The organism is Zobellella aerophila (genome assembly GCF_039539325.1).
GTDB lineage: Bacteria > Pseudomonadota > Gammaproteobacteria > Enterobacterales > Aeromonadaceae > Oceanimonas > Oceanimonas aerophila.
The window spans coordinates 1,408,342-1,523,684 of sequence record NZ_BAABCX010000001.1; the positions used below are offsets into that span (position 1 = coordinate 1,408,342).

Consider the following 115,343-nt stretch of genomic DNA (forward strand, 5'->3'; position numbering starts at 1 on the left):
CCGCCCAGCTGCATGGCGGGGAACAGATGGACCTTGATATCGTTGTCGGTGGCCGCTTCCACCTCTTCTTTGAAGATTTCCATCGCCAGGCTGCTGGAATGATCGGTGGCGAAGTTACCGGCGATCCTCAGGGTCTCGGCATAAACCGGCGCCGAAGCCAGGCTGGCCCCCAACATGATCCCCAACAGACTTTTGTGAAAACGCTTTCCAAAAGGTTGTATATTGCTATCCATTGCTTTCTCCTTTGGTTTTTGGCACAAGACACAACTTAATATTATTATGAATATATAATTATATATACACCCCTTTAACAAAAATCTCCCATCATCCACTCCCCCGCTCTCCTCAACCGCTCTCATTTAAATCACAACAATATGATTTTAATATAAAAATTATTACACCCACCCTCCCCAGCTCAAGGTAAATAAATTGTAAAACATGATGCAGATCACCTTTACCCGAGATCATACCGCCAGGGTGTGGTCAGGATGGAAACGGTCGCGCAGGTGGCCTAACGGCGCAGCCAGGCAGGCAGGACCATCATCATGGAAAGGAGCGCCCACTGATAATAGGCGCGCAATGGACTGAGAAGACAGGGGGCACACCCGCTGTGGCCCCGCCATCGGCGCTATTTATTCACAAGCCGTTGAATGCATCATCGACCGGCTCCCTGCCAGACAACTGCAGGCACCATTAACAGGATTGAGAGCCTACCCGAGGATGACCGCCGACCACGCCGCCGTCAGCGCCATGCCGGATGCCTTACTTTGTTCAGCCGGGGCATGGGGTAGCAATCATCAGTGGCTCCTGGTGCTCGTCACCGACTCGATGGATCGACAAGCTGCTCACGGATACAGTCCACGAACCACTGATAGCGGGCGGAAAGTGGGCGATAGCGTTTATGCACCAGAAACAGATGCTCTTCCACCGGACTGGCAGGCTGGACGCAATAAACAGATTGCTTGTCGGCATAGAGACGAACGGCGATTTCCGGCAGAACGGTAAACCCCAGGCCCAACGACACAGGCAGCAGTATCTGATTGAGTTGATTCACATAGCCGTGCTGTGGAATTGCGTCCATCCCTCGAAACCGATCACCAAAGTTGCGGCCCAGTAACTGCTCTGCGTAGTGGTGTCCATCCGGGTGGTTGATAAACCCCAGCTGCCGCAAGCTTTCAAAGTTCAACGCGGTTTCTCTATCCGTGACATGTCCTGCGGGCAGCACCAGACACAGTGGTTGCGCGCCAAGCGGAATTTCAGCCAGCTCGCTCGCACCGCCGGCCTGGGTCACTATGCCAAGATCGATGGTATCTTGTTGAAGGCCTTCGATAATACGTTTGTTGGGCGCCGCCTCCAGCATGACCCTTAGCGTTGGGTATTGCCGCTGACGCTTCAGAAACAAGGGATAGAACAACATGGCCAGGCTGCCGGAGCAGGCTATTCGGCATGGGCCTGTGTATTCATCATCATGGCGGATGGCGGTCAACAGGGCGGCTTCCTGCCGTTGCATCTTTCGCCCATATTCAACCAACAGACTGCCCGCACGAGTCAGTTCAAAGCCTTTTCCGATCCGATTCAGCAGCGGTTCACCGATCTGCTGTTCCAGCTTATGAATGTGCTGACTGACACCGGGCTGGGTCATAAACAGTTTTTCTGCGGTGCGGGTAAAGTGACCGGTCTCGGCCAGAGCGAGGAAAGTGGTTAGCCACTGTTGATTGAGCACACTCACAAACCATAACAATTAATTATTATTATAAGAATAAACCATAATTTTTATCGTGAGTAGTCGACTTATAGACTGCGGGCTATTCCCAAAGGCCAGTAAACGAGGAGTCACCCATGGCTAATCCCTACCCACGTACCTTTTCACATATCGGCATTTCAGTGCCCGATCTCGAGGCGGCGGTCCGCTTTTATACCGAAGTGCTCGGCTGGTACCTGATCATGCCTCCGACCGAAATCATTGAGGATGACAGCGCCATAGGCGAAATGTGCACCGATGTATTCGGTGCTGGCTGGCAATCATTTCGCATCGCGCATCTTTCCACCGGAGACCGGATTGGTGTTGAACTTTTTCAGTTCAGCAATCAACAAAATCCGGACAATAACTTTGAATACTGGAAAACCGGCGTTTTTCACTTTTGCGTACAGGATCCGAACCTCGAGGAACTGGCCGAGAAAATTGAAGAGGCTGGCGGCAGACGGCGGATGAAAGCCCCCCGTTACTACTATCCGGGAGAGAAGCCCTATCGCATGATTTACATGGAAGATCCATTTGGAAATATACTGGAAATCTATAGCCATAGCTATGAGCTGCACTATGCCAGTGGTGCTTACAGCTGAGCCATTGCCTCGGCTGTCTATGGGCCCGAACCGGCTCGGGTGAACAACACCCTGAACAAGTTCGCTCCCACAGCACGCAGGGCTCCACTATCCCCCTGTGGGTCAGGATGAATCTGGCCCACAGCATGCTCAACAACCCACATATTGCCTCCAGGACCAGTTGATTCGGGTAAAACAGCGCGAACAGGTGAGCTGCTGCAGTTTTTTCAACCTTCCAGCTCATCGATGCGGGCCTTCAGCCGGGCCACTTCGGCGGTCAGCGCCTGCACCTGCTGCTCCAGCTCGGCTTCCCGCTCGCCGTGGCCGGTCATGCCGGCTTGTTCAAATTCGGTTTCCTCGCCAAACAAGTGGGCATAGCGGGACTCCCGTTTACCCGGCAGGCGGGGCAATTTCACCACATAGGCCTGCTCCAACAGGGATTGCAGGCATTCCTCCACCTGGCTGACCTCGTCGAACTGGCATAACCGCTGAGTTCGGCTCCTCAGCTCACCCGGGGTTTGCGGACCACGCAGCATCAGCTCACAGACAATGCCCAGTTCCCGGGCGCTGAAGCGCAGGCCGCCGAATTCGGTATTGCAGAATCTGTGCTGATATTTGGCCGCCCTGGCGTTAAAGCCCGCCACATTGTTAACCAGGCGTTTGTCGGCGAGATCGTCCAGCACCTGTTGTACCTGCTGTTCGCTCAGGGACAACACCGGCTCCCGGTTGCTTTTCTGGTTGCAGGCGTTGACCAGGGAGTTCAGGGTGAGGGGATAGACATCGGGCGTTGATACCTGCTTTTCAATTAAACAAGCGATCACTCTGAGTTCGAGGGCTGAAAGCGCGTCCATAAATACCTTCCTTGTTTTTTTCTTATGCTTTCAAGCCTACCGAACAAATCTGAAAAGACCAGAACAGATTGCCGGCCAGGTCCCTGATGAACGAACCCGACGGCAAACTCCGGTTACCCTGTGCGTAGCCCGCTAAGCGGCGACCGGGTGCTCACCCAGCGGCGGCAGTCCGTAGGCGGCCCTGGCCCGGTTACAGGCACCTTCCTCATCATTGGCCTCAAACTGTCGGCAGGGACTGGGCCTGTTGGGGTAGATAGAACAGGACACACAATCACCCACCGTTCCCTCCAGCGCCACGCAGCGGGGCCGGGGATGATTGGTCCCCTGCATCGCCAGCCGAGTATGGTTTACCGGCTCGGTCAGTGCTTCAGGTACCAGAAAATCACTGTGGATTTCTCCCCAGTAGAAGGAAACTCGAAAAAAAGCGCAACAGGCGCCACAGGTCAAACAGGGATTGCCACCACTCATCTGCGCCTTACCTCCTGGCAAAACTAAAACAGTGACGAAACGGATTCATAATGGGTAAATGCGCGGATTATCCCTGACGGGCAGGCTCCGGCGGCCGGGGAACGGGTGTGGTTATCTGATGGGATGGCACGACTCACCGCCGGAATGGCCGACAAGGGAATGTGCGCTGGCCGATAATATCTCCTCTTATGGCCTGGTACTTGCCTGCCCACGGCGGAAACCGAAAGCGGCGGGCCATATAGATAAATCGAAACCGGGACAAGTTCAAGAGGCCCGCGCAAATATACCCGGCGAGCGTGACCGGACGCCTGACTCGCCCGGCGCACGGTGACAAGGACGCTGAAAACAGGCGATACTGGACACCTCACCGACAAAGGAGGCAGTTATGTTGATGGAAATGGGCAAGGCGGGATTAATGGTGGTGGATGTCCAGGACAAGCTGGTCCCCGCCATCCGCAACGGCGAGCAAATGGGGGCGCGCATTCGGTGGCTGATTTCCGCCTGCACCCTGCTGGGCACCCCTATCCTCTTTACCGAACAATATCCCAAAGGCCTGGGCCATACCCAGCAGGCGCTGACGGCCTTGGTTGAGCAGCCGGAGGTGGTCGAGAAAATGCATTTCTCCGCCGTGGCGGCCCAATGCCTGCCCGATCACTGGCAGGATTACAGCCAGATCATCGTCTGCGGCATGGAAACCCATGTCTGCGTGCTGCAGACCGTACTCGAACTGCTGGAACAGGGTAAGCAGGTGTTTGTGGTCGCCGATGCGGTCGGCAGCCGCACCGAGGAAAACCACCAACTGGGCCTGGCCCGGATGCGTGACGCCGGGGCCCAGATTGTCAGTCGTGAAATGGTGGTGTTCGAGCTGATGCATCAGTCGGGTACCGACACCTTCAAGGCCATCAGCAAACAGTTTCTGGTGGGGGAACAGCCTTAAAGACGGGGAATGGGAGCATGGCGCCGCTCCCTAATCCCTCATCCCTAATCCCAGAACATGATTCTGTTATTTCTTATCCCAGATACCGTCTTCCAGCTGACGGTTCAACTCCGGATACTTGGTGGCGTCGAAGGTCGGTACCTTGCCCAGCTTCATCTGATCGTTGTAATCCTTGGCCAGCTTCACCGCCACCCCGGACAGCAGCAGGATAGCCACCAGATTGAGCAGCGCCATCAGTCCCATTGAAGCATCGGCCATCGCCCAAATGGTCGGCAACTCGCCGATGGAGCCGAACATCACCATCCCCAGCACGAACAGCCGGAACACCAGCAGGCCGGCCTTATGGTTGTGCTCCAGGAAAATCAGGTTGTTCTCAGCATAGGCATAGTTGGCCACGATGGAGGTGAAGGCGAAGAAGAAGATCGCCACGGCGATAAAGATATTGCCCCAGGCGCCTACCTCGTTGGACAGGGCCCGCTGGGTCAGCTCGATCCCCGTCACCCCAGAGCCCGGCTCAAATTGCCCGGACAACAGTATGATAGAGGCAGTACAGGTACAAATAACAATGGTGTCGACGAACACCCCCAGCATCTGCACATAACCCTGGGAAGCCGGATGGGGCGGATAAGGGGTCGCCGAGGCCGCCGCATTCGGGGCCGAGCCCATACCCGCTTCGTTGGAAAACAGACCACGCTTGATACCATTGAGCAACGCTTGGGAAATGGCATAGCCCATGGCACCGCCGCCGGCCTGCTCCAGGCCGAAGGCAGATTTGACGATCAACGCCAGTACCCCAGGCAATTCGGTGATATTCAGCAACACCACCACCAGGGCAATCAGCAGATAGGCCAGCGCCATGACCGGTACCACCAGCTCGGCAAAACGGGCAATGGTGCGCAGGCCGCCGAAGATGATCAAGCCGGCCAGGATCACCAGGATCACGCCGCTCAACCAGTGAGGGATACCGAAGGCCACGTCCATGGCGGCACTGATGGAGTTGGCCTGTACCGCATTGAAGACCAGGCCGAAGGCGATGATCAGGAAGATGGCGAACAATACCCCCATCCAGCGCATACCCAGCCCCTTCTCCATGTAGTAGGCCGGCCCGCCGCGATAGTTGCCGTCTTCATCCTTGACCTTGTACAGCTGAGCCAGGGTACTTTCGACAAAGGCGGTCGACATGCCGATCAGGGCGATCAGCCACATCCAGAAGATGGCACCGGGACCCCCCAGGTAAAGCGCGACCGCCACCCCGGCCAAGTTACCCGTACCCACCCGAGCCGCCAGGCTGGTGCACAGGGCCTGAAATGAGGAGATGCCCGCCGCATCGGATTTGCGGCTGTGTTTCAGCACACTGAACATATGACCGAAATGACGGAACTGCACAAAACTCAGACGCAGAGTAAAGAACACCCCCACCCCCATCAGCAGATAAATCAGTACCGAGCCCCATAAGAGGTCATTGATAAAAGAGATAATCGTATCCATTGGCTTGTCTTTGCCTTATCACCAGTTGAGCTTAACGCGTTGATCAATGACACATCGACCGCTAGATTTTGCAGGGCACGGAATCTAGCACAAGGTTCCGAAACCACCATGTGATCAAACTCACACCACATGGCATCCACCCCTAATAAAACAACAAAAAAACCAAATAAAAAACATGTTGTGACATATAAGGCCAACAAAAAACAATTTTATGAAACATATGGCTGGCTTGATGGATTTCCACGCCAGGCCGCTTCCCTATGCCTGCTGCAAGCATAGGCAATGATCCCTGCCGGATGATCACTTTATTTTCATAGGCTGAATGGGGGATACTGTAAGCCAATTCCCGCAAGGGCGGCAGTTAAGCACAAGAGACGACTCCAATGGCAGACAAGTTAACCCAATTAAGATCCCTGACAACAGTGGTAGCCGATACCGGTGATATCGACGCCATTCGCAAGTACCAACCCCAGGATGCAACCACCAACCCCTCGCTGATCCTGAAGGCCGCCCAGCTTCCAGACTATCGGCCTCTGGTACAAGAGGCGGTCAACTGGGCGAAAACCCAGAGCAAGGACAGCACCCAGCAGCTGATCGACGCCTCCGACAAGCTGGCGGTCAACATCGGCTGTGAAATCCTGAAAATCATCCCCGGCCGTATTTCCACCGAGGTGGATGCCCGCCTGTCCTTCGATACCCAGGCCAGCATCAACAAGGCCCGCCGCCTGATCGAACTGTACGGCCAGGCCGGGGTCGGCAGTGATCGTATCCTGATCAAGCTAGCGTCCACCTGGGAAGGCATTCGTGCCGCCGAAGTGCTGGAACAGGAAGGCATCAACTGTAACCTGACCTTGCTGTTCAGCTTTGCCCAGGCCCGGGCCTGCGCCGAAGCCGGCGCCTACCTGATCTCGCCTTTCGTGGGCCGTATCCTCGACTGGTACAAACAAAATACCGACCAGAAGGAATACACCGCCGAGCAGGATCCGGGAGTGCTGTCGGTCACCCAGATCTATGACTATTACAAGGCCCACGGCTATGCCACCGTGGTGATGGGTGCCAGCTTCCGTAACACCGGCGAAATCCTCGAGCTGGCCGGCTGCGACCGTCTCACCATAGGTCCCAACCTGCTGGAAGAGCTGAGCCAGGCCGAAGGCGAAGTGGTACGCAAGCTGGCCGACAAAGGCGCGACCCAGCCCCGCCCGCCCAAGCTGACCGAGGCTGAATTCCGCTGGGAGCAAAACCAGGACGCCATGGCCACCGAAAAGCTGGCCGAAGGCATCCGCAACTTCGCCATTGACCAGGGCAAGCTGGAACAGATGCTCAGCGCCATGTTGTGAGCTTTTATTACAACCAACTGAAAAAAGGCGGTTTTTCCGCCTTTTTTATTTTTTAATAAAAACGTAATAGTAAGGTTCTATTTTATAGCGGACTGTGATATATCCAAATGTGACTACAACTGATAGCCAACAGGAGGGAGCCCCATGGATAGGTTCAGCTTCGATCAGGAGTTTGTGGTTGAGCGGTCCCCACGCAGCACGTCGCGTGAACCTGCTAAAAAACGTAAATGGCGAGAAATAGAAGCACTCAAGGATAAACAACGTTTACGAGAAGAGCTTCAGCTACTGGACTGCACCTATGAATATGAAGGTGACATCGAGAACATGCTGTAAGACACAATAAAAACTCAGGGGCGCCCAACCGGGCGCCCCTTTTTATGTCTCATACTTTCAGCGGCGGCTGCCAGTCGATGGGAGCCTTGCCCTGCCCGGCCAGCAAGTCATTGGTCTGGGAAAAATGCCGGCAACCGAGGAAACCTCTGTGGGCCGACAAGGGGCTGGGATGCGGGGCGGCCAGGATATGATGGCGCCGGCGATCGATCATGGCTCCTTTTTTTTGTGCATGGTTGCCCCACAGCAAGAACACCACTCCCTGCAGGTGCTCATTCACCGCCTGGATCACCCGGTCGGTAAAGGTTTCCCAGCCCAGCTTGGCATGGGAATGCGCCTTGCCCGCCTCCACCGTCAATACCGTATTCAGCAACAGCACCCCCTGACGGGCCCAGGATTCCAGATAGCCATGGCTGGGCGTCCGAAAGCCGGGAATATCGGCACTCAGTTCCTTGTACATATTGGCCAGGGACGGCGGCGTGCGCACCCCGGGCAGCACCGAAAAACACAAGCCATGGGCCTGATGAGGGCCATGATAGGGATCCTGGCCAAGGATGACCACCTTGACCTCGGCCAGTTCGGTGTATTTAAAGGCGTTGAACATGTCCTGCTGGGGGGGATATATCTGCTTGCCGGCGGCCCGTTCGGCCTGGACGAAGGCCAGCGCCTGCTGGAAGTATGCTTGCTGCTTTTCTTCGCCTATCACCTGGCTCCAGGTCAACATCATCGGTATCCGTTGCAATAAAAGACCTAGCTTAAAAGCAGAGCCGGCCAGCTGCAAGCACCGCCGTGCCCGTCTGGCCGAAAGCGGCTGTTGATTATTTCACCGCACTGCGTTCACGAATAAGCCCCTCCTGAATGGTGCTGGCCACCAGCACCCCGTCCCGGCTGTAGAAGCGGCCCTGTACCAGCCCCCGGCCGGCGGCAGCACGCGGGCTTTCCACCGCGTACAGCAGCCAGTCGTCGAAGCGGAAATCCCGATGGAACCACATGGAATGATCCATGGTCGTGACATGCAGCTCAGACTCCCAGAAGGAGCGGCCATGGGGCTGCAGGGAGGTCGGTAAGAAGCAGAAGTCGGAGGCATAGGCCAGCAGGTATTTATGGATGCGGAGATCATCCGGCAACGTGCCATTGGCCTTCATCCAGGTATAACGCACCGGCTCGCACACCTCCGGATGCAGCGGATTCATATAATTCACAGGGCGGATTTCGATGGGTTTTTCGGCCAGCAGCAGGTCGCGAATGCGCTCGGGCAGGTGCGATTTCAACTCCCGGATCCGCTCCAGCTCGGGGATGAGTCCTTCTGGACCGGCCATCGACGGCATCGGGGCCTGATGATCGAAACCGGCCACCGGATCCTGAAACGAGGCCATCATATAAAAAATGGGCTTGCCGTGCTGCATCGCCTTGACCCGGCGGGTAGAAGTAGTCCTGCCGTCGCGGATGATTTCCACATCGTAAATGATGGGCCTGTCTTTATCACCGGGTCGTAAAAAATACGCATGGAATGAATGCACGGGCCGTTCCGGCAAGGTGTACTTGGCGGCCGCCAGGGCCTGTCCCATTACCTGTCCGCCGAACACGGAGCGGGAGCCCACATCCCGATTCCGGCCCCGATACAGGCCGTCATCCAGCGGTTCCAGGGCCAACAAGGTGAGTAAATCGTCCAATGCCTGGCTCATTCGGCTAGCTACCTTATTCTGTATAAACTGGTCTAATAAGTTATCATAGGCCGGTTATTCAGGGGTAGTGCCATCAAGGCCGTGGAAAAGCGGCACAGATAGAAAAGGGGGCAACCACTGGTTGCCCCCTTCAAACGTCGTATCGGTTAAATCCTTAAACCTGATTGCTCCCTGCATTCCCTGACCCGTCCCGAGTCTTCCCCTACCCGATCCGTCGAGGTGTCCTGCATCGTCCTGACAACATACATCCCGTATGCAACCGCTTCCTACCCTGGAGGTGTCCCTGCTTCATCCTGAAGCCATCCCTAACCCATCCGGGTTTGTCCTTTACCGTCCTGGTTGTCCGTCTTCCTGACCGACACCGCTTCCTTATCCTTGTCCCGGCTCCTGCCGGCCATCCCGTAGGCATCCTGCCAATTCATCTGCCTGATTCATCAGCGTCCTGCTGTGGTATTCACTATACGGATTTCCCCGACCGGCTCAATCGTCCGCCGGCTAGTACAAGCTGCTCAATAATCAAGCTGAAATTAAAATAATTTACAAATCAAATACTTGATTACATTCACGTTAAAATTACCCGGCCATAAAGCGTTTTTTCCGGGCGCTTATTGAGAGATCTCTTACAAGACATCCCGGTCATCGCTGACAGCGGATCTTTAACTGCCTGCCCGGGGCTGGAGCCAGAATAAAAAAGCCAGGCTCGAATGGCTTCGAGCCTGGCTTGTTATCGGCAAGAATTAGGGTTATTTCATCATCTTGGCTTTCAATACCGCGAAATCGGCGGGGATCACCTCGGAGAGGGATTCCATGGCACCATGCTTGGCCAGCGGGCCCGGCAGCGGAATATCCTGCTCGAGGATCTCATCCACGCTTTCCTTGAACTTGGCCGGGTGGGCGGTACACAGGAAGATGCCCACTTCATCCTTGCCGCGCTCCTTGTTGAGCAACTCCCAACCGATGGCGCCATGGGGCTCGCACAGATAGCCCTGGGCAAACAGCCGCCGCAAGGCGTCTTTGGTCTGTTCGTCGGTCAGCGCGCCAGAGGCGATAGCGGACAGCTCCCAGCCCTTGACCCGGCACAACTCCTCCACCCGCGGCCAGTTGTTGGGACGGCTGACGTCCATGGCGTTGGACAGGGTGGCGACCGTGTCCTTAGGCTCCCAGTTGCCGCTGTCCAGGTAACGGGGCACGGTATCGTTGGCATTGGTGGCGGCGACGAAACGCTTCACCGGCAGGCCGAGCGCCTTGGCGATCAGGCCGGCGGTCAGGTTGCCGAAGTTGCCTGAGGGCACGGCAATCACCGCCTTGTGACGCTGTTCGGCGGGCAGTTCGGCGATGGCCTCGAAGTAGTAGCACACCTGGGCCACCAGCCGGCTGATATTGATCGAGTTGGCCGAGTTCAGGCCCACCGCCTGCTTCAGCTCCTCATCATCGAAGGCCTGCTTGACCAGGGCCTGGCAGGCGTCGAAGTCCCCTTCCACCGCCAGGGTGCGGATGTTGCCGCCCAGGGTGGTGAACAGCTTTTCCTGCAGGGGGCTGATCTTGCCCTGGGGATAGAGGATCACCACTTCGATGTTGGGCAGGCCGTAGAAGGCATGGGCCACGGCGGCGCCGGTATCGCCCGAGGTGGCGGTGAGTATGGTGATCTTGCCGTCATTGCCGAGGGTCGCCAGGCACTGGGCCATGAAACGGCCGCCGAAGTCCTTGAACGCCAGGGTCGGGCCGTGGAACAGCTCCAGGGCATAGGTGTGCTCGTCCACCTTGACCAGGGGCGCGGGGAAGGCAAAGGCCTGCTCCACCATGGCCGTCAGGGTGTCCTCGGGGATTTCGTCGCCGATCAGGTGCTGCAGTATGGCCACGGAACGCGGTACCAGCGGCAGCTCCAGCAGCGCGTCCACATTGGCCAGCGGGGCCAGGTTTTCCGGGAAAAACAGCCCCTGGCCACGACCCAGGCCCTGTTTGACGGCACCGGCAAAATTGATGGTCTCGGAATTATCCTTAATGTTGTACAACTTCATAGTTCTGTTCCTGTTACCCGCGCACCCTGGGCATCGAGTTTGCAAATATGGCAAAAGCCATCCTGATTTTGAATAAAGTGTTCGGCCAGCCAGTCTTTCAGTTTTTCGGCCTGATGCAGGTCTTTCATCACGCAGAACACGGTGGGACCACTGCCGGAAATCCCGGTGGCCAAGGCCCCCATGGTGGCGGCATGGTCACGGACGGCGGCAAAGCCGGGGATCAGCTGCGAACGGTAGGGTTCGGCGATCACGTCCTTAAGCATGGCGGCGGCCACCGCTTCCTGGCCGGTATGGCTGGCGTGCACGAAACCCGCCAGGCGGCGGCCGTAGGTCAGGCAATCCTGGCGGCGGTACTGGGCCGGCAAGATGGCCCGGGCAGCGGAGGTGGAAACACTGATCCCCGGGTAGCAGACCACCCAGTACCAGTCTTCAAACACCGGCAGTGGTTGGCTGATCACGCCGCCGTCGTCCAGTACCAGCTGCAGCCCCCCCAGATAACAGGGTGCCACATTGTCATAGTGAACTGAACCGGAAATCTGCCCTTCCAGCTCGCCCATCAGCAGCAGCAGCTCCTGTTCGTCCAGGACATCATCGTGATAGGCATTCAGGCCCACCAGCGCCGCCACCACACTGGTGGCGCTGGAGCCCAGGCCCGAGCCCACCGGCAGGTTCTTTTCCAGCACCATGGTCAGCGGCTTCAGTGCCAGGCCGCGTTTGGCCAGCGCCCGACCATAGCCCAGATAGCAGTCGTAGACGATATTCTGCCGATAATCCTCCGGCAGCTTGTGGGCGAAGGGGCCGGCGGTGGTCAGGCTGAACTCGCCGTCGGTTTCGCCGACCCAGACCTTATCACCCAACAGGGAGCCGTCGATGGGCGCCAACGGGGCACCCAAAAGATCAAACCCCACGCTCATATTGGCGGTCGAAGCAGGGGCGTAGGCAACAATACTCATTTAAACCTCCTGCTTCCAGTTGTGGGTACGTAACAAGTCGGCGAACACGCCGGCGGCGGTCACATCGGCACCGGCACCATAGCCGCGCAGCACCAGCGGGATCGGCTGATAATAACGGGTATAGAAAGCCAGGGCGTTCTCCCCGTCCTTGACCTTGAACAGGGGATCGTTGCCGTCCACCGCCTGGATGGCCACCTTGCACTGGCCATCCTCGATGGCGCCCACGTAACGCAGCACCTTGCCTTCGGCGGCGGCTTGCGCCACCCGCTGCTCGAAGTAGGCATTGGCGTCCGGCAAGCGGGCCATAAAGCTGTCGATATCGCCATCGGCGTCAAACCCGGGGGGCAGCGCCTGCTCCACCTCGATATCGCTCAGGTGCAGCTCCATGCCGGCCTCGCGGGCCAGGATCAGCAGCTTACGCGCCACGTCCATGCCGTTCAGATCGTCACGGGGATCCGGCTCGGTAAAGCCGTTTTCCCGGGCGATGCGGGTGGCGTCGGCAAAGCTCATGCCTTCGTCCAGCTTGCCGAAGATATAGGACATGGAGCCGGACAGGATGCCGCCGAAGGCCTTGAGGGTGTCGCCGGCGCGGATCAGGTTCTGCAGGTTCTCGATCACCGGCAGGCCGGCACCGACGTTGGTCTCGTACAGAAACTTGCGACGGGTGGCCAGGGCGGTGCGTCGCAGCTCCCGGTAATAATCCAGGCTGGCGGTGTTGGCCTTCTTGTTGGGGGTGACCACATGGAAGCCCGCGGCCAGGAAATCCGCGTACTGATCGGCGATGCCCTCATCGGAAGTACAGTCCACCAGCACCGGGTTGATCAGGTGGCTGTCTGCCACCAGCTTGGTCACCCGCTCCAGGTTAAAGGGCTCGTGCGCCTGCTCCAGGGTGTCACGCCACTGGTTGAGGTTGATGCCGTTGCGGTCCAGCGCCATCTTGCGGGAGTTGGCGATGCCCACCACCCGGATGCCGATATCCTGGGTTTCCAGCACCGGCTGCTGACGGCGGATCTGCTCGAGCAGGGCCGCGCCCACCCCGCCACAACCGACCAGGAACACATCGATGAACTGGCGGCTGGAGAAGAAATTCTGATGGCAGGCCTTGATCGCCTCGGCCACCTTTTCCTTGCGGATCACGGTGGAAATGGAGCGCTCGCTGGAACCCTGGGCGATGGCCACGATATTAATGGAGGCTTCCGCCAGCGAGGTCAGGAAGCGGGCAGATACTCCCTTGGCGGTGCGCATGCGATCGCCGATCAGCGAGATAATCGCCAGTTCATCGGTGATCTCCAGCGGATCCAGCAGCTGGTTCTTGAACTCCAGGGAGAACTCGCTGGCGATGGCCTTGCAGGCCTTGTCCTTGTCGTAGCTGTGGATACAGAAGCTGACGCTGTATTCGGAAGAGCTCTGGGTGATCAGCACTATGCTGACGCCGGCGCGGGATACACTGGAGAACAGCCGGCCGGCCATGCCTATCATGCCCTTCATGCCCGGGCCCGAGATGTTGATCATGCTCATGCCGGACAGATCGGAAATGCCTTTCACCTGCAGATCCTCATCGCCCTGCTCCGGGCCGATCAGGGTGCCCGCCCCCTGGGGATTGGCGGTATTCTTGATCAGGCAGGGGATATGGAACTGGGCGATGGGGGCTATGGTCTTGGGATGCAGCACCTTGGCACCGAAATAGGACAGCTCCATGGCCTCCTTGTAGGACAGCTGCTTAAGCAGCTTGGCATCCGCGACCAGGCGCGGATCGCAGTTATACACCCCATCCACATCGGTCCAGATTTCACAGCATTCGGCGTCGACACAGGCAGCCAGCACGGCGGCAGAGTAGTCGGAACCGTTACGACCCAGGATCACCGTCTCGCCCTGTTCATTACCGGCGGTGAAGCCCGGCATCAGGTAGACGCAATCGCCCTTGATACCCTGTTCGCGGAAGCGCTCACGGGAGACTTCGATGTTGACATGGGCCTCGAGGTACCCGCCCTCGCCCAGCAGCATGGCCTGGGGGGAGATGATTTCCACCTGATGGCCACGGACCTTGAGCAGCTCGCCCATCACCGCGATGGACAGGGCCTCGCCCCGGCTCAGCACCCGGGCCTGAATGTTGTCCGGGCACTGCTGCAGCAGGCTGACACCCTGCAGCAGTCGGGTAAGCTGGGACAGCTCCCGTTCGACCTGAGCATTCAGGGCGTCCGCATCCAGGCTGGGATACTGCTGCTGCAGACCGGAAATAATGGCAGAGAAGATCTGTTCGATTTCTTTCAATACCGGGGCCGCTTCCAGACCGCGGATGGTCTGTTCAACCACCGCCACCAGATGGTTGGTTACCCTGGCCGGTGCAGACAGCACCAGGGCCACCTGGGATTGCTGCTGGTTGTTGACCACTATGTCGGCGACGGTTAGGAACCGCTCGGCATTTGCCAGTGAGGTGCCACCAAATTTCAAGACACGCATGTAGTACTCCCTGAATAAAACGAAAAAGCCCGTATCTGGTTGGGATACGGGCTTAAGGATTCAAATCTGTTTGTCGTCAGCGCATCAGCCCGCTCCAGTGCCACCCAGGGTGGTACCGGTAATAATGGTGGTGATAATGCGACGGGCATTAAGCTGCATGACGAACAACCTCTGAAATCGGATGGCATAGCAATACCTTGGTGGCCGCGGCTTGTCAACTTTCGTCCTTGCGCGGCAGCGCCCTGGCCAGGTCTTTGTACAGCAGATGCAACAGATTCAGATCCCGCTGCTCCAGCATAGGCAATCGGTCTCTCACCCACTCAGCCAGTTTTTCATGCTGGGAAACACCGATTAAGTCAAATAATTCCTCTGTTTTACTCTGAAGCAATCTTAACTGACTATTCTGCTCTGTTTGCTCAGCATTTTCTGCGGTAGCCGGCGCTAATCCCTGGCTGAACTCATAGGCGTAAAGCATGATCGCCTGCCCCAGGTTCAGCGAAGGATAGCTGACCTTGAGCGGCAGATAGCTGATAATATCCGCGTGGGCCAGCTCCTCGTTGCTCAGGCCGGACTCCTCACAGCCGAACAACAGCGCCACCTTGTTCACCTGCTTATTATTGACCTGCTCACAGGCCTGCTGCGGCGTCAGATAATAGCGATAGCGGCCCCGGCTGCGGGCGGTGGTGGCAATCACCAGGTCCATGTCGCTCAAGGCCGCCTCCAGCCCGGCAAAGTATTCCGCCTGCTCCAGGATATCCTGAGCCCCGTGGGCAACCCAGGACGCCTGCTCCTGCTGATGCACCCGGCTATCCACCAGCCTCATCTTGCCAAAGCCCATGGTTTTCATGGCCCGTGCCGCGGCGCCGACATTTTCTGCCCGCGCCGGCGATTTCAGTACAAAATACAGCTCCATCCCACTCCCCTTTGTGAAAGGCCGCACATTGTGCGCAATCAATGCTCGAATTACTACCCCGGCCGGTGTTTGATAAAGGGCCGACCAAAACCACAGGACACCATCATGGGCCCCAGTTCCGCCAGGGATATGGCACAGATCATTTTGACCCGCTTCGATCGGTTTTACCGCTTGTTTCTGGATATCACCCTCGGCGCCAAGGACAGGTTCGAAGCCCAGGACTGGCTGGGGGTACAGTTGGCCGGTCGCCAGCGCATCCGCCTCTATGACCATCATGTCAATGAAACCCTGCAGGCCATGCGCGAACGCAACGGTGGCGCCCCGCTCGATCAGGACTGCCTGAAGTCCATCAAACAGGCCTTTAACGATCTGCTCACCGATTATGACAACTTCGAGATTGCCGAGTCTTTTTATAACTCCGTCTACCGCCGCTCCTTCCGTCACCAGAATATCCGCGCCGAAAATCTCTATGTGCACAGCTTTATCAAACGGGCCCCGGACCCGGATCTGAGCGCCTACAGCTGGACATACCAGACCAGCCTGGCGCAACTGAACTCTTGCCTGCAGGATATTCTGGCCCGCCTTGCATTCGGCCTGCCGTTCAGCCAGCTGGAGCGGGACCTGAATTATGTCTGCCGCTACCTGAAAGAATACGGCCCGGACGGCCTGCAACAGGGCGATTTTACCCTGACCTTTGTCAATACCCTGTTTTTCCGCAATAAGGGCGCCTATCTGGTGGGCCGCCTGGAACAGGGCGGCATCCTGCTGCCCTTTATTTTGCCCATCCTGCACGACGACCAGGGCGGACTCTATATCGATACCCTGATCATCTCGACCGATGATGCATCCATCCTGTTCGGCTTCGCCCGCGCCTATTTCATGGTGTACTGCCCGGTGCCGGCCTTACTGGTGCATTTTTTACGGCCCCTGTTCCCCAATAAGGTGGATTACGAAATATACACCGCCATCGGCTGCCAAAAACACGGGAAAACCGAGTTTTACCGGGATTTTCTCCACAACCTGCACCAGAGCCGGGATAAGTTTGTGCTGGCCCCCGGCATCAAGGGCATGGTGATGAGCGTCTTTACCCTGCCCTCCTTCGAGGTGGTATTCAAAGTCATCAAGGACAAGTTTACCCCGCCCAAAGAAGTCAACCATGAGACGGTCAAGGCCAAATACCGGCTGGTAAAACAGCATGACCGAGTCGGTCGCATGGCCGACACCCTGGAGTTCAGCAACTTCGAACTGCCGCTCAGGCGTATCGGTGACGAACTGCTGGCCGAGTTGCAGACCGTCGCCCCTTCCCTGTTGCAGATCAAGGGCGACACCCTGGTGATCCGCCATCTGTATACCGAGCGACGGATGACGCCGCTGAATATCTACCTGGAGCAGGCCAGTGACGAGGCCCTGGCCCATGCGGTGGATGAATATGGCAATGCCATCAAGCAGCTCGCCGCCGCCAACATTTTTCCCGGCGATATGCTGTTCAAGAACTTTGGCGTCACCCGGCACGGCCGGGTGATCTTCTATGACTATGACGAAATCGTCTATATGACGGAATGCAATTTCCGCGATATTCCCCCGGCCCGCTATCCGGAAGACGAACTGAGCGCCGAACCCTGGTACTCGGTGAGCCCCAACGATATCTTTCCAGAGGAATTTGCCACCTTTTTACTGAGCAGCCCGCGGATCCGCAAGGCCTTTGCGCACCAGCACGGCGAGCTGTTCACCGCCGAATACTGGCGCGGCCTGCAGCGTAATATAGAAGCGGGCCAGTTCGGTGATGTGTTTCCCTACCGGCGCAAACGGCGCTTTCGGTATCTGTACGGGGAGCAGGGATAGTGACTGGGGAATGGGAGCGTATCACCGCTCCCTAATCCCCATTCCCTGCTCCCTATAAATCGGAGTGGCTCAGCGGCTCCCGGGACACGATGATGCCATTGAGATCGGCGTAAATATAATCACCGGGAGCGATGCGGGCTCCGGCCAAATTGAGGGTGACATCCACATCACCCAGGCCACGTTTTTCGGTTTTCAGAGGGCAGGACGCCAGGGCCTTCACCCCCAGACCCAGTTCGCCTATGGTCCCCACGTCACGGATGGCGCCATAAACGATAATGCCTTCCCAGCCATTCTCGACCGCCATTGCCGCCAGCTGATCGCCCAGCAGGGCCCGACGCAACAGGCCGCCACCATCCACCACCAGCACCTTGCCGGTACCGGGAGTCGCCAGTAGCTCCCTGACCTTGGAGTTGTCTTCAAGGCAACGGGCAGTAACCGCCTGGCCCCAGAACACGGCTTCGCCGCCGAAATTCTCGAACAGTGGCTCCAGCACAGTCACCTTATCGCCGTGCTCGTCACATAAATCGGGTAATAAATCCAACATCCTGCCTCCTTATGCCCTCTGCAACAAGGGCGATAGTAATACTGTCAGCCTATGCCCGTCCCACCAAAAACGCCATCTTGGTGCGGGGCCGAGGCGGTCCTCCAGATACAGGGATATTTGTATAACATTCCGGCCTTTTTGTTAAATCCCGGCTTGACCTTGATTTATGATGGCCCTAAAACTATTTAACATTCCAAAGAGGCTGTTGTTATGTCCCTGTTAACTGTTAAAATAAGACAACTTTTGTGATGGACCGCTGGCTATTTCTGGTGTCATACACCTTGAAACCGAGGCAGCAACTGCATGGGATGCAAGTTAAATTGGCTGAACTTTTACGACAACGTTGAAAGTTTAAGCGATGTTACTTGGGCTTTGTTGACGTGACTTACTTACACTTTCCTGGGTAGATGTCCTTAACCGCAGCGGCTGTTGACAACGAATCCTTCTATATCTAAAAACAGGTACGCTCATGCAGACACCACACATCCTTATCGTTGAAGACGAACTGGTCACCCGTAACACCCTCAAAAGCATCTTTGAGGCGGAAGGCTACACCGTGCTGGAAGCCACGGACGGTGAAGAAATGCACCAGGCACTGTCGGCCAACAAGATCAACCTGGTGATCATGGATATCAACCTGCCCGGCAAAAATGGCCTGTTGCTGGCCCGGGAGTTGCGCGAACAGCATAACCTGGCGCTGATGTTTCTCACCGGCCGGGACAACGAGGTCGATAAGATCCTTGGACTGGAAATCGGTGCCGATGACTATATCACCAAGCCGTTCAACCCACGGGAACTGACCATTAGGGCACGTAACCTGCTGAGCCGGACCATGCAGGTACCGGAGGCCGCCGGCGAAGAAAAACAGGTAGAGACCTACCGCTTTAACGGCTGGACGCTGGACATCAACAGCCGGGCACTGGTCAGTCCCAATGGCGAGGTGTTCAAGCTGCCGCGCAGCGAATTCCGAGCCATGATCCACTTTTGCGAAAACCCGGGACAGATCCAGAGCCGGGGGGATCTGTTGAAGAAAATGACGGGCCGGGAACTGAAGCCTCACGACAGGACGGTGGATGTAACCATACGTCGTATCCGTAAACATTTTGAATCGGTGGCGGACTCCCCGGAAATTATCGCCACCATTCACGGTGAAGGCTACCGCTTCTGTGGTGATTTAGAGGAATAAGCTCCCCTAAAGAACTGTTCCTAATTGTGCTGCAGAGGTCAGGGCCGCACGCAGACTCACCGTAACCTCATCCCTGGGTGCTCCGCCGCGCCATCCCTGGCGCGGAGGTCTACTTATCGGCCCTTGACCTCTGCCTCGAAATGTAGCGGTATTTGTATCAGTTATTTAGCCTAACCGGAGGTGGCACCACCTCCGGTTAGGGATTTTCCGTTCTGCAGCCTCCCGCTATTTGATAGCGGCCCTGGGCCTCTGCCACTCTCTGCCCCGGGTTTCGACCCTATACTCGTTTACCTTGTGCCTGTTTATATCGGCTACCGCCAAATCTCCCGGATCTGCGTCTCTGGCGTATAATGATGCGCTATCTGTGCCTGCAACAGCTCTGCCGTCGCCAAGGCATCGGTGAGGGCATGATGGGGCTGATAATAGGGCAGGTGATAACGGCTCCGGCTGTCCGCCAGGCGAATGGAAACCGGCTTACGGCCCAGCAGCCGGGCCCAGAAGCCGGGGGCCTTGCCACGGTGCAGGCGGGCTTCGAGATCCATGGTATCCACCACCGGAAAACGGATCCCCTCGCCCAGTCGCTCTCTGAGTGCGGCATCGAGGAAGGCCCGCTCAATGCCCCTGTGGTGTACCACCGGGACACGCCCGGCCAGGGCCGCCAGCAATGGCTCGAGGATCCTGAGTAAGTCCGGAGCCTGCCTGACATCGGAATGGGTAATGCCGTGGATCACCACGGATTCTTCGACCAGGGGTTTACGCGGTTTTACGATCCAGTGCCGGGCACGCCGGCAATGGATGCGCCGTATGTCAAACGGCACCAGGCCAATGCTGATAATGCCGTGTTTATTCGGATTCAAACCGGTGGTTTCAAAGTCCATCGCCACAAAGGGCACTTCGGACAGCGGCGTGTTGGCCGCTATCACCCCCGCCTGATAAAACCGCTGCAGGCGGGGATCCCTGACGGTCGCCGCCAGCGTCTGAAAACAGCTTGGCCAGTCCGGCGTCGGGGTTGCTTTGACTGGCTTTTCTTCCGGTTGCAGATAAAACACGCATGTCCTCAGTTTGAGCGGGTTGGCTGATAACGAAATTTCAGAAACTTCTGGGCATTGCTGAGGATCTGGAAGGCATCCTTCAGGTTTCTGCGTTCAAAATCCGACAAGGAGTCCGGCTCGATATTGTTGTCCGGCTCGCGTCCGGCTTCAATATCGAAGACCTGATGACGGATCCGCACCATGGCAATAAACTCCATGGCATCGCGTAAGTCGGGCCCCCGGCCTTTGGGTAAAATACCTGCTTCGATGACATCATGCAGCCGTTCGAAGGAATTCTGCGCCCGGGAGCCAATCGCCAGCGCATGCACCCGGATCAAATCAGCCAGCGGTGCCGTGCCCCTGCGCTTGAGGTTGATCGAGTTATTGTGCTTGCCGTCCTGTTCCATCACAAAATTCTTGAAAAACCCGAGCGGCGGTGTCCGGTTTAAGGCATTGCGCGCCATGCATGCCAGGAAACGCGGGCTGCGTTTGGCCCGCCGACGAATCAGGGAATTCAACTGCGCCGCCCACTCGGTTTTCCCCCAGACGCCATCCAGGTCAAAGAAGATAGAACTGTGCAGCAGGGACTCCGGGCTGGGATTGTCGATCCAGTCGCTGAAACATTGCTCCCACTCACGCCGGGTTTTCTGCCACTTGGGATTGGTCGCCATGATGCCCCCCTTGCAATAGCTGTAACCACAGGCGGCCAGCCCATCGCAGACAAACTCGGCCAGTGCCTGAAAATAATCGCCATGCTGGGTTGGATGGTAGCGATTATCGAGAATAAAAGCGTTATCCTGATCAGTCACTATCAGCTGTTCATCCCGTGCCATGGAGCCCAGCGCCAAAAAACAGTAGGGGACAGGTGGCGGCCCCAGTTGCTCCTCGGCCAGCTCCAGCAAACGTTGCTTGAAGCTGCGTCCAATCACCGCCATGGCACTGCCCACCATATGAGAGTTGGCATCCTCATTGACCAGGCGTACAAAACAGGCTTTCACCTCACCCGCCAGGGCCTGCAGCTCCGCCACCGTCTGCTGCCGGAAAATGCTGCTGACCATAAACAGGCTGCTCTGGGTTTCATAACGCACTATGTCCGACAGGGCTATCACCCCCACCGGCCGATGGCGGTGCAGCACCGGCAGATGGTGCAGGTTGTAACGGAGCATGGTCAACATGGCCTCAAATACCCGCTGACCGCTTTCCAGGGCAATCACATCCCCCGACATGATCTCCACCACAGGGGTATCCGGCGAGAGTCCGGTCGCCAGTACCCGGGTCCGCAAGTCACGATCGGTAATGATGCCCGCCAGGCACTGCTCATCTTCGGTCAGCTGTGCCGGCTGCTCTTGTTGCGGATATTCGACCAGGATGGACGATACCCCCTCCTCGGTCATTTTTTCGGCCGCTTCACGGATGGATGCCCTGGTGGTAATGGTCACCGGCTCCCGGGAAATCAGGGTGCGTACCGTTGACGACATCAAATTGTTGGCATCTTCGCGTATGGAGACCGCCTGCCTGAGCCGGTCTTTGTCTGCCACCTCGACAAAGTCGGCGAACTGTTCATAGCTCTCAAACAGCTCGGTAAAGATGGCCTCGGGAATACAGTACAACAAGGTATCTTCCAGGGCTCGGGCCGGCAGCCGTACCCGGTTATTCATCAGCAGGGCCATCTGCCCGAACAGGTTGCCTTCGCTCAGGCGATTATAGAGATCGCCATTGCGGCGATAGGTTTCCACCGCGCCGCTACGGATCAGATATAAATCATGGATCTTGTCGCCATACTCGCAGATAACCGTTCCCGCCCGGTAATAAGCCACTTCTATATGGCGGGCGACATGTTCCAGCACCTGCTCCGGCAAACTGTCGAAAGGAGCAAACTGGCGCACAAATCCCAGGATCTCAAGCTGCTCTACTTCCATCCGGCCCTCCCTTTAGGGTGTGTTCCGTTATTGCGCATAAATGACGCTGAGGCTGCTACCTTGAGCGTGCCCTGTTGGGGCGGCGGCGACATCATGAGCAGTATCGGGACACACCCTAGCATAATGAAAAAGGCAGGTGGTGCACAAACACCGACCTGCCTCATGATCCACAGATATAACGGAGGTTATTATCCCCGCGGCTCCGATGCCAGCCCTTTGAACAGCGCGCCGCAGGCCATCAGCAGCACTATGGTAAAGGGAAAGCCGGTAGATACCGCCATCGCCTGCAAGGCGACCAGTCCTCCTCCCAGGATCAGGGCAATGGCCACCAATCCTTCGAAGGTGCACCAGAATACCCGCTGTGGCTTGGGCGCATTCACCTTACCGCCGGCCGCTATGGTATCGATCACCAGAGAACCGGAATCTGAGGAGGTCACGAAGAACACCACTACCAGCACAATACCCAGGAACGAGGTGATCTGTGACAAGGGCAACTGATCGAGCATGGTGAACAGCTGCAACGGCAGCTCCGCATTGACGACCCCTTCGTAGCCATCGATCAGCTGATGGATGGCGGTACTGCCAAATGCCGTCATCCACAACACACAGGCGGCGGAGGGAATCAGCAGGACCGAAATCATAAACTCACGCACGGTACGGCCACGGGAAACCCGCGCGATGAACATGCCGACGAAAGGCGACCAGGAAATCCACCAGGCCCAGTAGAACGAGGTCCATCCCTGAGAGAAGTTGGCGTCTTCACGACCAACCGGGTTGGATAACGCCGGCAGATGTTCGATATAAGCCACCAGGTTGGCGAAGAAGCCGGTCAGGATGACCAGCGTCGGGCCGACGATAATCACGAACAGCAGCAACAGGGCCGCCAGTACCATGTTGATTTCGGACAGTCGCTTGACCCCGGCATCCAGGCCGGCCAGCACAGAGATCAGGGCGATGGCGGTGATCACTATCACCAGGATGATTTCGGTGGTGGTGCCGGTGGGCAGACCAAACAGGTAATTCAGGCCGGCACTGGCCTGCGAGGCACCCAGGCCAAGGGAAGTCGCCAGCCCGAACAGGGTCGCGACGACGGCCAGTATATCAACCACATGGCCAGGCCAGCCCCAGACCCGCTCGCCCAGCAAGGGGTAGAACACCGAACGCATGGTCAGGGGCAAGCCCTTGTTGTAGGAGAAGATCGCCAGCCCCAGCGCCAGTACCGCATAAATCGCCCAGGGGTGCAGTCCCCAGTGATAAATGGTGGCCGCCATCCCCAGGCGCTCCGCACCCAGCGCATCACCGGCGGCCCCGGCCAAGGGCGCCCAGTCGGTGCGGGCCCCGTTCTCAACCACGGTGCCCGCCAACGAACTGTTGAAATGGGACAAGGGTTCGGAGACACCATAAAACATCAGGCCGATGCCCATGCCCGCGGCAAACAGCATGGAAAACCAGCCCGCATAGCTATAGTCCGGCATCGCCTTGGTGCCGCCGATGCGCACTCGGCCCAGCGGCGAAATAATCAATGCCAGACAGGCCAGCACAAAAATATTACCGGCACTCAGAAAAAACCAGTCCAGATTAGAGGTCAGCCATGAGCGTATCCCGCCGAAAAGTGGACCGATCTGGGTTTGAAACATCAGGGTTAACAGTACGAAGGCGACGATGGCCAGGCCGGAGATCATAAACACCCGATCATGGATATCCAGACCGAAGGGACCGATCTTCAATGCAATATTATCTTGTCCGATTTGATAATCGGTATCGATGGGATTCACCTCGCCATCGGGCGACATAATACCCTGCTCGTCTTTTTCTTTGTCATTCATACACTTTTCCTAGGTTTATGGGTGTCCTGGAAAGGAAGAGCATAACATATGCAATCCATGCGCTTCAGGTCAGAGGTAACAAAATATCGGTGGTGTCCGGATAAGCAACCGATTGAAGATTAAGCCAATTTACGGATGCTCTGCCCGCTCCCGGGTAAAATGGGGTCTGCCATTGATAATAGCGGCAAAGGCCAGGACAGGCTCACCGCGCCCGGTAAAGAGTCTCACCGAAGAAAGAACGGGCTGACCGAACTCGTTGAACAGACATACTTTTTACAGCTCGGCGCCTTATCGCGTACAATCCCGCTGTATGTTCCTACACCAGTTGCTCGATAGGCAGCTGGCCGTTCCTCGAGAAGGCAACCCCCGGCGAAAGGCGGGGATGCAAAGCTACCGGTCTGAGGGCAGACAGCCGATGACAACGGAGCCGCCCAGGGAGAAGTTGATTTTGTATTTAGCTAAAGGACTCAGCTCACTGCTCGCCATACTGTTGATCTTCATCGCTCAGACAGTCCAGGCTCAGGGCCCGGCCGTGCTGACGATCATCCATCATGATAACAAGCAGATCCGCTTCGATATTGCCGCGCTTGAGGCAATGGACACCCTCATATTGAGAACCAGCACCCCCTGGAGCGACGGAGTACAGACCTTTACCGGTGTACGGCTGAGCCAATTGCTGGCGGACATCGGCGCGCAACACCATGATATAGAAGCCCAGGCCCTCAATAATTACAAAACGGGGCTTGACTGGAACACCTTGGCCAACTACCCGGTGATCATTGCCTTTAAACGCAATGGCCAGCCGATGCGCATTCGTGACAAGGGGCCTTTATGGATCATCTATCCACTGGATGACTACCCCGAGCTACGTACCCTGAACAACGAAAGCAAGATGGTCTGGCAGCTCCACCGCCTGGTAGTCAGGTAAGCCGCCATGATGCCAACCTCAACAACCGGAGGCCTGCGCCGCTCCTTCTCCGAACGGCGCACACTCCCCACCCTGAGCCTGGTGCTCGCCCTGCTGATCTTCCTGCTCAGCCTGGCGGCTTCCTATCGGGAGCTGAACCGGGTGAATGACCTGACCAACCTCAGTATCGGCCACCATACGCATACCCTGTTCAAGACCTATGAAGAGCTGGATCGCTTCTGGGATTCATTAAGAATATATGTTCACCCCGACGCCCTCACCGAGGTCAGCCGAGAGCAGCTGCTGCTAGACTTCGAGCTGCTGCTAAGCCGTATCTCCCTGTTCGAAGAAGGCGAGGCCAACAGAGATCTCCTCGAATCCCTGGAAGTGCGGCAGTTCCACCATGGACTAAAAGAGGCTCTCGCGAAAGTGGAGCCACAGCTGAACTGGCTCACTCCCGATCCCCTTGATCCCCGCTATCAGGCCATCCGCGAACTCCTGCAGCCATACCGACAGCCGCTGTTTGATCTGGCCAGGGAATACCTGATCAGTGCCGAGGTACGCGGCGATCAGATAGTCCGGGAGTTCGCCGAAAACAGCCACCTCAGGTACTGGGCAATGCCGGCCATCAGCGGCCTGCTGCTGCTGCTGCTCTATTTTTTCCAGCTCAGGCAGACCCAGCGGCTGGCGGCGGCCCTGAAACTGGAGTCCCGCCAATTGCGGGATTCCAACGAACGGCTGTTCCGGGCTACCAGCACCTTGACCTTCCAAGCCACCCATGACCCCCTGACGGCCCTGCCCAATCGAACGCTGCTGCAGGATCGGCTGGAACAAGCCATCGGCCAGGCTCAGCAGGCCGGTGGCCGGATCGCGGTGATCGCTCTGGATCTGGACCGGTTCAAGGCCGTCAACGACAGCCTGGGGCGAAACATGGGTGACGAAGTGCTGCGCCTTGTCGCCGGCCGTCTCCGGGCCTGCGTGGGGGACGCTGACACAGTGGCGCGCCTCGATGGCGATGAGTTCGTTCTGCTCCTGACAGATACGGGGCCAGATAGCACCGCCGAGGTGCTCAACAGGATAGTGGTGGCGCTGCGCCGGCCATTCGCCATGGCCGGGGAAGAGCTGTTTATCACCGTCGGTATGGGCGTCAGCCACTACCCCGGAGACAGCTCCACGGCGGAGCATTTGCTGATGAACGCCGACGCCGCCCTGTACCGAGCCAAGGAACAGGGCCGCGACCGAATCCAGCACTATCTCACCGGCATGAACGCGGGAGAAAAAATCCGCATGAAGCTAGAACGAGAGCTACGCCTGGCCCTGAAACAACAGCAGCTGGAACTGCACTACCAGCCCCAGGTCGATCTCGTCGACGGGCGCATCTTCGGTGTCGAGGCCCTGCTGCGCTGGCACCATCCGCAACGAGGCATGATTTCACCGGGCGAATTCATCCCGCTGGCCGAAGAAACCGGGCTGATCGTGCCCATCGGCGAATGGGTACTCGCTACCGCCTGCCGGCAGGCAATGGCCTGGCAGGCCCAGGGCCTGCCGCCATTGAAAATGGCCGTCAACCTGTCTCCCCGACAGTTCCAGCTGCCCGGTCTGGTAGCCCAGGTCGCCAAGGCACTGAAAATGGCGGATCTACCGCCAGAATATTTAGAGCTGGAACTGACCGAAAGCCTGCTGATGCGTGATGTGGAAGCGGCCATCGAAGCCATGAAAGGCCTGAGAAAGCTGGGCGTCAGCCTGTCCATCGATGATTTTGGCACCGGCTATTCGTCACTGAGTTATCTGCAACACTTCCCGCTGAACCAGCTCAAGATAGACAGGGCCTTCGTCAACGACGTCCATCTCAAACCGGGGGCCGGTGCCATCGCCCGGGCCATTATCGCCATGAGCAAGAGTCTGCAGCTCAGGGTAGTGGCGGAAGGCATAGAAACCGCCGAGCAATTGGTATTTCTGCGCACCCATCAATGTGACCAGGGACAGGGCTACTATTTCAGCCGGCCACTGCCGGCCAGGGAAATCACCGCCTTGCTGCAACACCGCCCCTGCTTCGAGATACCAACGCTGAATAAAACCGAGCCTGCCGGCGGCCGTTGAAGGCCATGCCCTGGACAATGGCAAGATGGGCATCGACGGACAGGATCCAACCGGTGCTCATCGCCTTCTAAACAGTTGCTCCGAATGACGATCCTGATTTGCGCAGTCTGGCAAGCTGCACCAGAATGATTTGGCAATGACATAAAACAATTGTCGAATGAGGCCATTTTATGCCGGCAGATCAGACCGTTTCCGCTTCTCATCCCAGCGCCCGCCGGTGGCGTTCCCTCGGCATATGGAGCCTGGTGCTGGCCCTGCTGATCTTTACCCTCAGCCTGGTCGCTGCCTACCGCGATCTGGTCAGGGTAAACCGGCTGACCAGCCTCAGCTTCGGCCAACAATCCTATACCCTGTTCAAGACATCGGAGGAACTGGAGCACTTCTGGAGTTCGGTGAGCCAATATGTGCAGCCGGAATCGTTCCAGGACAGCAGCCGTGCCGAGATGTTGCTCAGCTTTGAACTGCTGGTCAGTCGGATGGCATTGTTTGAAGAAGGGGAGGCAAACCGGGTACTGCTGGAAATACCGGCGGTACGGAACATCATACAAGGGCTGAACGGTGCGCTCGCTGACATCGAGCCCAGGCTGGCCAAACTCAGACCAGATCCTATTGACCCCAACTACAGTGCCATCTGGAATATACTGCGCCCTTACCGGCAAGCGCTGTTCGATATCAGCAAGGACTATTTGCTCCAGCGCGAGGTGCAGGGAGATCGGCTGCTACGGGAGTTTACCGCCACCAGCAGCAACTGGTACCTGGCGACACCGGCGCTCAGCGGGCTGGCGCTTTTGCTGCTCTATTTTTTTCAGTTTCGGCAGACCCTGCGGCTGGCGGCGTTTCTCCAACTGGAATCCCGTCAACTGCGGGACAGCAACCGCCAGCTGCTCCAGGCCACCGACACCCTTTCTTACCAAGCAACCCATGACGCCCTCACCGGACTTCCAAACCGCCTGCTGCTGCAGGACAGGCTGGCCCATGCCATCAGTGTTGCCCAGCGCAAGGGCAGCCGGGTGGCCGTGATCTTTCTGGATCTGGATCGCTTCAAGGATGTCAATGACAGCCTGGGGCACGGTGCCGGCGATGCCCTCCTGAAGATCGCCTCGACACGACTGACCGCCAGTGTCCGCGAGGTAGATACCGTGGCCCGCATCAGCGGCGATGAATTCGCTTTGGTACTGGAAGAGATCGCCGGCGAGGACGCCTCCGTGATGGAGGTCGCCCAGAGAATTGCCACGACGCTGCGTAGCCCCTGCACCATTGCCGGCCAGGAGCTGATGATTACCGGCAGCATGGGCATCAGCCTCTATCCCCGGGACGGCGGCAGTGTCGAGCAGTTGCTGATCTGCGCCGATATGGCCATGTATGTCGCCAAGGACAAGGGCCGCAATACGGTGCAGCCTTATCGCCCCGAAATGAACGCCGACCACAGCCAGCGGCTGAAACTTGGGCAGGAATTACGTCATGCCCTGCAACGAGAAGAACTGGAGCTGTTCTACCAGCCGCAGGTGGATCTTGAACAGGAGCGGATTATCGGCGTTGAAGCCCTGCTGCGCTGGCGCCACCCGCAACGGGGGCTGGTAGCCCCGGGTGATTTTATTCCGCTGGCCGAAGACACCGGGCTGATCGTGCCCATTGGCGAATGGGTGCTCACCACCGCCTGCCGGCAGGCGATGATCTGGCAGGAGCTGGGCCTGCCGCCACTGAAAATGGCGGTGAACCTGTCGGCCCGGCAATTCCAGCAGCCCGGGCTGATCGACCAGGTTGCCGGGGCGCTGACGCAAACCGGGCTGTCGGCCGAATACCTGGATCTGGAGCTGACCGAAAGCCTGCTGATGCGTGATGTGGCATCGGCCATAGAGGCCATGGAAGCACTGCGCACCCTGGGAGTCAGGCTGTCCATCGATGACTTCGGCACCGGCTATTCCTCACTGAGCTATCTACAGCGGTTTCCGGTGAGCCAACTCAAGATCGACGGCGCCTTTGTCCGCAACCTGCCCGCACAGTCAGGCGCCGCCGCCATCGTCCGGGCCATTATCGCCATGAGCAAAAGTCTGCAGCTCAGGGTAGTGGCGGAAGGCATAGAAACAGAAGAGCAATTGGCATTTCTGCGCACCCATCAATGCGAGCAGGGACAGGGCTACTATTTCAGCCGGCCACTGCCCGCCGACGACATCACGGCGCTGCTGCAACGGCAGGCTCGGACGGCGCGCGACGATGCCGAGACGGCGACACGAACGGACGGCATCGATAAGGGGCACTGGGATATGGGAGCTGCGAAAAACTGGAGCGGGTGAAGGGAATCGAACCCTCGTATGCAGCTTGGGAAGCTGCCGTTCTACCATTGAACTACACCCGCATCGGAAGCAGCTCCACTATAGGCCTTTTTAAGGACCAATCAATCCCCCACCCGTGCGTTTGCACAGTAAACAAACACCCTGCTGTTAATTTAAACAAGCCATCTCCCCCTAGCCTCTCGTCTCCCGTGACAATGGCGCAATCTGGATACTGCCAATTGCGCCGAATCGGCACTCATGCCACTCTAGGGATAACCATTGCTTCGTTGCCATCGGCGGCAATATTGACCCAATAAGGAACCACGATGCGAACACTCAGCCTGACTTTCATCGCCCTGACCCTGTCCGGTTGTGCCAACTGGGGGTTTGACAGCAATGTCTCGCCCGCCGGCGTAAAGGATTACTACAAGGCAGGCTCCGTCACCCTCTATAGCCGTGAACAGCTGGCCGACAAAAACTATGTGACCCTCGGCTCGGTCGAGGGCGAGGCCTGCCAGCTGGAAGCCAACGAGCCACCGCCCAAGGAAGCCGATGCCCGCAACCATATCCGCCGCCGGGCCGCCGATATGGGCGCCAATGGCCTGTTGCTGGACAACTGCATGCACTTTGACGATATGCCTGGCTGTATCGAGCATGTGCTGTGCAGCGGCCAGGCCCTGTCGGTCGCCGAATAATGACCGCCATTACCCTGGATCCCATCGGGATTATCCGCTCGCCCTATAAAGAAAAATTTGCCGTGCCCCGCCAGCCCGGCCTGGTCACCCGCGCCCGCGCCCACCTGGACATGCTGCCCCCCTACAATCAGCCCGACGCCTTTCGTGGTCTCGGCGAGTTCAGCCATCTCTGGCTGGTGTTCGTCTTCCACCAGACCCGCGAGCAAGGTTGGAAGCCGACGGTGCGCCCTCCCCGGCTGGGAGGCAACGAGCGGGTCGGGGTCTTTGCCACCCGCTCCACCTTCAGGCCCAACCCCCTCGGCCTGTCCGTGGTCAGCCTGGAAGGCATGTATCAGGAAGGCAGCAAGGTATGGCTGGAGCTGGGCGGCGTGGATCTGGTGGACGGCACCCCCGTGGTGGATATCAAGCCTTATATTCCCTGGGCCGACGCCGTGCCCCTGGCCCATGGCGGCTTCGCCCCCGCCGCCCCCGAGATCAATATGGAAGTCATCTTCAGCCCGGATGCCGAACAGGCCTGTGCCCTGTCGCCGGTTCCCGAGCTGAAGGAGTTTATCGCCGAGGTGCTGGTGCAGGATCCCAGGCCCGCCTATAAGCGGGGCTCGCTCGAGCGGCAACAGTACGGGGTGCGGCTTTATCACTACAACGTGAAGTATGAAGTGACAGGCCGGCTGACCCGGGTACTGGCGATAGAGCCCGATAACGAACCTTCCGGGACAGCCGGGACTTCTGCCTGACCCTGGCCCCTGCTACAATCGACCCTTTAATGGATTTCAGCTCAAACAAGGTTTAGCGCATGCGTACCAGCCAATATTTGCTTTCCACCCTCAAAGAAACCCCGAGCGATGCCGAGGTGATCAGCCACCAGTTAATGTTGCGGGCCGGGATGATCCGCAAGCTGGCTTCCGGACTCTACACCTGGCTGCCCTCCGGCCTGCGGGTATTGAACAAGGTCGCCGCCATCGTGCGGGAAGAAATGAACCGGGCCGGTGCCATTGAAGTCTTGATGCCGGTGGTACAACCCGCCGATCTGTGGCAGGAAACCGGTCGCTGGGACAAATTTGGCCCCGAACTGCTGCGCCTGCAGGACAGGCACGCCCGCCCCTTCGTGCTGGGTCCGACCCACGAGGAAGTGATCACCGCCATGGTGCGCAACGAGCTGGCCTCCTACAAGCAGCTGCCCCTGAACCTGTACCAGATCCAGACCAAGTTCCGCGATGAAGTCCGCCCCCGCTTCGGGGTCATGCGCGCCCGGGAATTCCTGATGAAGGATGCCTATTCCTTCCACACCAGCCAGGACAGCCTGCAACAGACCTATCAGGACATGTATCAGGCCTACAGCCGGGTATTTGAACGCATGGGTCTCGATTACCGTGCCGTGCTGGCCGATACCGGCGCCATCGGCGGCAGCGCCTCCCATGAATTCCATGTGCTGGCCGACAGCGGTGAAGACGACATCGCCTTCTCTACCGGCTCCGACTACGCCGCCAATATCGAAATGGCCGAAGCGGTGGCGCCCAAGGCCCTGGCCGATGCCCCGACCCAGGAAATGAGCCTGGTCGATACCCCCAACGCCAAGACCATCGCCCAGCTGGTCGAACAGTTCGGTCTGGATATCAAGAAAACCGTCAAGACCCTGCTGGTCAAGGCCTCCGAGCAGGTCGATGCCCCACTGGTGGCGCTGATGGTCCGCGGTGATCATGAGCTGAATGAAGTGAAGGCGGAGAAACTGCCCCTGGTAGCCTCCCCGCTGACCTTTGCCACCGAGGAAGAGATCAAGGCCATCGTCGGCGCCGGCCCCGGCTCCCTCGGCCCCGTCAACATGCCGGTACCGGTGATCGTCGATCGGGCCGTGGCGGTGATGAGCGACTTCGGCGCCGGCGCCAATATCGAGGACAAGCACTATTTCGGCATCAACTGGGGGCGGGATCTGCCGCAACCCGAGGTGGCCGATCTGCGCAATGTCAAGGAAGGCGACCCCAGCCCGGACGGCAAGGGCGTGCTGCAGATCAAGCGCGGCATCGAGGTCGGCCATATCTTCCAGCTGGGCAACAATTACTCCGCCAAGATGGGCGCGACCGTGCTCAACGAAGACGGTAAGTCGGTGGTGCTGGAAATGGGCTGCTACGGTATCGGCGTTTCGCGTATCGTCGCGGCCGCCATCGAGCAGAACTACGATGAGCGGGGCATCATCTGGCCCGACGCCATAGCGCCGTTCCAGGTGGCCATCATCCCCATGAACATGCACAAGTCCCACCGGGTCCAGGAAGTGGCCGATACCCTCTATCAGCAGCTGAAAGACGCCGGTATCGACGTGTTGTTCGACGATCGCAAGGAGCGTCCCGGGGTGATGTTCGCCGATATGGAGCTGCTCGGCGTGCCCCACAGCATAGTGATCGGCGAGCGCGGCCTGGACAACCAGGTGGTCGAATACAAACACAGGCGCGGTGGCGACAAGGTCGAAATCGCCATCGACCAGGTGCTGTCCCACATCACTCAGGCCATGGGCCGTTGAGTACAACCATAGCAAGAGCGCTAACCGGCGTAACGCCGGTCAGTTAACGGGATTAAGCTTTCAAGCCGACCTTCTGCACCATCCCTGGCGCAGAAGATCGGCTTAGCGATCCCGGCCGCTGTCTCGGGTGACCCACTATTCGGAACAGCGGTTTAGCCGGTGAACATCATTTAACCCCAGAGATAACATAACCTTTATCGGCCGACACGAACTCGAATTCGACCGTTTGGCCGACACTAAGCTGGTCGAGCACCGTTGTGTCCTTGACCTTGAACCCCATCGTCATGGAAGGCCAGTTCAGGCTTTCCACCGGCCCATGGGCCAAGGTGACGACACCTGCCTCCGCATCCACTTTTTTGACTGTACCTTTGGCTATATGCACGACTTGGTCACCAGCCGCAGGCATAGTGCTCATGTCCATGCCCTTCATATCATCCATCTTCTGCTGCGCTGCCAGAGGGGTCGACGAGAGTACCAGTGCGATAGCAAACGAACCGATCAGCGTTTTCTTCATTGAGTGTTTCTCCAAATGTTGAGGAAATATGACCAGGTCTTGTTCGCGCCGTTGTGCACGACCCGGCCAAAGTGCACTGAATTGGTGGGACAACTATGTCATCCCAGCCATCATCGGCATGACATCTATCTTCATACCGAATATTGTCTGCCCTGCTGGGCAACGGCAGACTACCCACAGCTGCTTCTGTAGCCTCTGCGACTGTCTGCGCCGAACCAAACCCGAGAACCTTGCCGTGCCTAGGTGATGTCATGGACATCCCCCCTGGGGCGCCGTCCATGGTCCGGGCCTCTGGGTCCATCGAGACTTAAGTCCCCCCATTGCGTCTTTATCCAGGACGAGGCATTCGGCGATTTAGCCCTCTTCGGTCGCCGCATCAGCAAATACGCGGCCGGGATCACGAACATCGACAGCAGGGGGGCGGTAATCATGCCTCCTACCATTGGCGCGGCGATGCGCTGCATCACCTCGCTGCCGGTCCCCGAGCCCCACATGATCGGCAGCAGACCGGCCAGAATGACGGCGACCGTCATGGCCTTGGGCCGCACCCTCAATACCGCACCTTCGCGGATCGCATCGAGCAGATCGGCCTCGCCTCTCCTGTTTACATCGATTCGCTCGAACCATGCCTGCTTCAGGTACAACAGCATGATCACGCCGAATTCGGCCGCCACGCCAGCCAAAGCGATAAATCCAACCGTACCGGCTACCGACAGGTTGTATCCCAGTAGATAAAGCAGCCAGATGCCGCCTACCAGGGCAAAGGGCAGCGTCGTCATAATCAGCAGTGCTTCATCAAAATTCTTAAAGGTCAGGTAGAGCAGCACAAAGATAATGAGCAGGGTGAAGGGCACCACCAAGGTGAGTTTCTCGGTGGCGCGCTCAAGGAATTCGAACTGCCCGGACCAGGACACCGAGTATCCGGCCGGCAACGCTATCTTGTCGGCCACGGTGCGCTGCATCTCGTGAACGGCCGAACCCAGATCGCGACCACGAAGGTCAACATACACATAGCCGGACAACCGTGCGTTTTCACTGCGCAACATCGGCGGGCCATCGTCGATACCGATGTCGGCCACATCGGACAGCACCAGCTGTTGGCCACGCGCGGTCACTATGGGCAAGGCTCGCAAGTTAGACAACGAATCCCGGACTTCGCGCGGATAACGAACATTGATCGGGAAACGCTGCAACCCTTCGACGGTCTCGCCGATGTTCATACCGCCGATTGCCGAAGCCACCACCGATTGCACATCGTCGATGTTAAGGCCATAACGAGCGGCCGCCTCGCGTCGGATGTTCACATCGACATAACGGCCACCGGTCAGCCGCTCGGCGAATGCGCTCGTCACGCCGGGCACCTCCTTGAGCACCGTCTCTATCTCCCCGGTCAGCCGGTCGATGGTGGCCAGATCCGGCCCTTTAACCTTGACCCCGACCGGACTCTTGATGCCGGTGGCCAGCATGTCGAGACGGTTACGGATCGGCGGCACCCAGATATTGGTCAGGCCCGGCACGCGCACGATCTTATCCAGCTCCTCTACCAACTTGTCCGGCGTCATGCCGGGCCGCCATTCGCTACGCGGCTTGAATTGGATCGTGGTTTCGAACATCACCAAGGGGGCGGGATCGGTTGCCGTTCCCGCTCGGCCGGCCTTGCCGTAGACGGTTTTCACCTCGGGTATGCTCTTGATCAGACGATCCGTCTGCTGTAACAACTCGGCGGCCTTACCGGCGGACAAGCCCGGTAGTGCCGTGGGCATGTAAAGTAAGTCCCCCTCGTCCAGCGGAGGCATGAACTCACTGCCGATGTGCTGCAATGGCCACCAGCTGGTGAACAGCAGCGCCACAGCCAAAGCGAGCGTCATCTTCGGGAAGCGCAGCACGGCGTTGAGCAAGGGACGGTAAACCGCGATCAGCCAGCGGCTGAGCGGATTGGCTTGTTCATCCGGGATCCGTCCACGGATAAGGTAGCCCATCAGCACCGGGATCAGGGTGACCGATAGCCCCGCCGCCGCCGCCATGGAGTAGGTCTTGGTGAAGGCCAGCGGCGAAAACATTCGTCCTTCCTGGGCTTCAAGGGTGAACACCGGGATAAAGCTCAGCGTGATGATCAGCAGCGAGAAGAACAGGGCTGGCCCTACCTCGGCGGCGGCATCCCCGATAACGCCCCAGCGGGCTTCTCCGCCGAGCTTCTCTCCGGGATGTTCATGGGACCAGGTTTCGAGATGCTTGTGGGCGTTCTCGATCATCACCACCGCCGCGTCCACCATGGCGCCTACCGCAATAGCGATACCGCCGAGCGACATGATGTTGGCGTTGACGCCCTGCTGCTGCATGACGATGAAGGCCATCAGGATACCCAGCGGCAGTGAGATAATGGCCACCAGGGCGGAGCGCAGGTGAAAGAGGAACACCGCGCACACCACCGCCACCACCAGGAACTCCTCGACCAACTTGTAGCTGAGATTCTCGACCGCACGTTTGATCAGACCGGACCGATCGTACACAGGGACAATCTTGACCCCCTCAGGCAAACTCGCCTGCAAGGTCGCAAGCTTGGCCTTCACGGCCTTGATCGTCGTGAGCGCGTTCTTGCCCGATCGCATGACGATAACGCCCCCGACCGCTTCGCCCATTCCGTCCAGCTCACCGATACTGCGCCGCATCTCTGGGCCCACCTGAATACGCGCCACATCACTCAGCAGCACCGAGACCCCGGCGTCGGTGGTCATCAGTGGAATGGCACGGAAATCATCAAGCGTCTGTAGATAACCGGAGGCCCGCACCATGTATTCTGCCTCACCCAGCTCCAGGACCGAACCACCCGCCTCTTGATTGGCTTTGCGGATCGCTTCCACCACTCTGCCGTGCGGTATGCGGTAGGCAGCCAGCTTATCCGGATCGAGCACCACCTGGTATTGGCGCACCATACCGCCTATCGTGGCCACTTCCGCCACATCGGGTACCGTCTTGAGTTCGAACTTGAGAAACCAGTCCTGTAAGGTGCGCAACTGCGAAATGTCTTGGGTGCCCGACTCGTCGACCAGCGCGTATTGGTAGACCCAGCCCACCCCGGTCGCATCCGGCCCTATCGAGGAGGTTGCCGTTGCCGGCAGGCGTGACTGCACCTGGTTGAGATACTCCAGCACACGCGTGCGCGCCCAGTACAAATCCGTGCCATCCTCGAACAGCACATAGACATAACTATCGCCGAAGAACGAGAAACCGCGCACGACCTTGGCGCCGGGGACCGCCAGCATGGTCGTCGTCAGCGGATAGGTCACTTGATTTTCAACAAGTTGCGGTGCCTGACCGGGATAAGTAGTACGGATAATGACCTGCACATCCGACAAGTCGGGCAAAGCATCCAGCGGTGTGCGCAGCATGGAGATCAGACCCCAGGCGCTGATCATCAAGGTCGCCAGCAGCACGAGGAAGCGGTTGGAGATGGACCAGCGGATGAGTTTGGCTATCATTGTGCGCCTCCTGCCGCCGGGCCCGGTGCGACCCGCTGAATCGACGTAATCTGCGGCGCATCGCCTTCTTGCATGCGGAATTCGATCTCGACATCCTGGCCGACTCCCAGATCGGGTGGCGGTTGCATGTTCGGCGCCAGCCTAAAGTCCATGGTCATCGCCGGCCACTTCAAGCTCTGAATCGCCGGATGAGTCAACGTCAACAGGTCACCATCGATCGCCTCGATCCGCGCTTCGGTACTGTGAATGTCACCGGACTCCACGTCCTCTCCCAAACGCGCCTCGAGGCCCTTGAGGCTGGCTTCCGAGTCGATCAGGAACTGGCCGGACAGTACCACGCGCTGACCCGCTCGCAGGCCGCGCTTGATCTCGGTTTGACCATCCGCTTCGATGCCGATTTCGACTTCGGCCGGTCGGAACCTGCCGCCGTCCTCGGCCAACATCACGATAGTGCGCTTGCCGGTCTGGATGATTGCCTCGGTTGGTATGAGCAAGCTTGTACTTTCTGGTTTGTCCGCGAAACTCATTTGGACAAACATGCCTGGCACCAGCCGGGCATCCGGATTGGCCAGCTCCATGCGCGCCTTGATCGTGCGGGTCTCGGCGCTCACCTCTGGCAGCAGCGCCTGTATGCGGCCCTCAAAGCTTGCCCCGGGCATTGCCGGGCTATTCGCAACGACCCTAGTCCCCGGCCGCAGCAACGCAGCCTGACTCTCGGGCACCTCGGCATGAGCCCACACCGTACTCAGGCCGTTGATGCGCACCAGCGTCATACCGGGCAGCACCGTCATGCCTTCTCGTACCGTCAACTCGGTGACGGCGCCGTCGATCGGCGCATGAATAGTCAGCCGTGCCTGTACCCGCCCGGTTGATTCAACGAGCCGGATATGTTCGTCCCCCATCCCCGCCTGACGCATACGTGCGCGGGCAGCAGCCACCAGGGAGCCGAGATCTGAGCCCTGCATACGGCGCACCGACATATATTCCTCCTGGGCGGCGACCCAGTCGGGTACGTAAATATCGACCAAAGGTTGTCCCTTGGTAACCCGGTCCAGGGTTGCGCGCACATGCAGCTTTTCGATATACCCCATGGCACGGGCCTGTATTAGCACCTGATCACGCTCATTCCAGGCGATCGCCCCCACCGCCGATACCACGGACGCCAGCTCGCCCTCTGTTACCTGTGCTGTGCGCAGGCCGATATTCTGCTGGATCCGCGGGCTAACGGTGATGTTGCTCGCGTCCGCCCCCTCACCACCTGCATAAGCCGGTACCAGCATCATATCCATAAAAGGCGACTTGCCTGGCGCCTCAAACTTCTTACCCGGTACCATTGGATCGTGATAGTAGAGGATCTTCCGGCCGGTAACCGGATCAACGGCGCCAGCCTTGAGACCGTCCTTAATATGGCGGCGGCTGGCTTCCTCCCCCTCGGCTATCCCCCAAGTCGACGGGTCTATTGTCGTCATCAGCGGTACCTTACCAGCCGGGGCAGGCGCGGAAGCCGGCGCCTTTGTTGCGGATGCACTCATCCCCTGCCGCACCCCCGTCTTGTAAAGGCCGAAGCCCACACCGCCCAGCACCCCGGCGGCAAACAGACCGATCACAATACTTTTTAGCTTCATCCTTGCTTCTCCAGGAGGTTCGTCATATTGGCGGCCCCCCTCTCTACGCTTTCTTCCGGGATCAGGTATTCAAGCTCGGCCCAAAGTCCGGCCGTTTCCATTTCGATACGCAGCCGCTCTATACGGGTATCGATCTCCATGCGGCGCGCTTCAAGCACAGCCGACAACGGGCCCTTGCCGCCTCGGTAAGCCGTGAGCGCCGCACGGGTACGCCGGGCAGCGAGCGGAATAAGGGTCCGGTCGTAGTCGGAAAGGCGCCCAAGATTGCTACGCCAGGTGGAGAGCCAACGCTGCGTTTGGGCGACACGCTCTCGCATCATCTCCTCGCGCTCTGCACGCGTTTGTTCGGCTTTAGCGAGTTTTGCGAACAGCTCCCGGTCTTGTCGATTCTTCTGGTTCCACTGCAGGGGGACGGATACGCTGAGAGAGACCATGTCGGAGTACGCCGGTCCACGTTGGCTGTACATCAGCTCTACGCTCCAGTCGACGCTCTTCTCCTGACGGGCTACTTCAGCCTCGGCCCGGGCCACCGCCTCCTTCGAGGTCAACAAGGCGATGTCGGGGTGTTGATCGATCCGGTGTTCAAGGGGGTGCACTTCCAGCCGTGTTGTCGATATCCGTGGTGCACCACCCAGAGGGGAAAACGCCGATTCGCCGACCCAGCGCGCGAGTACGGTGGTGGCATTTTCCATTCGCGCCAGCGTTTCCCTGATCCGATCCTCAATCCGGGCCACCGCCGAGCTCGCCACGAACACATCCGCTTGCGTTCCCCGATCGGCGCGATAGGCCGCCTCGGCAGCCTCAATCTGTAACGAGGCTTCGTCACGCTGGCGGGTCAGTAACTCGACCATTTGTTGCTGGTAGTAGCGGTCGAACCAGGCGATCGCCGTGTTGCGTTTGAGCTCGGCAAGTTGCATCGCCCGCCCGGCTTGCGCCAGGTCCGCCTCTCGCCCGAAACGTGCGGCACGTGCGCTGCGCTTGTCCTCACGGGTGAAGGTCTGTATCAGGCCGATCGAACGCATAGTCATGAAATCATCGGTAAGGCTGTATTGCATCGGCCCATTGATGGGCAGGCTTTCAACTGACAGCCGCAAAGTCGGGTCTGGCAACTGTCCCGCGGCCACCGCCATTTCACGGGCCGATGTCGCTGCGGCATCTTGCGCGACCAAGGCATAGGATTGTTCTTCTGCCATTTTCAGCGCCGCTTCTAATGAGAGTGGTTGAGAGCTGATGGTTGTTTGTGCCACTGTCCAGCCGGAAAGACCGGAGGTTAATACCGCGGCGGTGAGCACACAAATGGCACCAGGCCACCGCACAGGCACGCGTCGTCGGGGCGACGGTATGGAAGCCCCAGGAAAAATAAGCTGCATAATCTGAATCCGAATGAGTCTTAAAACGCGACCACAGCACGGCTGCGATGCGCACGGACCACCGAGTCAGACCTGTACCCCTTTATGGAGTGGATCGACTTGGCTACGGGTAATCGGAATCAGAAAAAAGTAGGCGGACGCCAAACCCCGGAAGGGTCAAACGAGGAAGGAAAGAGTGCAAACGTCGACACCGGCTCGGTTGGTTCAGGCTCCCGTGTCGAGGTCGCGAACGAAATAAGCGCGCAGGCGTGCGATGATGGAGGGCATTCTTGCCCGGTCTTGCACGGCTTGCCGGTCTTGGCTGCCATATCCGCGTCGTTACAACAATCGTCTACTGGCTCAGCCATGTCCATCATCACGACCTGCATGCCTGGTTCCATTGGGCAGGGAGAAGTGAATGCGTGCGCCAGCAAGCTGCCGGGAAAGGCAACCGAGAAACAAAGCAAGAAGGCGATGAAAGTACGCATCTTTCCAGTCTATCAGAAGAGAACCATACAGGTCAGCAGCTTGGCGTACGTTTTTCCAGGGTCTTCGCCCCCGAACGGCAACATTTATGATTGGCCTGACGCCTTGACATGAAATGTGAAATATTAAAAAGCTGGCATCCTCTAGCCGCGCGATGGAGTGCTGCGAAACGGCTGGATCAGCATGCGATCCAGCCTGAGGTCGCGGGCACTTCGAAAATCCTCGATGCCGATCGTCATGTGGAGATGCCCGGCGGCGGGCTGGGCGCGATAGGTGCCGAACAGGTGATCCCACCATGGCAAATTGAAGCCGAAGTTGCTGTCGGTTTCTCGAGGCTCGATGGAATGATGCACCCGGTGCATCTCGGGTGTCACTACGAAGCACCGCAGGCGCCGGTCCAGCCACGCGGGCAGCCGCACATTGCCATGGTTGAACAGGGAGGACGCATTGAGCACGACTTCGAAGATCAGCACCGCGAGCGCTGGTGCGCCCAGAGCCACCACTGCGGCGAACTTGATGCCCATGGACAGCAGGATTTCCAGCGGATGAAAACGGAGCCCGGTGGTGACATCAAACTCAAGGTCGGCGTGATGCACGCGGTGCAAACGCCAGAGCCAGGGGAGCGCATGAAAGAGCCGATGCTGGAAGTAAATGGTCAAGTCGAGTACGAGTAGCGAGATGATGACCCCCAGCCACATCGGTGGTGAAATCACATTGAACAGGCCCCAGCCCTGCTCGGCTGCCATCAAGGCAACACCCACTGCCGCCAGTGGAAACAAGAGCCGCACGGCGAGCGTATCCAGCACGACGAGCAGTAAATTATGCGGCCAGCGCTGTCCTCGGCGGTAATACTGCGGGCGGCGCGGGGCGGCGAGTTCCCAAAGCGCCATGGCGAGCAACACTCCGATAAAGATGCCCAGTCGTATCATCGGCTCATAGGCAAATAGCGTCTCGGCCATGGCCTTACCCCCGGTTCGGGTTGCAACGGTGCAACCACCCTGAATATAACATTCAATCAGTGTCAGACCGGTGATTAATGTGACAGCATGCACTGACTGCCGCCACGCCAAAAACAGCATTCGGGCAGCGCTTTCTTGACTTGGTGTCAACTCCAATAGCTAGCCATACAATAAGCTGCCGGCCCCAGAAACGAGCGGCCCCGGTCAACAAGAGGGAGGAGAGGAGTTTATTAAAACCTCATCCATTGCCTTCGTCCCGGCGGTGCTGTGGCATACCGCCGGGGCCGCGCCCCTGGAATACCGGCTCGGGGTCGATGGCCCGGCCTGCCCCTTCTGTGCCTACGGTATCGAAAAATCCTTGAGCAAGCAGGAGGGCGTTAAACGGGTGGAAACCGATATCCAAGCAGGCCAGCGGGTACAACGCCGCCAGAAAGGGCTGGGTGACCTCGGGCTGTTCGGCCGCTATACGATTTTTCAGCAAGACCAACCGGGCCGCACCTTCAGGCTGGCGCCATTTGCCGGCATCGAGGCTCCCACCGGCGAGGATGAGGCCGGCGACGCTTTGAGGCGCCTGCCGCCCCCCTGCAGTTGGGTAGCGGCTCCTGGGATTTCTTCGGTGGCCTGGTGCTGACCCACCAGACCCTGAGTGACCAGTTCGACAGCCAGCTGAGCGTCCGCGTCAACAACCGGGCAACGGCTTCGAAGCCGGTGACGAAGCGGCCTGAGATCTCTCCTGGCAGCACCGGCTCTGGCCAGGGGAGCTCAAGGGCGGCGTGCCGGGCTTCCTCTACGGGGTGCTGGAAACCAACCTGGCCTACCAGGGCAAAAACCAGGTGAACGGCGTCAAGGATGCCAATAGCGGCGGTATCACTGCTGGCGGGGTACGGGGCCTGGTTTCCCCGCGCCCAAGAGCCGGGCTATCGTTTCGTCGACGCCTGGGGCGAGCCGGGCACCGGGCCCTGCCAGTTTCATGACCCAACCGGTATCGCCGTCGCGGTGGCGCCGAACGGCAGTGTCTTTGACGCAGACTAACCTCCAGTCAGGTGCGAGTCCACCAGGATCCGGGGCAAAATGTTTACTTCCCCGGGCTGTCGCCGTTGCGCCAGGACCATCAACCGGCGCAACAGGACAGCTGCGTCACATCCCTGCTGAAGGTCTGCGCCGCAAGCTTCAGCCCCTCGACCATGGTCAGGTACGGAAACAACTGGTCGGCTAGTTCATGCACCGTCATCCCCGCGCAGATAGCGATGACGGCGGTCTGGATCAGTTCACCCGCGTCCGGGGCCACCACCTGCACCCCGATCAGGCGCCCCGAGCCGTCCTCGACAACGAGCTTGATGAACCCTCGGGTGTCAAAGTTGGCCAGCGCGCGCGGCACCTTGTCCAGGGTCAAGGTGCGGCTGTCGGTGTCAAGGCCAGCTTGGCGCGCCTCTGCCTCGCTGTAGCCGACAATGGCCACCTGAGGATCGGTGAACACCACGGACGGCACGGCGGTCAGGTCCAGGGAAAGATCCCCACCTGTCATATTGACGGCCGCGCGGGAGCCTGCTGCTGCCGCCACATAGACAAACTGCGGCTGGTCGGTACAGTCACCGGCGGCATAGATATGGGGGGTGCCGGTACGCATCTGCCGATCGATGATAATGGCACCCTGCGCATTGACCGCAACGCCGGCGCGCTCGAGCCGCATTCCCTGGGTATTCGGTGCCCGGCCGGTAGCGACCAGCAACTTATCGACACGCACTCCACCCTGAGGGGTATCGAGCACAAATTTGCCGTTCGCATAGGCTACCTGGCTGGCCTGGCAATGCTCCAGCACCCTGATACCCTCCAGACGGAACGCAGCCGTAATGGCTTCCCCGATTGCCGGGTCTTCATGGAAAAACAGGCTGTGGCGCGCCAGGATCGTCACCTGGCTGCCGAGGCGGGAAAACGCCTGCGCCAGTTCCACCGCTACCACAGAGGAGCCAATCACGGCGAGCCGCGGCGGAATGCTGTCGCTCACCAGCGCCTCGTCCGAGGTCCAGTAGGGCGTGTCTTTCAACCCAGGGATCGGCGGAACGGTCGGGCTTGCGCCGGTGGCAACCAGACAACGGTCGAAGGCAAGGATCCGCCGGCCACCCTCGGCCAGGTCCACACTGAGCCGGTGGCCGTCTTGGAAACGGGCGGTGCCACGCAGCACTGTGATGGCCGGGGTGTTCTCCAGGATACTTTCGTACTTGGCATGCCTCAGCTCCTCGACGCGCGCCTGCTGCTGGGCCAGCAGCCACTCACGCAAGATGGCAGGAGGGCTGGCCGCGATACCGCCATCGAACGGACTCTCGCGACGTTGATGCGCCACATGCGCGGCGCGGATCATGATTTTCGACGGTATGCAGCCAACATTGACGCAGGTGCCGCCGATTATGCCGCGCTCGATCAACGTGACGCGCGCGCCGCGCTCGACAGCCTTCAGCGCCGCCGCCATGGCGGCCCCACCGCTGCCGATGATGGCAACGTGCAACGATTGCCTACCGCCCGTCCGCTGTATTCCTGCACTCCGCTCGCCCTGCACTTGGTCGAATAGACTGTCGAGCTCAATTGGGCCTGAACCGACGGAAACGCTCGCCGAGCACACTCCCGGATCTTGCTCTAATGCCCGTTTGACATGCTCCTTGCACGACCCGCAGGTCATACTTTCCACTTGGAGTCCGCTCATCGTTTTACTCCCGTCTTCCAATCCGCTGTACGGCACGCATCGACTGCACGCTTCTTGTGGATGGCGTAAATGGTCAGGGCAATGAACACCGCTAGCACCGGAAACAGCACATAGTCGAGGTAGCCCGTCATGGCGGATAAGCCGAGCACCCCGAACAGGATAACCAGGATCGGGGTGAAACAGCATAGGGCCGCCACTACGGTGCCGGCCACACCGATACCTAATAATGTGTACGGGTTTTTCATCATCACTCCAGTAGCGAGGCAGGGTAGCCTGCGTTTTCAGTGGCCTGGGCCAAAGCTTCGACCGTGGTTTTGGTGTCGTCGAAAGTAACGGTAGCGAGACGTTCCTCGAAGCTGACGTCGGTCGTCGCCACGCCGTCTACCTTGGAGAGCGCCAACTTGACCGTGATCGGACAGGCGGAACAGGTCATGCCGGGTACCGACAGCTTGATGGTCTGCATAGCGGCCCAAACGGGGGCGCTGAGTGCGGCGGTCAAGACAACAAAAGCAGCGCGCTTTTTCATGGAAGTAGCTCCTTTTTCAGTAAAACAGCGGCAAAACGTAAGGGAACGCGAGCGCGAGCACGACCAGGGCAGCCACAATCCAGAAGAGCGCTTTGTAGACCCTGTTCACCCGGGGCACCGCGCAAACCTCACCTGGCTTGCAGGCTTGCGCAGGTCGATAGATACGACACCAGGCGAAAAACAGCGCGACCAGGGCGACGCCGATAAAGATCGGACGGTACGGTTCCAGTATCTTGAGGTTGCCGATCCAGGCACCCGAAACACCGAGTGCGATCAGCACTAGGGGACCGAGGCAACAGGCCGAGGCGAGCATGGCGGCGAGACCACCGGCGGCTAGGGCGCCACGACCCGTGTTGGACTCTGCCGCCTGCCGGGGCTCCACCATCGCCATATGCTTAGGTTTCGCCATAAGAGATTTCCTTCCGCACGGTCAGTTGATGTTGTAAGGTTACTTCCGTAGTCATGTACGGAGTCAAGCACTGTGAGAGCCGACACACAACAGATGACCATCGGTGCCCTGGCCAAGGCCGCCGGTGTCAATGTAGAAACGATCCGCTTCTACCAGCGCAAGGGCCTGATACCGGTACCGGATCGGCCTTATGGTGGGATACGACACTACGACAACGCGGATGTTGCGCGACTAAAATTTATTAAATCCGCCCAGTGGTTGGGGTTCAGTCTGGATGAAGTCGCCGAGCTACTGCGACTGGAGGACGGCACCCATTGCGACGAAGCCGGCAGCCTGGCCGAGCGCAAGCTTGGGGAGGTACGGAAAAAGCTGGCGGATCTGCAACAGCTGGAAACGGCCCTGGCTGAGCTGGTTGGCGCCTGCCACCGGCAGAAAGGGAATGTGTCGTGCCCGCTTATTGCGTCATTACAAGGGCACTGTTTCCTAAAACAGTGAGTTATCTGCCCAAGCCGTGCTCCGATCTACCAACGAGTAGCTGAGAACAAGTAAATGAGCAAGGCTCGATACAAGATCTGCAACAGGAGACAGTACCACCAAGCCCTGGTCAATCGCAGCTCACTCGACTCCTAGATGGATTAACAGGCTATCTCCTAATGCCGTTCATTTAAGGTAAGCGGCATTTTTCTTTCTAACCGGATATGTGTTCTTCGAAGCCTTTAGTATTCTTGGATAGCTCTGTTCTCGTTTGCCCTCCAGCTTGAACTGCTTCGCCTGTTTCTCTGGGGTACATATCTCCCTCGGCAGATTACCCGGCGCCACGCTGGGGAGCTGGCTCAGCTTGAAGATGATGTAGGATGAAGCTTCCCTGAAGCTGAGCTGAGCTGAGCTGAGCTGAGCTGAGCTGGTTAGGATAGGTCGCAGCCAGAGCATGGGCCATCAATATCATTTTGTAGCGGATGAGGTTGTAGGCCAACAGCAGGCCCCATAATTCCTGATGGATCAGTTCCGGCAAGTTGCTACGCAACGTAAAGCGACTATCCAGCAGATGCTGCTTCATTTCTCGATAGCCAAGCTCGATTTCCCAACGGTGGACATATAAATCAACAATCTCTCGCCCTGGATAAGACATAGCATCAGTAAGCGAGGTCAGGATATTGACCGGCTTTCCCTTGACCGTTTTACTCAGTAACCTCGCTTCCAGCGTTTCCGGTAATCCGGGCCACTTCTTTCTCACCTGAGGGCTGGTGGTAAGCCGGACCAGCTTGTCCTGGCGGCCCAGGCTGCGTACCACTTCATACTGTATGCCTTTACGCAGCGGCAGTAGCCAGTGACGTTGTTGTCCTTGTTGCCAGGCACGCATCAGGCATACCCTGCGCACCTGTGGATAGGCCGCCTCTGCGGACTGATTGGCGGTGCGGGCAAACGACCGAGTTGCGTACGACCGAGTCAACCTCCTGCGGCAGGACGATATCCAGCTTGTTGATTAACTGGCGCACCGAATCACCGCGAAACAACGCCATGCCTATGACCGCCCAGACCATGGCTTCCATTGGTAACTTATGCTTTCGGACCGTAGCAACCCCGTTGGAGGAAAGACAAGCCTGGATTATCTCTAGGTCGAGCACATCGGCGAGGCTGTGGAATTCAACAGTACGGTTGAGAGAAGTCTGAAAGCTGCATAAAAATCCGATGACCTGTGATCATCGGATTTTTATCTTCTGAGTGGGAGCGTCAAGCGATCTGGCTTAACTGATCGGCATTAGGCTATCGCCACCTTATATTAAGCTCCAATAGGATCCCTTTTGTTATTCAGGATGATATGCCGATTAGCCGGGGCCTTACCCTTGGGTTCCTGCGTCCGGCTTCTTTTTACAGTTCCCTTTTAGTCCTGAAAACAACCCCTTATACTGAACAAAAAGGAGAGGTTATGGAGAGAGAAGAGACCGCCGCCTGCGCCTTGATCCTGACCGGGGGTGGGGCCCGTGCCGCCTACCAGATTGGTGTACTCAAGGCCATATCCGAGTGCTACCCGAGGGGCCAGCCCATCCCCTTCCCCATTTTATGCGGTACCTCGGCCGGGGCCATCAATGCCACCGGGCTGGCCTGCTACGCCTCCTGCTTTCATCTGGCGGTGCGCAAACTGGAATATGTCTGGCGCCATTTGCACACCGAGCAGATCCTTCGCCTGCAGGCCGGCAAGATAGTAAGCCACTCCCTCAAGAGCCTACTGTCCGGCCTGCTGGGCCGCCCTGCCCAGATGGCCTTGCCGCTGTTTGACAACAGCCCGTTGGAACGGCTGCTGGAAAAGTTGATCGACTTCCAGCGCATCGACAACAACCTGCTCTACGGTGCCCTGGAAGTGCTGGCGGTAACTGCCTCCAATTACAATACCGGCGATTCCACCACCTTTTTTCAGGGGCGGCCTCATCATCAGGCCTGGGCCCGGGCCGGCCGTTCGGGGCGGGCGGCGATTATCGCCACCCCCCATTTGATGGCCAGCAGCGCCCTGCCCTTTATCTTCAAGCCCTGCCGGCTGCAGAACCATTTTTACGGGGATGGCTCCATCCACCAGCTCAACCCGTTAAGCCCGGCCATTCACCTGGGTGCCGATAAGATATTGATCATCAGCCTGGCCACCGAAGAGGCCGAACCGGGTATGCTCAGCAGTGACCCCAGCAGTTCGGATATCGCTGGCCATTTGCTGGATACTATCTTTACCGATGCCCTGACCTCGGACATAGAGCGGCTGCAGCGCATCAACAGCACCATCAGGCTGATCCCCGAGCACAAGCGTGCCCAGATCTCCCTGCGCCATATCGATAACCTGGTGCTCAAACCAAGCCAGAACCTGGACGTGCTGACCGAGAAGCACTTCCATAAGCTGCCTTTTAATATCCGGGCCATGCTGCGCCTGTTCGGGGTCGATGCCGGCGATGCCACCGGGCTGGCCAGCTTCCTGCTGTTTGAAAAGGAGTATTGTCAGGAGCTGATCGAATTGGGTTACCAGGATACCCGTGACCGGCTGACCGACATCTGCAATTTCCTGTCGGTACCCCTGGATCTGCGCAAGACCGGCTGAGCTACACCGGCCCAGATGGGTAGAGTGTGTCCCGTTCTGTGTATTAATGTCGCAAAGACCCAACAGAGCGGGCTCTGCGTTAGCAGGTCAGGCCCACTATGCGTTGCGCCTGCTGCCTTGATCGCGCCCCGTTTGACGGCGACGAAATCATGAACAGTAACCCCTAGTCATTGGGCCGCCATTCCAGCTGCCACGAGGGTTCGCCGGGCCGGCTGGCAAAATCTCGGCAGATAAACACCCCGACCGCGGCCACCAGCCGCTCGCCATCAAACAGCAGCGGCACCCGTTCACGCTGCCAGGGCGGTATCCGGTATTCCTGCCACAACTTTTTAAGGGGACGGGAGCCGGCCCGCCCGAGCGGATGGGCCCGGCCCCCCTGAGCACCAAACGCGATATGCAGCCGGCCGAGATCCAAGGCAGGATCCAGGCCAACATCCCCGGTCCGAAAAGCCAGCCGTAACCGGCCCACGCCCAACTCCAACCAGCTATCTGCCGCCAGCCCGGCACAGGGCCGGGGAACAGCCGCCCCGGCCACCACATAAAGCCGCTGCCGATAGCGGCGTACCTGCCGCTCGCCCAAGGCCAGCAAGGGTGAGGCATCGTCCCGCGCCAATGCCACCTCCTGCCAGAGGGTGTGCAATTGCAGACGGCTGCAATAGACCCCCTGGGCCTGCAGCCAGTGGCGCAAGGCATTGTGCCGCCGGGCCGGCGACAGTTCCTGCAATCCCGGGATCGATAATGCCCGGTGATCTTGCACCAGCCCGGGCAGATCCTGCTCCGCCAGCTCAGCCGCCAATTCGGCCTGTTCGGCACAGAGCTCGGCGCTGCGGGCCACGGTCTGGTTAAAGGCCGGCCAGCGCGCCACCAGGCCGGGCAATACCTCGTTGCGCAGGAAGTTACGATCGAAGCGGCTGTCGGCATTGCTGGGATCGGTAACCCAAGATAACCGCTCGATGCAAGCGAACCGCTCCAGCTGCCGGCGCGACCAGCCCAGCAGGGGCCGCAGCTGCCAGCCGGGGCCAAAGGGCTTGATATGAGGCATGGCGGCCAGGCCCTCCACACCGGCCCCGCGTTTTAACGCCAGTAACAAGGTTTCGGTCTGATCGTCCTGATGGTGGCCGGTCAGCAGCAGCTCACCTGGCCGCATGGCTCCGGCCAGAGCCCGATAGCGGGCTTCCCGCGCCGCCGCCTCCAGGCTGACCCTGGGGCCCAGGGTGACCTGAACTCCGAGCGTCTGGCAAACGACCCCCAGCGACGCCGCTACCCGGGTACAATGGGCCGGCCAGCTATCCGCCACCGCCTGCAAACCATGATGAATATGAACGGCTCGCACCGAACGGCCCTGCTCCCGCGCCAGGCGGGCGGTCAGGGCGAGCAGCACGGTCGAGTCCAGGCCGCCGCTAAAGGCCACCAGCAGCTCACCCCGGGAACCAAGTTCGGCTATTTGTCGACAAAAACGGGAGTATAAATCCATGACGGAATGTCAGCGGTAAAAGGTCATTGTAAAAGGCAGGCGGGAAAACACAATAAATGAAGCGCCCGCAGGCGCTTCAGATAATCAACGGGGGCTGTCAGCCTAACGCTGGCATTGAACCAAGGCGGGTTTAACAATAACCATATTTCATCAGCCGCTGATAGCGCTGCTCCAGCAGGGCGTCGGTATCCAGCAGATCCAGCTCGGCCAGATCGGCCAGCAGTCGCTCTTTCAACCGCTCGGCGACCAGCGCCGGGTTGCTGTGCGCGCCGCCCATCGGCTCTTCCACCAGGTTGTCGATCAGCCCCAGCTCCTTGATGCGGCCGGCGGTAATGCCCATGGCTTCGGCCGCCACCGATGCCTTGTCGGCACTCTTCCACAGGATAGAGGCACAACCCTCGGGGGAGATCACCGAATAAGTGGAATACTGCAGCATGTTGACCCGGTCGCCCACGCCGATGGCCAAGGCACCGCCGGAGCCGCCCTCACCGATCACGGTACAGACGATGGGGGTTTTCAGGCCGGCCATCACCTTGAGATTGCGGGCAATGGCCTCAGACTGGCCACGCTCTTCCGCGCCCACGCCCGGATAGGCACCCGGGGTATCGATAAAGGTCAGGATCGGCATCTTGAAGCGTTCGGCCATTTCCATCAGCCGCAACGCCTTGCGGTAGCCCTCGGGACGCGGCATGCCGAAGTTGCGGCGGATCTTTTCCTTGGTTTCCCGCCCCTTCTGCTGGCCGATCACCATCACCGGACGGCCCTCGAAACGGGCCACGCCGCCGACGATGGCCTTGTCGTCCGCATAGGCACGGTCGCCGGCCAGCTCGTCGAACTCGCCGAACATCAGCTCGATATAATCCAGGGTATAGGGACGGCGCGGATGGCGGGCCAGCTGGGAAATCTGCCAGGGGCCCAGGTTGCCGAATACCTTGCGGGTCAGTTCATCCCGTTTGAGCTCCAGTCGTTTGACCTCCTCGTCCAGGTCGATATCCAGGCCATCCCCTTCGCTTACATGCCTGAGTTCTTCAATCTGGGCCTGCAGCTCGGCTATGGGTTGTTCGAAATCCAGAAAATGGTGGCTCATAGGTCCCCTCTATTCAAAAATCAGCTCGACCTTATCGGAGCCAAGTAGCTGCTGTAACTGTTCCAGCATCTGGTCCGTCGGGGTTACCCGCCACTCGGTTCCCAGTGTTAACTGAGCCCGGGCCCCCGGTCTATGATAGGTCACTCGGACAGGACATACCCCGGCCCTTACAGGGGTGAGTATATCCAGCAAACGTGAAAAAAAGCCCTCGTCTATCTGGGCTCGACTAATACTCAGATGCACCCCCCGGGCATAGCGCTCCCGGGCCTCATCGATGACCATGACTTCTCGCGCCGACATTTTAAGGCCACCGGAGAAGTCATCAAAGCTAATCTGGCCACTAATGACCAGAATTTTATCTTTTTCCAGCAAGTGCTCGTAGCGGGTCAGAGCTTCCGAGAACAGGGTCACGTCCAGACGGCCGGATTTGTCGTCCAAGGTGAGGATGCCCATGCGGTTGCCCCGCTTGGTGGTCATCACCCGGGCGGCAATCACCAGCCCCGCTGCCGTGGTGGTCTTGTCCCGGCCGGTGGCCTGCAGTTCGACTAAGCGGCCGCTGGTATAGTGGCGCAACTCGCGGCTGTATTGATTGATCGGATGCCCGGTCAGGTAGAGGCCCAGGGTATCCCGCTCGCCCTCCAACCAAACCTTGTCCGGCCAGGCCGGCACGTCGGCGAAGGCATGTTCGATGTGCGCCTCTTCCACCAGCACGCCAAACATGTCGCCCTGCCCCAGGGCTTCCGCCTTGGCATGCTGATCTGCCGCTTTCATGGCCTCTTCGAGAGTCGCCATCAACGAGGCCCGATGGGGGCCGAGCCGGTCCATGGCGCCGGACAGGATCAACTTTTCCATCACCCTTTTGTTAAGCTTCTTCAGATCGACCCGATTACAGAAATCGAACAGATCCCGGAACGGCCCGCCCTGCTCGCGGGCGGCAAGTATCGATTCGATCGGCGCCTCGCCGACCCCCTTGATGGCACCTATACCGTAGACGATATGGCCCTGTTCGTTGACGGTAAAGCGGTAGCGGCCCGAATTCACATCCGGTGGACACAGGGTCAGGCCCATGCGCTGGCATTCGTCGACCAGGGTCACCACCTTGTCGGTGTTGTCCATATCGGCGGTCATCACCGCCGCCATAAACTCGGCGGGATAGTGGGCCTTCAGCCACAGGGTCTGATAAGACACCAGCGCATAGGCGGCGGAGTGGGACTTGTTGAAGCCGTAACCAGCGAATTTCTCCACCAGATCGAAGATCTTCATCGCCAGTTCGCCGTCGATGCCGTTGGCCACCGCGCCGGCCTCGAAGCCGGCCCGCTGCTTGGCCATCTCCTCCGGCTTTTTCTTGCCCATGGCCCGCCGCAACAGATCGGCGCCGCCCAGGGAATAGCCCGCCAGCACCTGGGCTATCTGCATCACCTGTTCCTGATAGAGGATGATGCCGTAGGTGGGCTCCAGGATGGGCTTCAATGACTCGTGCTGCCAGGTTTCATCCGGATAGGACACCGCCTCGCGCCCGTGTTTGCGGTCGATGAAGTTGTCCACCATGCCCGACTGCAGGGGGCCGGGACGGAACAACGCCACCAGGGCTATCATGTCCTCGAAACAGTCGGGCTGCAGCCGCTTGATCAAGTCCTTCATGCCGCGGGATTCGAGCTGGAATACCGCCGTGCTCTCAGATTTTTTCAGCAGCTTGAAGGAGGCCGGATCATCGATGGGAATGGCGGCGATATCGACGGCTGGCTTGCCCTCTTTAGCCAGCCTGGGGTTTACCATGCCCAGCGCCCAGTCGATGATGGTCAGGGTTCGCAGGCCTAGGAAGTCGAACTTCACTAGGCCGGCGTATTCCACGTCATTCTTGTCGAACTGGGTGACCGGGTTACGACCGGCCTCGTCGCAATACAGGGGCGAGAAGTCGGTGATCTTGGTGGGCGCTATCACCACGCCGCCGGCATGCTTGCCGGCGTTGCGGGTCACCCCCTCCAACTTACGCGCCATGTCGATCAGCGCCTTGACCTCTTCGTCCTGTTCGTAGATTTCCGGCAGCTTGGGCTCGGCCTCGAAGGCCTTGGCCAGGGTCATGCCCGGATCCGGCGGGATCAGCTTGGAGATGCGATCGACAAAGCCGTAAGGGTGGCCCAGCACCCGGCCCACATCGCGCACCACCGCCTTGGCGGCCATGGTGCCGAAGGTGATGATCTGGCTGACCGCATCCCGGCCGTAGAGCTCGGCCACATGGTCGATCACCTCGTCGCGCCTGTCCATGCAGAAGTCGATATCAAAGTCGGGCATGGATACCCGCTCCGGGTTGAGGAAGCGCTCGAACAGCAGATCGAACTCCAGCGGATCCAGGTCGGTGATCTTCAGCGCATAGGCCACCAGCGAGCCGGCGCCCGAACCCCGGCCCGGACCGACCGGGATGCCGTTATCCTTGGACCACTGGATAAACTCCATCACGATCAGGAAGTAGCCGGGAAAGCCCATCTGGTTGATAACCTTAAGCTCTACCTCCAGCCGCTCGTCGTATTCGCCCCGCTTCTCGGCGCGGACATCCGGGTCCGGGAACAGGAACGCCAGCCGGTCTTCCAGGCCTTCCTGCGAACACTTGACCAGGTAATCCTCGATGCTCATGTCGCCGGTGGGGAAGTCCGGCAAAAAATACTCGCCCAGACGTACCGTCACATTGCAGCGCTTGGCGATTTCGACGGTATTGGCCAGCGCCTCAGGAATATCGGCGAACAGCTCGACCATTTCCTCGGCACTTTTCAGGTATTGCTGGGCACTGTAGCGACGGGGCCGGCGCTTGTCTTCCAGGGTGAAGCCATCGTGGATGGCGACCCGGATTTCATGGGCGTCGAAGTCGTCCTTGTCGAGGAACACCACCTCGTTGGTGGCCACCACCGGCAGGCCGGCCTCGGCCGCCAGCGCCACCGCCATATGCAGGTAGCTTTCTTCGTCGGCCCGCTCGGTACGCAGCAGTTCCAGGTAGAAGCGATCGGGAAAGTGCCGTTGGTAAAAGGCCACGCATTCGGCCACCATCGCCTGGTTGCCTTTGAGCAGGCCGATGCCCACATCCCCTTCCCGGCCGCCGGACAGCACTATGATCCCTTCGCTGAGTTCGGCCAGCCAGGCCTTGTCCACCACGGGCCGGTGGGCCACATGACCGCGCTCATAGGCGCGGGAGATCAGCAGGGTAATATTCTGGTAGCCGGTGTTGTCCATCGCCAGCAGCAGCAGGCGAAACGCCGGCCCGCCCGGTTCCTCGCCCTGCACCCAGATATCAGTACCGACTATCGGCTTGAGTCCCTTACCGTGGGCATCGCCGTAAAAGCGCACCAGGCCGCAGAGGTTCATCTGATCGGTCAACGCCAGCGCCGGATAGCCCAATTCCTTCACCCGTTTGGTGATCGGACCTATCTTGGCCAGACCATCGATCATGGAGAAATCGGAATGAATGCGCAGATGGATAAATTCAGGTGACATCGGGGTCCACCAATACCTGGGCGACCGGCTTAAAGCTGCGCCTGTGTTCGGGCAGGGCGCCGTGTTGCGCCAGGGCCGTCATATGCTCTTTGGTGGGATAGCCTTTATGGCGGGCAAAGCCGTATTGGGGGTATTGCCGGTCCAGCAACAGCATCTCCCGGTCCCGTGCCACCTTGGCCAGGATCGAGGCGGCGCTGATCTCGGCGACCCGGCTGTCACCCTTGACCACCGCCCTGGCCGGCATCGCCAGTGCCGGACAGCGGTTGCCGTCGATAAACACGAAACCCGGGGTAACGGGCAGGGACGCCACCGCCCGGCTCATCGCCAGCAGGGTCGCCTGCAGGATATTGAGCTCATCGATTTCGGCGGGCGAGCAGCGACCGATGGCCCAGGCCAGGGCCCGCTCACGGATAAGCCCGGCCAGCTGTTCGCGTTTTTTTTCGCTGAGCTTCTTAGAGTCATTGAGCCCGGGGATGGGGTAGTTGGGATCCAGGATCACCGCGGCGGTCACCACGTCGCCCACCAGCGGCCCGCGGCCCACTTCATCCACCCCGGCCACCAGCAGCCCCTGGGGATAATCGATGTCGCTCATGATAATCCGGCCAGCTCCAGCACGGCGCGGGCGGCCTGTTCATCGGCGGTGCAACGGATCTGCTTGTGCAGTTGGGTGAAATGGGCGATCAGCTCGCTGTTGTCATGCTCCAGCAGCTTGCCGATTTCATCCACTATATGCCCCGGGGTGCATTCATGCTGGACCAGCTCGGCGACCAGGGTCTGATCCGCCAGCAGGTTGGGCAGGGAAATATAGGGGGTTTTTACCAGCCGCTCGGCCAGCCAATAGCTGAAATCCTTGAGTTTGTAGCCCACCACCATGGGCTTCTTGGCCAGCATAGCTTCCAGGGTGGCGGTGCCCGAAGCCAGCAGCACCACATCACTGGCGGCCATCACTGCCCGCCCCTGGCCTTCGACCAGGGTCATCTCCAAGGTAGGTGCCACCTGGGACTTTATTTTGAGAAACTCTTCCCGCCGTTTTGCGTTGACCAGGGGCACCACGAATTCCAGCTCGGGATGCCTGACCTTGAGTTGCTTGCAGGCTTCCAGGTAGACAGGGCTCAGCAGGGTCACTTCCGCGTGGCGGCTGCCCGGCAGCAACGCCAGGTATTTGGCGTCGGGCTTCAAGCCCAGCCGCAGGCGGGCACCCAGGGTGTCGGGCAGCAGCGGGACCTGGTCTGCCAGGGTATGGCCGATAAACCGGCAGGGAGCATCGAAGCGATCGTAGAAGGCTTTTTCAAAGGGCAGGAAGGCCAGCACCAAATCGGTGGCCGCCTTGATCTTGTGGATGCGATTTTGCCGCCAGGCCCAGACCGAGGGGCTGACATAGTGAATGGTCCTGATACCGGCCTTTTTCAGTTTATGCTCAACCCCCAGGTTGAAGTCGGGGGCATCGATGCCCACGAACACGTCCGGCGGGTTATCGATAAAATGACGAATTATCTGGCGACGGATGCTGAGGATACGGGGCAAGCGCCCCAGCACTTCCACCACCCCCATCACCGCCAGCTCGTCCATCTCAAACAGGGCGGTACAGCCGGCGGCCACCATCTGCGGGCCGGCGATGCCTTCGAAAATGGCATCCGGATACTGGCTGCGGATTTCCCGCACCAGGCCGGCCCCCAGGGTATCGCCGGAGACTTCCCCGGCGATCAGGCCGATACGTAAAGGACGTGACTCAGGCACGAATGATCCCGCGTTCATTTTCCTTCAAAAACTCGATCAAGATGCCGACTTCCGGCTGGCTCTTGTTCAGTTCTTCCAGCACCGGCAGTACCTCGGCGATCGTTTTACCGCTACGGAAGATTTCCTTGTAGGACTGCTTGATGGCGGAAATGGCTTCCTTGCTGAAGCCCCGGCGACGCAAGCCCTCGGAGTTGACGCCAAACGGCTTGGCATACAGGCCCGCCGCCATCACATAAGGCGGCACATCCTTGTTGAGCGCGGCACAGCCGGCGATAAAGGCGTGGCTGCCGACCCGGCCGAACTGATGGATGGCCGCGTGACCACCAAAGATCACATGGTCACCGATATGCACATGGCCCGCCAGGGTAGCATTATTGGCGAAAATGCAGTTATCGCCGATGCGGCAGTCGTGGGCCACATGCACGTTGACCATAAACAGGTTATGGCTGCCCACCCGGGTCAGGCTCTCGTCCTGAGCCGTACCCCGATGGAAAGTGCAGGATTCTCGGATCACGTTATGGTCGCCGATCTCCAGGCGGGTTAGCTCGCCGGCGTATTTCTTGTCCTGGCATTCTTCCCCGATAGAGGCGAACTGGAAGATACGGTTACCCCGGCCGATGCGGGTCGGCCCCTTGATCACCACATGGGAACCGATCCAGCAATCGTCGCCGATTTCCACATCGGCGCCGATCAGGGTCCAGGGGCCAATTTCCACGCCCCGGCCAATCTTGGCGCTGGGGTGGATGATGGCGGTTTCATGGATCACTGCACTTTGCTCAGTCACATTCAGCCCTCGCGTTTGGCACACATCAGTTCGGCGGTACAGACCACTTCGCCGTCAACCGTGGCCACACCGGTAAATTTAGCGATGCCGCGGCGTTCTTTCAAATACACCACATCCAGTACCAGCTGGTCTCCCGGCACCACCGGGCGCTTGAAGCGGGCATTGTCGATAGAGGCGAAATAATAGAGCTCGTTGGGCTTGGGCTTGCCGACCATCTTAAAGGCCAGGATGCCGGTGGCCTGGGCCATGGCTTCCAGGATCAAGACACCGGGAAACACCGGCTTCTGCGGGAAGTGGCCGGTGAACATGGGCTCATTGAAAGAAACATTCTTGATGCCTCTCAACGTCTTGCGCTCGGGGCTAATTTCGTAGTGTGCGACCCTGTCTACCATCAAAAAAGGATAGCGGTGCGGCAACAGCTCCAGGATTTCCTGGATATCTAACTGATTCAGTTCGTTATTCAAAATGTAACCCTACTAATAGCTTAATCTTTTTTGTCTGATTGTTTTTCAAGGCGGCTCAGGCGCTTGTGCATATCATCGATACGCAGCACCCGCGCGGCCGTCTTGCGCCATTCTTTATTGCTTTGCAAGGGGATCCCGGAGGAATACACGCCCGGTTCGGTAATCGGGCGCATCACCATGGCCATGCCGGTAATGGTAACCTGATCACAGATTTCCATATGACCATTAAACACGGAAGCGCCGCCAATAATACAATATTTGCCGACTTTCAGACTACCCGCCATTATGGTGCCGCCGGCAACGGCGGTACCATAGCCAATCTCGACATTATGGGCAATCTGGCACTGGTTATCGATAATCACATTGTCGGCGATGCGGGTGTCTTCCAGCGCCCCCCGGTCAATGGTGGTGCAGGCACCGATCTCGACCCTGTTACCGATACGCACGCCACCAAGCTGGGGAATTTTCACCCACTCGCCCTTGTTGTTGGCATAGCCAAAGCCGTCGGCACCGATCACGGTACCCGACTGGACCAGGCAATCGCTGCCCAGCGTCACATTGTGATACAGGGTGACATTGGCCCACAGCCGGCTACGGGCACCCAGCTTGCTGTCTTTGCCGATGAAGCAGCCGGGGCCGATGACCACGCCGTCACCCAGCTCAACCCCCGACTCGATCACCGCATGGGCACCGATGGCAACATTGGCACCCAGTTTGACGTCGTCCGCCAGGACGGCGGTGGCATGTACATCGACCGCCGGCTGGGGGGTGGTATCCAGCCGCTGTGCCGACAGGGCGAATCCCAGATAGGGATCGGCCATCACCAGGGCGGCGACCGGACAAAAGGGCAGATCATCCGGCCTGACGATAACGGCACTGGCCTGGGTGCTGTCCAACAAATGGCGATACTTGGCATCAGACAAAAAGGCGATGTTGCCCGCACCGGCCTTGTCCAAAGTATTGACCCTGTGTATTTCCAGCCGGCCATCGCCATGCAGTTCGGCGCCCAGATGCCGGGCCAGCTCTTCCAGTGTAACTTTCATTGATTCGGACTCTCAGATTGCTGACGAAGGGCGGAAAATCCGCCATCGTCTCGTCGGGCGTTATCGACCGCCAACCTTACTTGCTGACACGGCTGATCACCTGGCTGGTAATGTCCAGTGCCGGCGATACATAGATAGCGGCGCTGCGCTCGAGCACCAGTTGATAGCCTTCGGCCTTGGTGATCTCATCGATAGCGGCCTTGATGCGGCCAAGCATTTTCTGCCGCTCTTCATGCTCCCGGCGCATCTGGTCTTCTTCCAGGCTGCGCCGCTTCTGTACATATTCGGACTGCATCTCATTGAGCTTGCGCTGGGCCTGGGCCTTTTGTTCTTCGTTCATAAAAGCCATGTCTTTCTGTTGCTTCTCGATATAGCTGCGGCCATCCGCTTCCAGCTTCTGCACATCCCTGACCCGGCCTTCGAACTCCTTCTTGAGCTGATTCATGGTTGCCTCCCGCTGAGGCATTTTCTGGAACACGGCCGCCGTGTCCACCACCGCGATCTTCACGTTCTGGGCCTGAGCCAGGCCGGCGGCCAGCATCAGGGCGATGACGCCAAAAATTTTAACCATCTGTTTCAAGCTAATACTCCTGCTGGACATTTAAATCTGGATGAAACCGCCGGAATTAGGGACCCGTGACCGGGGATTGGCTTCTACCCCGGTCACCACGCTCAAGTCCCTCATCCCCGTCTTAAAAGGTACGGCCAATGTTAAAGTTAAAGATTTCGGTTCGATCCCCCTCCACTTCCTTGAGCGGGGAGGCCAGCGAAAACACCAGAGGGCCCAGCGGAGACAGCCACTGCAGGCTGACACCGGCAGACGACCGGAAATTGGTGGGATCGCCAAAGTCGTAGATCAGCTCACAGCTGTTGCCGGGGGTACAGTTGGCAAAATCCGAGGCCTGGTACTCGGTATCCCAGACGGTGCCTACATCCACGAACAGGCTGGTCCGCAGCGAATGCTGCAGATCCTCACCGGCAAAGGGCGTGGGCACAATCAGCTCGGCCGAGGCCGCGAGCAGCGCATTACCGCCGATGGAGCTGTCGGAGCCGCGCAGGCTGCCGCCGACACCATCCAGCTTGACCGCCCGCGGGCCGACCGAGTTGCTCTTGAAACCACGCAGGGTGCTGAAGCCCCCCGCATAATAGTTTTCGAAGAACGGCAGAGTCTGGGAGCCGTTGCTGGCGTCGCCATAGCCATTACCGTAGGCGGCGCGGAACTTGCCGTTCAGCACCCAGTTATGCTCACGGTCCAGGGGCAGGTAATGGGTATCGTCGAAGCTGGCCTTGTAGTACTGCAGATCCGAACCGGGCACTGTCACCTTGAGCCCCAGATTCTGTCGGTTGCCCGCGGTGGGGAACACGCCCCGGTTCAGGGTGTTGCGGGTCCAGCCGCCGCTGACATCGAAGGTATCGAAGCTGATCTTGTCGGTACTGTCTATATTTTCGCCGTGCAGGTCCCAGAAGTCATCCAGCTGCACATAGCTGTCTTCCGGCCGCCCCAGCTTGTTTAGTTCATAGCCGATGCTGCCGTTCAGGCTGTTGACCTCGTCGATCGGAAAACCGCTCTGCAGCCGGGCGCCGTAACTCTGGCTGTCATAGGCGGCCAGGTTGGCGTCATCGGCCTCGAACTCCCGGTAATAGAGGCGCCCACCCAGGCTGACCCCGTCCACGGTGAAATAGGGATCCGTATATTCCAGGGACACGTCCTTGGAGTAGTCGTTCATCTGGGAGCTGATCCCCACCCGGTTACCCGTCCCCAGGAAGTTGTCCTGCTGGATGCCGGCCTGGATGCTGAAGCCCGAGTCGGTACCATAGCCGACACCGAAGTTGATCGAGCCGGCCGGCTGCTCCTTGACTGATACATCCAGATCCACCAGATCGTCCTCGCCGGGCACCCGGCGGGTTTCCACATCCACGTTCTCGAAATAGCCCAACCGGTTGAGGCGGGTGCGGGACTGCTCAACCTGCTCGCTGGACAACCAGGTGCCCTCCATCTGGCGCATTTCACGACGCAGCACCTGATCCTGGGTCAGCTGGTTTCCGGTAAAGTTGATGCGGCGTACATAGACCCGCTTGCCCGGCTCTATGTTCACCACCAGCGCCACCTTTTTGGTCGCTTCATCGACCTGGGGGAAGGTACCAACCTTGGGATAGGCGTAGCCGAAGCGGCCGAGGAACTTGGACAGCACCTCTTCGGTATGCGCCACATCGGCTGCGGAATACAGATCCCCTTCGCGGATCGGCACCAGGGCCTCCAGCTGTTCGCGACGGTCGATCAGGTCACCGCGCAGGCTGACGCTGGACACCCTATATTGCTCGCCTTCTTCCACGTTGAGGGTGATATAGACCCCTTCCCGATCGGGCGACATGGACACCTGGGTCGAGGTCACCTCAAACTTCAGGTAGCCCCGATCCCGGTAATAGGAGCGCAGGATCTCGATATCGCCGGCCAGTTTCTGCTTCTGATAGCGCTGATCGGCCATGAAATTCCACCAGGGAACATCGTCGGACAATTCAAGCTGGGACAGCAGCTGCTCCTCGCTGAATGCCTTGTTGCCCACTATGTTGATCTGCTTGATATCCGCCGCCGGGCCTTCGATAAAATCAAACTTGAGATCGACCCTGTTACGGGGCAAGGGCGTCAGCACCGCGTTGACCGAGGCCGAGTATTTACCCACCCCGTAATAGAAATCCTCGAGTCCCTTCTCCAGCGAACTCAGGGTAGTGCGATCCAGCGGCTCGCCCACCCGCACGCCGGCCCCTTCCAGACTCTGGCGCAGCTGTTCTTCCTTGATATCCTTGTTGCCGCTGAAGCTGATGCTGGCGATGGTCGGCCTTTCGGTGACCTGGACAACCAGTATGTTGCCGTCGCGCAGCACCTGGACATCCTCGAAGTTGCCCGACGCATACAGGCTCTTGATGGCCTCGGACAACCGGGCACCATCCACTTCCTCACCGACCCGTACCGGCAGGCTGAGCAAGGCGGCACCCAGGGTGACCCGCTGCAGGCCATTGATTTGAATATCTTCGACCACAAAGGGAGGGGTCGAAGCGCCCTGTGCCTGGGCCAACATACTGGCACCCAACAGGCAGGAGGCGGCAAGCATTTTTTTGACTGCCATATGTCTGACTTAATCCTTGTGTCGTACGCCCTAGAGGCGAGCAAAATCATTAAACAGCGCCAGTCCCATCAACAACATCAAGGCGACCGCACCAATTTTAAAGCCAATCTCCTGCACCTTTTCCGGTACCGGCCGGCCGGTGACCGCCTCCACCAGAAAAAACAACAGGTGGCCACCATCCAGTACCGGCAGCGGCAAGAGATTGATAATCCCCAAATTCACACTGACTAACGCAAGAAAACTAAGAAAATAGACCAGGCCGAAATCGGCACTGGCACCGGCGCCCTTGGCAATCGAAATCGGGCCGCTCAGGTTGTCCACCGAGACGATGCCGGTCAGCAGCTTGCCGATCATCTGAAAGGTCAGCTCGGTCAGGGCCCAGGTGCGCTCTGCTCCGGCCCAGATGGCAGCGAGCGGCCCGTAGCTCAGGTCGAAGCGATATTGCTCGGCCACCGGTTCCACCTCGGGCGCCAGACCGGCAAAGCCTATCACCTGCTCCCGGCTTTCACGACGCTCCGGGGTCAGCATCAGCGACAGCCTTTGACCCGAACGCGCCAGCATGAGTTCCAGAGGAATCTCAGGCGATGCCTGCACCGTCGCGACAAAATCAGGCCAGCCGGTCAAGGCCTCACCGTTTACCGTCAGCACCGTGTCCCCGGCCAGCAGTCCGGCCTCGTCGCCCGGGCCATCCGCCACCACCTCGGCGATGGTCAGCGTAGCTTTCGGCCCCACGGGCACCAGTCCCAGGGCGGTGATCGGCGAGCTCTGCTCCGGATCAAACTGCCAGTCGGCCAGTGGAATGGTATACGCATCAATCCGGGCGCTGTCCTGTGCACGTACCTCAAAATGGGTTTCCTGCTCACCCAAGCGGCCGATCAGGGCAAAGTTCACCTCTTCCCAGGTCCGCACGCCGCGCCCGTCGATCGCCACGATTTCCATCCCCGGAGCCAGGCCGCCCATCGCGGCAGGTGAGTCCGGCTGCACCTCGTTCAGCACCGGCTTGACCGCCGGCACCCCGATCATGAACATCAGCCAGAAGGCAAACACGGCAAAGATAAAGTTGGCCATGGGTCCGGCGACCACGATCGCCATCCTCGCCCACACCGACTTGTTGTTGAAAGCCTGTTCCCGCAACTCGGCGGGCACCTCTTCCACCCGCTCGTCGAGCATCTTGACATAGCCCCCCAGGGGGATCATGGCCACCACATATTCGGTGCCATCCTTGCCCATGCGGCGCCAGACTGGCTTGCCGAAACCGATGGAAAACCGCTCTACCTTGACCCCGTTGCGCCGGGCAACCCAGAAATGGCCGTATTCATGCACGGCCACCAGGATCCCCAGGGCCACGATAAAAGAGGCCAAATTCCACAATATGCCTATCATGAGCGTCTCCTGATAATATCTGTTGCACAACGCCGGGCCCGGCTGTCCAGTGCCAGTATTTCATCCAGGCTGCTTACCTTGGTTAGACCCAGGTTTTCCACCACTGTCTCATTGACCACCGCAATCGCCATATAATCCAACCCGCCGGCCAGGAAGGCCGCCACCGCCACTTCATTGGCCGCATTCAGCGCCGTGGTCGCCCCCTGCCCCGCGGCACAGGCGGCAATGGCCAGTCGCAGACAAGGATAGCGGGCCATGTCCGGAGCCATAAAGGTCAGTTCGCCCAGGCGGCAAAAATCCAGGGGTGCCACCCCCGAATCGATGCGCTCCGGGTACGCCAGGGCGTGGGCGATGGGGGTCATCATATCCGGCTGGCCAAGCTGGGCCAACACAGAACCATCTGAGTACTGAACCATGGAGTGGATCACCGACTGGGGATGCACCACCACCTCGAGCTGCTCGGGGCCGGCATTGAACAGCCAACGCGCCTCTATGTATTCCAGGCCCTTGTTCATCATGGTGGCGGAATCCACCGAAATTTTCGGCCCCATCGACCAATTGGGATGCGCCACCGCCTGGGCCGGCGTCACTTGGCTCAGCTCGTCCAGCGGGGTATAGCGAAAAGGACCACCGGAGCCGGTCAGCAGTATCTTGCTGACCCCGGCAGCCGGCAGGCTGCCCTTGCCGGGCGTTTGCTGCAAGGTCACCGGCAGGCACTGGAAAATGGCGTTATGCTCGCTGTCCACCGGCAGCAGACGGGCACCGGACTGGGCCACCGCTTCGATAAACAGCTCGCCGCTCATCACCAGCGCTTCTTTATTGGCCAGCAACACCCGCTTACCCGCCTGCACCGCGGCCAGGGTTGGCAACAGGCCGGCCGCGCCGACGATGGCCGCCATCACAGTGTCAACCCGAGAGTCACCGGCCACTTCGGCCAGGGCCGTGGTGCCGCTCAGCACCCGGGTTTGGCTGCCATGGGTGCGCAGCTCGGCGGTCAGTTGCCGCGCCGCCGTTTCATCCACCAGCACCGCGTATTCAGGCGCAAATTCCAGGCAATCGGCCAGCATCTGCGGCACGCTGCGGGAGGCGGTCAGGGCGAATAGCCGGAACCGCTCGGGATGCCGACGCACCACCGCCAGGGTACTCTGTCCGATGGAGCCGGTGGCGCCCAGTATGGTCAGGAGTTCCATCAGCTTAACAACCGTACGGTCACGATAAAAACCGGCAGGGCGGCGGTCAGGCTGTCGATCCTGTCCATCATGCCCCCATGGCCGGGCAGTATCTGCCCGGAATCCTTGAGACCCGCTTCCCGCTTGAACATGCTCTCCACCAGGTCGCCCAGCACGGAGGCGAACACCGCCGCCACCGAGGCAATCAGCAGCACGGTACTCTGCGGACCGCTCAGCTCCAGCAGCCGGGTGACCGACCATGCCAGCAGGCTGGCAAAGAGCACACCGCCCAGCATCCCTTCGATGGTCTTGCCCGGGCTGACCTTGGGGCACAGCTTGTGCCGGCCCAGGGCCTTGCCGACAAAGTAGGCACCGGTATCGGCGAACCACACCAACGACATCACAAACAGCAACAGCCAGGCCCCGAAGTAGCTGCTTTCATCGTATTGATAGCTGCGCAGCGCCAGCACGGACCAGAAAAAGGGCACCAGGGTAAGGATGGCGAACAATGCCTTCAGCCAGCTCTGCCTGCGCCAGAGTCCGGCACTCCGGGGGTAAGCCAGCACCAGCCCCAGGGACGCCAGCCACCAGCCGGCCCCCACACACAGCAGGGTGCTGACCCAGGGATGCAGATCCGGCGACCAGATATGCTCTATGGGCACGGCGGCCATCAGTGCAATCAGGATCAACCCCAGGCTGACCATCACCACATTCGCCCTTTGATTATCGATAAAACGCCCCCACTCCCTGCCCGCCAACAGGAAAATCAGGGTGGCAAAGAGGGCAAAAAAAGGCAACGGCAACAAGAAAATGGCGCTCAGCACCAGGGGGATCAGGCACAGGGCCGTTATGATACGAAGTTTTAGCAAGAAATATCCTCTTTCGTTATAACCGGCTTAAGGCTGTTTGGTCACCAGGGCGCGGATCTGCGCCCCGGTACAGCCAAAGCGGCGTTCACGTCCGACAAAGGCGGCGATCGCCTCGCTGAAGGACTCTTCACCAAAATCGGGCCAGAGTACAGGAGTAAAATACAGTTCGGCGTAGGCCAATTGCCAAAGTAGGAAATTGCTGATGCGTTGCTCGCCGCCGGTGCGGATCAATAGATCCACCGGGGCCTGCTCGGCCAGGGTGAGGTGAGCCCCCAACAGGCGTTCATCTATCTGCTCCGGCAGCAGGTCCCCCCCGGCTACCTGCTCGGCCAGTTGGCGGCAAGCTTGGGTGATATCCCAACGGCCACCGTAGTTGGCGGCGATATTGAGCGTCAGCCCGCTGTTGTTGGCGGTAAGCTGCTCCGCATCGGCGATTTTACCCTGCAAACTGGCACTGAAGGCGCTGCGGTCACCGATAATGCGCAGGCGGATATTGTTGCGGTGCAGCTTACGTACCTCCGAGCCCAGCACGGCGACAAACAGGCCCATCAGGGCGCTGACTTCGTCTTGCGGACGACGCCAGTTTTCGCTGGAAAAGGCAAACAGGGTAAGGGCATCCAGCTTGAGCTTGTAGGCGAAGGTGACGGCGTCACGCACCGCTTTGACCCCGGCCTTGTGACCGGATACCCTGAGTTTACCGCGTTGTTCAGCCCAACGGCCATTGCCGTCCATGATGATGGCGACATGGCGGGGAAGCTGGGATTGGCCGTCGAATGCTGCCGTAGTTGACATCGAATCACTCCTGCACAAAGACAAACGCCGTGCAGGCAGCTACACGGCGTCGGCTACTATACCTGATGTAAGTATCAGATTTCCATTAACTCTTTCTCTTTGGCGGCCAGAGACTCGTCCACCTGTTTGATAAAGAGATCGGTCAGTTTCTGGATTTCATCCTGGGCGCGTCTGTCTTCGTCCTCTGAAATCTCCTTATCTTTCAACAGCGCTTTCAGATCGCCGTTAGCATCGCGACGGATATTGCGGATCGCCACCCGGCCCTGTTCGGCTTCGTTGCGTACCACCTTGATCAGCTCCTTGCGGCGCTCTTCGTTGAGCGGCGGCAGCGGGATACGAAGGGTGGAGCCGGCGCTGGAGGGGTTCAGGCCCAGGTCCGAGTTCATGATGGCTTTTTCCACGGCCTGGCTCATGGAGCGATCGAATACGGTCACCGCCAGGGTACGGGAGTCTTCGGTGGTAATATTGGCCACCTGCTTGAGCGGGGTCGAAGAGCCGTAATAATCCACATAAATGGTGTCCAGCAGGCTGGGATGGGCTCGGCCGGTACGGACCTTGTTCATCTGGGTCTTCAGCGCTTCCACGCTTTTTTCCATACGCACTTTGGCGTCGTTTTTAATGTCGTTAATCACTGTCTTTATCCTTTGGCTATGACTTGAAGAGGCAGCGCCCGCGAATTATTTACGACAGATAAGGGTACCTTCGGTTTCCCCCATCACGGCGCGTCGCAGCGCACCCGGCTTATTCATATTAAAGACCCGGATCGGCAGGTTGTGATCCCGAGCCAGGGTAAAGGCCGCCAAATCCATGACCTTCAGCTCACGCTCCAGTACATCTTCATAATCGAGGTGGTGGTACAGCTGGGCATCCGGGTTGTGCATCGGATCCTCGCTGTAAACGCCGTCCACCTTGGTGGCCTTCAATACTACGTCGGCTTCGATTTCAATGCCACGCAAACAGGCGGCGGAATCGGTGGTGAAGAAGGGATTGCCGGTACCGGCAGAGAAGATCACCACCCGTCCCTTACGCAGCAGGCTGATGGCTTCCGCCCAGTTATAGGCATCGCACATGCCTTCCAGGGTAATGGCGGACATCAGGCGAGCATTCACATAAGCACGATGCAGGGCATCACGCATAGCCAGGCCGTTCATCACGGTCGCCAACATACCCATGTGGTCGCCCACCACGCGGTTCATCCCCGCCTTGGCCAGGCCCGCACCACGAAACAGGTTACCACCGCCGATCACCAGGCCAACTTGTACACCCAGCTCCGCCAGCTCCTTGATTTCCTGGGCCATGCGCTCCAGCACAGCGGGATCAATGCCAAAGCCTTCTTCTCCTTGCAGCGCCTCGCCGCTCAGTTTAAGAAGAATGCGTCTGTATGCGGGTTTTGGATTGGTACTCATGCTTTCTATTCCTGGTCATAGAAAGACCGCGACGGATGTCGCGGTCTGGATAGCACTAAAATAGCGGGAATTAACCCTTAGAAGCAGCGATCTGCGCCTGTACTTCGGCAGCGAAATCTTCTTCTTTTTTCTCGATACCTTCGCCCACTTCGTAGCGGACGAAGCCGATGGCGTCGGCGCCTTTCTGCTTGAGCAGCTCGGCCACGGAAATGGAAGGATCCTTGACGAAGGGCTGGCCGGTCAGGGAGATTTCACCGGTGAATTTCTTCATCCGGCCCTCAACCATCTTCTCGGCAATCTCTTTCGGCTTACCGGAGTTGATGGCGATGTCGACCTGAATTTCACGCTCTTTGGCCACCACTTCTTCGGACACGTCTTCGGGCTTGACGAACTGCGGGTTGGAAGCGGCAACGTGCATAGCCACGTCCTTGGCCACTTCTTCATCGCCGCCTTTCAGGTTGGCGATAACACCGATACGGGTGCCGTGCAGGTAAGTGGTCAGGTTGTCGCCTTCCACCAGCACGATACGACGCAGGCTCATGTTCTCACCGATCTTGGCGATCAGGTTGGTCAGCGTGGTTTCAACGCTCTCACCGTTTTCGTATTCAGCAGCTTTCAGCGCGTCCAGGTCGGTGATCTTGTTGACCAGGGCGATGTCGGCAATCTTGTCGCCGAAGGCGCGGAAACCGGCGTCCTTGGCGACGAAGTCGGTTTCGCTGTTCAGCTCGATCATCACGGCGGTGTTGCCCGCCTGACGCACCAGGATGATACCTTCGGCGGCGATACGACCGGCTTTCTTGGCGGCTTTGGCCTGACCGGATTTGCGCATGTCTTCGATGGCCTGCTCGATGTCACCGTTGGCTTCGGTCAGGGCTTTTTTACAATCCATCATGCCGGCGCCAGTGCGCTCACGCAGTTCTTTTACCAGGGCGGCGGTAATAGTTGCCATGTCTAATATCCTCGGTCTTGTTCTGTAAGAAAACAGGGGCGCAAGGCCCCTGTTAACCCATTACTTTCGTATGGTTAATAAAGGCTGAAGCTCACGCTTCGACTTTATTACTCTTCAACGACGTAGTTGTCTTCGGCCTGTACAGCCAGGTCTTGCGCACGAGCGGCAATCACGGCGTCGGCAGCGGCATTCAGGTACAGCTGTACCGCGCGGATGGCGTCATCGTTACCGGGAACGATGTAATCGATGCCGTCCGGGTTAGAGTTGGTGTCTACCACGGATACCACGGGAATGCCCAGGTTGTTGGCTTCCTTGATGGCGATGTGCTCGTGATCGGCGTCGATGACGAACAGTACGTCAGGCAGACCGCCCATGTCCTTGATACCGCCCAGGGACTTTTCCAGCTTCTCCATTTCACGAGTACGCATCAGCGCCTCTTTCTTGGTCAGCTTGTCAAAAGTACCGTCTTGAGACTGGCTCTCCAGCTCTTTCAGGCGGCTGATGGATTGACGCACGGTTTTCCAGTTGGTCAGCATGCCACCCAACCAGCGGTGGTTCACATAGAACTGGTCACACTTGGTAGCGGCTTCTTTAACGGCTTCAGAGGCTGCGCGCTTGGTACCAACAAACAGGATTTTACCTTTCTTGGCAGCGTTGCTACCCAGGAAGTTCAACGCATCGTTGAACATAGGTACTGTTTTTTCCAGGTTGATGATATGAACCCGGTTGCTGGCGCCGAAAATGAAGGGCTTCATCTTGGGGTTCCAGTAACGAGTCTGGTGACCGAAGTGAACACCTGCTTTCAGCATGTCGCGCATAGATACTTGTGCCATGATTTCCTCTATAAATGAATTGGGTTAGGCCTCCACACATCCCATGACTCCGACCCCAAAGGGCACCCTGGAGCATGTGCCGATGCGTGTGTGTGTTAAAAAGTGAATATGAATATAATAACCATCCCCGCACCGCTGAGGCCAAGGCCCATCCCGACGCAAGGCATGGTTATCACGGCGCGCTTTATACCATAAATCAGGACGCCACGCCAGCCTGGGCGAGGATTTGTAACCGGCTGGGTGCTGGAAGTCGCGGTCGCTTGCGGTTACACTTTGCCCCTTTCACGGGCCGAGCCAAACGCCCCCACGCCACCGCCGCATTCGGGCGTCAGCAGACTGAGACAAGTATGAGCATCACCATTAAAACGGCAGACGAAATAGCAAAAATGCGCATAGCGGGCCGCTTGGCCGCCGACGTGCTGGAAATGATCGAACCCCATGTCCAATCGGGGGTCACTACCGATGAACTGAATCAAATCTGTCACGACTATATCGTCAACGTTCAGCAAGCCATTCCCGCTCCGCTGAACTACCATGGCTTTCCCAAGTCCATCTGTACCTCGGTCAACCATGTGATCTGCCACGGCATCCCCTCAGACAAGAAGCTGAAAGACGGCGACATCATCAACATCGACATTACCGTGATCAAGGACGGCTATCATGGCGATACCTCCAAGATGTTCACGGTCGGCAAACCCAGCATCCTGGCCGAGCGCCTGTGCCGGGTTACCCAGGAATGCATGGAACTCGGCATCAAGATGGTGAAGCACGGGGTGCGTCTGGGGGACATCGGCGCCGCCATCCAGAAACATGCGGAAAACCACCATTATTCAGTGGTTCGGGAATACTGCGGCCATGGCATCGGTAAGGAATTCCACGAGGAACCGCAGGTACTGCACTACGGCAAGCCGGGCACCGGTGAAGTGCTCAAGGCCGGTATGTGCCTGACCATAGAGCCGATGATCAATGCCGGCAAGCGCCATAGCAAGATGCTGGGCGACGGCTGGACAGTAGTCACCAAGGATCGCAGCCTGTCCGCCCAGTACGAACACACCCTGCTGGTGACCGAAGACGGTTGCGAAGTGCTGACCCTGCGTAAAGACGATCACCTGCCGCGGGTGATTAAAGCGGAAGCCGGGGAACAGTGATTGGTGGTTGGTGATTGGTGATTGGTGATTGGTGATTGGTGATTGGTGATTGGTGATTGGTGATTGGTGATTGGTGATTGGTGATTGGTGATTGGTGATTGGTGATTGGATTATCCAGTCCCGTCTCCCCAATCACCAGTCCCTTTTAAAAGAGGCCGAAAGGCCTCTTTTTGTTTACATCTGCGCCACCATGTCATCGGCGAATTCGGAGCATTTGCGCAGGGTGGCGCCGTCCATCAGCCGCTCGAAGTCGTAGGTGACCGTCTTGTTGGCAATGGCCCCTTCCATGCCTTTGATGATCAGATCGGCGGCCTCTACCCAGCCCAGATGCCGCAGCATCATCTCGGCCGACAAGATCAGTGAGCCCGGATTGACCTTGTCCTGGCCCGCATACTTGGGGGCGGTACCATGAGTCGCCTCGAACAGGGCGACACCGTCACCTATGTTGGCGCCGGGAGCGATACCTATCCCTCCCACCTGGGCCGCCAGGGCGTCGGAAATGTAGTCTCCATTCAGGTTCATACAGGCAATGACATCGTACTCGGCCGGACGCAACAGGATTTGCTGCAGGAAGGCGTCGGCGATCACGTCCTTGACGATGATCTCCTTACCGGTATTGGGATTATTGAATTTACACCAGGGGCCACCGTCGACAAGCTCGGCGCCGAACTCGTTGCGGGCCAGCGCATAGCCCCAATCCTTGAAGGCCCCTTCGGTGAACTTCATGATGTTGCCCTTGTGTACCAGAGTCAGGGAGTCGCGATCGTTGTCGATGGCGTATTGCAGGGCGGCACGCACCAGACGCTCGGTGCCTTCCTTGGAACAGGGCTTGATACCGATTCCACAATCCTGGGGGAAACGGATCTTCTGCACCCCCATCTCGTTACGCAGGAAAGAAATGACCTTCTCGGCCTCCGGAGAACCGGCCTTCCACTCGATGCCGGCATAGATGTCTTCGCTGTTTTCCCGGAAGATGACCATGTCGGTCAGCTCGGGATTTTTCACCGGGCTGGGAGTACCCTGGTAGTAACGCACCGGACGCAGACACACGTACAGATCCAGCTCTTGACGCAGGGCCACGTTGAGCGAGCGAATACCACCGCCCACCGGCGTGGTCAGCGGGCCCTTGATGGCCACGTGATAGTCACGGATAAAATCCAGGGTCTCCTCTGGCAGCCAGGTGTTTTCACCATAGACATGGGTCGATTTTTCACCCGTGTAGATTTCCATCCAGCTGATCTTGCGCTTGCCCCCGTAGGCCTTGGCCACCGCGGCATCGACCACGGTTTTCATCGCCGGGGTGACGTCGATACCGATACCGTCACCTTCGATAAAAGGGATAACAGGGTTGTCGGGAACAACCAATTGACCATTCGCATCCAGGGTGATTTTTTGTCCGTCGGCGGGAACGACCACTTTTGAGTCCATCAGTTTCTCCTAGCTCCGTTTGTATAGTTATCCCTTAATAGGGTAAACCCTAAACCAAGGGCGCGTCGGAATCTTAGGGGATTTGCCGGCCGATTTACATTGAGCCAATCACAGTTCCTGACTTAAGCCGTTAGTCCGCAGCCGCCGGCTTTGCTATTCTGGGCGCCATCTTCAGCCGGTCAGTGTGTTTAACATGAAAGCCAGACCCCCTCGTCCCCATTCACGCCCAAATCGTCGGCGCACGCCGGGCAAGCCAGCGGCCGGCGCCCCGCTCACCCTGTTGCTGAACAAGCCATACATGGTGCTGTGCCAGTTTACCGATGACCAGGGCCGGCAGACCCTGGCGGACTTTATTCCCGAACAGGGGGTCTATGCCGCCGGCCGGCTGGATCGCGACAGCGAAGGCCTGCTGGTGCTGACCAACGACGGCACGCTCAATGCCCGGCTGACCCAGCCAGGCCGCAAAACGACCAAAACCTATTGGGCCCAGGTGGAGGGGATTCCCACCGAGGCAGATTTGGATAAGCTGCGCCATGGCGTTACCCTGAATGACGGCCCGACCCTGCCGGCCGAGGTCAGACTGATGCCGGCACCGGATATCTGGCCGCGTCATCCGCCCATCCGAGAGCGCCAGAACATTCCCACCCGCTGGCTGGAAATCAAGGTAGTCGAGGGCCGCAACCGCCAGGTACGACGGATGACCGCCCATATCGGTTTTCCCACCCTGCGCCTTATTCGCTACGCCCTGGGGCCATGGACCCTGGACGACCTGCAACCCGGCCAATGGAGGAAAGTATGAGCCTGACCCACGCCGTCACCCTGGCGGTGATTGTCCATGCCGCCGACAAATTTTTAATGGTCGAAGAGTGGCAACAGGGGCAAATCATGTTTAACCAGCCCGCCGGCCATCTGGAGCCGGGCGAAAGCCTGCTGGACGGGGCCCGCCGTGAACTACGGGAAGAAACCGGGCTGATATTGCCCCTGGATGAAGCCGTCGCCATCTACCAGTACCAGGCGCCGGACAGCGGCAAGCACTTCGTACGTTTCACCTTTTGCACCGAGGTACCCGAGCCGCTGGCCACCAAGCCCGAGGATCCGGACGGCGACATCATCCGCTGTCACTGGCTGACCCTGGAGGAAATAGAAGCCCTTGGCCAGCGGCTGCGCAGCCCGCTGATCATGGCCTCGTTTCGGGATTACCTGGCTGGCCATCGCTTCCCGTTGAACGCCTTGAAGACACTGTGATAATCACCCCGGCCCAGATATAAAGGCCGGTAATGTCATGCCTCCCGGATGTTAACAGTATGATTATTAAGAACCGGCTGCCCTACAATCGCCACCCTCCCGTTCCTCTCACCCAAGGGTAACCCTGATGCGCTCACTCCCTCCGCTAACTGCCCTGCGTGTTTTCGAAACCACCGGCAGGTGCTTGAGCTTCACCCAGGCGGCGAGCCAGCTGCACGTCACCCAGAGCGCGGTCAGCCGGCAGATCAAGCAGCTCGAAGATTACCTCGGCGTACCCCTGTTCATTCGCCGGCACCACAAGCTAGAATTGACCGGCTCCGGGCGCCAGCTGCTGGCCAAGCTGGAGCAGGCCTTCAACCTGATGGAAAGCGCGGTTCAGGAACTGCGGGATCCCAAACAACGGCAAAGATTGACCTTGCTGGTCCCTCCCACCTTTGCCACCCGCTGGCTGGCTCCCCGCCTGGCCAGTTTTCACCGTCATTCACCCGAGCTTGAGCTGTCCATTCACAACAGCGACAGCGACCATAACCTGTTTGACTGCAGCATCCGCTTCGGCCGCACCGCCAGACCGAATCATTACAGCGAGCTTGTCATGCTCGAGCAACACGTCGCCGTCTGTGCTCCCGAACTGGTCGAACAGGCACGTCACCTAGAGCAGGCCGATGGCAGTCTGCTCCATATATTGCACAAGGGTGAGCGGTTGCCGGTCTGGCAAAACTGGTTGCAGGCCGCCGGCCTCACCGATCGGGTAGATGCCGATCGCGGCATGGAATTCAGTACGCTGGACCAGGTCACCAACGCCGCCATCAACGGTGCCGGCTTCGCCATTATCGACAAGCACATGATCAACCGGGAACTGCAATCGGGCGCCCTCGTGCCCTTCAGCAGCATCGAAGTCAGCGGCCCTTACGGCTACTGGCTGGATATCAACGCCGAACGCCAGGGGCTGGCCAAGGTGATCCGTTTTACCGAATGGTTGCGTGAGATCAGCCCGGACTGACGACGTCAAACGACCGGGATAGTCACCACCAAACCGGCACAAAGGTTCGAAATATAAAAAAGCCCCGCCATGACGGGGCAAGATAGTGACAAAAGAGACCGTAAACTTGAAGCGACCCGGTATTCAGTCGGCGAACGCGGCCATTGCCGGCCGCGCGGTGCGCGCAATACGCTTGCCGGCCGTGTAGTCGTTGATCAGATCGCAGGGAGTATAGTTACGCTCAATCTCGTAAAGCTCGTCCTCGGTCAGGGTCATCTCGAGCGCGGCCAGCGCACTGTCGAACTGCGCTGGGCTGTCGGCGCCCACCAGCATCGAGGAGACTTCGGTTTTTTGCAACACCCAAGCCTGGGCCACCTGCGCCGGCAGGCAGCCGCGCACATCGGCGACCTTGGCCACCGAATGGGCGATGTCCCTGGAGGCCTGATCGTTGTACATCTCGGCGGTAAAGAAGTCGGTCTGGTTGCGGGTGGACTGCAGATCGCTGGTCAAAATGCCGCGAGCCAGCGGGCTGAAGACCGACACGCCGATGCCCTGATCCATGCAGAAGGGGATCATCTCGCGCTCTTCCTCACGGTAGGCACAGTTCAGCTGCAGTTGCATGTTGATCGGACGGGCCCAGCCGTTCTTGTCACATACCTGCAGGATCTTCGCCAGCTGCCAGGTATACATCGTGGACACCCCGATATAGCGGGCCTTGCCGGCCAGCACGATATCGTTAAGGGCACCCATGGTTTCTTCCACCGGGGTTTCGGTATCGAAATAATGCAGCATGTAGATATCGACATAGTCCATGCCCATGCGCTTGAGCGAGCCGTCGATGGCATCGAAGATATGCTTGCGCGAGTGGCCCTGGGCGTTGATGTCGCTGCTCATGGCATAGCCCACCTTGGTGGTGATAACCAGCTCATCACGGCGGGCGATGCGGCGCAGCACGTTGCACACCACTTCCTCACCGGCACCGATGGAATAGAAGTCTGCCAGATCGATGAAGTTGACCCCCATATCCAGGGCATGCGCGATAATGGGCTCACTTTCCTTTTCATTAAAGATCCAGGGTTTCCATTCCTTCGAGCCCATGTTCATGGTGCCGAGGCAGAGACGGGATACTTTCAGGCCGGACTGACCGAGTCTTACGTATTGCATGTTAAATCCTCAAAGGTAATGGCGGAGCCAAGCCAGCCCGGCTCCATGTGTTACAGTGTTGAATCGTTTATTTCTGTCCCAGTCCCGCCAGCGGTACTGCACGCCCGGCTTCAGCACCGGCTTCCATCTCGGCCAGCACGCTCGGCTTCAGCTCCACGGTCTGGCCGTTAACCTGGACCCGTTGCGCCAATTTCAGAAAGGCAAAGCCCGCACCCAGCACAATCAACATGCCCGGTACGCCCGACAGGTTGAACAGCATCTTGATCGCATCGACGCCGATATAGCTCGCACTGATCCAGGCGACAAAGGCGATGGCGCAACCCCAGGTGGCCTTAACCCACAAGGGCGACTTCAGGTTTTCGGCATCCACGCCCTTGATACAAAGGCCACCGATGGCATCGGTATTGGAGTCGGCCGCGGTAATAAAGGTGATGAAACAAGCGAAGATAAATAGCGCGCTGAGCAGGGTGCTGCCGGGCAGCTGGTTGAACAGCACATAAATCACCGAGGCAAAACCATTCTCCTGATAGGCCTGGTACATGACTCCGCCGAGGGTGGTATCGAAGAACAGCGAAGAACCGCTGAAGATGCTGAACCAGAGGAATCCGAACAGCGACGGCAGCAACAGGTTGACGATGATGAACTGACGCACCGTATAGCCACGGGCGATTTTGCCGAGGAAGAGGCAGCTGAGCGGGGCCCAGGCAAACCAGCTGGCAAAGAAGGCAACCGTCCACCAGCCCGGCCACTGATCGTTACCGGAGGCACCGGTCACCAGGTTGCGGGCAAAGAAGTCCGACAGGTAGACCCCGAGTGACTCGACTCCGAGCGACAGGATGAAGGCGGTCGGGCCCACGATAAAGATGAACAGGGCGCCGACAAAATAGAGCCAAGTATTGATGCGCGCCAGGGTCTGAATGCCACGATACAGGCCGGACGCGGCCGACATTATGGCGGATCCGATGATGGCAATCGCGATAATTGCATACACAGTGGTGCTTTTCTCGATACCCAGCACCGACTCCATGCCATCGCCGATCACCAGCAGGCCGGATGTCAGGGTTGCAGACATGCCTAGCACCACAGAGAACAGCGCCAGTCCATCGATCACCTGACCACCGATGCCGTCAACCCAGCGGCCCAGCAACGGGCGCAACATGGAGCCGATGGAGAACTGCAGCTTGAGGTTGTGAAAGGCCAGGGCAAACGCCAGTCCCGCAACGGTATAGATGCTGTATGGCGTAATGGTCCAGTGTACAAAGATGGTGGACATGGCGAAGCGCATCGACTCGGCGCTCTCGGGTGTCACGCCCAGGTACTGCGGCGGTTCATGGTAATGCAGAACCGGCTCGGCCACCGACCAGAACAGGATGCCCATGGCGATGACGGTCGTCAGCGACACCGCGAACCAGCGGAACGGCGTCAGCATCGGCGCCGCCCCCTCGCCCCCTATGCGCACCCGTCCAATCGGCGCAAAAAAGGCATAGGCGGCGACAAACACCAGAAACAAGGCACTGAGATTAAACAGCCAAGAGAGGTTGGCCATGATCAAGCTGTTCAACCCCGAAGTACCGGCAATGAAGTTCTGCTTGTCGATGATGGTATAGATAACGGTCAAAGCGAGACAGGCAAATGCCGGCCAGAATGTTATCGGTCTGATATTTTTCATATTAATCCCTACGCGATAATTCGCCGGTATGGCGAATGTTCCTTCATATGTTCCAATCGCCGCCAAGCATGCTTCAGCAAGGTTAAAAATCAAAATGACATAAACGCGAACAACCATGAAAAAATGTCATAACACAAAGTAAACATGGGCTTGGTAGGGTTACCATCGGCAGGCACGACAAAATAAACAAAGCCCGTACCGGCAGACGCACGATACGGGCTGTAATAGAAAGCTCAGCGCTAGTCGGCCCTGGCAGCATCCAGCCGGACCAGGACAATGCACAACTCTGCCGCCGGCAAGGCAACCGTCATCGGGATTTGACTGAGGCGGTGACCTGGAAGCAAAGGGCCGCTTCGGGTAAGCGGGCATGGGCAGGCAGCCGCCGGCTTATAGGCCGGCGGCTGTGAATAAACAGGCTCATCCGTCGAGTGGGCAGAAGCAGTATCAGGCGTCGCCGTAATACACCCAGACCCCCTTGGTCTTGGTGTAGGAAGACAGGGAGTGAATCGCCATCTCCTTGCCCCAACCGCTCTGACGGAAACCGCCGAAGGGCGCGGCCAGGCCGTAGCAGCCGTAGCGGTTGATAAACAGCATGCCGGCGTCGATTTGCTCGGCTACCCGATGGGCACGGGATACATCAGCGGTATAGAGGCCGGCTGCCAGGCCGTAGGCGGTGGCGTTGGCCATTTGCACGGCCTCTTCCGTGGTGTGGAAGCGGGTACAGCACAGCACGGGGCCAAAAATCTCTTCCTGGGCGATGCGGGCATGCTGGTCCACCTCGGAGAAGATGGTGGGGCGAATAAAGTAACCGTTAGCATTGTCACCCTCGGTATCGGCACAGCCGCCGGCCACCAGCTTGGCCTCACCCTTGCCGATTTCGATGTACTCCAGGATCTTGTTGAACTGAGCCTCGTTGCACTGGGGCCCCTGGTCGACATTTTCATCAAAGGGATTGCCGCACTTCACCGCGTTGGCCTTGGCAACCAGCTTTTCGAGCACCTGATCATAGATGCTGTCGTGGATCAGGAAGCGGGTCGGCTCCGAGCACTTCTCACCCTTGTGGGAGAACATCACGGTAAAGGCCCGATCGATGGCACCATCCAGATCCGGCGTGTCTTCAAAGAAGATACAGGGAGACTTGCCGCCCAGCTCCAGGGTGGCCGCCTTGAGGTTGGACAGACCGGAGTTTTGCACTATTTTGCGCCCTACCCCGGTACTGCCGGTGAAGGACACCTTGTGCACATTGTTGCTCAGGGTCAGCTGGTTGGCCATTTCGCCGTTGGTCAGCAGCATATTGATCACGCCCGCCGGAAACTCGAGTTCGCTGTCAATCAGCTCCATCAGGTAGATGGTAGTCAGCGGCGTGTATTCCGACGGCTTGATGATCACGGTATTGCCCATGGCCAATGCCGCCGCTACCTTGAGGCTGGTCTGGTACAGGGGGAAGTTCCAGGGCGCGATCAGCGCGCAGACGCCAATCGGCTCCTTGAGCGTGTAGTTCAGGAAGCCGTCTTCTACCGGCGAGGTTTCACCATAGAACTTGTCGGTCCAGCCGGCGTAGTATTCGAAGATATCGGCGCAGGTGGGAATGTCGTCAGCCATGGACTCGGCGTATAGCTTGCCGTTAGGCAGGGACTCAAGCACCGCCAGCTCTTCGGTGTGTTCGCGGATCAGCCGGGCTACCTGACGCAGCATGTCCGCCCGCTGGGTGCGGCTGATCTTGGACCAGACGCCGGACTCGTGCCGCTGGTTGGCAATGTGAGCGGCGAACTCCACCTGCTCCGCATCGGCCATCACGAATTCGCACAGCGCTTCGCGGTTGGCCGGGTTGGTCACTACCCACTTGTCCTGGCCGGCGCCGCCTACCCATTGGCCATCGATATACTGACGCTTGGGTTGCTGAAGCCAGTCGTAGGCCCAGGACAGGGGAATGTTTTTTACAGAATCCATTTGATACTCCATTTCTGTTGCGACGACGGTGACATCCTGTGAGGACGTTTGCTGTAACGGTTCTCGACGAGAGTAGAAGGATGACTATGCGAGCACAATTGACATTAGGGTATGGCGCCCTGCAAAAAACTCATCCTTCTTCCCTGATGCTTATTCCTCCAGGTAACGCCGGATTTGCTCCAGGTCACCGCCGCTTTCCTTGTAAACGCGGGCCGCGAACGAATAGCCGCGTTGCTGCTTAAGCCGAATAAGTGTGGGAATCAATGTATTAACATTGTGGGCGTTACGCGCCAGATCCGGCTCCATACCGGCGAGACAATGCTGCCGGAAGGCCTCCATGCCGCTGGTCAAAACCGAGATGGCGTCGAGCAGATTACTGATCACCACAGACTGCCAGGGGGTGTAGTCGAGCTCACCATGATCCTGGGTCATCTGCACCGAGTAACAGCGCCCGCAGGCCTGCATGCAGCACTGGATCAGGTATTCGGGAATGGTCGGGTTGACCTTGCCCGGCATGGCCGAGGAGCCGGGTTGCACCGCAGGCAGGCAAATTTCCCCCAAGCCCGTTGCCGGACCCGAGGCCATCAGGCGAAAATCCTTGGCAATGCGCAGCAGGGCCCTCGCCAGCTGGTCCAGTCCGGCAGCCACCCTGGCCAGATCGTCATGGCTCTGGGAGGCATCAAACAGGTTGTCGCTGTGCTCAAACCCTGTCTCTCCCGTTATCCGGTTCAGCCCGTCGATAACCTGGTTGAAGAAAGCCTCTGAGCAGTCTCCCCTGCGTCCGATAATATTGCCGCCCAAGTTTACCCTGTACAGCTCGGCCGTGTCCGCCTCCAGTCGCCGCCGGTGACGTGCAAGCTGCGATGAATAACCGCCGAGCAGATCGGCAAAACTGATCTCGACCGCGTCCTGCAGGCAGGTGCGGGAAATCTTCAGCACATGCCACCACTGTTGCCCCTGGGCATCGAAGGTGGCGATCAAGGCGGCCAGCTCGCTATCCAGTTGCTTCATCTTGTCGATCACCGCCAGGTGGCAGGCCGTGTTCAGGGCATCACTGGTCGAGTTGTTCAGGTTGACGTGATCATTGGGATGCACCGGCTGGTAGCTTCCCAGCGGACTACCAAAGGCGTTGTGGTTGGCCAGGTTGGCAACCACTTCGTTCACGTTCATGTTACTGGAAATCCCTCCTCCGCCGTGGAAGGCGTGCACCGGGAACGACTCCGCCGGCATCTTGTCGAGCAGCAGATCCACCGCCGATATGATCGCCTGGCCAAGCGCAGGGTCGATCTCCCCCGTCTTGATATTGGTCGTGGCCGCCAACTTTTTGACCAGCAACAACCCTCGCAGCAGCTCCGGATAGGCCGACAAGGGCTTTTCGCCGTTCAGCGGGTACAATCCTATGGCCCTCTGTGTCTGTACCCCGTACAACGCATGCACAGGAACCTCAAGCATCCCAATCAAATCTTCTTCAATACGATATTGCCGCTGTTTCATCACCTCTGGTTCCCTAGTTCCACACGGAATATTCACGTCAGGATCAATCAGAGCCAAACCTCCGCCGAAGCGCCAATGACGCTTTCACACAGATTCATGAGAAAAAATCATGGTGCGGAGAAGTGCACCTTGACGGGAACCGAATGCAATCGGCAATACCTGCGGCCTCCCGCTCGCGGCATTTGTCTGGTAAAATACCGCCCGTTTTGCAATCAGGTAACGGCAGCTATGAGCGATAACAGTCATCTTAAAGTCATAGTCGGCATGTCCGGCGGTGTGGATTCCTCGGTTTCGGCCTATCTGCTGCAACAGCAGGGCTATCAGGTCGAAGGCCTGTTTATGAAAAACTGGGAAGAAGACGACAACGACGAATACTGCTCCGCCGCCGAAGACCTGGCCGACGCCCAGGCGGTATGCGACAAGCTGGGCATTGAGTTGCACACCATCAACTTTGCCGCCGAGTACTGGGACAATGTGTTCGAGCACTTCCTCGCCGAATACCAGGCCGGGCGCACCCCCAACCCGGACATACTGTGTAACAAGGAAATCAAGTTTAAGGCCTTCCTCGAGTTTGCCGCCGAAGATCTGGGCGCAGACTATATCGCCACCGGTCACTATGTGCGTCGCAGCTTCGAGGCCCAGCCCAAGCTGCTGCGTGGCCTGGACGGCAACAAGGATCAGAGCTATTTCCTCTATACCCTGAGCGCACAGCAGGTGGCCAAAAGCCTGTTCCCGGTCGGCGAGCTGGAAAAACCCGAGGTACGCCGTATCGCCGAACAGCTGGAACTGGTTACCGCCAAGAAGAAAGACTCCACCGGCATCTGCTTTATCGGTGAGCGCAAATTCCGCGACTTCCTGGCCCGTTACCTGCCCGCCCAGCCCGGCACCATCGAAGATGTTGACGGCACCCTGGTCGGCGAGCACCAGGGACTCATGTATCACACCCTGGGCCAGCGCAAGGGGCTGGGCATAGGCGGCCTGAAAAACGCCGGCGACGAGCCCTGGTATGTGGTCGACAAAGACCTGCCGCGCAATGTGCTGGTGGTGGCCCAGGGCGATCACCCCCGCCTCTATTCGGACGGTCTGATCGCCCGTCAGCTGCACTGGGTTAACCGCCAACCGCTCACCCAGGCGTTCCGCTGCACGGTCAAAACCCGCTACCGCCAGACCGATCTCCCCTGCCGGGTAATCCCGCTCGACCATGACACCATAGAGGTCATCTTCGACGACCCACAGGCTGCGGTGACCCCGGGCCAGTCGGCGGTATTCTACGATGGCGAAGTCTGCCTGGGCGGCGGCGTTATCGAATCCAGATTCAGTCAGGAGCAAGTGTGAGCTATAACCTAGAAAACCAAACCCTGGCCTTCGCCGGCATGTGCCAGGCCGCCGCCCTGGTACAGCAGGTGGCCCGGCAGGGCACCATCGAAGACAAAGACACCTTAAGTTGTACCCTGAACAGCATTTTAGCCACCGATGCCGCGCAAACGGTGGATATTTATGGCAACCACGATAATGTACGGCTGGGCTACCAGACCCTGATCGACCAACTGAACAGCGACAGCAGCAAGAAAAATGCCGAATTGACCCGTTACCTGGTCGGCCTGGTGGCACTGGAGCGCAAGCTGGCCAAACGCCGGGATCTGCTGGCCATGCTGGGTGAGCGCATCCAGCAGGTGAAACGCCAGTTGCACCATTTCGAGTTGCTCGACGAGCAGGTGCTGGCCAACCTGGCCGGCATCTACAGCGACATCGTCAGCCCCATAGGCCCGCGCATCCAGGTGGCTGGCAACCCGACCTATTTGCAGCAGTCGCTGGTGCAGCACCAGATCCGCGCCCTGCTGCTGGCCGGCATCCGCGCCGCCGTGCTCTGGCGCCAGCTGGGTGGCCGACGCCGCCACATACTGTTTTCCCGCAAGAAACTGGTGGCGCAAGCCCAGTCCGCCTTGCGTTATTAATCATTATTGTTATTTGTTCCCCCAACTCAGGAGTCGCCTTTCATGGAATTGTCAGCACTAACTGCCATCTCCCCCGTCGATGGCCGTTACGGCGCCAAAACGCAGGAGCTGCGCGCCATCTTTTCCGAATTTGGATTATTGCGCTTTCGCGTTGAAGTTGAGGTTCGCTGGCTGCAAGCCCTGGCCGAACATGCTGATATCCGCGAGGTGCCTGCCCTGTCCGCCGAGGCCAATGCCTACCTGGATCAGATAGTCGCCAACTTCGACGAGGCCGATGGCCAGCGCATCAAGGACATAGAAAGTACCACCAACCACGATGTCAAAGCGGTGGAATACTTCCTAAAAGAAAAGGTCGAAGCCCTGCCCGAGCTGGCCGCGGTCAGTGAATTCATTCACTTCGCCTGCACCAGCGAAGACATCAACAACAATGCCCACGCCCTGATGCTGAAAGCTGGCCGGGAAGAAGTGATTGCCCCCTATTGCCGGAAGCTGGTCGACGCGGTCAAGCAGCTGGCCAAACAATATCGCGACGTCCCCATGCTCAGCCGTACCCATGGCCAGCCCGCCTCCCCCACCACCCTGGGCAAGGAAATGGCCAACGTCGCCTATCGCCTGGAGCGCCAGCTCAAGCAGATCGAGGCGGTCGAACTGCTGGCCAAGATCAACGGCGCCGTGGGCAACTACAACGCCCATATGTCCGCCTACCCGGAAGTGGACTGGCATGAATTCGCGCAGCAATTCGTGACCCGCCTGGGCCTGACCTGGAACCCCTACACCACCCAAATCGAGCCCCACGACTATATTGCCGAGCTGTTCGACGCCCTGGCCCGCTTCAACACCATACTGATCGACTTCGACCGGGACGTGTGGGGCTATATCTCGGTCGGCTACTTCAAGCAGAAAACCGTGGCCGGCGAGATCGGCTCCAGCACCATGCCGCACAAGGTCAACCCCATCGACTTCGAAAACTCCGAAGGCAACCTGGGGCTGGCCAATGCCATCTTCAATCACCTGGCGGCCAAACTGCCGGTGTCCCGCTGGCAGCGGGATCTGACCGACAGTACAGTGCTGCGCAACCTGGGCGTGGCGGCCGGTTATTCGTTGATCGCCTATCAAGCCACCCTGAAAGGTATCAGCAAGCTGGAAGCCAACCCGGCGGCCCTGGCCGCCGACCTGGATCAAAACTGGGAAGTACTGGCCGAACCGATCCAGACGGTGATGCGCCGCTATGGTATCGAGAAGCCCTACGAGAAGCTGAAGGAGCTGACCCGGGGCAAGCGGGTCGACGCCGAGGGCATGCGCGCCTTTATCGACGGCCTGGAACTGCCCGAGTCGGTCAAGGACGAACTCAAGCTGCTGACCCCGGCCAACTATATCGGTCGTGCCATCCAGCTGACCGACGAGCTGAACTGATAGCGCTATAGTTAAGACATAATAAAGGGGCCTTTAAAGGCCCCTTTACGATTGAAGCAACAGCTGAGACTCAGCCAGGCGGTAAAGGGCCGACTCCGCCGACTCGCCGTGAACCCATCCCTGGGAGTTCCGCTGCGCCATCCCTGGCGCAGAGGGCCGGCAGAGTCGCTCCCCTTTACCTCCCTCGAGCCTCAGCCTTGTCTGTCTTTCCTCGTTCCCACGCAGAACGTGGTAATGCAGGCCCGTTTTAAAACTAACACCTTTGCAGGTAATCCATGCACAGCGCACTGAAACTGGATATCGATGACTTTCTGGCCCATTACTGGCAACGCAAGCCCCTGCTGCTCAAGGGGGCGCTGCCCGGCTTTGCAGACCCACTGAGCCCGGACGAACTGGCCGGCCTGGCGCTGGAGTCCCATATTGAATCCCGCCGGGTCTGGCGGGAAGGGGAACGCTGGCAGGCCGAAACCGGCCCCTTCGACAGCTATGACCATCTGGGCGAAGAGTACTGGACCCTGCTGGTGCAGGCGGTCAACCAATGGCATCCGCAGGTGCAGGATCTGGCGGAGCAGTTTCGCTTTATTCCCGGCTGGCGGTTCGACGATGTCATGGTCAGCTTTTCCACCCCCAAGGGCGGCGTGGGCCCCCATATAGACCAATACGGCGTCTTTATCGTCCAGGGGGAAGGCAGCCGCCACTGGCGGGTGGGCAAGCAGCAAAGCCTGAAGGAATTCGCCTCCCACGGCGCCCTGCGCCACTGCGAGGCCTTCGAGGCCGAGATCGATGCGCTGCTGGAGCCGGGCGATGTGCTTTATATTCCCCCCGGCTGCCCCCATGAAGGCTATGCACAAACGCCTGCGCTCAACTACTCCATCGGCTTCCGCGCCCCCGATGCCAAGGATCTGATATCCAGCTTTGCCGATCACGTGCTGGCCCATACGGAGCAGACCCGCCGCTTCGACGATGCAGCCATGTCGCCCTGCCGGCACCACGGTCGTATCGACCATCAGGTGCTGGCCCAGGTAAAAACCCTGATGACCGAGCTGCTGGACGATCCCGTGCGGCTGACCGACTGGTTTGGCGAAATGATGTCGGAAGCCAAGCATGACCTGGATCTCGAGCCCGCCGAGCCGGTTTACAGCCTGGAAGAACTGGTATTGCGCCTGGATCACGGCGATCATCTGTATCGCCTCGCCGGCGCACGCTGTTTTTATATAGAGGGCAACAAGCAGGAATTTTACCTGGACGGTGATCGCTACCAACTGGCCCAGCCCGATGCGGACGCCATCGCCCTGTTATGCGATCAGTCGCGCATCTGCGGACCGGAAGTGGCCTGCCTGGCCCAGCCCCAGGCCCTGCTGGAAGTGCTGTTGCCGCTGGTTAACCAGGGATACTGGTATTTCGAGGAAGACGAGGAATAACAGCGGGGATTGGGGATTGGGGATTGGGGATTGGGACTATACCAATCCCAGCTCCCTGTTCAGCAGTCCCTACGCCTTCTGGCTCCTAAAGCTCATCAAATACCGGATGATAGGTCACCAGACCGGTCGGTACCGGCTTTTTGAATGGCAAGGCCATAAAGGCGGCCTCGGCGCCCGGATAGGGGCAACGCAGGCCAAAGTTGCTGGCCGGCTTGAAGCCGAAACGACCGTAGAAATCCACGTCGCCCAGCACCACCAGACCGGCCCAGTCCAGTTCATGGGCCGAGTTGATGGCTTCCTTGATCATCCCCGAACCCACCCCCTGACGCTGGCAGTCCGGCCAGACACTCACCGGCGCCAGTCCCAGCCAGCCCAGATCCTGGCCGTCGATCAACACCGGGCTCATGGTCAGGTGGCCGATGATGGCCCCTTCATATTCCGCCACCTGGCTGATGCTGATGGCCCCCTGCTCCCGCAGGGCCAGCACCAGATCGGCCTCAGCCGGACGATTGAAGGCAGCATACACCACCTCGTCTATCTCATCGCCGTCACCGGGGCGTTCGGTTCTGAACAACAACATAAGGGCTCCTCAGGGTGCCAGCCGGTCAATGGTCCAGCCGTCTGCGTTCCTTTGATACAGAAAACGATCATGTAGCCGTCTGGCCCCCCCCTGCCAGAACTCCACGGAGTCAAACTTCACCCGGAAGCCGCCCCAGAAGCTGGGCAGCGGCACTTCGCCACTGGCAAACTTTTGCTTTATCTCAAGAAACTTGGCTTCCAAGATGCCCCGGGCGGAAATACGGGATGATTGCTGGGAGACCCAGGCGCCGATCTGGCTGTCCTTGGGCCGGCTATGAAAATATTTCATCACCTCAAGGGTCGACAGCTGCTCCACCTGGCCGGTGATATGCACCTGTCGCTCCAGCATATGCCAGGGGAATAGCAGGCTGATGCGGGGATTCTTTGCCAGCTGGCCGGCCTTGCGGCTGCCCATGTTGGTGTAAAATACAAAACCATGGGCGTCCAGGTGTTTGAGCAGCACAATACGCTGATAGGCTTGTCCCCGTTCATCGACCGTGGCCACCACCATGGCGGTGGGATCCGTGATCCCGGACTTCACCGCCTGTTCCATCCACAATTCGAACAGGGTCAAGGGATCGTCGGGCAAGTCTTTGCGCCTTAGTCCGCCCTGGGTATAGTCCCGCCGAAAGTCGGCCAGCTCCATCATGCTTTCCTCAAGGATTTCAGATGGTCAATATTGTGCGCCGGGCGCAGTGGCTTGGCAAGTTGTCATCCGGTCACAACTTCTCTATATATAGGGGCATACTCCTTTTGATAGAAGACAAAATGAATCAAGGACTTATTCACGCCCTGCTGCTGGACGGCCGGGGCGGGGCCCGGGAACTGGACCCGTATGAGCTGAGCAATTGGCAACCGGAACAGGGCTGCCTCTGGCTGCACTTTGATTATCGCCAGCCGGATACCCGCCGCTGGCTGGAACAGCACAGCCAGCTGGACAAGGTGGCCGTTTCCGCCCTGTTGAGCGAGGCGACCCGCCCCCGGGCCACCAGCCATGGTCAGGGATTACTGATCGCCCTGCGCGAGGTCAACCTCAACCCGGGCGCGGATCCGGAAGACATGGTAGCCATGCGGCTATGGCTCGAGCCGAAGCGCATCATCAGCACCCGCAACCGGCAACTGACCTCGGTGCAGACACTCGCCACCCGGCTGGCGCAGGGTAAGGGCCCCGCCAATAGCGATACCCTGCTGGCCGAACTGGCCTTCGAATTGCAGCGCCCGCTCGGCGAGATAGTGGAAGAGCTGGATGAGCAGATCGATGAGCTGGAAACCCGTTTCCTCGACGGTACTCTGGAAACCTCCAGGGGAGAGCTGCTGACCCAGCGCCGCCAGCTGATCCAGTTTCGCCGTTATCTCAGCCCGCAAAGAGAAGCCTTGGGGCGATTGCTGGCCGACAAAGATCATGGTGTACTGAGTACCGAGGCCAGGACCTCACTGCGGGAGACCCAGGACAGCCTGCACCGCTACCTGGAAAATATGGAGGCGATCCGGGAGCGCTCCGCCGCCCTCGACGACGCCCGGGCCAACCAGCTATCGGAGCAACTGAACAAACGCATGTTTGTGCTGTCGATCATCACCGCCCTATTCCTGCCGTTAAGTTTTATGACCGGCCTGCTGGGCGTCAACCTGGCCGGCATACCGCTAGCCGACAACGCCGCCGCCTTCGGTGTGTTCGTGGCAACCCTGGTACTGATGGTGGCGCTGCAGGTGTGGTATTTCCGGCGTCGGGGGTGGATTTAAAGTAAAGAATCCACCTCGGGCCGATAAAACTGTGCCTCATTTCATCGCGGCGGGATCGCCGCTCCCACTGCGTCAATGAACTAAAAAGGGCCGGGGATCACTCCCCGGCCCTTGCCTTGAAACTGCTCGCTTATCGCTTGAGTCTATTACTCGGCGTTATTCTCGACCGGTGCTTCTGCCTTGGCTTCGGCGGCAGGTGCTTCGGCTTCGGCAGGCTTGTTGGCTTCTTTGATGGACAGGCGGATACGGCCCTGACGATCCACTTCCAATACCTTCACCTTTACCTTGTCACCCACTTTCAGGTGATCGGACACATTCTTGACCCGTTCTTCGGTGATCTGGGAAATATGCACCAGGCCGTCCTTGCCGGGCAGGATGTTGACGAAGGCGCCGAAATCGGCCAGGCGCACCACCTCACCATCGTACAGGGTGCCGCTTTCCACTTCCGCGGTCAGCTGCTCGATGCGGCGGATAGCCAGCTTGGCGGCCTCACCGTCGACGGCGGCGATTTTGACGGTGCCGTCATCGTCCAGCTCGATGGTGGTGCCGGTTTCTTCGGTCAGGGCACGGATGGTAGAGCCGCCTTTACCGATCACATCGCGGATCTTCTCCGGGTTGATCTTGATGGTGTGGATGCGCGGTGCAAAGTTGGAGATCTCGGCGCGCGGCTGATTAAGGGCCTCGTCCATTACCTTCAGGATGTGCAGGCGGGCGCCGCGGGCCTGTTTCAGGGCCACTTCCATGATCTCTTTGGTGATGCCTTCGATCTTGATATCCATCTGCAGGGCAGTGACGCCCTCGTTGGTACCGGCCACCTTGAAGTCCATGTCACCCAGGTGATCCTCGTCACCCAGGATATCGGACAGCACCACAAATCCTTGTTCTTCTTTCACCAGACCCATGGCGATACCGGCCACCGAGGCCTTGATCGGCACGCCCGCATCCATCAGTGCCAGCGAGGTACCGCACACTGAGGCCATGGAGGAAGAGCCGTTGGACTCGGTGATTTCAGACACCACACGCACGGTGTAGGGAAACTCTTCCTGGCTCGGCATCACGGCGGCGACACCGCGCTTGGCCAGACGGCCGTGGCCGATTTCGCGGCGCTTGGGGCTGCCGACCATACCGGTTTCACCCACACAGTAAGGAGGGAAGTTGTAGTGCAGCATAAAGCGGTTGGCACGCTCGCCGGTCAGCTCGTCGATCAGCTGGGCATCCCGCTCGGTACCCAGGGTGGCGGCAACCAGCGCCTGGGTTTCACCACGGGTAAACAGCGCCGAACCATGGGTGCGGGGCAGCAGGCCGGTGGCCACATGCAGGGCGCGGATCATATCGGGCTCGCGACCGTCGATGCGCGGTTCGCCACGGACCACGCGACCACGGACAATGGTTTTTTCCAGCTTGCCCAACTGATCCTGAACCTCTTTGATGCTCTGCTCCGGGCTCTCAGCCAGTATCGCGTCCAGCACCCTGGCCTTGATGGCGCCGATGGCGTCGCGGCGGGCGGTTTTGTCGGTGATCCGGTAGGCTTCACCCAACTCGGCGGCCGCCAGCTCGGCAACCCTGGCCTTCAACGCTTCATTCTCGGCGGCAGGCTGCCAATCCCAAGGCTGAGTACCCACCTCGGCGGCAAATTCATTGATGGCATTGATGGCGGTCGCCATCTGCTCGTGGCCGTAGACAACCGCGCCCAGCATGACGTCTTCCGGCAACACGGCGGCTTCGGATTCCACCATCAATACCGCGTTGGCGGTACCGGCCACCACCAGGTCCAGCTGGCTTTCTTTCAGCTCGGAAATGGTCGGGTTCAGTACATACTCGCCGTTCATATAACCGACGCGGGCGGCACCGATGGGGCCGGCGAAGGGAATGCCGGAAATGGCCAGGGCGGCGGAGGTGCCCAGCATGGAGATGATGTCCGGGGCGATTTCAGGGTTAACTGAAACCACGGTGGCAATGACCTGGACTTCGTTTTTGAATCCATCGGGAAACAGCGGGCGGATCGGGCGGTCGATCAGCCGGGCTGTCAGGGTTTCACCTTCCGTCGGGCGGCCTTCACGCTTGAAGAAGCTGCCCGGGATACGACCGGCGGCGTAGGTACGCTCCTGGTAGTTCACTGTTAACGGGAAAAAATCACGGCTTTCATCGGCTTCGCGCTTGCCGACCACGGTTACCAGGACCGCGGTATCATCGATGCTTGCCATCACGGCGCCGGAGGCCTGACGGGCCATCACACCGGTTTCGAGGGTGACCGTATGCTGGCCGTATTGGAAGGTTTTTACGATAGGATTCACGTTGTAGATTCCTTTAATATGTATGATCTCTAATTTGCCCGCACAGTATACTTGATTCCCCCTTAAAACCCAGAATCAATGATGGGAAATGGCTTAAATCCGCGTCGCCAGCCAGTCAACAAAATCCGCCTGCATCTGCGGACTCAGCTCGTGAACCGCGTCATATTCCCGGTAGGTCAACGGCACCTTGTGCTGCGCCAGTAACGCCCGGGAGGCATGTGCCATGGAAACGGGCAACTTGCCGTCCTGACGGCCATGACAAACCAGAGCTTGCAGTTCGCTCAGCTGTTGTTCACCGGCAATCAAGGGAGCGATCTCGGGCAGAATACGGCCACTCAGCACCCCGAATCCCCCCACCAGTTCAGGCCGGGTCAGCGCCACGCTGGCACTCATGATGCCCCCCTGGCTGAAACCGGCGATCCACAGATTGTCAGGGTCGACGCCATACGTGTCAGGTAACTGCGCTAAAAAATGCACCAGCAACTGGCGGGCATGCTCGGCTTCATCCGGCTTGATTTGGGGACCATTGGCAGTGAACTGCACACTGAACCAGCCAAACTGAGCAGGACCAAAGACCAGAGGCCCACGAGCCAGGATCACCGTCAATCGGGGATTCTGACGCAAGCCGAAGTCGATTAATCCTGCTTCATTGCCCCCTACGCCATGAAGCAGGATCAGGCAAGGCGACTTGCCCTGTCCAGCCGCTCGCGGGTGAAGTACCCGGTGAGCCAGCCCTAAATCGGTCGCCGCCACCAGAGATCCAAAAGATGCGTTCATATTTTTCTCAAGCTCCGTCAAGTAATAGACTGACACCGGCCAACGGCCTGAATGTCATCTGAATAAATAGGATTCCATCGACAGGACACCGTGCGTCATGCCCCCCTCGATCACCTCTACCTCGCCACCGGGGGTCCCTGCGCCCGCCGCCACCAGCAATGGCAGATAATGCTCGGAGGTAGGGTGAGCCCGCCGGCCGTGAGGCGCCTGGCGCAGATAGTCCACCAGGGCCGCCTTATCATGCGCCCTGACCGCCTGTCGCGCCCAGTGCACGAATTCCCAGGCATAGTCCGCCTCGGCGTCATGTCCCATACGGAACTCGTACAGATTGTGAGTCAGGCTGCCCGAACCGACAATCAGCACCCCGGCTTCCGCCAGGGGCGCCAAAGCCTCTCCTAACTGCCAAGCGGAATGAGGATCCAGCCTGGCCGGCATGGAAACTTGCATGACCGGCACATCCGCATGGGGATACAGGTAACGCAAGGGCACCCAGGCGCCATGATCCAGGCCGCGCCGGGGATCACAGGCCGCCTGGTAACCCTGGTCACGCAGCAGGGCCATGACGGTTTTGGCCAGCTCGGGTGCCCCCGAAGCCGGATACTGCAATTGATACAGGGCATCGGGGAAGCCGCCGAAATCATGGATGGTAGCCGGCCGGGTACTGGCGGTGACCGCTATTTCCCTGGTGACCCAGTGGGGAGACACCACCAGCACCGCCTTCGGTCTAGGCAGGCACTCGCCCAGAGCCTGCAACAGCAGCCCGGCCCGGCCGGGCTCCAGGGCGAAGGTCGGCGCCCCATGGGACACAAACAAGGTCGGCAATCGGGCCATACTGAAACTCCTCTCAAAGATCATCTGTGCAGACTCTAGCCGGCCCCAACCTTGAGATAAACCGGCCCTGGCGCAATTAATTATTAACCATAATGAAATAATTAAAGAAACAAGAGGACTTTGTCGTTTTATTGAGGGTGAATAACAGATGTGTGACAGTCACCGATTTCAACAGCGGCAATATCAGGGAAAGTTGTATAACTGGCGGTTATAAAACGAAAAAAGGAGCCGAAGCTCCTTTTTTCTTAAACCGGATGGGTCGATTAACGACGCAGACCCAGTTTTTCGATCAGTGAACGGTAACGTTCAACGTCTTTACGCTTCAGGTAGTCCAGCAGGCTACGACGCTGGGATACCATGCGCAGCAGGCCACGACGGCTGTGGTGGTCATGGATATGCTGCTTGAAGTGGCCTTGCAGGTGGTTGATCTGGGCGCTCAGCAGGGCAACCTGAACTTCAGGAGAGCCGGTGTCGCCTTCGCCACGAGCAAAGTCAGCAACGATTTGGGCTTTGGTTTCAGCATTTAGTGACATCTTAATTACTCCAGAGAGATGAATGGTTCTTCCAGCCGATCACTAATTCAGCCGGAAACAGAGCTGCGCATTCTACCAGCTAGGCCGGGGTTGGCAACCGGAAAATGCGCAAATTTCAGCGTACCAGCCGCTTGGGAGCGACCTTGCCATCGTCGTCGATCTCTCCCACGCCGATAAACTGCTGTTCGGGGCCCATAGTCATGCGTACAAAACCCGACAGCGGCGCGCCGGATACCTGTACCGCCTGGCCCTGATTGACATAGCCGGCCACCAGTTCGGACATGTTGACCTCCGGCAGGCTGGCCACGGCGGTGTCCATCGGCAACAGCAGAGGATCCAGCTCCAGCCGGGGAGAGACATCCTGGGCCTTGCAGTTCTCCAGGATGCACTCCAGCTGCTCAAGGGTCAGCATGCGCTCGGCCGGATAGCCGGCCACCGCCAACCGCCTGAGCATGGTGACATGGGCGCCACAGCCGAGCATTTCCCCCAGATCATCCACTATGGTGCGGATATAGGTGCCCTTGCTGCAATGAATTTCCAGCTCAACCGCGTCGCCTTCGAAACGGATCAGTTTCAGTTCATAGACGGTGATCGGCCTGGCTTCGCGGGGCACCTCTATGCCTTCGCGGGCATACTGGTACAACGGCTTGCCCTGGTATTTCAGCGCCGAGTACATGGACGGCACCTGCTCTATGTCACCGCGGAAATGATCCAGGGCTTCAATCAGCTCACCGGTGGCCACCTCGACCGGGCGGGTCTCGACCACTTCGCCATCGGCGTCACTGGTATCGGTGCGTTCGCCCAACTTGGCAATCACCCGATAGCGTTTGTCCGCCTCCAGCAGGAACTGGGAAAACTTGGTCGCCTCCCCCAGGCAGATCGGCAGCATGCCGGTGGCCAGGGGATCCAGGGCTCCGGTATGGCCGGCCTTGGCGGCGGCGTAAATGCGTTTGACCTTCTGCAAGGCATCGTTGGAGGTAATTCCGGCGGGTTTATCCAACAACAGGATGCCGTCTACCTCACGGCCACGAAATCGACGCTGACGCCCCATCTTCAGTCCTTATCCTCTTGAGCTTGCTCATCACGGTCGGATGCCTGCATCCGTCGCTTGTCTTCCGCGACGGTGCTCGACACCAGGTTAGAAATGCGCATGCCTTCGACCAGGCTCTGATCGTAGGTGAAGCGCAGTTCCGGGGTGACCCGCAGGCGCATCGCCTTGCCCACCAGGCTGCGGATAAAGCCGCTGGCGTCTTTCAATACCTTCATACCCTGTTCGATTTTTTCCGGATCGTTTTCCAGGAAGGTCACAAACACCTTGGCGTAGTTAAGATCCCGTGACAATTCCACACCGGATACGGTCACCAACTTGAGGCGTTCATCTTTGATTTCCCGCTGCAGGATCATCGCAATTTCTTTCTGCAATTCCTGCCCAACCCGGCGGGTGCGGCTGAATTCTCTAGCCATATTCTTTATCCAATAAAAAAAGGAGCCAAGAGGCCCCTTAATATCAATCCAGGTGACGAAAGGATACAGCTGAGCAGACTGTCGGCGGCAAGGTCGAAAAATGCTCCTGCTTTTTCGACATTTCCACCATCCATGACGGTCAGTGCCGCCGTCAAGCCCCATAGGGCAGCCTGCTGCCTGCATCACGCTTTGTGCCTGAACGAACATCCAGTGAATGTTCGTAGCAGGTGCAAAGCGCCGATGACCTTAAATATGGCCTGTCGGCATGCTGTGCCTTCCGGCACCGGCTGCAACCGGAGCCGATGTCACCCTTACAGGGTGCGCTGTACTTCCACGATCTGGTAAACCTCGATCTGGTCACCGACCCGTACATCATTGTAGTTCTTCACGGCGATACCACATTCCATGCCGTTACGCACTTCCTGTACATCGTCCTTGAAGCGACGCAGGGATTCCAGCTCGCCTTCGTAAATCACCACGTTATCACGCAGTACCCGGATGGGGTTGCTGCGTTTGACGTTACCCTCGGTCACCATACAGCCGGCCACGGCGCCGAACTTGGGTGAGCGGAACACGTCACGCACCTGGGCCAGGCCGATGATCTCCTGCTTGAACTCGGGCGCCAGCATGCCGGTCATGGCCTGTCTGACTTCGTCCAGCAATTCGTAGATCACGCTGTAGTAGCGCAGATCGATTTCTTCGGCCTCGATCACCTTACGGGCAGCCGCATCGGCACGCACGTTGAAGCCCAGGATGATCGCATTGGACGCCGCTGCCAGGCTGGCATCGGTTTCGGTGATGCCGCCCACGCCGGAGCCGATGATCTTGACCTTGACTTCGTCGGTCGACAGCTTCTGCAGGGAGTCGGAAATCGCTTCGATAGAGCCCTGCACGTCGGCCTTCAGTACCAGGTTGACTTCGGCCACTTCGCCTTCGGTCATGTTGGAGAACATGTTCTCCAGCTTGGACTTCTGCTGACGGGCCAGCTTGACTTCACGGAACTTGCCCTGGCGGTAGGTGGCCACTTCGCGCGCTTTCTTCTCGTCACGCACCACGGTCGCCTCGTCGCCGGCAGCCGGTACCCCGGACAGACCCAGGATCTCGACCGGAATGGAAGGACCGGCAGACTTGATTTCGCGGCCCAGCTCGTCCTTCATGGCGCGCACCCGGCCATATTCCAGGCCACAGAGCACGATATCACCCTGGTTGAGGGTACCTTCCTGCACCAGCACAGTGGCGACCGGACCCCGGCCCTTGTCCAGGCGGGATTCGATCACCACGCCGGAAGCCATGCCGTCGTGCACCGCATTCAGCTCCAGCACCTCGGCCTGCAACAGTATGCCTTCCAGCAGTTCGTCTATGCCCATACCCGTCTTGGCCGAGATGTAAACGAACATGTTCTCGCCACCCCAGTCTTCCGACATGACGCCGTGCTGAGCCAGTTCATTCTTCACCCGATCGATATCCGCATCGGGCTTGTCCATCTTGTTGACGGCGACGATCAGCGGTACACCGGCCGCCTTGGCGTGTTGAATCGCCTCGACGGTCTGCGGCATCACGCCATCATCGGCGGCCACCACCAGTACCACGATATCGGTGGCGCCGGCACCACGGGCACGCATGGCGGTAAAAGCGGCGTGGCCCGGAGTATCCAGGAAGGTGATCATGCCGTTTTCGGTTTCGACGTGATAGGCACCGATATGCTGGGTAATACCACCGGCTTCACCGGCGGCCACTTTGGCGCGACGGATATAATCCAGGGTCGAGGTCTTACCGTGGTCGACGTGACCCATGATGGTCACCACGGGGGCCCGGGTCTTGCGTTCGGCATCGGTATCACGATCGGAGAGCACCCGCTGCTCCAGCTCGTTTTCACGACGCAGGGTCACTTTATGGCCCATCTCTTCCGCCACCAATTGGGCGGTTTCCTGATCGATCACCTGGTTGATGGTAACCATGGCTCCCATCTTCATCATCGCCTTGATGACTTCGGCCCCCTTGACCGCCATCTTGTTGGCTAGCTCGGCGACCGTGATGGTTTCACCGATCTCCACGTCCCGGTTGACCGGCTGCACCGGCTTCTGGAAACCATGCTTCATGGATCTGGGCGTCATCACCTTGGCACGCTTGCCTTTTTTCTGGCGGTCGGCACGGCTTTCACGATCTTCCCGGTCTTCCTTCGACTTGCCGCCCTTGCGCTTCTTGCCGCCGGTACGACGGGCCTTCTGCTCTTCGGTCTGATCGGCTTCGTCTTCCGCCGCCTTGGCGTGAGGGTTGGTCATCACGTGATAGTCGGCATCTTCCGGCTTCTTGGCCGCTTCTTCGGCCCAACGCTTCTCGTTTTCTTCTGCCAGTTTGCGTACTTCTTCAGCCTTGATTTGGGCTTCCAGCTCGGCCTTGCGCAAGGCTTCTTCCTCACGCTGACGCTTTAATTTTTCTGCTTCGCTCTTGGCCATATCGTCTGCCTTTTTCTGCTCTTTGCTCTGGGGCTTGGCGCCCTGCTCTGTGGTGTCCTGAGCTTGCAGCTGAGCCTGGCGGGCTTTTTCTTCCGCTTCACGCTTGGCTTTTTCTTCCGCCTCACGCTTGGCCTTGGTCTCGGCTTCGCGCTTGGCCACTGCTTCGGCTTCGCGACGGGCCTCGGCTTCCGCTTCCAGACGGGCCTGCTCTTCTGCTTCCTGCTGACGCTGTTGCTCTTCGAGCGAGTCGCGCCTTACATAAGTACGTTTCTTGCGCACCTCTACCTGCACGGCCTTGTTCTTGCCACCGGCACCCTGCACACTCAGGGTACTCTTGGTCTTGCGGTTCAAGGTCATCCGTTTAGGTTCATTATCGTCATTAGCACCGTGCTGTTTCTTTAAAAACGCCAGCAAGGCGGCCTTTTCAGTTTCGCTTACCGTATCGGCACTGGATTTCTCCATGCCGGCTTCACGAAACTGCTGGACTAGACGATCAACCGGTGTGTCGATGTCATTGGCAAGTTGCGTTAATGAGACTTCTGCCATTCATTTACCTCCGTTGATCTTATTCTTCGTTCTGGTCTCCGAACCAGCAGATATTACGGGCAGCCATGATGAGTTCGCCTGCCAGGCTCTCATCCAGGCTTTCAATTCCCTCAAGGTCATCAATACCTTGTTCTGCCAGCTCTTCCAGATCCGCGATACCACGGGCGGCAAGCTGATAGGCCAGTTCCCGGGTCATGGAGGGCAGTGCGAGCAGTTCCTCTGCCGGCTCCACCCCTTCAAAAGATTCTTCCTGCGCCAGGGCCCGCGTGGTCAGGGCGTCTTTGGCACGATTACGTAGCTCTTCCACCATGTCTTCGTCCAGGCCTTCCACGCTCAACAGCTCACTGACCGGCACATAGGCGATTTCTTCCAGGGTGGAGAAGCCCTCCTCCATCAACAGGGCGGCAAAATCTTCATCGATATCCAGATACTGGACAAACAGATTCATGATCTTATCGCTTTCGACCTGGTGTTTGCTCTGCAGATCTTCCACCGTCATCACGTTCAGTTCCCAACCGGTCAGCTGGGAAGCCAGGCGCACGTTCTGGCCATTACGGCCGATGGCCTGGGCCAGGTTGCCTGACTCGACGGCGATGTCCATGGAGTGGGCATCTTCGTCCACTATGATCGAGGCCACGTCAGCCGGGGCCATGGAGTTGATCACGAACTGGGCGGGGTTGTCATCCCACAGTACTATGTCGACCCGCTCGCCACCCAACTCGCCGGATACCGCCTGCACCCGGGCACCGCGCATGCCGACACAGGCACCGATGGGATCGATGCGCCGGTCATTGGTCTTGACCGATATCTTGGCACGGCTGCCCGGATCCCGGGCCGCGCCCATGATTTCGATCAGCTCCTCACCGATTTCCGGTACTTCGATGCGGAACAATTCTTTCAAGAAGTCCGGATGGGTACGGCTGACAAACAGCTGGGCGCCACGGGCTTCGGGACGCACCGCATACAGCAGGCCACGCACCCGGTCGCCTGAGCGGAACGACTCGCGCGGCAGCAGATCATCCCGGTAGATCACCGCTTCGGCGTTATTGCCCAGATCCAGGATCACGCTCTCGCGGGTGGCTTTCTTGACCACACCGGTGATGATCTCGCCTTCCTGGTCCTGGAACTGCTCGACCACCTGCATGCGCTCGGCCTCGCGCACTTTCTGCACTATAACCTGCTTGGCGGTCTGGGTGGTGATACGGTCGAATTTTACAGACTCGATCTGATCTTCAACATAGTCACCCAGCTGGATTTCCGGCTCATCGATCTGTGCCGCTTCCAGGGTAATTTCCCGGTAGGGGTTGGTCAGGGCTTCCTGATCCTCCACCACCTGCCAGCGACGGAAGGTGTCGAAGTCGCCACTCTTGCGGTCGATGGCCACCCGGACTTCGATATCACCCTCATATTTCTTTTTGGTTGCCGTCGCCAGGGCTGTTTCCAGGGCCTCGAAGATCTTTTCGCGAGGCACCGCCTTCTCATGGGAAACCGCGTCTACAACGAGCAATATTTCTTTATTCATGTCCGATCGCCTCGTTAGTCAAAGTTCGGAACCAGATTCGCTTTTTGGATATTAGCAAAGGCAATGGGAAAGGCTTTCCCTTCTACCTCCAGCCGGATCAGGGTGTCTTCAACCGCCACCACTATCCCTTTAAGTTTACGTCTGTTATTCACCGCCATGCGCAGGGTCAGCTCTGCCTCCTGGCCGATAATGGCCTGGTAATGCGCCGGTTTGAACAGGGGGCGAGCCATACCAGGAGAGGACACTTCCAAATCGTATTCAGTGGCGATGGGATCTTCCACATCGAGCACGGCGCTGACTTGCCGACTGACTTCGGCACAGTCATTCACTTCGATGCCATTTTCACTGTCGATATACAGGCGCAGGGTGGAATGACGTCCGGCACGAACAAATTCCAGCCCCAGCAGTTCAAAGCCCAGCGCCGCTACCGGCTCGGTGAGCATTTCGGTCAATCGTTGTTCCAATGTAGCCAAAGCTACCCCCTCCAAAAACAAAAAAAGGGCTCGCAGCCCAGTGAATCCGCATCGGTCAGGCCGATGCCAAAGTGCAGATAACAAAAAGCCCCGATCTTCAAATCGGGGCTATTCTCCTGGACCCTGATTGTCGCCTCGCGACGACCATCCACAGCGCGCAGGCAATGGACGTGAAATTGGTTGCGGGGGCCGGATTTGAACCGACGACCTTCGGGTTATGAGCCCGACGAGCTACCAGGCTGCTCCACCCCGCGTCCGAAATCGTGCGAGATTATAGTTAACTTGGCGAAAAATCTCAACCTAACAGCTAATCTATAACTTGGTGCCGAGAGCGGGACTTGAACCCGCACGCCTATACAGGCACTACCCCCTCAAGATAGCGTGTCTACCAATTCCACCACCTCGGCAAAACTCTTACTTAGTTGGGTATATCGCTGTCATTGCTGACTGGGACATCACCCTGGGACTGCCTTTCCAGCACTTCGGGCTGAGAAAGATCTTCCCATTCGCTCCCTTGCTTGCTGCCGTTGGTGGAAAGATTCCCCAACACCAGACTAACCACAAAGAAGCCTGCTGCCAGCAGCGTTGTCGCCTTGGTCAGGAAGTTACCCGAACCGCTGGAACCAAATACCGTATTGGACGCACCCGCTCCAAAGGACGCACCCATATCGGCGCCTTTCCCTTGCTGTATCAACACCAAGCCAATCAGGGCCAGTGAGATAAGCAGATACACCACTAAAAGAATCTCGTACATTTAAGCTATACCTTTGCTTGGCGCCTAAGCCCCGCCACCAGGCTGCTGTCGGGAGCGGGGCTAATACTAGCGATCCGCATTCCCCGATACAAGCGCAATTTAAAAAAATCTGTTCAAATGCATAAAAAGACGGCAAAGCGATGATCGCACAACCGTTTTTCTTATTAGCTGGAAGCCCTAAGCTGTCAGCTGTAAGCAGCCCGACGCTGTTTTCAGTGTTGCTGAAGACAGCCATGACTCATAAACCGTATGCAGGACTTTCAAACAACTCGGGCAGCTTATCGCTTCCAGCTTAAAGCTCCGGCGCAGCCGGTATCGCTTCGGCGATATGCTCGGCCAGACGCTGAACCTGGGCCTGACTGGCACCTTCCACCATCACCCGGATCAACGGCTCTGTACCGGACTTTCTCAGCAGCACCCGCCCCTTGCCGGCCAGCTCGGCTTCTGCCGCCCGTACTCGCGCCAGCACCTCCGCATCGGCCAGTGGATCCGTGCCGGCCTGGAAGCGCACATTGATCAACACCTGGGGAAACAGGGTCAGCTCGGCACGCAGTTCCGCCAGGCTCACGCCCTCTGCCACCATGGCACGCAATACCTGCAGTGCGGCGATGATGCCATCCCCCGTGGTGTTATGCTCCAGGCTGATGATATGGCCGGAGTTTTCCCCTCCCAACCTCCAGCCATGCTCCTTGAGCAGCTCCATCACATAACGGTCGCCCACTTTCGCACGCAGGAAGGGGATCTCCAGCTTGGCTAGGGCCAGCTCAAGGGCCATATTCGACATCAGGGTGCCGACTACGCCGCCCTGTAAGCTACCGCGACGCCGGGCATCCCTGGCCATGATATAGAGTATTTCATCACCGTCTACCAGGGCGCCGGTGTGATCCACCATCACCAGCCGATCGCCGTCGCCATCGAAGCCGATACCCAGATCCGCCTTGTGCGCCAATACCGCATCTATCAAAGCGGCAGGGGCAGTTGAGCCCACCTCGTCATTGATATTCAAGCCATTGGGGCTGATGCCGGTCCGTACCACTTCGGCGCCCAGCTCTTCAAACACAGCCGGCGCGATGTGGTAGGTAGCGCCATGGGCGCAATCGAGCACTATCCTGAGCCCATCCAGATGCATTTCCGAGGGGAAGGTGCTCTTGCAGAACTCGATATAACGGCCAGGTGCGTCGTTGATGCGAGTGGCCTTGCCCAGCTGATCGGAAGAAACGCAGTCCATCGGCTGATCCAGCATGGCCTCGATCGCCAGCTCTACCTCATCGGGCAACTTGGTGCCGTCATGGGAGAAAAACTTGATGCCGTTGTCGTAATAGGGGTTATGGGAAGCGCTGATTACTATACCGGCCTCGCCCCGGAAGGTACGGGTCAGATAGGCCACCGCCGGCGTCGGCATCGGGCCCAGCAGCGTCGCCTTGAGACCGGCGGCAGACAACCCGGCTTCCAGCGCAGCCTCCAGCATATAACCCGAAATGCGGGTATCCTTGCCGATCAGCACCTTCCTGGTGCCGGTTTGCGATAGTACCTTACCGGCGGCCCAGCCCAGCTTCATCACAAATTCGGGAGTAATGGGGTATTCTCCTACCCGACCACGTATGCCATCTGTACCAAAATATTTCCGGCTCTTCATTTATCGTTATCCTTTGTATTGTGTTGCTTCCTGCCATACCCGCAGGGCATCGGCCGTTTCTTTTACATCATGCACCCGGATGATCTGCGCCCCCTGACTGACGGCATAGAGGGCCGCCGCCAGGCTGCCAGCCAGCCGTTGAGACACTTCCCGGTCGAGCAGCTGACCGATCATCGATTTGCGCGACATGCCGATCAACAGCGGCAGTTTAAGGTCATGCAGCCGGTGCAGCCGCCCCAATAACTCATAGTTGTGCTTGAGTGACTTGCCAAACCCAAAACCCGGATCCAGGCAGATGCGCTGGCGCGGAATCCCAACCGCCTCGCAGGCCGCCAGCCGCTCCCGCAGAAAGGTCGTTACCTCGGTGGCGACATCTTGATAATCCGGCGCCTGCTGCATGGTCCTCGGCTGCCCCTGCATATGCATTAGGCAGACGGCAGCGCCGCTGTCCACGGCCACCTGCAGTGCCCCCGGCTCGCGCAAGGCGCGGACATCATTGATCAGATCGGCGCCGCCACACACGGCTTCGCGCATCACTATCGCCTTGCTGGTGTCCACAGAAATCCAGCAATCCAGCTCCTGCCGCAACCGTTCGATAACCGGCACGACGCGATCCAGCTCCTGCTGTTCACTTACCTCCGCGGCACCGGGCCTGGTCGACTCCCCGCCCACATCGATAATGGTTGCGCCGTCCCGCACCAGCTGCAGGGCATGACGCAGGGCGACATCCCTGTCTGTATAGCTGCCGCCATCGGAGAAGGAATCGGGGGTCAGGTTGAGGATCCCCATCACCTGGGAACGACCCAGGTCAAGGGTACGCGTTTTGCTTGCTAACAACATAAGGCTGGTTTCCCGAAAAATAAAAAGCCCCGCTCACAGGGTGAACGGGGCTTAATTTATCATAAAAACTTAATTGCTGGGGGCATCCGAAGGTTTGTTCAAATCCGGCGCGCCCGGTTTGGACTCGGCTTCTTTCTTGTCCTGTGCACCGGAGGTCGGCCCCTGGGGCTTGTCATCAGCCTCATCTTTCCAGTCTGCCGGTGGACGCACGTCACGACGGGCCATCAGATCATCGATTTGTTTGGCATCGATAGTCTCATACTTCATCAGTGCGTCTTTCATGGTGTGCAGGATATCGATGTTGTCGGTCAGTATCTGCTTGGCACGGCTGAAGTTTCGTTCGATCACCTGCTTCACTTCCGCATCAATGGCCTTGGCGGTCTCATCGGACATATGCTTGACCTTGGCTGCGGTGCGTCCGAGGAACACTTCACCTTCTTCATCCGCATACAGCAGAGGACCCATTCTTTCTGACAGACCCCACTGGGTAACCATCTTGTGGGCAATTTCGGTGGCTCGCTCGATGTCGTTGGACGCCCCCGTGGTGACCTTGTCGAAACCGTAGATGAGCTCTTCGGCCAGACGACCGCCGTACAGGCTTGAGATCATCGATTCCAGATGCTGTTTGCTGTAGCTGAACCTGTCCTGCTCCGGCAGGTACATGGTTACACCCAGGGCTCGGCCGCGGGGAATGATCGACACCTTATAGACAGGGTCATGCTCGGGCACCATACGGCCGACGATGGCATGGCCCGCCTCATGATAGGCGGTCATTTCCTTCTCGGACTCGGACATCACCATGGAGCGGCGCTCGGCACCCATCATGATCTTGTCTTTGGCCTTTTCAAACTCTTCCATCGACACCAGGCGACGGGCCGAACGGGCGGCAAACAAGGCCGCCTCGTTGACCAGGTTGGCCAGATCGGCCCCGCTGAAACCGGGAGTACCACGGGCGATCACGCTGGCATTGACGTCGTCACCCAGGGGGACACGGCGCATATGTACCTTGAGGATCTGTTCACGACCACGCACATCGGGCAGGCCCACCACCACCTGGCGGTCGAAACGGCCCGGACGCAGCAACGCCGGATCCAGTACGTCAGGCCGGTTGGTGGCGGCGATGACGATCACGCCCTCGTTGCCTTCGAAGCCGTCCATCTCGACCAGCATCTGGTTCAGGGTCTGCTCTCGCTCATCGTGACCGCCACCCAGGCCGGCGCCACGCTGGCGACCGACGGCGTCGATTTCATCGATAAACACGATACAAGGGGCCGATTTTTTCGCCTGCTCGAACATATCGCGCACACGGGATGCACCCACACCCACAAACATTTCGACGAAATCAGAGCCGGAAATGGTAAAGAAGGGCACCTTGGCCTCGCCGGCGATGGCCTTGGCCAGCAGGGTTTTACCGGTTCCGGGAGGACCCACCAGCAGGATGCCGGTAGGAATACGGCCACCCAGCTTCTGAAAACGGCTCGGATCGCGCAGGTAATCCACCAGCTCCTTGACGTCTTCCTTGGCTTCATCGCAGCCGGCCACATCGGCAAAGGTGGTCTTGACCTGGTCTTCGCCCATCAAACGGGCCTTGCTCTTACCGAAGGTCATGGCGCCCTTGCCGCCGCCCCCTTGCATCTGGCGCATAAAGAACACCCAGACACCGATCAACAGCAGCATGGGGAACCAGGAGATAAAGATAGAGGTCAGCAAGCTCGGCTCTTCCGGCTTCTCACCCACTACCCGTACATTGTTGTTCAGCAAATCGTTGAGCAGCTGAGGGTCTTCCGTCGGCATCACTGTGGTAAAGCGATCACCACTACGCTTGACACCGTTGATGGTCTTGCCATCCATGCGGACTTCCCGGATCTGCCCCTGGGCTACTTCCTGTACGAAGGCAGAATAGTCCTGTTGGCGTCCCGCCGGTTCACTGGGGCTAAAGCTCTGAAATACAGACATTAACACCACGGCTATGACCAACCACAGGATCAAATTTTTCGCCATGTCACTCAAATTACTAACCTCACCGGCTGACAGTTTATGACCTAGAGAGTACTACAGTTTAAAACCTGTAGCCACAATGTAGACTTCCCTCGAACGTGGCCGCGACGAATCGGGTTTTCGCACCTTAACGACACCGAAAGAGCGGCGGACTTCCAACAGGAACTCATCGAAGCCGGCCCCTTGAAATACTTTGACCACAAAGCTGCCCTTCGATGCCAGCACTTGGCGGCACATATCCAGCGCCAGCTCTACCAGGTACATGGCTCTGGGCTGATCCACCTCGGGTGTGCCGCTCATATTCGGCGCCATGTCCGATAACAACACATCGACCTTGTCATCCCCGACCCGCTTGAGCAGGGCATTGAGTACCTCCTCGTCACGGAAATCACCTTGCAGGAAATCCACTCCGGCGATGGGGTCCATCGGCAAGATGTCACAGGCGATCACCTGTCCCTGCTGGCCGACCTGCTCCACGGCAAACTGGCTCCACCCCCCCGGGGCCGCGCCCAGATCCACCACCGTCATCCCCGGCTTGAGCAGGCGATCACGGCCTTGTAATTCTTCCAACTTGAATACGGCACGAGAGCGCAGACCCTTTTTCTGGGCCTGTTTAACATATTTATCGTCAAAATGCTCTTTTAGCCAGCGCGCTGAGCTGGCCGAGCGTTTACTCTTACTCATTAAATTATCGCTCTACTCTTACCATTGAAGCCTAGATGGGGGTACAATGACCATCTTTCAACCTAAAATAACCGAAGCATTTTGCAATGACCCTGAACAATAAGCAAAAACAATACCTCAAAGGTCTGGCGCACAGCCTCAAGCCGGTGGTATTGCTTGGCCAACACGGCCTCACCGAAGGCGTGCTCGCCGAGATAGAGTTGGCGCTCAACCATCACGAACTGATCAAGGTAAAGGTTGCCGCGGAAGACAGGGAAGTCAAAACGCTGATCATGGACGCCATCGTCCGTGAAACCAATGCCGTCAAGGTACAAACCATAGGCCATGTGCTGACCCTGTATCGCGCCAGCGAGCTGAAAAAGATCACCTTACCCCGCTGAGGGCATAGGGAGCGATGGCCGGGGAATGAAAAATCCTCCCTGGTCATCGCTCCCTGGAATTTCAGCCCTTACAGATATTCTACCTTGATAATTTCGTAGTCCACGTCGCCGCCCGGGGTTTTCACCACCACCTCATCTTCCTCTTCCTTGCCGATCAGCGCACGAGCGATGGGAGAATTGACCGAGATCAGGTTGGCTTTAATGTTGGACTCATCGTCACCCACGATGCGATAGGTGATTTCCTTTTCGTCGTCACTCTTCAGCAGTGTCACCGTGGCGCCAAAAATCACCTTACCATTGTTAACCAGCTTGGTAATGTCGATGATCTGGGCGTTGGACAGCTTGGCTTCTATTTCCTGAATACGGCCTTCGCAAAACCCCTGCTGCTCGCGGGCCGCGTGGTATTCGGCATTTTCCTTCAGGTCACCGTGCTCACGGGCATCGGCGATGGCTTCGATAATTTCCGGACGGCGGACCGACTTCAGGTAGTCCAGCTCTTCACGCAGTTTCTGCGCACCGCGAATGGTCATCGGCGTTTGATTCATAGTGGAAACCTGGTTCCTTCAACAATAAAACAACAAGAGCCCGTCCGAATAATCGGCATAGGGCTCATATCTTAAGAGTTTGGCCTGTCGGCCCAATCTATGTCAGCTACTCAGACTAATACAGTCGGGCTAGCGGGTCAAATCATCGAAGAAGCGTTTCACTCCCTCAAAAAAACCTTCCGATTTGGGCTTGTGCTTTTTCCCCGCCGCCCCGCCGAAGGAGTCTTCCAACTGACGCAACAGGCTCTTTTGCTCTTCGGTCAGTTTCACCGGCGTTTCGATATACACCTTGCACACCAGATCACCCATCAACCCGTTACGGGCCGAGCGCACCCCCTTGTCTTTCAGGCGAAACATACGGCCGGTCTGGGTTTCGGCAGGGATCTTCAGCTTAACCCGGCCATCGAGGGTGGGGACTTCCACCTCGCCGCCGAGGGCCGCCGCACTAAAGCTGATCGGAACCTCGCAATAGAGGTTATTGCCGTCACGCACGAAGATGTCGTGCTCACGCACATGTACCTGTACATACAGGTCCCCCGCCGGCGCGCCCGACTCACCGGCCTCCCCCTCACCCGACAGGCGGATACGATCACCGGTATCCACCCCGGACGGGATCTTGACCGACAGGGTCTTGGTTTTCTGGTAACGGCCTTCGCCATGGCACTTATGGCAGGGATCGGCAATGATCTTGCCCTTACCCCGACAATGGGGGCAGGCCTGCTGCACGGTAAAGAAACCCTGACGCATATGCACCTGGCCGGCACCGTGACAGGTAGGGCAGGTCTTTGCGTCGGAGCCGGGCTTGGCCCCGCTGCCGTCACAGACCTCACAACCGACCAGGGTGGGCACCTTGATCTCTTTGGTCACGCCCCGCACCGCTTCTTCCAGGGTCAGCTCCATGTTGTAGCGCAAATCGGCACCACGGGTCGCGCGCTGCTGACGACGCTGGCCGCCACCGAAGATATCACCGAACACATCGCCAAAAATATCGCTGAAATCACCGCCGCCGCCAAAGCCATGACCGCCCCCCTGCTGACCGTTGACACCGGCATGACCAAACTGATCATAAGCGGCCCGCTTTTGGGCATCGGTCAGTACTTCATAGGCTTCGGTCGCTTCCTTGAACTTTTCCACACCGTCGGCATCATCCTTGTTGCGATCAGGATGGTACTTCATCGCCAGCCGTTTATAGGCCTTCTTGATTTCACGCTCGTCGGCTCCCTTGGCCACGCCGAGCACTTCGTAATAATCTCGCTTAGACATAGGTTATCGTTTTACCTGGTCTCAATTACACAAAGGCGGGCGTTGGAGTCCCAACGCCCGCACTGTTAGCGTCACTGCGCCGGGTGACCCTTATTTTTTATCGTCTTTGACTTCTTCAAACTCGGCGTCAACCACGTCGTCGTCGGCCTTGCTGGCCTCTTTGGCGCCGCCGGCATCATGAGCCTGGGTCTGCGCCTTGGCCTGGGCGGCTTCCATCAGCTTTTGCGACACTTCCAGCAGAGCCTGCTGCTTGGCTTCGATGTCGGCCTTGTCTTCGCCGCGCACGGCTGTTTCCAGGGCACTCAGGGCACTGTCGATGGCGCTCTTGTCATCGGCAGCCAGGGCATCACCGGCTTCTTCCAGCTGCTTACGGGTGGCGTGCACCAGGCCGTCGGCCTGGTTACGGGCCTGTACCAGCTCTTCGAATTTTTTGTCTTCCGCGGCATTGGCCTCGGCGGCGCGCACCATGGCTTCGATTTCTTCCTCGCTCAGACCGGAAGACGCCTGGATGGTGATCTTCTGCTCCTTGCCGGTATCTTTGTCTTTGGCGGATACATGCAGGATGCCGTCGGCGTCGATATCGAAGGTCACCTCGATTTGCGGCAGGCCACGGGGCGCAGGACGAATGCCTTCCAGGTTAAACTGGCCCAGCGACTTGTTGTCACCGGCACGCTTGCGCTCACCCTGCAGCACATGGATGGTCACGGCGGACTGATTGTCGTCGGCGGTGGAGAACACCTGGGACTTCTTGGTCGGGATGGTGGTGTTCTTCTCGATAAGTGCGGTCATCACACCACCCATGGTTTCAATACCCAGCGACAGCGGGGTCACGTCCAGCAGCAGCACGTCTTTCTTGTCGCCAGACAATACGGCGCCCTGGATGGCGGCACCCACGGCCACGGCTTCGTCCGGGTTGACGTCTTTACGCGGCTCTTTGCCGAAGAAATCGCTGACCGCCTTCTGTACCAGCGGCATGCGGGTCTGACCACCGACCAGGATGACATCGTCGATGTCAGACACGGACAGGCCCGCATCCTTCAGCGCGGTGGCGACCGGATCCAGGGATTTTTTCACCATGTCTTCGACCAGGGATTCCAGCTTGGCGCGGGTCACCTTGATGTTCAGGTGCTTGGGACCAGAGGCATCGGCGGTGATATAAGGCAGGTTCACCTCGGTCTGCTGGGCGGAAGACAGCTCACACTTGGCCTTTTCAGCGGCTTCTTTCAGACGCTGCAGGGCCAGCATGTCGTTGCGCAGATCGAAGCCCTGCTCACGCTTGAATTCTTCCACCAGGTAGGTGATTAAGCGGTTGTCGAAGTCTTCACCACCCAGGTGGGTGTCGCCGTTGGTGGCCAGTACTTCGAAGGTTTTCTCGCCTTCCATATCATCGATTTCGATGATGGAGATATCGAAGGTACCGCCACCCAGGTCATATACGGCTACCTTGCGGTCACCCTTGGCCTTGTTGACGCCATAGGCGAAGGCGGCGGCGGTCGGCTCGTTGATGATCCGTTTGACATCCAGGCCGGCGATACGGCCGGCGTCTTTAGTGGCCTGGCGCTGGGCATCGTTGAAATAGGCCGGTACGGTAATGACCGCTTCGGTGACCGCTTCGCCGAGGTAGTCTTCGGCGGTCTTCTTCATCTTCTTCAGCACTTCGGCGGAAATCTGCGGCGGAGCCATTTTTTTGTCTTTGGCGCTCACCCAGGCATCACCGTTGTCGGCCTTGACGATGCTGAACGGCATGATCTTGATATCACGCTGCACTTCTTCATCTTCGAAGCGACGGCCGATAAGGCGCTTGATGGCGAACAGGGTGTTTCTCGGGTTGGTTACCGCCTGACGCTTGGCGGGCTGACCAACCAGGGTCTCACCATCATCGGTATAGGCAATGATAGAGGGAGTAGTACGAGCACCCTCGGCGTTTTCAATGACCCGCGGGGTATCCCCGTCCAGGATGGCAACGCAAGAGTTGGTGGTACCCAGATCGATGCCGATGATTCTACCCATAAAATCCTCTCTAAATTTCTTGAATACGGTAATAAGCGTTTTTACATTTTTGCTTTAGTGCCTATATGTGGTTGCCGGTTTACGCTTTCAAGACAGCCATCACAATTTTTTAGGCACTCAGCCGTTTTTATCGAGCCACTTACGCCTGAGGGCTCTTGGTCACCATCACCATGGCGGGACGCAGCACCCGGCCATTGAGCTCGTAGCCTTTCATCATCACTGCCAGTACCGAATTGGGCGCCAGCTCGGCGTTTTCGACCATGCTCATCGCCTGATGCTTGTTGGGATCAAAAGGCTGCCCCTGGGGGTCTATCTGGGCCACGCCAAATTTTTCCACCGTGCTGAGCAGGGATTTCAGGGTCAGCTCGACGCCCTCCATCACCGCCTTGAAGGCGTTGTCTTCTTTATCGGTATGCTCCAGCGCCCGCTCCAGGCTGTCGATCACCGGCAGTAGCTCGCCTGCGAATTTTTCCAGGGCAAACTTCTGCGCCTTTTCCACATCCAGGGCGGCGCGACGGCGGATATTTTCCATCTCGGCCAGGGTGCGCAGGGCATTGTCTTTTTCGGCCGCCGCAGACGCTTCGGCACTGGCCAGTTTTTCTTCTAATTCAGCTACATAAGCTGCATCCGGCTGTTCTGCCTGAGTATCTTCAAGCTCCACAGAAACCGTTTCCACCGGCACTTCTTCCTGCTCGGGGGCCTGTTCTGTTTCAACCTGGTGCTTTTTGCTGCTCATGTCGTCTCCCATCTGTGTTATTCAGCTTTTGCCTATATGGGGTCTCTGATTAGAGTTTCAAGTCTTGAATTGCACGGCTAGAATAGCCTGCAACGGAGTCCGCCAGGGAATTGCGCTTTCGCACCCATCACCAGCCAGGCATATCGCATCTATGGAAACCAGCTTCAACACCATCGCCCTTATCGGCAAACCGGATCACCAGGGTGCCAACCAGACCCTGGTCGCGCTGCACCACTACCTGAACCAATTCAATCTGAATATCGTTATCGAGCGACGGGTGGGCGAACAACTCAACCTGGATAATGTCGAACTGCTGGAAATGGTCGAGCTGGGCGAGCGGGCCGATCTCGCCATAGTGGTTGGCGGTGACGGCAATATGCTGGGGGCCGCCCGGGTGCTGGCCCGTTACGATGTCGCTGTGGTCGGCGTCAACCGGGGCAATCTGGGCTTCTTGACCGACTTGTCGCCGGACAGCTTCGAGGAGCCGCTCGAACGGCTGCTGACCGGGGATTTTCAGACCGAATACCGCTTCCTGCTGGAGGCTCAGGTGCACCGGCATGGCCAGTTGAAGGCCAGTAACACCGCCATGAACGAAGCGGTGCTGCACCCGGGGCAGATTGCCCATATGATCGAGTTCGAGGTCTATATCAACGGCAACTTCATGTACAGCCAACGGGCCGACGGCATGATAGTGGCGACCCCCACCGGCTCCACCGCCTATTCGCTATCCGCCGGGGGCCCTATCCTCACCCCCAACCTCAATGCCATGACGCTGGTGCCCATGTTTCCCCACACCCTGAGCTGCCGACCCATCGTCATCGATGCGGACGCCCAGATTAAACTGATGGTCGCCCCGACCAACAAAACCGATCAGATGTTGGTGAGCTGTGACGGTCATGTGTCGCTGGCGGTACAACCCGGCGATGAGATCCATATCAGCAAGAGCCCCTACAAACTACGTCTATTACACCCCCGAGGCCACAGCTACTTTGATGTGCTGCGCAGCAAGCTCGGCTGGGGCAGCAAGCTGTTTTGACTACGGGTTACCCCGCTTGAGCCGACAAACCTGTGTATACACATAGCGGCGGGGTTGCCGCTCCCACAAGCGCCGCCACTCCCGCAAAGCAGCCCTCAACCCTGACTCTTGCCACTGTACAAAAGCCCAGTATACTGTATCGACATACAGCATATTTCCGTGCAGGGATTCATCATGTTGCTACAGCTCACCATCAACAATTTCGCCATTGTCTCCTTCCTGGAGCTCGACTTACGGCCGGGAATGACCAGCATTACCGGCGAGACCGGGGCCGGTAAATCCATCGCCATCGATGCCCTCGCCCTGGCACTGGGGGAGCGGGCCGATGCTGACTCTGTCCGACCCGGGGCCGAAAAAGCCGAGATCAGCGCCCGCTTCCGCATCGATAAGCTGCCCAAGGTCAAGACCTGGCTGTGCGCCCAGGAGCTGGATGAACAGGACGAATGCATACTGCGCCGGACCCTGAGCAAGGAAGGCCGTTCCCGCGGCTACATCAATGGCACGCCCGTGCCGCTGGCTCAGCTCAAGGCCCTGGGCCAGCTGCTGGTCAATATTCACGGTCAACATGCCCACCAGGAGCTGCAAAAGCCCGACTACCAACGCACCCTGCTCGACGCCTATGCCGGCCACCATCAGTTGCTGCAACAGGTCAGTCGGGGCTACCAGCACTGGCGTCAGCTCAGTAACGAGCGCAAACAACTGCAGGCCGAGCAGGGTCAGTGGGAAGCCCAACGCCAGTTGCTGCAATATCAGGTGGCCGAGCTGGATGAACTGGCCCTGGCCGATGACGAATTCCCCACCCTGGAGGCCGAACATAAGCGCCTGGCCAATGGCGCAGAGCTGCTCAACGACTGTCAGCTGGCGCTTAATATCCTCGGTGACGGTGAAGAAGCCAATGCCCTCGCCCTGCTGCAACAGGGCCTGAAGACCCTGATCGATCTCTGCCAGATGGATGAACGCCTGAACCCGGCGCTGGAGCTGGTGCAAGGCAGCCTGATCCAGCTGGAAGAAGGCCACAGCGAGCTAAACCGCTATTTTGACCGGCTCGAGCTGGACCCCGAACGGCTGTATGATATAGAGGCTCGCTTAAGCAAGGTGATGGAGCTGGCCCGCAAGCACCATGTACCACCGGCCGAACTGGCCGTTTTCCACCAGGAGATCCGCCGCCAGCTGGAACAAATGGAGCAGAACGACTCCCGGCTGCATGGCCTGGATGAAGAGGTGGAGCTGGCTAAAAGCGAATTTTTGCAAGCCTCGGAGCGACTGAGCCAGAGCCGGCAGCGATATGCCGAATCGCTCAACACGCAAATCACCCGGAGCCTGCATCAACTCAGCATGGAACGTGGCCGTTTCGAGATCCGGGTCGATACCGACGCCCATGCCGGCTACTCTCCGCTCGGCATCGACAGAGTCGATTTCCTGGTCAGCACCAACCCCGGGCAACCCTTGAGCCCGCTGGCCAAGGTTGCCTCCGGTGGCGAGCTTTCCCGCATCAGCCTGGCCATCCAGGTGATCACCGCCCAGAAGGTGGAAACCCCCACCCTTATTTTCGATGAGGTTGATGTCGGTGTGAGCGGCCCCACCGCCGCCGTGGTAGGCAAGTTATTACGCCAGCTGGGCGAATCCACCCAGGTGCTGGTGATCACCCACCTGCCCCAGGTGGCGGGCAATGGCCATCAGCATTTCTTTGTCAGCAAGAGCAGCGACGCCAACGACACCCAGACCCATATGCACGAGCTGGACACCTCCAGCCGCCTGCAAGAGCTGGCCCGCCTGCTCGGCGGCAACAAGATAACCGCCAACACCCTGGCCAACGCCCGGGAATTATTGGTGGAGTAGCCGCCTCCGCACTTGTGAACGGCGCGACCCCGGGGCGATAAACCATAACGATATGCTACACCTTATCGCGGCGGGGCCGCAGCTCCCACAAGATCGGCGCGCCTACTTAAACCAGCCTTCTGGCGGCGCCGAGTACGATATCAATAGCCTGTTGCTCGGCTTTTTGCATGGTTGTTTCATCAGGAATCTCTTGCTGGGTGCGATTAACGATCACCCCGGCCACGCAGCCGGCCTTTAACCCCTGGCTGGCACACATGGTAAACAGGGTGGCCGACTCCATCTCGTAGTTCAGCACCCCCATAGCCTGCCACTCTTTCATACTGCCCTGATATTTCCGCAGCACCCGGGCTGAATAGGTGTCATAACGTTCCTGTCCCGGATAAAAGGTATCGGACGAGGCCGTCACCCCCACATGCGGGCTAATCCCCAATTCCCGCGCAGCGTCTACCAAGGCACAGGTGCAATCAAAATTCGCCACCGCCGGGAACTCCATTGGCGCAAAATGGCTGCTGGCGCCATCGAGGCGCACCGACCCCATGGTCACTATCATATCACCCACCTTGATGTGTGGCTGGATGGCCCCTGTGGTGCCAATACGCAGGAAGGTAGTAACTCCCAGCTGGGCCAGCTCTTCCACCGCGATAGAAGTAGAAGGGCCACCGATACCGGTGGAGCACACCACCACAGGTTTGCCATCTAGCTCTCCCAGCCAGGAGGTGAACTCCCGCTTGCTCGCCAGATGACGCGGGTTGTCCAAACCTTCGGCAATACGTTTCACCCGCTCGGGATCACCGGGAATAACGGCCAGGGTGGCCCCCCCGATATCCGCCTTGGTAATACCTAAATGAAAAACCTGTGTCTTCATCTTACATTCCCCAAAACAGCAATAATTAGATGTGAAGATACTAGGCCAGTATTACTCAACTGGCTACGACAAGACCCTCTGAACCAATGCCCCGTTTTATGGTCTCTCTTTTACAAGCTAATCACTAACCGTTATCATGCCACCCAAGTCACACAGGAAACAATGCTCCCTATGCAGCTCAATACCTTGATTTTACCAGTACTTTTAGCTCTACCTCTGGCTGGCTGCGGCCTGGTTTATAAAGTAGACATCCCTCAGGGTAACTACATAGAAGAAAAGCAAGTCGCCCAACTGCGCCAGGGCATGACCAAAGAGCAGGTACAATTCTTGCTGGGCAACCCCATGAGCCTGGACGGCTTTAACAATGACAGGTGGGTATATATGTACTATTTCCAGCCCGGCCGCGGTGACAAGGAGCAAAAGCAGCTGATCCTGGAATTCGTCAACGACGGCCTGGGTACTGTCAGCGGCGACTTCCCTTTGCCGGAAGCCTTCTACCAAGGAATTTGATGTTCAGGGCCAGGGAACAAACAGATGAAGATCTGTCCCGGCCTTGGTTAACTTTTCGTCCTTTTAGGATCCGGCCGGCCACCGGTGACTTTGTCGGCCCGGCCTTCGGCCTTAGCCTGCTCAGCCCGGCGACGGCGAATATCTTTAGGATCAGCCAGTAAAGGCCGGTAAATCTCGATGCGATCACCGTCCTGCACCAGCTGCTCCAGCTTGGCCTGACGACCAAAAATACCCACCATATTGGTGTTTAGATCAATTTCCGGGTAATGCTGTAAAATTCCCGAATTCTCAATGATCTGACGCACCGTCTCATCCGCCATCACCTTCAGCGTGAGCACAGTCTGCTTGTAGGGCAGCGCATAGACCACTTCAACCCGAATAAGATTCACTGCCGTAAACCTCCCGCGCCCGCTCACTGAACGCATGCACCATGGCATTCGTCAATTCTTTAAATATACCGCCGAAGGCAATTTCAACCAGGCGCGAGGTAAACTCAAAATGCAGCTTCAACTCGACCTTACAGGCATCAACATCCAGAGGAGTAAAAGTCCAACCGCCGGTCAACGACTTAAAAGGGCCATCAACAAGCTCCATATGTATCTTACTGTCCTGCTCGAGGCGATTGCGGGTAGTAAATGTCTTACGGATCCCGGCCTTGGCCACCTCAAGGGCTGCGGTAATAGAGTTCTCAGATTCCGACAACACCCGGCTGGCCACGCATCCCGGTAAAAATTTGGGGTATGCGTCCACATCATTGACCAGATCATACATCTGTTTCGCACTGAACATCACCAGTGCGCTACGGGTAATACTCGGCATAACCACTCCCACCACTCAAACTCCCGGATTTTATCACCAATGATGCCCTCCACATAACTAACATCGCTTAAAAAACAAGCGGTTGCCAAGTAGCCAATTCCAAAGCTCCCGCCGGCACCGTATAATGTGGCCACTATGACAAAAAACAACGCCAAGAAAAAACCCACATCCAGTACCATTGCCCTCAACAGGAAGGCAAGGCACGAATATTTTGTAGAAGAAAAATTCGAAGCCGGTCTGGAGCTGCAAGGATGGGAAGTCAAATCGATGCGTGCCGGCAAGGCCAACATCGGTGACGCTTATGTTTTCCTTAAAAACGGTGAAGCTTACCTATTTGGCGCCACCATCACGCCACTGAACGTCGCCTCCACCCATGTAGTCTGTGACCCACAGCGCACCCGCAAACTGCTGCTGAACAGACGCGAGCTCGACCGCCTCGCCGGTCTGACCGAACGCGAAGGCTATACTCTGGTCCCCCTGGCCCTGTACTGGCATAAATCCTGGGTCAAAGCCGAAATCGGGCTGGTAAAGGGTAAGAAATCCCACGATAAGCGGGAAGATGTGAAAGAACGCGACTGGAAGCGGGAAAAAGCCCGGGTGATGAAACATAGCAACCGCTAAGGCTTGTTATTTAGCAACGATTGAAATAAGATCGGATCAACAACTTGGGGCTGATTCAGGATTCGACGAGATTCTCGAACTCCAAGGTGCATGCCGAGGTGCGATAGGCCTCGTAAAAAAATCGCAAAAAAATAGTCGCAAACGACGAAAACTACGCACTAGCAGCTTAATAACCTGCATAGAGCCCTTCTGCCCTAGCTTGTCTGTGACTTAGGGAATCGGAAGGTCATCCTTCACAGAATCGCGTGGATGCCGTGCCTGACGGTTGAAGCGTTAAAACTAATTCAGGATAGTCATACTGTGGCGTGTCTGTCCGCAGCAGATGGCGAATTTAATGACTGACTAAGCATGTAGTACCGACGACGTAGGTTTTTCGGACGCGGGTTCAAATCCCGCCAGCTCCACCAATCGATTGGAAGGCCCCTTTAAGGGGCCTTTTTTCGTTGTGGAGCTGAGACTTACAAAATATTAGCAATATCTAATTAAAACCTAAAATTCAGCTAAGTATCCCATGTAGTGGTCAACTAATTCCGGACAGTAAATTAGACCGATTCTCGGCCTGAACCGGCGATAACCCGTCATTGTGTTGATGAGGGCGATACCGGTTGTAGTAAATCATCAGGTAATCGCTGATATCTCTTCTTGCTTCGGCCATGGACGGATAGCCGGTCGCTGGCACCCATTCCGTTTTCAGGCTGCGGAACAGTCTTTCCATTGGCGCATTGTCCCTCTCTCACGGCGGCTCATGCTCTGCGTGATGCGGTAGCGCCACAGCCGTTGCCTGAAGACACGACTGGTGTATTGACTGCCCTGACAACTCGCCGACGGTACAGGTCCACCACGGTGGCCAGATAACACCAGCAGCCACCGGCCCAGTGTAGGTAATGTCCCCGCACCAGGATTGATTGGGCTTCCAGGAGTGAACTCGCGGTTCAGTCTGTTGGCAATATCCAGGCGCTCAACGGTGGCCGTTTTATAGGCATGGGAGCCGGGTTGCTTGCATACCAGGCCCAGCCCTTTCATCAGGCGCCTCACCCGGTAACGGCCCATCTGATGACCTTGTTCCCACATCATCAGCATCCGTGTTCTGCTGCCGGCGGATGCCCGACTGGCGGTGAACAGCCGGTTTACTTCACTGCGCTTCAGGTAGTCATAGAAACTGGATAGTGCGATTCCCAATACGGAGCAGACCAATTCGACCGACTCTTGCCCTCTCAACTGGTCTATCGGCGCGTACGTTCGAGTTCGTCCTGCATCAAGAGAGCGGTAGCTTTTTTAATATGGCTTTCTCTCGTTCCAGCCGGTTGATGCGGGCTTCGAGCTCCTGTATCCGCTGCTGTTCCGGTGTCAGTGCCTTGCTGGCAGGTGTTGTGCCACCCCGCTCTTGCTGTAACTGCTTGACCCTGC

Annotated in this window: 100 protein-coding genes, 3 tRNA genes, 1 other RNA gene, 3 pseudogenes and 1 riboswitch (2 of these 108 only partly in view); of the genes and pseudogenes, 32 read left to right on the top strand and 75 right to left on the bottom strand. The window is 58.4% G+C overall.

From position 1 onward, the window contains the following. Together ABD806_RS06560 and ABD806_RS06565 are read right to left on the bottom strand one after the other, a co-directional pair. Window positions 1–233 carry the start of a TRAP transporter substrate-binding protein gene (locus tag ABD806_RS06560; protein ID WP_344955984.1) on the bottom strand. The gene continues 778 nt to the left of window position 1, outside the view, so 233 of the gene's 1,011 nt are visible here — the first part of the coding sequence; it begins with the start codon at window positions 231–233; its stop codon lies off the left edge, out of view. Between the two features lie 584 nt (window positions 234–817). Further along, a complete protein-coding gene (locus ABD806_RS06565) occupies window positions 818–1,729 on the bottom strand; it encodes a LysR family transcriptional regulator (protein ID WP_344955987.1) in 912 nt (303 codons plus the stop codon). 110 nt (window positions 1,730–1,839) lie between these two features. Here ABD806_RS06565 and ABD806_RS06570 point away from each other — a divergent pair, with 110 nt between their 5' ends. After that, on the top strand, window positions 1,840–2,343 hold the full coding sequence (locus ABD806_RS06570) for a lactoylglutathione lyase family protein (protein WP_344955989.1): 504 nt from the start codon (window positions 1,840–1,842) through the stop codon (window positions 2,341–2,343). A gap of 206 nt (window positions 2,344–2,549) precedes the next feature. On the opposite strand, the gene ABD806_RS06575 is transcribed toward ABD806_RS06570, so the two are convergent. Then, window positions 2,550–3,173: a YceH family protein gene (locus ABD806_RS06575; protein WP_344955991.1), complete on the bottom strand. Its 624-nt coding sequence runs from the start codon at window positions 3,171–3,173 to the stop codon at window positions 2,550–2,552. Window positions 3,174–3,305: 132 nt separating this feature from the next. Beyond that, window positions 3,306–3,641, bottom strand: coding sequence for a YkgJ family cysteine cluster protein (locus tag ABD806_RS06580; RefSeq protein ID WP_344955993.1), 336 nt, complete (start codon window positions 3,639–3,641; stop codon window positions 3,306–3,308). Between the two features lie 385 nt (window positions 3,642–4,026). Here ABD806_RS06580 and ABD806_RS06585 point away from each other — a divergent pair, with 385 nt between their 5' ends. Beyond that, window positions 4,027–4,578, top strand: a complete 552-nt coding sequence (locus ABD806_RS06585; RefSeq protein ID WP_344955996.1) for a hydrolase — start codon at window positions 4,027–4,029, stop codon at window positions 4,576–4,578. 66 nt (window positions 4,579–4,644) lie between these two features. On the opposite strand, the gene ABD806_RS06590 is transcribed toward ABD806_RS06585, so the two are convergent. After that, window positions 4,645–6,066 (bottom strand): alanine/glycine:cation symporter family protein, encoded by a 1,422-nt coding sequence (locus tag ABD806_RS06590; RefSeq protein WP_344955999.1) that lies wholly within the window; start codon window positions 6,064–6,066, stop codon window positions 4,645–4,647. Window positions 6,067–6,449: 383 nt separating this feature from the next. Here ABD806_RS06590 and tal point away from each other — a divergent pair, with 383 nt between their 5' ends. Together tal and ABD806_RS06600 are read left to right on the top strand one after the other, a co-directional pair. Beyond that, complete coding sequence (gene tal / locus ABD806_RS06595) at window positions 6,450–7,403, top strand: transaldolase (protein WP_344956001.1); 954 nt, start codon at window positions 6,450–6,452, stop codon at window positions 7,401–7,403. Between the two features lie 144 nt (window positions 7,404–7,547). Beyond that, window positions 7,548–7,736, top strand: coding sequence for a DUF3545 family protein (locus tag ABD806_RS06600; RefSeq protein ID WP_344956004.1), 189 nt, complete (start codon window positions 7,548–7,550; stop codon window positions 7,734–7,736). A 49-nt stretch (window positions 7,737–7,785) separates the two neighbouring features. Here ABD806_RS06600 and ung read toward each other — a convergent pair whose 3' ends face one another. The 6 genes from ung to ABD806_RS06630 all read right to left on the bottom strand — a co-directional run bounded on the left by ung (window position 7,786) and on the right by ABD806_RS06630 (window position 15,762). Continuing rightward, window positions 7,786–8,457, bottom strand: coding sequence for a uracil-DNA glycosylase (ung, locus tag ABD806_RS06605; RefSeq protein ID WP_344956470.1), 672 nt, complete (start codon window positions 8,455–8,457; stop codon window positions 7,786–7,788). 94 nt (window positions 8,458–8,551) lie between these two features. Beyond that, window positions 8,552–9,418: an acyl-CoA thioesterase II gene (gene tesB / locus ABD806_RS06610; RefSeq protein ID WP_344956007.1), complete on the bottom strand. Its 867-nt coding sequence runs from the start codon at window positions 9,416–9,418 to the stop codon at window positions 8,552–8,554. A gap of 743 nt (window positions 9,419–10,161) precedes the next feature. After that, window positions 10,162–11,436: a threonine synthase gene (thrC, locus tag ABD806_RS06615; protein ID WP_344956009.1), complete on the bottom strand. Its 1,275-nt coding sequence runs from the start codon at window positions 11,434–11,436 to the stop codon at window positions 10,162–10,164. Further along, window positions 11,433–12,389, bottom strand: coding sequence for a homoserine kinase (gene thrB / locus ABD806_RS06620; RefSeq protein WP_344956012.1), 957 nt, complete (start codon window positions 12,387–12,389; stop codon window positions 11,433–11,435). The genes thrC and thrB overlap by 4 nt, the downstream gene beginning before the upstream one ends. Continuing rightward, on the bottom strand, window positions 12,390–14,849 hold the full coding sequence (gene thrA, locus ABD806_RS06625) for a bifunctional aspartate kinase/homoserine dehydrogenase I (protein ID WP_344956015.1): 2,460 nt from the start codon (window positions 14,847–14,849) through the stop codon (window positions 12,390–12,392). 214 nt (window positions 14,850–15,063) lie between these two features. Then, on the bottom strand, window positions 15,064–15,762 hold the full coding sequence (locus ABD806_RS06630) for a tRNA/rRNA methyltransferase (protein WP_344956017.1): 699 nt from the start codon (window positions 15,760–15,762) through the stop codon (window positions 15,064–15,066). Window positions 15,763–15,867: 105 nt separating this feature from the next. On the opposite strand from ABD806_RS06630, the gene aceK reads away from it, so the two are divergent. Further along, entirely contained in the window at window positions 15,868–17,604 is a 1,737-nt protein-coding gene (gene aceK / locus ABD806_RS06635; RefSeq protein ID WP_344956020.1) for a bifunctional isocitrate dehydrogenase kinase/phosphatase, read from the top strand. A gap of 52 nt (window positions 17,605–17,656) precedes the next feature. Here aceK and ABD806_RS06640 read toward each other — a convergent pair whose 3' ends face one another. Beyond that, window positions 17,657–18,148, bottom strand: a complete 492-nt coding sequence (locus ABD806_RS06640) for a putative 4-hydroxy-4-methyl-2-oxoglutarate aldolase (RefSeq protein WP_344956022.1) — start codon at window positions 18,146–18,148, stop codon at window positions 17,657–17,659. A gap of 469 nt (window positions 18,149–18,617) precedes the next feature. On the opposite strand from ABD806_RS06640, the gene arcA reads away from it, so the two are divergent. Beyond that, entirely contained in the window at window positions 18,618–19,334 is a 717-nt protein-coding gene (gene arcA / locus ABD806_RS06645; protein WP_344956024.1) for a two-component system response regulator ArcA, read from the top strand. Between the two features lie 311 nt (window positions 19,335–19,645). Here the strand turns inward: arcA and ABD806_RS06650 are convergent, their stop codons facing one another. The 3 genes from ABD806_RS06650 to ABD806_RS06660 all read right to left on the bottom strand — a co-directional run bounded on the left by ABD806_RS06650 (window position 19,646) and on the right by ABD806_RS06660 (window position 24,110). Beyond that, on the bottom strand, window positions 19,646–20,383 hold the full coding sequence (locus tag ABD806_RS06650) for a 3'-5' exonuclease (RefSeq protein WP_344956026.1): 738 nt from the start codon (window positions 20,381–20,383) through the stop codon (window positions 19,646–19,648). A gap of 8 nt (window positions 20,384–20,391) precedes the next feature. After that, window positions 20,392–22,284: a putative nucleotidyltransferase substrate binding domain-containing protein gene (locus ABD806_RS06655; protein WP_344956030.1), complete on the bottom strand. Its 1,893-nt coding sequence runs from the start codon at window positions 22,282–22,284 to the stop codon at window positions 20,392–20,394. Between the two features lie 188 nt (window positions 22,285–22,472). Continuing rightward, entirely contained in the window at window positions 22,473–24,110 is a 1,638-nt protein-coding gene (locus ABD806_RS06660; RefSeq protein WP_344956032.1) for a BCCT family transporter, read from the bottom strand. Between the two features lie 348 nt (window positions 24,111–24,458). Continuing rightward, window positions 24,459–24,545, top strand: a riboswitch (cyclic di-GMP riboswitch). A gap of 13 nt (window positions 24,546–24,558) precedes the next feature. Here ABD806_RS06660 and ABD806_RS06665 point away from each other — a divergent pair. The 3 genes from ABD806_RS06665 to ABD806_RS06675 all read left to right on the top strand — a co-directional run bounded on the left by ABD806_RS06665 (window position 24,559) and on the right by ABD806_RS06675 (window position 29,411). Then, window positions 24,559–25,038: a putative pterin-binding protein gene (locus ABD806_RS06665; protein WP_344956035.1), complete on the top strand. Its 480-nt coding sequence runs from the start codon at window positions 24,559–24,561 to the stop codon at window positions 25,036–25,038. A 6-nt stretch (window positions 25,039–25,044) separates the two neighbouring features. Further along, window positions 25,045–27,117, top strand: a complete 2,073-nt coding sequence (locus ABD806_RS06670) for a putative bifunctional diguanylate cyclase/phosphodiesterase (RefSeq protein WP_344956037.1) — start codon at window positions 25,045–25,047, stop codon at window positions 27,115–27,117. A 170-nt stretch (window positions 27,118–27,287) separates the two neighbouring features. Beyond that, the gene (locus ABD806_RS06675) at window positions 27,288–29,411 is read left to right on the top strand and encodes a putative bifunctional diguanylate cyclase/phosphodiesterase (RefSeq protein WP_344956040.1); all 2,124 of its coding nucleotides are present in this window, start codon (window positions 27,288–27,290) and stop codon (window positions 29,409–29,411) included. Here the strand turns inward: ABD806_RS06675 and ABD806_RS06680 are convergent. Continuing rightward, window positions 29,400–29,473 (bottom strand) — tRNA-Gly (locus ABD806_RS06680). The genes ABD806_RS06675 and ABD806_RS06680 overlap by 12 nt on opposite strands. A 243-nt stretch (window positions 29,474–29,716) precedes the next feature. Between ABD806_RS06680 and rcsF the strand changes: the two genes are divergently transcribed. Genes rcsF through ABD806_RS06695 form a run of 3 tightly spaced genes read left to right on the top strand, consistent with a single transcriptional unit; the run spans window position 29,717 to window position 32,597 of the window. Next, window positions 29,717–30,085, top strand: coding sequence for an Rcs stress response system protein RcsF (gene rcsF / locus ABD806_RS06685; RefSeq protein ID WP_344956043.1), 369 nt, complete (start codon window positions 29,717–29,719; stop codon window positions 30,083–30,085). Further along, the gene (gene tsaA, locus ABD806_RS06690) at window positions 30,085–30,819 is read left to right on the top strand and encodes a tRNA (N6-threonylcarbamoyladenosine(37)-N6)-methyltransferase TrmO (RefSeq protein ID WP_344956047.1); all 735 of its coding nucleotides are present in this window, start codon (window positions 30,085–30,087) and stop codon (window positions 30,817–30,819) included. Before rcsF ends, tsaA begins: the two co-directional genes overlap by 1 nt. 59 nt (window positions 30,820–30,878) lie before the next feature. Then, a complete protein-coding gene (locus ABD806_RS06695) occupies window positions 30,879–32,597 on the top strand; it encodes a proline--tRNA ligase (RefSeq protein ID WP_344956049.1) in 1,719 nt (572 codons plus the stop codon). Window positions 32,598–32,763: 166 nt separating this feature from the next. Here the strand turns inward: ABD806_RS06695 and ABD806_RS06700 are convergent, their stop codons facing one another. The 4 genes from ABD806_RS06700 to ABD806_RS06715 all read right to left on the bottom strand — a co-directional run bounded on the left by ABD806_RS06700 (window position 32,764) and on the right by ABD806_RS06715 (window position 39,408). Then, on the bottom strand, window positions 32,764–33,111 hold the full coding sequence (locus ABD806_RS06700) for a copper-binding protein (protein WP_344956052.1): 348 nt from the start codon (window positions 33,109–33,111) through the stop codon (window positions 32,764–32,766). A 239-nt stretch (window positions 33,112–33,350) separates the two neighbouring features. Continuing rightward, on the bottom strand, window positions 33,351–36,590 hold the full coding sequence (locus ABD806_RS06705) for an efflux RND transporter permease subunit (RefSeq protein WP_425583074.1): 3,240 nt from the start codon (window positions 36,588–36,590) through the stop codon (window positions 33,351–33,353). Further along, window positions 36,587–38,215, bottom strand: coding sequence for an efflux RND transporter periplasmic adaptor subunit (locus tag ABD806_RS06710; RefSeq protein ID WP_344956054.1), 1,629 nt, complete (start codon window positions 38,213–38,215; stop codon window positions 36,587–36,589). The genes ABD806_RS06705 and ABD806_RS06710 overlap by 4 nt, the downstream gene beginning before the upstream one ends. Next, complete coding sequence (locus tag ABD806_RS06715; RefSeq protein ID WP_486389739.1) at window positions 38,212–39,408, bottom strand: TolC family protein; 1,197 nt, start codon at window positions 39,406–39,408, stop codon at window positions 38,212–38,214. Before ABD806_RS06715 ends, ABD806_RS06710 begins: the two co-directional genes overlap by 4 nt. Before the next feature lie 446 nt (window positions 39,409–39,854). On the opposite strand from ABD806_RS06715, the gene ABD806_RS06720 reads away from it, so the two are divergent. After that, entirely contained in the window at window positions 39,855–40,142 is a 288-nt protein-coding gene (locus ABD806_RS06720) for a hypothetical protein (RefSeq protein WP_344956060.1), read from the top strand. Between the two features lie 51 nt (window positions 40,143–40,193). Here the strand turns inward: ABD806_RS06720 and ABD806_RS06725 are convergent, their stop codons facing one another. Next, a complete protein-coding gene (locus tag ABD806_RS06725) occupies window positions 40,194–41,009 on the bottom strand; it encodes a sterol desaturase family protein (protein WP_344956063.1) in 816 nt (271 codons plus the stop codon). A gap of 262 nt (window positions 41,010–41,271) precedes the next feature. Here ABD806_RS06725 and ABD806_RS06730 point away from each other — a divergent pair, with 262 nt between their 5' ends. Together ABD806_RS06730 and ABD806_RS06735 are read left to right on the top strand one after the other, a co-directional pair. Beyond that, the gene (locus ABD806_RS06730) at window positions 41,272–41,640 is read left to right on the top strand and encodes a heavy-metal-associated domain-containing protein (protein ID WP_344956065.1); all 369 of its coding nucleotides are present in this window, start codon (window positions 41,272–41,274) and stop codon (window positions 41,638–41,640) included. A gap of 218 nt (window positions 41,641–41,858) precedes the next feature. Then, on the top strand, window positions 41,859–42,041 hold the full coding sequence (locus tag ABD806_RS06735) for a hypothetical protein (protein ID WP_344956068.1): 183 nt from the start codon (window positions 41,859–41,861) through the stop codon (window positions 42,039–42,041). Between the two features lie 79 nt (window positions 42,042–42,120). Here ABD806_RS06735 and merA read toward each other — a convergent pair whose 3' ends face one another. The 4 genes from merA to merT are packed head-to-tail and all read right to left on the bottom strand — an operon-like array spanning window position 42,121 to window position 44,642. Then, window positions 42,121–43,707: a mercury(II) reductase gene (gene merA, locus ABD806_RS06740; protein WP_344956071.1), complete on the bottom strand. Its 1,587-nt coding sequence runs from the start codon at window positions 43,705–43,707 to the stop codon at window positions 42,121–42,123. Next, window positions 43,704–43,952, bottom strand: a complete 249-nt coding sequence (gene merF / locus ABD806_RS06745; protein ID WP_344956073.1) for a mercury resistance system transport protein MerF — start codon at window positions 43,950–43,952, stop codon at window positions 43,704–43,706. Before merF ends, merA begins: the two co-directional genes overlap by 4 nt. Before the next feature lie 2 nt (window positions 43,953–43,954). Continuing rightward, window positions 43,955–44,233 (bottom strand): mercury resistance system periplasmic binding protein MerP, encoded by a 279-nt coding sequence (merP, locus tag ABD806_RS06750; protein WP_344956076.1) that lies wholly within the window; start codon window positions 44,231–44,233, stop codon window positions 43,955–43,957. 16 nt (window positions 44,234–44,249) lie between these two features. After that, on the bottom strand, window positions 44,250–44,642 hold the full coding sequence (gene merT, locus ABD806_RS06755; protein WP_425583075.1) for a mercuric ion transporter MerT: 393 nt from the start codon (window positions 44,640–44,642) through the stop codon (window positions 44,250–44,252). Between the two features lie 72 nt (window positions 44,643–44,714). Between merT and merR the strand changes: the two genes are divergently transcribed. Beyond that, window positions 44,715–45,137, top strand: coding sequence for a mercury resistance transcriptional regulator MerR (gene merR, locus ABD806_RS06760; RefSeq protein ID WP_344956078.1), 423 nt, complete (start codon window positions 44,715–44,717; stop codon window positions 45,135–45,137). A gap of 165 nt (window positions 45,138–45,302) precedes the next feature. On the opposite strand, the pseudogene ABD806_RS06765 reads toward merR, so the two are convergent. Further along, window positions 45,303–46,333 (bottom strand): annotated as a pseudogene (locus tag ABD806_RS06765) (transposase domain-containing protein). A gap of 236 nt (window positions 46,334–46,569) precedes the next feature. Here ABD806_RS06765 and ABD806_RS06770 point away from each other — a divergent pair. Beyond that, on the top strand, window positions 46,570–47,721 hold the full coding sequence (locus tag ABD806_RS06770) for a patatin-like phospholipase family protein (protein ID WP_344956080.1): 1,152 nt from the start codon (window positions 46,570–46,572) through the stop codon (window positions 47,719–47,721). A gap of 163 nt (window positions 47,722–47,884) precedes the next feature. Here ABD806_RS06770 and tilS read toward each other — a convergent pair whose 3' ends face one another. The 18 genes from tilS to rpsB form a co-directional block, all read right to left on the bottom strand. Beyond that, window positions 47,885–49,195, bottom strand: a complete 1,311-nt coding sequence (tilS, locus tag ABD806_RS06775) for a tRNA lysidine(34) synthetase TilS (RefSeq protein WP_344956083.1) — start codon at window positions 49,193–49,195, stop codon at window positions 47,885–47,887. A gap of 130 nt (window positions 49,196–49,325) precedes the next feature. Continuing rightward, on the bottom strand, window positions 49,326–50,282 hold the full coding sequence (gene accA, locus ABD806_RS06780; protein WP_344956086.1) for an acetyl-CoA carboxylase carboxyl transferase subunit alpha: 957 nt from the start codon (window positions 50,280–50,282) through the stop codon (window positions 49,326–49,328). A gap of 9 nt (window positions 50,283–50,291) precedes the next feature. Then, entirely contained in the window at window positions 50,292–53,765 is a 3,474-nt protein-coding gene (dnaE, locus tag ABD806_RS06785) for a DNA polymerase III subunit alpha (protein WP_344956089.1), read from the bottom strand. Beyond that, on the bottom strand, window positions 53,755–54,357 hold the full coding sequence (rnhB, locus tag ABD806_RS06790) for a ribonuclease HII (RefSeq protein WP_344956091.1): 603 nt from the start codon (window positions 54,355–54,357) through the stop codon (window positions 53,755–53,757). The genes dnaE and rnhB overlap by 11 nt, the downstream gene beginning before the upstream one ends. Next, complete coding sequence (lpxB, locus tag ABD806_RS06795; protein ID WP_425583076.1) at window positions 54,354–55,520, bottom strand: lipid-A-disaccharide synthase; 1,167 nt, start codon at window positions 55,518–55,520, stop codon at window positions 54,354–54,356. Before lpxB ends, rnhB begins: the two co-directional genes overlap by 4 nt. Continuing rightward, entirely contained in the window at window positions 55,495–56,286 is a 792-nt protein-coding gene (gene lpxA / locus ABD806_RS06800) for an acyl-ACP--UDP-N-acetylglucosamine O-acyltransferase (protein ID WP_344956095.1), read from the bottom strand. The genes lpxB and lpxA overlap by 26 nt, the downstream gene beginning before the upstream one ends. Window positions 56,287–56,288: 2 nt before the next feature. After that, complete coding sequence (fabZ, locus tag ABD806_RS06805) at window positions 56,289–56,750, bottom strand: 3-hydroxyacyl-ACP dehydratase FabZ (RefSeq protein WP_116472487.1); 462 nt, start codon at window positions 56,748–56,750, stop codon at window positions 56,289–56,291. 20 nt (window positions 56,751–56,770) lie between these two features. Beyond that, window positions 56,771–57,793: a UDP-3-O-(3-hydroxymyristoyl)glucosamine N-acyltransferase gene (lpxD, locus tag ABD806_RS06810; protein ID WP_344956099.1), complete on the bottom strand. Its 1,023-nt coding sequence runs from the start codon at window positions 57,791–57,793 to the stop codon at window positions 56,771–56,773. Window positions 57,794–57,869: 76 nt separating this feature from the next. Continuing rightward, complete coding sequence (locus tag ABD806_RS06815; protein ID WP_344956100.1) at window positions 57,870–58,373, bottom strand: OmpH/Skp family outer membrane protein; 504 nt, start codon at window positions 58,371–58,373, stop codon at window positions 57,870–57,872. A 112-nt stretch (window positions 58,374–58,485) separates the two neighbouring features. Then, the gene (gene bamA / locus ABD806_RS06820) at window positions 58,486–60,918 is read right to left on the bottom strand and encodes an outer membrane protein assembly factor BamA (RefSeq protein ID WP_344956102.1); all 2,433 of its coding nucleotides are present in this window, start codon (window positions 60,916–60,918) and stop codon (window positions 58,486–58,488) included. Between the two features lie 30 nt (window positions 60,919–60,948). Then, window positions 60,949–62,301 (bottom strand): sigma E protease regulator RseP, encoded by a 1,353-nt coding sequence (rseP, locus tag ABD806_RS06825; RefSeq protein WP_344956104.1) that lies wholly within the window; start codon window positions 62,299–62,301, stop codon window positions 60,949–60,951. After that, entirely contained in the window at window positions 62,298–63,491 is a 1,194-nt protein-coding gene (gene ispC / locus ABD806_RS06830) for a 1-deoxy-D-xylulose-5-phosphate reductoisomerase (RefSeq protein ID WP_344956106.1), read from the bottom strand. The genes rseP and ispC overlap by 4 nt, the downstream gene beginning before the upstream one ends. Continuing rightward, window positions 63,491–64,339, bottom strand: a complete 849-nt coding sequence (locus ABD806_RS06835) for a phosphatidate cytidylyltransferase (protein ID WP_344956108.1) — start codon at window positions 64,337–64,339, stop codon at window positions 63,491–63,493. Before ABD806_RS06835 ends, ispC begins: the two co-directional genes overlap by 1 nt. A 27-nt stretch (window positions 64,340–64,366) precedes the next feature. After that, the gene (uppS, locus tag ABD806_RS06840; protein WP_344956110.1) at window positions 64,367–65,131 is read right to left on the bottom strand and encodes a polyprenyl diphosphate synthase; all 765 of its coding nucleotides are present in this window, start codon (window positions 65,129–65,131) and stop codon (window positions 64,367–64,369) included. Between the two features lie 74 nt (window positions 65,132–65,205). Continuing rightward, window positions 65,206–65,763, bottom strand: a complete 558-nt coding sequence (gene frr, locus ABD806_RS06845; protein WP_344956112.1) for a ribosome recycling factor — start codon at window positions 65,761–65,763, stop codon at window positions 65,206–65,208. A 45-nt stretch (window positions 65,764–65,808) separates the two neighbouring features. Next, complete coding sequence (gene pyrH, locus ABD806_RS06850; RefSeq protein WP_344956114.1) at window positions 65,809–66,537, bottom strand: UMP kinase; 729 nt, start codon at window positions 66,535–66,537, stop codon at window positions 65,809–65,811. A 70-nt stretch (window positions 66,538–66,607) separates the two neighbouring features. Beyond that, window positions 66,608–67,486, bottom strand: a complete 879-nt coding sequence (tsf, locus tag ABD806_RS06855) for a translation elongation factor Ts (protein ID WP_344956116.1) — start codon at window positions 67,484–67,486, stop codon at window positions 66,608–66,610. A gap of 107 nt (window positions 67,487–67,593) precedes the next feature. After that, a complete protein-coding gene (gene rpsB / locus ABD806_RS06860; protein ID WP_344956118.1) occupies window positions 67,594–68,319 on the bottom strand; it encodes a 30S ribosomal protein S2 in 726 nt (241 codons plus the stop codon). 347 nt (window positions 68,320–68,666) lie between these two features. Between rpsB and map the strand changes: the two genes are divergently transcribed. Next, on the top strand, window positions 68,667–69,467 hold the full coding sequence (gene map, locus ABD806_RS06865) for a type I methionyl aminopeptidase (RefSeq protein WP_344956120.1): 801 nt from the start codon (window positions 68,667–68,669) through the stop codon (window positions 69,465–69,467). A gap of 174 nt (window positions 69,468–69,641) precedes the next feature. On the opposite strand, the gene icd is transcribed toward map, so the two are convergent. Further along, the gene (gene icd / locus ABD806_RS06870; protein ID WP_425583077.1) at window positions 69,642–70,895 is read right to left on the bottom strand and encodes an NADP-dependent isocitrate dehydrogenase; all 1,254 of its coding nucleotides are present in this window, start codon (window positions 70,893–70,895) and stop codon (window positions 69,642–69,644) included. A gap of 193 nt (window positions 70,896–71,088) precedes the next feature. Here icd and ABD806_RS06875 point away from each other — a divergent pair. From ABD806_RS06875 to ABD806_RS06885, 3 genes and pseudogenes are all read left to right on the top strand, one after another. After that, window positions 71,089–71,691, top strand: a pseudogene (locus tag ABD806_RS06875) (pseudouridine synthase); the annotation flags it as partial. Continuing rightward, window positions 71,691–72,140 carry an NUDIX hydrolase gene (locus ABD806_RS06880; RefSeq protein ID WP_344956122.1) on the top strand — a complete coding sequence of 150 codons (450 nt, stop codon included), beginning with the start codon at window positions 71,691–71,693 and terminating at the stop codon, window positions 72,138–72,140. The pseudogene ABD806_RS06875 and the gene ABD806_RS06880, both read left to right, overlap by 1 nt. Window positions 72,141–72,267: 127 nt before the next feature. Beyond that, entirely contained in the window at window positions 72,268–73,140 is an 873-nt protein-coding gene (locus ABD806_RS06885) for a LysR substrate-binding domain-containing protein (protein WP_344956124.1), read from the top strand. Window positions 73,141–73,263: 123 nt separating this feature from the next. Here the strand turns inward: ABD806_RS06885 and ABD806_RS06890 are convergent, their stop codons facing one another. The 4 genes from ABD806_RS06890 to ABD806_RS06905 all read right to left on the bottom strand — a co-directional run bounded on the left by ABD806_RS06890 (window position 73,264) and on the right by ABD806_RS06905 (window position 79,396). Continuing rightward, window positions 73,264–74,283: an aldo/keto reductase gene (locus tag ABD806_RS06890; protein ID WP_344956126.1), complete on the bottom strand. Its 1,020-nt coding sequence runs from the start codon at window positions 74,281–74,283 to the stop codon at window positions 73,264–73,266. Window positions 74,284–74,350: 67 nt separating this feature from the next. Next, window positions 74,351–75,952 carry a BCCT family transporter gene (locus ABD806_RS06895; protein WP_344956128.1) on the bottom strand — a complete coding sequence of 534 codons (1,602 nt, stop codon included), beginning with the start codon at window positions 75,950–75,952 and terminating at the stop codon, window positions 74,351–74,353. 444 nt (window positions 75,953–76,396) lie between these two features. After that, window positions 76,397–77,902, bottom strand: a complete 1,506-nt coding sequence (locus ABD806_RS06900) for an aldehyde dehydrogenase family protein (protein WP_344956130.1) — start codon at window positions 77,900–77,902, stop codon at window positions 76,397–76,399. A gap of 150 nt (window positions 77,903–78,052) precedes the next feature. After that, entirely contained in the window at window positions 78,053–79,396 is a 1,344-nt protein-coding gene (locus tag ABD806_RS06905; protein WP_344956132.1) for a lyase family protein, read from the bottom strand. A gap of 96 nt (window positions 79,397–79,492) precedes the next feature. Between ABD806_RS06905 and mnmA the strand changes: the two genes are divergently transcribed. The 4 genes from mnmA (at window position 79,493) to ABD806_RS06925 (ending at window position 84,185) form a co-directional block, all read left to right on the top strand. After that, a complete protein-coding gene (mnmA, locus tag ABD806_RS06910; protein WP_344956134.1) occupies window positions 79,493–80,731 on the top strand; it encodes a tRNA 2-thiouridine(34) synthase MnmA in 1,239 nt (412 codons plus the stop codon). Further along, window positions 80,728–81,351 (top strand): high frequency lysogenization protein HflD, encoded by a 624-nt coding sequence (gene hflD, locus ABD806_RS06915; RefSeq protein WP_344956137.1) that lies wholly within the window; start codon window positions 80,728–80,730, stop codon window positions 81,349–81,351. Before mnmA ends, hflD begins: the two co-directional genes overlap by 4 nt. Window positions 81,352–81,393: 42 nt before the next feature. After that, window positions 81,394–82,764 carry an adenylosuccinate lyase gene (purB, locus tag ABD806_RS06920; protein WP_344956139.1) on the top strand — a complete coding sequence of 457 codons (1,371 nt, stop codon included), beginning with the start codon at window positions 81,394–81,396 and terminating at the stop codon, window positions 82,762–82,764. A gap of 275 nt (window positions 82,765–83,039) precedes the next feature. Then, window positions 83,040–84,185 carry a ribosomal protein uL16 3-hydroxylase gene (locus ABD806_RS06925; protein ID WP_344956141.1) on the top strand — a complete coding sequence of 382 codons (1,146 nt, stop codon included), beginning with the start codon at window positions 83,040–83,042 and terminating at the stop codon, window positions 84,183–84,185. 85 nt (window positions 84,186–84,270) lie between these two features. Here the strand turns inward: ABD806_RS06925 and ABD806_RS06930 are convergent, their stop codons facing one another. Both ABD806_RS06930 and pdxH read right to left on the bottom strand, forming a co-directional pair. Beyond that, window positions 84,271–84,759 carry a GNAT family N-acetyltransferase gene (locus ABD806_RS06930; RefSeq protein WP_425583087.1) on the bottom strand — a complete coding sequence of 163 codons (489 nt, stop codon included), beginning with the start codon at window positions 84,757–84,759 and terminating at the stop codon, window positions 84,271–84,273. Between the two features lie 15 nt (window positions 84,760–84,774). Continuing rightward, complete coding sequence (gene pdxH / locus ABD806_RS06935) at window positions 84,775–85,413, bottom strand: pyridoxamine 5'-phosphate oxidase (protein WP_344956145.1); 639 nt, start codon at window positions 85,411–85,413, stop codon at window positions 84,775–84,777. A gap of 119 nt (window positions 85,414–85,532) precedes the next feature. On the opposite strand from pdxH, the gene ABD806_RS06940 reads away from it, so the two are divergent. Then, window positions 85,533–86,504, top strand: coding sequence for a zinc transporter ZntB (locus tag ABD806_RS06940; RefSeq protein WP_344956147.1), 972 nt, complete (start codon window positions 85,533–85,535; stop codon window positions 86,502–86,504). Between the two features lie 146 nt (window positions 86,505–86,650). Here the strand turns inward: ABD806_RS06940 and pnp are convergent, their stop codons facing one another. The 16 genes from pnp to rlmE form a co-directional block, all read right to left on the bottom strand. Then, window positions 86,651–88,735, bottom strand: a complete 2,085-nt coding sequence (pnp, locus tag ABD806_RS06945; RefSeq protein WP_425583088.1) for a polyribonucleotide nucleotidyltransferase — start codon at window positions 88,733–88,735, stop codon at window positions 86,651–86,653. Between the two features lie 156 nt (window positions 88,736–88,891). Further along, window positions 88,892–89,575 (bottom strand): alpha/beta hydrolase, encoded by a 684-nt coding sequence (locus ABD806_RS06950; protein ID WP_344956151.1) that lies wholly within the window; start codon window positions 89,573–89,575, stop codon window positions 88,892–88,894. A gap of 54 nt (window positions 89,576–89,629) precedes the next feature. Continuing rightward, the gene (locus ABD806_RS06955; protein ID WP_344956153.1) at window positions 89,630–90,406 is read right to left on the bottom strand and encodes a DODA-type extradiol aromatic ring-opening family dioxygenase; all 777 of its coding nucleotides are present in this window, start codon (window positions 90,404–90,406) and stop codon (window positions 89,630–89,632) included. A 263-nt stretch (window positions 90,407–90,669) separates the two neighbouring features. After that, a complete protein-coding gene (gene rpsO, locus ABD806_RS06960) occupies window positions 90,670–90,939 on the bottom strand; it encodes a 30S ribosomal protein S15 (RefSeq protein WP_071473214.1) in 270 nt (89 codons plus the stop codon). Between the two features lie 115 nt (window positions 90,940–91,054). Further along, complete coding sequence (gene truB, locus ABD806_RS06965) at window positions 91,055–91,990, bottom strand: tRNA pseudouridine(55) synthase TruB (RefSeq protein ID WP_344956160.1); 936 nt, start codon at window positions 91,988–91,990, stop codon at window positions 91,055–91,057. 2 nt (window positions 91,991–91,992) lie between these two features. Then, window positions 91,993–92,403 (bottom strand): 30S ribosome-binding factor RbfA, encoded by a 411-nt coding sequence (gene rbfA, locus ABD806_RS06970; protein ID WP_344956162.1) that lies wholly within the window; start codon window positions 92,401–92,403, stop codon window positions 91,993–91,995. Between the two features lie 311 nt (window positions 92,404–92,714). Then, window positions 92,715–95,405: a translation initiation factor IF-2 gene (infB, locus tag ABD806_RS06975; RefSeq protein ID WP_344956164.1), complete on the bottom strand. Its 2,691-nt coding sequence runs from the start codon at window positions 95,403–95,405 to the stop codon at window positions 92,715–92,717. A 19-nt stretch (window positions 95,406–95,424) separates the two neighbouring features. Then, the gene (gene nusA / locus ABD806_RS06980) at window positions 95,425–96,927 is read right to left on the bottom strand and encodes a transcription termination factor NusA (protein ID WP_344956167.1); all 1,503 of its coding nucleotides are present in this window, start codon (window positions 96,925–96,927) and stop codon (window positions 95,425–95,427) included. Between the two features lie 14 nt (window positions 96,928–96,941). Beyond that, window positions 96,942–97,400, bottom strand: a complete 459-nt coding sequence (gene rimP, locus ABD806_RS06985; protein WP_344956169.1) for a ribosome maturation factor RimP — start codon at window positions 97,398–97,400, stop codon at window positions 96,942–96,944. Window positions 97,401–97,577: 177 nt separating this feature from the next. Further along, window positions 97,578–97,654 (bottom strand) — tRNA-Met (locus tag ABD806_RS06990). A gap of 66 nt (window positions 97,655–97,720) precedes the next feature. Then, window positions 97,721–97,807, bottom strand: a tRNA-Leu gene (locus ABD806_RS06995). An 11-nt stretch (window positions 97,808–97,818) separates the two neighbouring features. After that, window positions 97,819–98,154, bottom strand: a complete 336-nt coding sequence (secG, locus tag ABD806_RS07000; RefSeq protein ID WP_344956171.1) for a preprotein translocase subunit SecG — start codon at window positions 98,152–98,154, stop codon at window positions 97,819–97,821. Window positions 98,155–98,446: 292 nt separating this feature from the next. Then, window positions 98,447–99,790: a phosphoglucosamine mutase gene (glmM, locus tag ABD806_RS07005; RefSeq protein ID WP_344956173.1), complete on the bottom strand. Its 1,344-nt coding sequence runs from the start codon at window positions 99,788–99,790 to the stop codon at window positions 98,447–98,449. A gap of 6 nt (window positions 99,791–99,796) precedes the next feature. Further along, window positions 99,797–100,630 (bottom strand): dihydropteroate synthase, encoded by an 834-nt coding sequence (gene folP / locus ABD806_RS07010; RefSeq protein ID WP_344956175.1) that lies wholly within the window; start codon window positions 100,628–100,630, stop codon window positions 99,797–99,799. Window positions 100,631–100,699: 69 nt separating this feature from the next. Beyond that, entirely contained in the window at window positions 100,700–102,640 is a 1,941-nt protein-coding gene (gene ftsH / locus ABD806_RS07015) for an ATP-dependent zinc metalloprotease FtsH (RefSeq protein ID WP_344956177.1), read from the bottom strand. A 42-nt stretch (window positions 102,641–102,682) separates the two neighbouring features. Next, window positions 102,683–103,312 (bottom strand): 23S rRNA (uridine(2552)-2'-O)-methyltransferase RlmE, encoded by a 630-nt coding sequence (gene rlmE / locus ABD806_RS07020; RefSeq protein ID WP_344956179.1) that lies wholly within the window; start codon window positions 103,310–103,312, stop codon window positions 102,683–102,685. 86 nt (window positions 103,313–103,398) lie between these two features. On the opposite strand from rlmE, the gene yhbY reads away from it, so the two are divergent. Continuing rightward, complete coding sequence (gene yhbY / locus ABD806_RS07025) at window positions 103,399–103,692, top strand: ribosome assembly RNA-binding protein YhbY (protein WP_344956181.1); 294 nt, start codon at window positions 103,399–103,401, stop codon at window positions 103,690–103,692. Between the two features lie 68 nt (window positions 103,693–103,760). Here yhbY and greA read toward each other — a convergent pair whose 3' ends face one another. From greA to grpE, 4 genes are all read right to left on the bottom strand, one after another. Then, window positions 103,761–104,237: a transcription elongation factor GreA gene (gene greA, locus ABD806_RS07030; protein ID WP_344956183.1), complete on the bottom strand. Its 477-nt coding sequence runs from the start codon at window positions 104,235–104,237 to the stop codon at window positions 103,761–103,763. A gap of 129 nt (window positions 104,238–104,366) precedes the next feature. Then, a complete protein-coding gene (dnaJ, locus tag ABD806_RS07035; RefSeq protein WP_344956185.1) occupies window positions 104,367–105,500 on the bottom strand; it encodes a molecular chaperone DnaJ in 1,134 nt (377 codons plus the stop codon). A 90-nt stretch (window positions 105,501–105,590) separates the two neighbouring features. Beyond that, window positions 105,591–107,510 (bottom strand): molecular chaperone DnaK, encoded by a 1,920-nt coding sequence (dnaK, locus tag ABD806_RS07040; RefSeq protein WP_344956187.1) that lies wholly within the window; start codon window positions 107,508–107,510, stop codon window positions 105,591–105,593. Between the two features lie 139 nt (window positions 107,511–107,649). Then, window positions 107,650–108,246, bottom strand: coding sequence for a nucleotide exchange factor GrpE (gene grpE, locus ABD806_RS07045; RefSeq protein ID WP_344956189.1), 597 nt, complete (start codon window positions 108,244–108,246; stop codon window positions 107,650–107,652). Window positions 108,247–108,397: 151 nt separating this feature from the next. Between grpE and nadK the strand changes: the two genes are divergently transcribed. Together nadK and recN are read left to right on the top strand one after the other, a co-directional pair. Further along, complete coding sequence (gene nadK, locus ABD806_RS07050; RefSeq protein WP_344956191.1) at window positions 108,398–109,282, top strand: NAD(+) kinase; 885 nt, start codon at window positions 108,398–108,400, stop codon at window positions 109,280–109,282. Between the two features lie 174 nt (window positions 109,283–109,456). Continuing rightward, a complete protein-coding gene (recN, locus tag ABD806_RS07055; RefSeq protein WP_344956193.1) occupies window positions 109,457–111,121 on the top strand; it encodes a DNA repair protein RecN in 1,665 nt (554 codons plus the stop codon). A 106-nt stretch (window positions 111,122–111,227) separates the two neighbouring features. Here recN and udp read toward each other — a convergent pair whose 3' ends face one another. Further along, window positions 111,228–111,986 carry a uridine phosphorylase gene (gene udp / locus ABD806_RS07060; protein WP_344956195.1) on the bottom strand — a complete coding sequence of 253 codons (759 nt, stop codon included), beginning with the start codon at window positions 111,984–111,986 and terminating at the stop codon, window positions 111,228–111,230. Window positions 111,987–112,157: 171 nt separating this feature from the next. Here udp and ABD806_RS07065 point away from each other — a divergent pair, with 171 nt between their 5' ends. Then, entirely contained in the window at window positions 112,158–112,496 is a 339-nt protein-coding gene (locus ABD806_RS07065) for an outer membrane protein assembly factor BamE (protein ID WP_344956197.1), read from the top strand. 47 nt (window positions 112,497–112,543) lie between these two features. On the opposite strand, the gene ABD806_RS07070 is transcribed toward ABD806_RS07065, so the two are convergent. Both ABD806_RS07070 and ABD806_RS07075 read right to left on the bottom strand, forming a co-directional pair. Continuing rightward, window positions 112,544–112,921 (bottom strand): RnfH family protein, encoded by a 378-nt coding sequence (locus ABD806_RS07070; RefSeq protein ID WP_344956199.1) that lies wholly within the window; start codon window positions 112,919–112,921, stop codon window positions 112,544–112,546. After that, window positions 112,866–113,315 carry an SRPBCC family protein gene (locus tag ABD806_RS07075; protein WP_344956201.1) on the bottom strand — a complete coding sequence of 150 codons (450 nt, stop codon included), beginning with the start codon at window positions 113,313–113,315 and terminating at the stop codon, window positions 112,866–112,868. Before ABD806_RS07075 ends, ABD806_RS07070 begins: the two co-directional genes overlap by 56 nt. Window positions 113,316–113,450: 135 nt before the next feature. Between ABD806_RS07075 and smpB the strand changes: the two genes are divergently transcribed. Continuing rightward, entirely contained in the window at window positions 113,451–113,936 is a 486-nt protein-coding gene (gene smpB, locus ABD806_RS07080) for an SsrA-binding protein SmpB (protein WP_344956203.1), read from the top strand. Window positions 113,937–113,982: 46 nt separating this feature from the next. Then, window positions 113,983–114,343, top strand: a transfer-messenger RNA (tmRNA) gene (ssrA, locus tag ABD806_RS07085). Window positions 114,344–114,456: 113 nt separating this feature from the next. On the opposite strand, the pseudogene ABD806_RS07090 reads toward ssrA, so the two are convergent. Next, window positions 114,457–115,343 (bottom strand): annotated as a pseudogene (locus ABD806_RS07090) (IS3 family transposase) (it continues 124 nt past the right edge of the window).

Coding starts and splice junctions, on each gene's coding strand:
- ABD806_RS06570 (WP_344955989.1), top strand. CDS start 1,840: ATGGCTAATCCCTACCCACGTACCTTTTCACATATCGGCATTTCAGTG.
- ABD806_RS06575 (WP_344955991.1), bottom strand. CDS start 3,173: ATGGACGCGCTTTCAGCCCTCGAACTCAGAGTGATCGCTTGTTTAATT.
- ABD806_RS06580 (WP_344955993.1), bottom strand. CDS start 3,641: ATGAGTGGTGGCAATCCCTGTTTGACCTGTGGCGCCTGTTGCGCTTTT.
- ABD806_RS06585 (WP_344955996.1), top strand. CDS start 4,027: ATGTTGATGGAAATGGGCAAGGCGGGATTAATGGTGGTGGATGTCCAG.
- ABD806_RS06590 (WP_344955999.1), bottom strand. CDS start 6,066: ATGGATACGATTATCTCTTTTATCAATGACCTCTTATGGGGCTCGGTA.
- tal (WP_344956001.1), top strand. CDS start 6,450: ATGGCAGACAAGTTAACCCAATTAAGATCCCTGACAACAGTGGTAGCC.
- ABD806_RS06600 (WP_344956004.1), top strand. CDS start 7,548: ATGGATAGGTTCAGCTTCGATCAGGAGTTTGTGGTTGAGCGGTCCCCA.
- ung (WP_344956470.1), bottom strand. CDS start 8,457: ATGTTGACCTGGAGCCAGGTGATAGGCGAAGAAAAGCAGCAAGCATAC.
- tesB (WP_344956007.1), bottom strand. CDS start 9,418: ATGAGCCAGGCATTGGACGATTTACTCACCTTGTTGGCCCTGGAACCG.
- thrC (WP_344956009.1), bottom strand. CDS start 11,436: ATGAAGTTGTACAACATTAAGGATAATTCCGAGACCATCAATTTTGCC.
- thrB (WP_344956012.1), bottom strand. CDS start 12,389: ATGAGTATTGTTGCCTACGCCCCTGCTTCGACCGCCAATATGAGCGTG.
- thrA (WP_344956015.1), bottom strand. CDS start 14,849: ATGCGTGTCTTGAAATTTGGTGGCACCTCACTGGCAAATGCCGAGCGG.
- ABD806_RS06630 (WP_344956017.1), bottom strand. CDS start 15,762: ATGGAGCTGTATTTTGTACTGAAATCGCCGGCGCGGGCAGAAAATGTC.
- aceK (WP_344956020.1), top strand. CDS start 15,868: ATGGGCCCCAGTTCCGCCAGGGATATGGCACAGATCATTTTGACCCGC.
- ABD806_RS06640 (WP_344956022.1), bottom strand. CDS start 18,148: ATGTTGGATTTATTACCCGATTTATGTGACGAGCACGGCGATAAGGTG.
- arcA (WP_344956024.1), top strand. CDS start 18,618: ATGCAGACACCACACATCCTTATCGTTGAAGACGAACTGGTCACCCGT.
- ABD806_RS06655 (WP_344956030.1), bottom strand. CDS start 22,284: ATGGAAGTAGAGCAGCTTGAGATCCTGGGATTTGTGCGCCAGTTTGCT.
- ABD806_RS06660 (WP_344956032.1), bottom strand. CDS start 24,110: ATGAATGACAAAGAAAAAGACGAGCAGGGTATTATGTCGCCCGATGGC.
- ABD806_RS06670 (WP_344956037.1), top strand. CDS start 25,045: ATGATGCCAACCTCAACAACCGGAGGCCTGCGCCGCTCCTTCTCCGAA.
- ABD806_RS06675 (WP_344956040.1), top strand. CDS start 27,288: ATGCCGGCAGATCAGACCGTTTCCGCTTCTCATCCCAGCGCCCGCCGG.
- rcsF (WP_344956043.1), top strand. CDS start 29,717: ATGCGAACACTCAGCCTGACTTTCATCGCCCTGACCCTGTCCGGTTGT.
- tsaA (WP_344956047.1), top strand. CDS start 30,085: ATGACCGCCATTACCCTGGATCCCATCGGGATTATCCGCTCGCCCTAT.
- ABD806_RS06695 (WP_344956049.1), top strand. CDS start 30,879: ATGCGTACCAGCCAATATTTGCTTTCCACCCTCAAAGAAACCCCGAGC.
- ABD806_RS06700 (WP_344956052.1), bottom strand. CDS start 33,111: ATGAAGAAAACGCTGATCGGTTCGTTTGCTATCGCACTGGTACTCTCG.
- ABD806_RS06705 (WP_425583074.1), bottom strand. CDS start 36,590: ATGATAGCCAAACTCATCCGCTGGTCCATCTCCAACCGCTTCCTCGTG.
- ABD806_RS06710 (WP_344956054.1), bottom strand. CDS start 38,215: ATGAAGCTAAAAAGTATTGTGATCGGTCTGTTTGCCGCCGGGGTGCTG.
- ABD806_RS06715 (WP_486389739.1), bottom strand. CDS start 39,408: ATGGCAGAAGAACAATCCTATGCCTTGGTCGCGCAAGATGCCGCAGCG.
- ABD806_RS06725 (WP_344956063.1), bottom strand. CDS start 41,009: ATGGCCGAGACGCTATTTGCCTATGAGCCGATGATACGACTGGGCATC.
- ABD806_RS06735 (WP_344956068.1), top strand. CDS start 41,859: ATGCCAATAGCGGCGGTATCACTGCTGGCGGGGTACGGGGCCTGGTTT.
- merA (WP_344956071.1), bottom strand. CDS start 43,707: ATGAGCGGACTCCAAGTGGAAAGTATGACCTGCGGGTCGTGCAAGGAG.
- merF (WP_344956073.1), bottom strand. CDS start 43,952: ATGAAAAACCCGTACACATTATTAGGTATCGGTGTGGCCGGCACCGTA.
- merP (WP_344956076.1), bottom strand. CDS start 44,233: ATGAAAAAGCGCGCTGCTTTTGTTGTCTTGACCGCCGCACTCAGCGCC.
- merT (WP_425583075.1), bottom strand. CDS start 44,642: ATGGCGAAACCTAAGCATATGGCGATGGTGGAGCCCCGGCAGGCGGCA.
- ABD806_RS06770 (WP_344956080.1), top strand. CDS start 46,570: ATGGAGAGAGAAGAGACCGCCGCCTGCGCCTTGATCCTGACCGGGGGT.
- tilS (WP_344956083.1), bottom strand. CDS start 49,195: ATGGATTTATACTCCCGTTTTTGTCGACAAATAGCCGAACTTGGTTCC.
- accA (WP_344956086.1), bottom strand. CDS start 50,282: ATGAGCCACCATTTTCTGGATTTCGAACAACCCATAGCCGAGCTGCAG.
- dnaE (WP_344956089.1), bottom strand. CDS start 53,765: ATGTCACCTGAATTTATCCATCTGCGCATTCATTCCGATTTCTCCATG.
- rnhB (WP_344956091.1), bottom strand. CDS start 54,357: ATGAGCGACATCGATTATCCCCAGGGGCTGCTGGTGGCCGGGGTGGAT.
- lpxB (WP_425583076.1), bottom strand. CDS start 55,520: ATGAACGCGGGATCATTCGTGCCTGAGTCACGTCCTTTACGTATCGGC.
- lpxD (WP_344956099.1), bottom strand. CDS start 57,793: ATGAAAGTTACACTGGAAGAGCTGGCCCGGCATCTGGGCGCCGAACTG.
- bamA (WP_344956102.1), bottom strand. CDS start 60,918: ATGGCAGTCAAAAAAATGCTTGCCGCCTCCTGCCTGTTGGGTGCCAGT.
- rseP (WP_344956104.1), bottom strand. CDS start 62,301: ATGATAGGCATATTGTGGAATTTGGCCTCTTTTATCGTGGCCCTGGGG.
- ispC (WP_344956106.1), bottom strand. CDS start 63,491: ATGGAACTCCTGACCATACTGGGCGCCACCGGCTCCATCGGACAGAGT.
- uppS (WP_344956110.1), bottom strand. CDS start 65,131: ATGTCAACTACGGCAGCATTCGACGGCCAATCCCAGCTTCCCCGCCAT.
- pyrH (WP_344956114.1), bottom strand. CDS start 66,537: ATGAGTACCAATCCAAAACCCGCATACAGACGCATTCTTCTTAAACTG.
- tsf (WP_344956116.1), bottom strand. CDS start 67,486: ATGGCAACTATTACCGCCGCCCTGGTAAAAGAACTGCGTGAGCGCACT.
- rpsB (WP_344956118.1), bottom strand. CDS start 68,319: ATGGCACAAGTATCTATGCGCGACATGCTGAAAGCAGGTGTTCACTTC.
- map (WP_344956120.1), top strand. CDS start 68,667: ATGAGCATCACCATTAAAACGGCAGACGAAATAGCAAAAATGCGCATA.
- icd (WP_425583077.1), bottom strand. CDS start 70,895: ATGGACTCAAAAGTGGTCGTTCCCGCCGACGGACAAAAAATCACCCTG.
- ABD806_RS06880 (WP_344956122.1), top strand. CDS start 71,691: ATGAGCCTGACCCACGCCGTCACCCTGGCGGTGATTGTCCATGCCGCC.
- ABD806_RS06885 (WP_344956124.1), top strand. CDS start 72,268: ATGCGCTCACTCCCTCCGCTAACTGCCCTGCGTGTTTTCGAAACCACC.
- ABD806_RS06890 (WP_344956126.1), bottom strand. CDS start 74,283: ATGCAATACGTAAGACTCGGTCAGTCCGGCCTGAAAGTATCCCGTCTC.
- ABD806_RS06895 (WP_344956128.1), bottom strand. CDS start 75,952: ATGAAAAATATCAGACCGATAACATTCTGGCCGGCATTTGCCTGTCTC.
- ABD806_RS06900 (WP_344956130.1), bottom strand. CDS start 77,902: ATGGATTCTGTAAAAAACATTCCCCTGTCCTGGGCCTACGACTGGCTT.
- ABD806_RS06905 (WP_344956132.1), bottom strand. CDS start 79,396: ATGAAACAGCGGCAATATCGTATTGAAGAAGATTTGATTGGGATGCTT.
- mnmA (WP_344956134.1), top strand. CDS start 79,493: ATGAGAAAAAATCATGGTGCGGAGAAGTGCACCTTGACGGGAACCGAA.
- purB (WP_344956139.1), top strand. CDS start 81,394: ATGGAATTGTCAGCACTAACTGCCATCTCCCCCGTCGATGGCCGTTAC.
- ABD806_RS06925 (WP_344956141.1), top strand. CDS start 83,040: ATGCACAGCGCACTGAAACTGGATATCGATGACTTTCTGGCCCATTAC.
- pdxH (WP_344956145.1), bottom strand. CDS start 85,413: ATGATGGAGCTGGCCGACTTTCGGCGGGACTATACCCAGGGCGGACTA.
- ABD806_RS06940 (WP_344956147.1), top strand. CDS start 85,533: ATGAATCAAGGACTTATTCACGCCCTGCTGCTGGACGGCCGGGGCGGG.
- pnp (WP_425583088.1), bottom strand. CDS start 88,735: ATGGCCCGTCAGGCCTCCGGCGCCGTGATGGCAAGCATCGATGATACC.
- ABD806_RS06950 (WP_344956151.1), bottom strand. CDS start 89,575: ATGAACGCATCTTTTGGATCTCTGGTGGCGGCGACCGATTTAGGGCTG.
- ABD806_RS06955 (WP_344956153.1), bottom strand. CDS start 90,406: ATGGCCCGATTGCCGACCTTGTTTGTGTCCCATGGGGCGCCGACCTTC.
- rpsO (WP_071473214.1), bottom strand. CDS start 90,939: ATGTCACTAAATGCTGAAACCAAAGCCCAAATCGTTGCTGACTTTGCT.
- truB (WP_344956160.1), bottom strand. CDS start 91,990: ATGGGGCGTCAGCGTCGATTTCGTGGCCGTGAGGTAGACGGCATCCTG.
- rbfA (WP_344956162.1), bottom strand. CDS start 92,403: ATGGCTAGAGAATTCAGCCGCACCCGCCGGGTTGGGCAGGAATTGCAG.
- infB (WP_344956164.1), bottom strand. CDS start 95,405: ATGGCAGAAGTCTCATTAACGCAACTTGCCAATGACATCGACACACCG.
- nusA (WP_344956167.1), bottom strand. CDS start 96,927: ATGAATAAAGAAATATTGCTCGTTGTAGACGCGGTTTCCCATGAGAAG.
- secG (WP_344956171.1), bottom strand. CDS start 98,154: ATGTACGAGATTCTTTTAGTGGTGTATCTGCTTATCTCACTGGCCCTG.
- glmM (WP_344956173.1), bottom strand. CDS start 99,790: ATGAAGAGCCGGAAATATTTTGGTACAGATGGCATACGTGGTCGGGTA.
- folP (WP_344956175.1), bottom strand. CDS start 100,630: ATGTTGTTAGCAAGCAAAACGCGTACCCTTGACCTGGGTCGTTCCCAG.
- rlmE (WP_344956179.1), bottom strand. CDS start 103,312: ATGAGTAAGAGTAAACGCTCGGCCAGCTCAGCGCGCTGGCTAAAAGAG.
- yhbY (WP_344956181.1), top strand. CDS start 103,399: ATGACCCTGAACAATAAGCAAAAACAATACCTCAAAGGTCTGGCGCAC.
- greA (WP_344956183.1), bottom strand. CDS start 104,237: ATGAATCAAACGCCGATGACCATTCGCGGTGCGCAGAAACTGCGTGAA.
- dnaJ (WP_344956185.1), bottom strand. CDS start 105,500: ATGTCTAAGCGAGATTATTACGAAGTGCTCGGCGTGGCCAAGGGAGCC.
- dnaK (WP_344956187.1), bottom strand. CDS start 107,510: ATGGGTAGAATCATCGGCATCGATCTGGGTACCACCAACTCTTGCGTT.
- grpE (WP_344956189.1), bottom strand. CDS start 108,246: ATGAGCAGCAAAAAGCACCAGGTTGAAACAGAACAGGCCCCCGAGCAG.
- nadK (WP_344956191.1), top strand. CDS start 108,398: ATGGAAACCAGCTTCAACACCATCGCCCTTATCGGCAAACCGGATCAC.
- recN (WP_344956193.1), top strand. CDS start 109,457: ATGTTGCTACAGCTCACCATCAACAATTTCGCCATTGTCTCCTTCCTG.
- udp (WP_344956195.1), bottom strand. CDS start 111,986: ATGAAGACACAGGTTTTTCATTTAGGTATTACCAAGGCGGATATCGGG.
- ABD806_RS07065 (WP_344956197.1), top strand. CDS start 112,158: ATGCAGCTCAATACCTTGATTTTACCAGTACTTTTAGCTCTACCTCTG.
- ABD806_RS07070 (WP_344956199.1), bottom strand. CDS start 112,921: ATGCGTTCAGTGAGCGGGCGCGGGAGGTTTACGGCAGTGAATCTTATT.
- ABD806_RS07075 (WP_344956201.1), bottom strand. CDS start 113,315: ATGCCGAGTATTACCCGTAGCGCACTGGTGATGTTCAGTGCGAAACAG.
- smpB (WP_344956203.1), top strand. CDS start 113,451: ATGACAAAAAACAACGCCAAGAAAAAACCCACATCCAGTACCATTGCC.